101 protein-coding genes, 1 tRNA gene and 2 pseudogenes (1 of these 104 running past the window's edge) are annotated in these 115,343 nt (G+C 71.7%); 48 read left to right on the top strand and 56 right to left on the bottom strand.

All coding sequences use genetic code 11. From position 1 onward, the window contains the following. The 5 genes and pseudogenes from ACOJVX_RS25325 to ACOJVX_RS25305 form a co-directional block, all read left to right on the top strand. A pseudogene (locus ACOJVX_RS25325) lies at positions 1 to 761 on the top strand (AbgT family transporter); its annotated part reaches 346 nt to the left of the window's first position; the annotation flags it as partial. Positions 762 to 924: 163 nt separating this feature from the next. After that, positions 925 to 1,401 carry an acyl carrier protein gene (locus ACOJVX_RS25320; RefSeq protein ID WP_337662232.1) on the top strand — a complete coding sequence of 159 codons (477 nt, stop codon included), beginning with the start codon at positions 925 to 927 and terminating at the stop codon, positions 1,399 to 1,401. Positions 1,402 to 2,280: 879 nt separating this feature from the next. After that, a complete protein-coding gene (locus ACOJVX_RS25315) occupies positions 2,281 to 3,180 on the top strand; it encodes an acyl carrier protein (protein WP_418155742.1) in 900 nt (299 codons plus the stop codon). A gap of 570 nt (positions 3,181 to 3,750) precedes the next feature. Further along, complete coding sequence (locus ACOJVX_RS25310) at positions 3,751 to 4,209, top strand: hypothetical protein (protein WP_026417908.1); 459 nt, start codon at positions 3,751 to 3,753, stop codon at positions 4,207 to 4,209. A 363-nt stretch (positions 4,210 to 4,572) separates the two neighbouring features. Continuing rightward, entirely contained in the window at positions 4,573 to 5,490 is a 918-nt protein-coding gene (locus tag ACOJVX_RS25305; RefSeq protein WP_162183679.1) for a septum formation family protein, read from the top strand. 208 nt (positions 5,491 to 5,698) lie between these two features. Here the strand turns inward: ACOJVX_RS25305 and ACOJVX_RS25300 are convergent, their stop codons facing one another. From ACOJVX_RS25300 to ACOJVX_RS25270, 7 genes are all read right to left on the bottom strand, one after another. Further along, positions 5,699 to 6,076, bottom strand: coding sequence for a DoxX family protein (locus tag ACOJVX_RS25300; RefSeq protein WP_418155740.1), 378 nt, complete (start codon positions 6,074 to 6,076; stop codon positions 5,699 to 5,701). Between the two features lie 75 nt (positions 6,077 to 6,151). Further along, entirely contained in the window at positions 6,152 to 7,972 is a 1,821-nt protein-coding gene (locus tag ACOJVX_RS25295; RefSeq protein WP_026417910.1) for a phosphoenolpyruvate carboxykinase (GTP), read from the bottom strand. Between the two features lie 825 nt (positions 7,973 to 8,797). Further along, on the bottom strand, positions 8,798 to 9,622 hold the full coding sequence (locus ACOJVX_RS25290; RefSeq protein WP_051313577.1) for a DUF6802 family protein: 825 nt from the start codon (positions 9,620 to 9,622) through the stop codon (positions 8,798 to 8,800). A gap of 89 nt (positions 9,623 to 9,711) precedes the next feature. Beyond that, positions 9,712 to 11,655: a dynamin family protein gene (locus tag ACOJVX_RS25285; RefSeq protein ID WP_418155738.1), complete on the bottom strand. Its 1,944-nt coding sequence runs from the start codon at positions 11,653 to 11,655 to the stop codon at positions 9,712 to 9,714. After that, positions 11,652 to 12,155, bottom strand: coding sequence for a nucleotide exchange factor GrpE (locus tag ACOJVX_RS25280; protein ID WP_425475825.1), 504 nt, complete (start codon positions 12,153 to 12,155; stop codon positions 11,652 to 11,654). The genes ACOJVX_RS25285 and ACOJVX_RS25280 overlap by 4 nt, the downstream gene beginning before the upstream one ends. Positions 12,156 to 12,370: 215 nt before the next feature. Then, complete coding sequence (locus ACOJVX_RS25275) at positions 12,371 to 13,912, bottom strand: dynamin family protein (RefSeq protein ID WP_026417911.1); 1,542 nt, start codon at positions 13,910 to 13,912, stop codon at positions 12,371 to 12,373. 143 nt (positions 13,913 to 14,055) lie between these two features. Beyond that, positions 14,056 to 14,709, bottom strand: a complete 654-nt coding sequence (locus ACOJVX_RS25270; RefSeq protein ID WP_035275360.1) for a TetR family transcriptional regulator — start codon at positions 14,707 to 14,709, stop codon at positions 14,056 to 14,058. 141 nt (positions 14,710 to 14,850) lie between these two features. Between ACOJVX_RS25270 and ACOJVX_RS25265 the strand changes: the two genes are divergently transcribed. Beyond that, the gene (locus ACOJVX_RS25265) at positions 14,851 to 16,635 is read left to right on the top strand and encodes an MFS transporter (protein ID WP_248783921.1); all 1,785 of its coding nucleotides are present in this window, start codon (positions 14,851 to 14,853) and stop codon (positions 16,633 to 16,635) included. Between the two features lie 97 nt (positions 16,636 to 16,732). Here ACOJVX_RS25265 and ACOJVX_RS25260 read toward each other — a convergent pair whose 3' ends face one another. Continuing rightward, entirely contained in the window at positions 16,733 to 17,653 is a 921-nt protein-coding gene (locus ACOJVX_RS25260) for an SDR family oxidoreductase (protein ID WP_422647136.1), read from the bottom strand. Between the two features lie 52 nt (positions 17,654 to 17,705). Next, positions 17,706 to 18,299, bottom strand: coding sequence for a TetR/AcrR family transcriptional regulator (locus ACOJVX_RS25255; protein WP_422647135.1), 594 nt, complete (start codon positions 18,297 to 18,299; stop codon positions 17,706 to 17,708). Positions 18,300 to 18,517: 218 nt separating this feature from the next. Between ACOJVX_RS25255 and ACOJVX_RS25250 the strand changes: the two genes are divergently transcribed. The 8 genes from ACOJVX_RS25250 (at position 18,518) to ACOJVX_RS25215 (ending at position 29,194) form a co-directional block, all read left to right on the top strand. Continuing rightward, positions 18,518 to 19,459 (top strand): ABC transporter ATP-binding protein, encoded by a 942-nt coding sequence (locus ACOJVX_RS25250; RefSeq protein ID WP_026417914.1) that lies wholly within the window; start codon positions 18,518 to 18,520, stop codon positions 19,457 to 19,459. A 5-nt stretch (positions 19,460 to 19,464) separates the two neighbouring features. Next, complete coding sequence (locus ACOJVX_RS25245) at positions 19,465 to 20,199, top strand: ABC transporter permease (protein WP_026417915.1); 735 nt, start codon at positions 19,465 to 19,467, stop codon at positions 20,197 to 20,199. A 237-nt stretch (positions 20,200 to 20,436) separates the two neighbouring features. Continuing rightward, positions 20,437 to 21,384, top strand: coding sequence for an ABC transporter ATP-binding protein (locus ACOJVX_RS25240; protein ID WP_026417916.1), 948 nt, complete (start codon positions 20,437 to 20,439; stop codon positions 21,382 to 21,384). After that, positions 21,381 to 22,142 (top strand): ABC transporter permease, encoded by a 762-nt coding sequence (locus tag ACOJVX_RS25235; protein ID WP_026417917.1) that lies wholly within the window; start codon positions 21,381 to 21,383, stop codon positions 22,140 to 22,142. Before ACOJVX_RS25240 ends, ACOJVX_RS25235 begins: the two co-directional genes overlap by 4 nt. 367 nt (positions 22,143 to 22,509) lie before the next feature. Further along, a complete protein-coding gene (locus ACOJVX_RS25230) occupies positions 22,510 to 23,187 on the top strand; it encodes a hypothetical protein (RefSeq protein ID WP_422647134.1) in 678 nt (225 codons plus the stop codon). A 1,614-nt stretch (positions 23,188 to 24,801) separates the two neighbouring features. Beyond that, entirely contained in the window at positions 24,802 to 26,946 is a 2,145-nt protein-coding gene (locus tag ACOJVX_RS25225; protein ID WP_422647133.1) for an Hsp70 family protein, read from the top strand. A 72-nt stretch (positions 26,947 to 27,018) separates the two neighbouring features. Beyond that, positions 27,019 to 27,729, top strand: coding sequence for a tRNA (guanosine(46)-N7)-methyltransferase TrmB (gene trmB / locus ACOJVX_RS25220; protein ID WP_030106427.1), 711 nt, complete (start codon positions 27,019 to 27,021; stop codon positions 27,727 to 27,729). Positions 27,730 to 27,892: 163 nt separating this feature from the next. Then, positions 27,893 to 29,194, top strand: a complete 1,302-nt coding sequence (locus ACOJVX_RS25215) for a nitric oxide synthase oxygenase (RefSeq protein WP_418155390.1) — start codon at positions 27,893 to 27,895, stop codon at positions 29,192 to 29,194. A 64-nt stretch (positions 29,195 to 29,258) separates the two neighbouring features. Here ACOJVX_RS25215 and ACOJVX_RS25210 read toward each other — a convergent pair whose 3' ends face one another. After that, positions 29,259 to 29,480, bottom strand: coding sequence for a hypothetical protein (locus tag ACOJVX_RS25210; RefSeq protein ID WP_026417920.1), 222 nt, complete (start codon positions 29,478 to 29,480; stop codon positions 29,259 to 29,261). Positions 29,481 to 30,038: 558 nt separating this feature from the next. Here ACOJVX_RS25210 and ACOJVX_RS25205 point away from each other — a divergent pair. After that, positions 30,039 to 30,233: a hypothetical protein gene (locus tag ACOJVX_RS25205; RefSeq protein WP_035275363.1), complete on the top strand. Its 195-nt coding sequence runs from the start codon at positions 30,039 to 30,041 to the stop codon at positions 30,231 to 30,233. A gap of 79 nt (positions 30,234 to 30,312) precedes the next feature. On the opposite strand, the gene ACOJVX_RS25200 is transcribed toward ACOJVX_RS25205, so the two are convergent. Together ACOJVX_RS25200 and ACOJVX_RS25195 are read right to left on the bottom strand one after the other, a co-directional pair. Beyond that, a complete protein-coding gene (locus ACOJVX_RS25200) occupies positions 30,313 to 32,571 on the bottom strand; it encodes an FtsX-like permease family protein (protein ID WP_422647132.1) in 2,259 nt (752 codons plus the stop codon). Beyond that, the gene (locus ACOJVX_RS25195; protein WP_051313585.1) at positions 32,562 to 33,278 is read right to left on the bottom strand and encodes an ABC transporter ATP-binding protein; all 717 of its coding nucleotides are present in this window, start codon (positions 33,276 to 33,278) and stop codon (positions 32,562 to 32,564) included. The genes ACOJVX_RS25200 and ACOJVX_RS25195 overlap by 10 nt, the downstream gene beginning before the upstream one ends. A gap of 193 nt (positions 33,279 to 33,471) precedes the next feature. Here ACOJVX_RS25195 and ACOJVX_RS25190 point away from each other — a divergent pair, with 193 nt between their 5' ends. The 4 genes from ACOJVX_RS25190 (at position 33,472) to ACOJVX_RS25175 (ending at position 38,757) form a co-directional block, all read left to right on the top strand. Next, a complete protein-coding gene (locus ACOJVX_RS25190; RefSeq protein ID WP_418155386.1) occupies positions 33,472 to 34,713 on the top strand; it encodes a sensor histidine kinase in 1,242 nt (413 codons plus the stop codon). Between the two features lie 65 nt (positions 34,714 to 34,778). Next, entirely contained in the window at positions 34,779 to 35,432 is a 654-nt protein-coding gene (locus ACOJVX_RS25185; protein WP_016700599.1) for a response regulator, read from the top strand. Between the two features lie 128 nt (positions 35,433 to 35,560). Continuing rightward, positions 35,561 to 35,980: a hypothetical protein gene (locus ACOJVX_RS25180; protein ID WP_418155385.1), complete on the top strand. Its 420-nt coding sequence runs from the start codon at positions 35,561 to 35,563 to the stop codon at positions 35,978 to 35,980. Continuing rightward, on the top strand, positions 35,977 to 38,757 hold the full coding sequence (locus ACOJVX_RS25175) for a MinD/ParA family ATP-binding protein (protein ID WP_422647131.1): 2,781 nt from the start codon (positions 35,977 to 35,979) through the stop codon (positions 38,755 to 38,757). The genes ACOJVX_RS25180 and ACOJVX_RS25175 overlap by 4 nt, the downstream gene beginning before the upstream one ends. Positions 38,758 to 38,808: 51 nt before the next feature. On the opposite strand, the gene ACOJVX_RS25170 is transcribed toward ACOJVX_RS25175, so the two are convergent. Then, complete coding sequence (locus tag ACOJVX_RS25170) at positions 38,809 to 41,121, bottom strand: (Fe-S)-binding protein (RefSeq protein ID WP_026417923.1); 2,313 nt, start codon at positions 41,119 to 41,121, stop codon at positions 38,809 to 38,811. 157 nt (positions 41,122 to 41,278) lie between these two features. Between ACOJVX_RS25170 and ACOJVX_RS25165 the strand changes: the two genes are divergently transcribed. Together ACOJVX_RS25165 and ACOJVX_RS25160 are read left to right on the top strand one after the other, a co-directional pair. Then, complete coding sequence (locus tag ACOJVX_RS25165; protein ID WP_418155381.1) at positions 41,279 to 41,683, top strand: DMT family transporter; 405 nt, start codon at positions 41,279 to 41,281, stop codon at positions 41,681 to 41,683. Continuing rightward, positions 41,680 to 42,261 carry a TetR/AcrR family transcriptional regulator gene (locus tag ACOJVX_RS25160; RefSeq protein WP_016700007.1) on the top strand — a complete coding sequence of 194 codons (582 nt, stop codon included), beginning with the start codon at positions 41,680 to 41,682 and terminating at the stop codon, positions 42,259 to 42,261. The genes ACOJVX_RS25165 and ACOJVX_RS25160 overlap by 4 nt, the downstream gene beginning before the upstream one ends. Before the next feature lie 125 nt (positions 42,262 to 42,386). Here the strand turns inward: ACOJVX_RS25160 and ACOJVX_RS25155 are convergent, their stop codons facing one another. From ACOJVX_RS25155 to ACOJVX_RS25145, 3 genes are all read right to left on the bottom strand, one after another. Then, a complete protein-coding gene (locus tag ACOJVX_RS25155; protein WP_418155380.1) occupies positions 42,387 to 43,349 on the bottom strand; it encodes a TetR/AcrR family transcriptional regulator in 963 nt (320 codons plus the stop codon). 835 nt (positions 43,350 to 44,184) lie between these two features. Continuing rightward, positions 44,185 to 45,003 carry an LLM class F420-dependent oxidoreductase gene (locus ACOJVX_RS25150; RefSeq protein ID WP_030106440.1) on the bottom strand — a complete coding sequence of 273 codons (819 nt, stop codon included), beginning with the start codon at positions 45,001 to 45,003 and terminating at the stop codon, positions 44,185 to 44,187. Between the two features lie 441 nt (positions 45,004 to 45,444). After that, entirely contained in the window at positions 45,445 to 45,834 is a 390-nt protein-coding gene (locus tag ACOJVX_RS25145; protein ID WP_016700004.1) for a winged helix-turn-helix transcriptional regulator, read from the bottom strand. A 94-nt stretch (positions 45,835 to 45,928) separates the two neighbouring features. On the opposite strand from ACOJVX_RS25145, the gene ACOJVX_RS25140 reads away from it, so the two are divergent. Then, positions 45,929 to 46,339, top strand: coding sequence for a RidA family protein (locus ACOJVX_RS25140; protein ID WP_016700003.1), 411 nt, complete (start codon positions 45,929 to 45,931; stop codon positions 46,337 to 46,339). Between the two features lie 493 nt (positions 46,340 to 46,832). Here ACOJVX_RS25140 and ACOJVX_RS25135 read toward each other — a convergent pair whose 3' ends face one another. From ACOJVX_RS25135 to ACOJVX_RS25105, 7 genes are all read right to left on the bottom strand, one after another. Continuing rightward, positions 46,833 to 47,417: a putative immunity protein gene (locus ACOJVX_RS25135; RefSeq protein ID WP_418155379.1), complete on the bottom strand. Its 585-nt coding sequence runs from the start codon at positions 47,415 to 47,417 to the stop codon at positions 46,833 to 46,835. 134 nt (positions 47,418 to 47,551) lie between these two features. After that, positions 47,552 to 47,908, bottom strand: coding sequence for a hypothetical protein (locus tag ACOJVX_RS25130; RefSeq protein ID WP_422647130.1), 357 nt, complete (start codon positions 47,906 to 47,908; stop codon positions 47,552 to 47,554). 53 nt (positions 47,909 to 47,961) lie between these two features. Beyond that, positions 47,962 to 48,660 (bottom strand): MerR family transcriptional regulator, encoded by a 699-nt coding sequence (locus ACOJVX_RS25125; RefSeq protein WP_418155377.1) that lies wholly within the window; start codon positions 48,658 to 48,660, stop codon positions 47,962 to 47,964. Positions 48,661 to 48,907: 247 nt separating this feature from the next. Next, positions 48,908 to 49,105, bottom strand: a complete 198-nt coding sequence (locus tag ACOJVX_RS25120) for a DUF397 domain-containing protein (RefSeq protein ID WP_418155376.1) — start codon at positions 49,103 to 49,105, stop codon at positions 48,908 to 48,910. A gap of 448 nt (positions 49,106 to 49,553) precedes the next feature. Next, positions 49,554 to 50,093, bottom strand: coding sequence for a cysteine hydrolase family protein (locus ACOJVX_RS25115; RefSeq protein ID WP_422647129.1), 540 nt, complete (start codon positions 50,091 to 50,093; stop codon positions 49,554 to 49,556). 170 nt (positions 50,094 to 50,263) lie between these two features. Next, positions 50,264 to 50,464 (bottom strand): DUF397 domain-containing protein, encoded by a 201-nt coding sequence (locus tag ACOJVX_RS25110; RefSeq protein ID WP_418155374.1) that lies wholly within the window; start codon positions 50,462 to 50,464, stop codon positions 50,264 to 50,266. Positions 50,465 to 50,476: 12 nt separating this feature from the next. Next, entirely contained in the window at positions 50,477 to 50,722 is a 246-nt protein-coding gene (locus ACOJVX_RS25105) for a Scr1 family TA system antitoxin-like transcriptional regulator (RefSeq protein WP_418155373.1), read from the bottom strand. Positions 50,723 to 50,797: 75 nt separating this feature from the next. On the opposite strand from ACOJVX_RS25105, the gene ACOJVX_RS25100 reads away from it, so the two are divergent. Together ACOJVX_RS25100 and ACOJVX_RS25095 are read left to right on the top strand one after the other, a co-directional pair. Then, positions 50,798 to 50,989, top strand: a complete 192-nt coding sequence (locus ACOJVX_RS25100) for a hypothetical protein (RefSeq protein WP_418155372.1) — start codon at positions 50,798 to 50,800, stop codon at positions 50,987 to 50,989. 5 nt (positions 50,990 to 50,994) lie between these two features. Beyond that, complete coding sequence (locus ACOJVX_RS25095) at positions 50,995 to 51,573, top strand: hypothetical protein (RefSeq protein WP_422647128.1); 579 nt, start codon at positions 50,995 to 50,997, stop codon at positions 51,571 to 51,573. A gap of 63 nt (positions 51,574 to 51,636) precedes the next feature. Here the strand turns inward: ACOJVX_RS25095 and ACOJVX_RS25090 are convergent, their stop codons facing one another. From ACOJVX_RS25090 to ACOJVX_RS25075, 4 genes are all read right to left on the bottom strand, one after another. Next, on the bottom strand, positions 51,637 to 52,761 hold the full coding sequence (locus tag ACOJVX_RS25090; protein ID WP_422647127.1) for a protein-L-isoaspartate O-methyltransferase family protein: 1,125 nt from the start codon (positions 52,759 to 52,761) through the stop codon (positions 51,637 to 51,639). A 9-nt stretch (positions 52,762 to 52,770) separates the two neighbouring features. Further along, positions 52,771 to 53,115, bottom strand: a complete 345-nt coding sequence (locus ACOJVX_RS25085) for a lasso peptide biosynthesis B2 protein (protein WP_211215429.1) — start codon at positions 53,113 to 53,115, stop codon at positions 52,771 to 52,773. A gap of 71 nt (positions 53,116 to 53,186) precedes the next feature. Beyond that, on the bottom strand, positions 53,187 to 53,459 hold the full coding sequence (locus ACOJVX_RS25080) for a PqqD family peptide modification chaperone (RefSeq protein ID WP_081715507.1): 273 nt from the start codon (positions 53,457 to 53,459) through the stop codon (positions 53,187 to 53,189). A gap of 211 nt (positions 53,460 to 53,670) precedes the next feature. After that, positions 53,671 to 54,783 carry an asparagine synthase-related protein gene (locus ACOJVX_RS25075; RefSeq protein ID WP_418155506.1) on the bottom strand — a complete coding sequence of 371 codons (1,113 nt, stop codon included), beginning with the start codon at positions 54,781 to 54,783 and terminating at the stop codon, positions 53,671 to 53,673. Positions 54,784 to 54,882: 99 nt separating this feature from the next. Here ACOJVX_RS25075 and ACOJVX_RS25070 point away from each other — a divergent pair, with 99 nt between their 5' ends. After that, positions 54,883 to 55,215, top strand: coding sequence for a hypothetical protein (locus ACOJVX_RS25070; protein ID WP_245533633.1), 333 nt, complete (start codon positions 54,883 to 54,885; stop codon positions 55,213 to 55,215). 86 nt (positions 55,216 to 55,301) lie between these two features. Here ACOJVX_RS25070 and ACOJVX_RS25065 read toward each other — a convergent pair whose 3' ends face one another. The 8 genes from ACOJVX_RS25065 to ACOJVX_RS25030 all read right to left on the bottom strand — a co-directional run bounded on the left by ACOJVX_RS25065 (position 55,302) and on the right by ACOJVX_RS25030 (position 65,136). Then, positions 55,302 to 55,454, bottom strand: a complete 153-nt coding sequence (locus ACOJVX_RS25065) for a lasso RiPP family leader peptide-containing protein (protein ID WP_155886172.1) — start codon at positions 55,452 to 55,454, stop codon at positions 55,302 to 55,304. Positions 55,455 to 55,689: 235 nt separating this feature from the next. Then, a complete protein-coding gene (gene helR / locus ACOJVX_RS25060; protein WP_418155507.1) occupies positions 55,690 to 57,891 on the bottom strand; it encodes an RNA polymerase recycling motor ATPase HelR in 2,202 nt (733 codons plus the stop codon). 734 nt (positions 57,892 to 58,625) lie between these two features. Next, positions 58,626 to 59,099, bottom strand: a complete 474-nt coding sequence (locus ACOJVX_RS25055; RefSeq protein WP_422647126.1) for a hypothetical protein — start codon at positions 59,097 to 59,099, stop codon at positions 58,626 to 58,628. Beyond that, positions 59,096 to 61,543, bottom strand: a complete 2,448-nt coding sequence (locus tag ACOJVX_RS25050) for an AAA family ATPase (protein WP_422647125.1) — start codon at positions 61,541 to 61,543, stop codon at positions 59,096 to 59,098. Before ACOJVX_RS25050 ends, ACOJVX_RS25055 begins: the two co-directional genes overlap by 4 nt. A 326-nt stretch (positions 61,544 to 61,869) precedes the next feature. After that, positions 61,870 to 62,463 (bottom strand): TetR/AcrR family transcriptional regulator, encoded by a 594-nt coding sequence (locus tag ACOJVX_RS25045; RefSeq protein WP_026066119.1) that lies wholly within the window; start codon positions 62,461 to 62,463, stop codon positions 61,870 to 61,872. A gap of 40 nt (positions 62,464 to 62,503) precedes the next feature. Further along, positions 62,504 to 62,827 carry a DMT family transporter gene (locus tag ACOJVX_RS25040; protein WP_016699500.1) on the bottom strand — a complete coding sequence of 108 codons (324 nt, stop codon included), beginning with the start codon at positions 62,825 to 62,827 and terminating at the stop codon, positions 62,504 to 62,506. A 959-nt stretch (positions 62,828 to 63,786) separates the two neighbouring features. Continuing rightward, positions 63,787 to 64,563: a hypothetical protein gene (locus tag ACOJVX_RS25035; RefSeq protein WP_155886173.1), complete on the bottom strand. Its 777-nt coding sequence runs from the start codon at positions 64,561 to 64,563 to the stop codon at positions 63,787 to 63,789. A 54-nt stretch (positions 64,564 to 64,617) separates the two neighbouring features. Continuing rightward, positions 64,618 to 65,136 carry a SigE family RNA polymerase sigma factor gene (locus ACOJVX_RS25030; RefSeq protein ID WP_026419220.1) on the bottom strand — a complete coding sequence of 173 codons (519 nt, stop codon included), beginning with the start codon at positions 65,134 to 65,136 and terminating at the stop codon, positions 64,618 to 64,620. A gap of 140 nt (positions 65,137 to 65,276) precedes the next feature. Between ACOJVX_RS25030 and ACOJVX_RS25025 the strand changes: the two genes are divergently transcribed. Continuing rightward, entirely contained in the window at positions 65,277 to 66,344 is a 1,068-nt protein-coding gene (locus tag ACOJVX_RS25025) for a GntG family PLP-dependent aldolase (protein WP_051314074.1), read from the top strand. 310 nt (positions 66,345 to 66,654) lie between these two features. On the opposite strand, the gene ACOJVX_RS25020 is transcribed toward ACOJVX_RS25025, so the two are convergent. Continuing rightward, positions 66,655 to 66,831 carry a hypothetical protein gene (locus ACOJVX_RS25020; RefSeq protein ID WP_016699496.1) on the bottom strand — a complete coding sequence of 59 codons (177 nt, stop codon included), beginning with the start codon at positions 66,829 to 66,831 and terminating at the stop codon, positions 66,655 to 66,657. Between the two features lie 293 nt (positions 66,832 to 67,124). On the opposite strand from ACOJVX_RS25020, the gene ACOJVX_RS25015 reads away from it, so the two are divergent. Beyond that, positions 67,125 to 68,303 carry an aminotransferase class I/II-fold pyridoxal phosphate-dependent enzyme gene (locus ACOJVX_RS25015; RefSeq protein ID WP_026419221.1) on the top strand — a complete coding sequence of 393 codons (1,179 nt, stop codon included), beginning with the start codon at positions 67,125 to 67,127 and terminating at the stop codon, positions 68,301 to 68,303. Between the two features lie 22 nt (positions 68,304 to 68,325). Here the strand turns inward: ACOJVX_RS25015 and ACOJVX_RS25010 are convergent, their stop codons facing one another. The 8 genes from ACOJVX_RS25010 to ACOJVX_RS24975 all read right to left on the bottom strand — a co-directional run bounded on the left by ACOJVX_RS25010 (position 68,326) and on the right by ACOJVX_RS24975 (position 76,334). After that, positions 68,326 to 68,835 (bottom strand): GNAT family N-acetyltransferase, encoded by a 510-nt coding sequence (locus tag ACOJVX_RS25010; RefSeq protein WP_418155513.1) that lies wholly within the window; start codon positions 68,833 to 68,835, stop codon positions 68,326 to 68,328. Positions 68,836 to 68,995: 160 nt separating this feature from the next. After that, the gene (locus ACOJVX_RS25005; RefSeq protein WP_026419223.1) at positions 68,996 to 70,450 is read right to left on the bottom strand and encodes a PepSY-associated TM helix domain-containing protein; all 1,455 of its coding nucleotides are present in this window, start codon (positions 70,448 to 70,450) and stop codon (positions 68,996 to 68,998) included. 9 nt (positions 70,451 to 70,459) lie between these two features. Then, on the bottom strand, positions 70,460 to 71,683 hold the full coding sequence (locus tag ACOJVX_RS25000) for a Dyp-type peroxidase (protein ID WP_422647124.1): 1,224 nt from the start codon (positions 71,681 to 71,683) through the stop codon (positions 70,460 to 70,462). Continuing rightward, positions 71,683 to 72,219, bottom strand: coding sequence for a copper chaperone PCu(A)C (locus ACOJVX_RS24995; protein WP_030106622.1), 537 nt, complete (start codon positions 72,217 to 72,219; stop codon positions 71,683 to 71,685). The genes ACOJVX_RS25000 and ACOJVX_RS24995 overlap by 1 nt, the downstream gene beginning before the upstream one ends. Positions 72,220 to 72,247: 28 nt before the next feature. Beyond that, positions 72,248 to 72,865, bottom strand: coding sequence for a copper resistance CopC family protein (locus tag ACOJVX_RS24990; RefSeq protein WP_026419226.1), 618 nt, complete (start codon positions 72,863 to 72,865; stop codon positions 72,248 to 72,250). Positions 72,866 to 72,973: 108 nt separating this feature from the next. Then, positions 72,974 to 73,606, bottom strand: a complete 633-nt coding sequence (locus ACOJVX_RS24985) for a hypothetical protein (protein ID WP_103055911.1) — start codon at positions 73,604 to 73,606, stop codon at positions 72,974 to 72,976. Positions 73,607 to 73,758: 152 nt separating this feature from the next. After that, entirely contained in the window at positions 73,759 to 75,699 is a 1,941-nt protein-coding gene (locus ACOJVX_RS24980) for a heavy metal translocating P-type ATPase (RefSeq protein ID WP_372492985.1), read from the bottom strand. 434 nt (positions 75,700 to 76,133) lie between these two features. Then, positions 76,134 to 76,334: a hypothetical protein gene (locus ACOJVX_RS24975; RefSeq protein WP_422647123.1), complete on the bottom strand. Its 201-nt coding sequence runs from the start codon at positions 76,332 to 76,334 to the stop codon at positions 76,134 to 76,136. Positions 76,335 to 76,458: 124 nt separating this feature from the next. Here ACOJVX_RS24975 and ACOJVX_RS24970 point away from each other — a divergent pair, with 124 nt between their 5' ends. The 7 genes from ACOJVX_RS24970 to ACOJVX_RS24940 all read left to right on the top strand — a co-directional run bounded on the left by ACOJVX_RS24970 (position 76,459) and on the right by ACOJVX_RS24940 (position 82,423). Next, positions 76,459 to 77,325 carry a helix-turn-helix domain-containing protein gene (locus ACOJVX_RS24970; RefSeq protein WP_422647122.1) on the top strand — a complete coding sequence of 289 codons (867 nt, stop codon included), beginning with the start codon at positions 76,459 to 76,461 and terminating at the stop codon, positions 77,323 to 77,325. Positions 77,326 to 77,336: 11 nt separating this feature from the next. Then, positions 77,337 to 77,534 carry a DUF397 domain-containing protein gene (locus ACOJVX_RS24965; protein WP_418155519.1) on the top strand — a complete coding sequence of 66 codons (198 nt, stop codon included), beginning with the start codon at positions 77,337 to 77,339 and terminating at the stop codon, positions 77,532 to 77,534. Between the two features lie 267 nt (positions 77,535 to 77,801). Continuing rightward, on the top strand, positions 77,802 to 77,999 hold the full coding sequence (locus ACOJVX_RS24960; protein WP_418155520.1) for a DUF397 domain-containing protein: 198 nt from the start codon (positions 77,802 to 77,804) through the stop codon (positions 77,997 to 77,999). A gap of 257 nt (positions 78,000 to 78,256) precedes the next feature. Continuing rightward, a complete protein-coding gene (locus ACOJVX_RS24955) occupies positions 78,257 to 79,528 on the top strand; it encodes a helix-turn-helix domain-containing protein (protein WP_422647121.1) in 1,272 nt (423 codons plus the stop codon). A gap of 591 nt (positions 79,529 to 80,119) precedes the next feature. Next, positions 80,120 to 81,250, top strand: a complete 1,131-nt coding sequence (locus tag ACOJVX_RS24950; RefSeq protein ID WP_418155522.1) for an NAD(P)-dependent oxidoreductase — start codon at positions 80,120 to 80,122, stop codon at positions 81,248 to 81,250. After that, positions 81,247 to 81,807: an NUDIX hydrolase gene (locus tag ACOJVX_RS24945; RefSeq protein ID WP_418155523.1), complete on the top strand. Its 561-nt coding sequence runs from the start codon at positions 81,247 to 81,249 to the stop codon at positions 81,805 to 81,807. Before ACOJVX_RS24950 ends, ACOJVX_RS24945 begins: the two co-directional genes overlap by 4 nt. Positions 81,808 to 82,225: 418 nt before the next feature. Continuing rightward, complete coding sequence (locus tag ACOJVX_RS24940; RefSeq protein ID WP_418155611.1) at positions 82,226 to 82,423, top strand: DUF397 domain-containing protein; 198 nt, start codon at positions 82,226 to 82,228, stop codon at positions 82,421 to 82,423. A 51-nt stretch (positions 82,424 to 82,474) separates the two neighbouring features. Here ACOJVX_RS24940 and rdgB read toward each other — a convergent pair whose 3' ends face one another. After that, positions 82,475 to 83,035 (bottom strand): RdgB/HAM1 family non-canonical purine NTP pyrophosphatase, encoded by a 561-nt coding sequence (gene rdgB / locus ACOJVX_RS24935; RefSeq protein ID WP_418155610.1) that lies wholly within the window; start codon positions 83,033 to 83,035, stop codon positions 82,475 to 82,477. A 248-nt stretch (positions 83,036 to 83,283) separates the two neighbouring features. Here rdgB and ACOJVX_RS24930 point away from each other — a divergent pair, with 248 nt between their 5' ends. From ACOJVX_RS24930 to ACOJVX_RS24920, 3 genes are all read left to right on the top strand, one after another. Next, entirely contained in the window at positions 83,284 to 85,176 is a 1,893-nt protein-coding gene (locus ACOJVX_RS24930; protein WP_030228221.1) for an NHL domain-containing thioredoxin family protein, read from the top strand. A gap of 69 nt (positions 85,177 to 85,245) precedes the next feature. Further along, entirely contained in the window at positions 85,246 to 85,566 is a 321-nt protein-coding gene (locus ACOJVX_RS24925) for a GroES family chaperonin (RefSeq protein WP_026066133.1), read from the top strand. A gap of 79 nt (positions 85,567 to 85,645) precedes the next feature. Then, positions 85,646 to 88,363 carry a VanW family protein gene (locus ACOJVX_RS24920; protein WP_422647120.1) on the top strand — a complete coding sequence of 906 codons (2,718 nt, stop codon included), beginning with the start codon at positions 85,646 to 85,648 and terminating at the stop codon, positions 88,361 to 88,363. Between the two features lie 193 nt (positions 88,364 to 88,556). Here ACOJVX_RS24920 and ACOJVX_RS24915 read toward each other — a convergent pair whose 3' ends face one another. Continuing rightward, positions 88,557 to 88,811 carry an SDR family oxidoreductase gene (locus ACOJVX_RS24915; RefSeq protein ID WP_422647119.1) on the bottom strand — a complete coding sequence of 85 codons (255 nt, stop codon included), beginning with the start codon at positions 88,809 to 88,811 and terminating at the stop codon, positions 88,557 to 88,559. A gap of 85 nt (positions 88,812 to 88,896) precedes the next feature. Continuing rightward, positions 88,897 to 89,331 (bottom strand): annotated as a pseudogene (locus tag ACOJVX_RS24910) (SDR family NAD(P)-dependent oxidoreductase); the annotation flags it as partial. Between the two features lie 79 nt (positions 89,332 to 89,410). Between ACOJVX_RS24910 and ACOJVX_RS24905 the strand changes: the two are divergent. Further along, the gene (locus ACOJVX_RS24905) at positions 89,411 to 90,022 is read left to right on the top strand and encodes a TetR/AcrR family transcriptional regulator (protein ID WP_418155605.1); all 612 of its coding nucleotides are present in this window, start codon (positions 89,411 to 89,413) and stop codon (positions 90,020 to 90,022) included. 213 nt (positions 90,023 to 90,235) lie between these two features. Here the strand turns inward: ACOJVX_RS24905 and ACOJVX_RS24900 are convergent, their stop codons facing one another. Genes ACOJVX_RS24900 through dnaK form a run of 4 tightly spaced genes read right to left on the bottom strand, consistent with a single transcriptional unit; the run spans position 90,236 to position 94,490 of the window. Beyond that, positions 90,236 to 90,676 (bottom strand): heat shock protein transcriptional repressor HspR, encoded by a 441-nt coding sequence (locus tag ACOJVX_RS24900; protein ID WP_026419751.1) that lies wholly within the window; start codon positions 90,674 to 90,676, stop codon positions 90,236 to 90,238. A gap of 2 nt (positions 90,677 to 90,678) precedes the next feature. Beyond that, a complete protein-coding gene (gene dnaJ / locus ACOJVX_RS24895) occupies positions 90,679 to 91,842 on the bottom strand; it encodes a molecular chaperone DnaJ (protein WP_026419750.1) in 1,164 nt (387 codons plus the stop codon). An 18-nt stretch (positions 91,843 to 91,860) separates the two neighbouring features. Continuing rightward, positions 91,861 to 92,619 (bottom strand): nucleotide exchange factor GrpE, encoded by a 759-nt coding sequence (grpE, locus tag ACOJVX_RS24890; RefSeq protein WP_026419749.1) that lies wholly within the window; start codon positions 92,617 to 92,619, stop codon positions 91,861 to 91,863. Next, entirely contained in the window at positions 92,616 to 94,490 is a 1,875-nt protein-coding gene (gene dnaK, locus ACOJVX_RS24885; RefSeq protein WP_418155603.1) for a molecular chaperone DnaK, read from the bottom strand. The genes grpE and dnaK overlap by 4 nt, the downstream gene beginning before the upstream one ends. Positions 94,491 to 95,183: 693 nt before the next feature. Between dnaK and ACOJVX_RS24880 the strand changes: the two genes are divergently transcribed. Next, positions 95,184 to 97,271, top strand: a complete 2,088-nt coding sequence (locus tag ACOJVX_RS24880; RefSeq protein ID WP_418155602.1) for an Ig-like domain-containing protein — start codon at positions 95,184 to 95,186, stop codon at positions 97,269 to 97,271. A gap of 842 nt (positions 97,272 to 98,113) precedes the next feature. Beyond that, positions 98,114 to 98,596 (top strand): HNH endonuclease, encoded by a 483-nt coding sequence (locus ACOJVX_RS24875; RefSeq protein WP_418155601.1) that lies wholly within the window; start codon positions 98,114 to 98,116, stop codon positions 98,594 to 98,596. A gap of 193 nt (positions 98,597 to 98,789) precedes the next feature. Here the strand turns inward: ACOJVX_RS24875 and ACOJVX_RS24870 are convergent. Continuing rightward, a tRNA-Gly gene (locus tag ACOJVX_RS24870) sits at positions 98,790 to 98,860 on the bottom strand. Positions 98,861 to 98,928: 68 nt separating this feature from the next. Here ACOJVX_RS24870 and dcd point away from each other — a divergent pair. After that, the gene (dcd, locus tag ACOJVX_RS24865; protein WP_026419744.1) at positions 98,929 to 99,510 is read left to right on the top strand and encodes a dCTP deaminase; all 582 of its coding nucleotides are present in this window, start codon (positions 98,929 to 98,931) and stop codon (positions 99,508 to 99,510) included. Between the two features lie 486 nt (positions 99,511 to 99,996). Further along, positions 99,997 to 100,992, top strand: a complete 996-nt coding sequence (locus ACOJVX_RS24860) for a hypothetical protein (RefSeq protein ID WP_418155599.1) — start codon at positions 99,997 to 99,999, stop codon at positions 100,990 to 100,992. Between the two features lie 893 nt (positions 100,993 to 101,885). Here ACOJVX_RS24860 and ACOJVX_RS24855 read toward each other — a convergent pair. Next, complete coding sequence (locus ACOJVX_RS24855; RefSeq protein ID WP_422647118.1) at positions 101,886 to 102,518, bottom strand: HAD-IA family hydrolase; 633 nt, start codon at positions 102,516 to 102,518, stop codon at positions 101,886 to 101,888. A gap of 682 nt (positions 102,519 to 103,200) precedes the next feature. Here ACOJVX_RS24855 and ACOJVX_RS24850 point away from each other — a divergent pair. Together ACOJVX_RS24850 and ACOJVX_RS24845 are read left to right on the top strand one after the other, a co-directional pair. Further along, entirely contained in the window at positions 103,201 to 104,943 is a 1,743-nt protein-coding gene (locus tag ACOJVX_RS24850) for a pyruvate dehydrogenase (RefSeq protein ID WP_026419741.1), read from the top strand. Positions 104,944 to 105,123: 180 nt separating this feature from the next. Beyond that, positions 105,124 to 106,545, top strand: coding sequence for a sugar porter family MFS transporter (locus tag ACOJVX_RS24845; protein ID WP_418155596.1), 1,422 nt, complete (start codon positions 105,124 to 105,126; stop codon positions 106,543 to 106,545). Between the two features lie 334 nt (positions 106,546 to 106,879). Here the strand turns inward: ACOJVX_RS24845 and ACOJVX_RS24840 are convergent, their stop codons facing one another. Further along, positions 106,880 to 108,724 (bottom strand): acyl-CoA dehydrogenase, encoded by a 1,845-nt coding sequence (locus ACOJVX_RS24840; protein WP_422647117.1) that lies wholly within the window; start codon positions 108,722 to 108,724, stop codon positions 106,880 to 106,882. Between the two features lie 192 nt (positions 108,725 to 108,916). On the opposite strand from ACOJVX_RS24840, the gene ACOJVX_RS24835 reads away from it, so the two are divergent. Continuing rightward, entirely contained in the window at positions 108,917 to 110,059 is a 1,143-nt protein-coding gene (locus ACOJVX_RS24835) for a polysaccharide pyruvyl transferase family protein (protein WP_026419738.1), read from the top strand. A gap of 232 nt (positions 110,060 to 110,291) precedes the next feature. On the opposite strand, the gene ACOJVX_RS24830 is transcribed toward ACOJVX_RS24835, so the two are convergent. Then, complete coding sequence (locus tag ACOJVX_RS24830) at positions 110,292 to 111,464, bottom strand: FAD-binding oxidoreductase (RefSeq protein WP_081715572.1); 1,173 nt, start codon at positions 111,462 to 111,464, stop codon at positions 110,292 to 110,294. A gap of 241 nt (positions 111,465 to 111,705) precedes the next feature. Here ACOJVX_RS24830 and ACOJVX_RS24825 point away from each other — a divergent pair, with 241 nt between their 5' ends. Both ACOJVX_RS24825 and ACOJVX_RS24820 read left to right on the top strand, forming a co-directional pair. After that, positions 111,706 to 112,596 carry a pyridoxamine 5'-phosphate oxidase family protein gene (locus ACOJVX_RS24825; RefSeq protein ID WP_026419737.1) on the top strand — a complete coding sequence of 297 codons (891 nt, stop codon included), beginning with the start codon at positions 111,706 to 111,708 and terminating at the stop codon, positions 112,594 to 112,596. A 149-nt stretch (positions 112,597 to 112,745) separates the two neighbouring features. Beyond that, entirely contained in the window at positions 112,746 to 113,249 is a 504-nt protein-coding gene (locus tag ACOJVX_RS24820) for a MarR family winged helix-turn-helix transcriptional regulator (RefSeq protein WP_245588876.1), read from the top strand. On the opposite strand, the gene ACOJVX_RS24815 is transcribed toward ACOJVX_RS24820, so the two are convergent. Next, positions 113,224 to 114,114: an alpha/beta fold hydrolase gene (locus tag ACOJVX_RS24815; protein WP_418153895.1), complete on the bottom strand. Its 891-nt coding sequence runs from the start codon at positions 114,112 to 114,114 to the stop codon at positions 113,224 to 113,226. The two genes, ACOJVX_RS24820 and ACOJVX_RS24815, sit on opposite strands and share 26 nt — an antisense overlap. A gap of 94 nt (positions 114,115 to 114,208) precedes the next feature. Here ACOJVX_RS24815 and ACOJVX_RS24810 point away from each other — a divergent pair, with 94 nt between their 5' ends. Next, entirely contained in the window at positions 114,209 to 115,051 is an 843-nt protein-coding gene (locus ACOJVX_RS24810; RefSeq protein WP_418153896.1) for a TetR/AcrR family transcriptional regulator, read from the top strand. The last annotated feature ends 292 nt before the right edge of the window (positions 115,052 to 115,343 follow it).

The raw sequence follows: 115,343 nt of genomic DNA, 5'->3' as shown, positions 1-115,343 counted from the left end.
CCGAGCGGCGTGGTCTCGCCGCCGCCGGCCTCGCGCTGCTCACCCTCGTGGCCATGTTGGGGGCCCTCGCCCTGTGGCCCTCGTCGCCGTTGCGCGCCGAGGACGGCGGTTACCTGCCGTCGTCACCGCTGTTGTCCTCGGTCACCACGCTGACCTTCCTGGCGTTCGCCGTGCCGGCCATCGCGTACGGGGCGACCACCGGTGCGATCCGGACCTCGGCCGATGTCCCCCGCCTGGTGGGGCTGGCCGTGCGTGACCTGTCCGGTTTCATCGTGCTGGCCTTCGCCCTCGGCCAGTTCGTCGCGCTGTTCGGCTGGACGAACATCGGCACCTGGCTCGCGGTGCGCGGCGCGGAGTTCCTGCGCGGCAGCGGGCTGGAGGGGTACCCTGCCCTGGTCGGGTTCGTCCTGCTGGCCTCCGTGCTGAACCTCCTCATCATCTCCGGGTCGAGCCTGTGGACGCTGCTGGCCTCGGTGTTCGTGCCGATGTTCCTGCTGGTGGGCTTCGAGCCCGGCTTCACGCAGGCGCTGTTCCGGGCGGGCGACTCCGTCACGCAGGTGATCACCCCGATGAACCCCTACGTGATCGTGCTGCTCACCTTCGTCCGCCGGTACCAGCCCACCGCCGGGCTCGGCACGGTGATCGCGCGGATGCTCCCCTTCGTCGTCCCCTTCTGGGTGGCGTGGCTCGGGATCCTGACGCTCTTCTACGTGGCCGAGCTGCCGCTGGGACCGGGAATGGGCGTCCTTGTCGGGGAGTGATCCGCCAGCGGCGGTACGGGCGAGCCGGCAATAGCGATCTTCACCGGTCGGCGCAAGCGTGTCGGGCTCACTCCTTGGAGTGGAGCAGCCCCGGTGCTCAGGCGCTACGAGTGAGTAGAGCAGAGCATCGATGCGGAAGTTGGACGTGGGAAAGGAGAACACTGTGGGACAGCGTCGTGGGTACCTGTCAGTGCTGATCGGCCTGTCGGCCGCATCCGTCCTCGTCGCCCCGACCGCGTACGCGGAGGCGGTGAACGGGTCGACGGCCAGCGAGTCCCCAACCGGTACGTCGACCCACGGGGAGCTGGCCGAGGAGGAGAGGGCACTCGGACTCGGAACGCTCCGCGACCAGATCCACGGTCTCGTCGCGGACCAGCTGGGAATCAGCTCGGTGTCGGTGGAGGACGAGCACCACCTCGTCGACGACCTCGGGGCCACCGAGGAGGACACCGCCAGCATCGTGGACGGGGCGGAGGCCACCTACGGCGTCCAGCTGCTCCAGCTGGACGTGCGGGAACTCAGCGATGTCGGATCCCTCGTCCTGCTGGTGCGGGACAAGCTGGTGTCCGTGCTGAACGGTGACGCGCTGTCGACGGATGGTGGCGCGACGAGTGAGGTGGCATCCAGGCCCGCGGGGTGACGGTGGTGAGCGGGGGGTGAACCCGGGTTCTCCCCCGACGTGCGTGCCGGCACCGGTCCGGCCGGCCGGTACGCGTACGGAGGTCCTGAGCACACGAGCCCAGGACCTCCGTGTTCGTTCGGGAGCCGTGGTCGCCAGGAGGACCGGCGTGGCCGGGGCTCCGATGACCCCGTGATGCGGGCGGTCAGGCGTCCCCGCGGGGTTCACCAGGTCGCGGGTGTGACGCCTGGCTCCGAACGCCGGTACCGGACGTGGTCGCCCAGCACGGCGACAGGACAGCGCGGTGGCGGCCGGTACCCGTCAGCCGAGGAGCCGCGCCGGACTTCCTGTCCGTGGCCGTGTCCGGCGATCCCCCGCCCTGCTCGTCGATCGGACGACGTCGTGCACGCCGGACGGGAACAACGCCCGCCCGAGTTCGTGGCTCCCAGGGTGCGCGGGAGGCTCCCCCTGGTCGAGGATCCCGAACCACGGGTGCGCCGAGCGTTGCCGGGGTGGGTTGCCCGTGCTGGGCGGACCGGACGTTGGCGCGCCCGGGTTCCGGCGTTGGGCCACCGGCGTGCCGCCAGTGCCGGCCAGCTCGTACCGTCGCGGAGCGACAGCGACGACGCGTGCGGGACGTCCCCCACCACCTTGACCGTGGCTCGGCACGGAACGGCCTCGCACGGCGGTTGGGAAAGCGCCGTCCGATGAAACGGAAAGCCTTCTCCCACACGGCTGGATCGAGCCGTGTGGTTCGGAAGTGCCTGGTGGTGGCCATTGGTCGCCACCACCAGTGTTAGTGGCGCTCACCCCTTGGCGTGGAAGCAGGGGAGTCACGGAGCGCGCTTGTCCCGCTACGCGGAGTATCTGGATGGGTTGCCCACCGAGAGGAGAGAACCTGTGTGGCAGTTTCGCAAGGAGTTGGTAGTCGCCGTCGCGGCGGCCGCGTCGAGCCTGTTCCTGGCGCCGCTCACGTCGGCGGTGGCGGCCGAGGGACCGGCCGCTGAGGTCGCCGGCACCCCGGTGTCCGGTGTGGGGACGAGCTCGCCACGGTCTGACGCGGGTTCCGCCGTGGCGAGACACGACGCGCGCCCGAGAGAACCCTTGTTGGACGAGGTACGGGAGGAGGTGCACGGCATCATCTCCGCGCGTCTCGCCGTTCCGAGGCGGGAGATCGACGACTCCCTCCACCTGCGTCGGGACCTCGGCGCGACAGCCGAGGATCTGGCTTCGATCAGCCGCTCGGTCGAGGAACGCTACGAGGTCACCCTGCTGGCGGACGAGGTCGCCGCGTTGCAGAGCGTCGGGGATCTGGTCCACCTCGTGGGGGACAAGGTCGTCCACGCACTGCTCGACGTGGTGATCTCGGAGACCTCGGAGACCTCGGAGACCTCGGAATCGTCGGTCTCCGGCGGAGGGTGCGGCTGCGCGCCGTGCTCACCCTGCTTGCCCGGCGACCCGGGTGGCCCCGGTGATCCGAGCGATCCGGGTGACCCGAGCGACCCGGGTGATCCGAGCGACCCGGGTGATCCGAGCGACCCGGGCGCCCCCGGTGACCCGGGCGCCCCCGGTGACCCGGGCGCCCCCGGTGACCCGGGCGACCCCGGTGACCCGAGCGACCCGGGAGACCCGAGCGACCCGGGAGACCCCGGTGACCCCGGTGACCCGAGCGACCCGGGGAAGCCCGGCAAGCCGGGGAAGCCCGGCAAGCCCGGCAAGCCGGGTGAGGGCGACGGTTGCGAGTGCCTGCCGGGTTCGCCGTCCAAGCCCAAGGACATGAGCTCGGACGGACGACTCTGATCCCACCCGTTCGTGCGCTGGGACTGGCGCTCGTGCCAGCCCTCCCAGCGGGTACGTGGCCATCGGCTGACAGCCGGTGGCCATGTGCGCGTTCGGCTGGAGGCGTGGTGCGGGTAGGCACTACGGCGGGGACGCCTATCCGGGCCCTGTCCCGACGTGGCGGAGGCACCGCCACCCAGGAGGAGACGTTCGGCTCCTCTGCTGGGCTTCGCCCGCTCGCGACCCCCGGTTCGGGGCCGTGGGACGAGAACGCCCCGCCGTGGGATGAGATCCCCGGTGGCGGCGGCTCTGGGACGGGCGCTTCGCCCGAGCAGGGTCCCGCGCCAGCCGACCGGTGCGGACCCGGCCGGGGAGCTGGCTACCCACCGCCACCCCGGCCTGCCAACGCGTGATCATCGCGCACCGCCGGGTGGAATCGCTGAAGTCGTCCCCGAGACCGCACGATACTGACCGTGATGTGAGTTTCGCGTCGAGCGGTGTGGTCGGTGAGGCGGATCTCCGGACGAGCCCGGCGGTACCGCTGCCACCGGTTCCCGCGATCCCGATCCGTCCGCACCTCCGGGAGGCGTCATGACCCAGCACATGCCCATCGCGGCCGACGACCTGGTGCCTACCGCGGACTCCTCGAGATTCAGCTGGTTCCACCACCTCAAGGGGTATGACGAGGAAACCGGTCCGGTCACCAGCATGGTCGAGATCGGCCCGAAGAAGCAGCTCGTCGTGTTGCGACTCGCGTCGACCATGCTCGGCACCATCGGGTTCGAACGCGGTCAGGCCGAGCAGGCCGCCTCGGCGATCCGGGGCCGGGTGCGGTCCGCCGTGACGGTGCTGCACCCGTACGCGGTCGTCGCCCGGCTGTACCTGGCGGCCGCCGTGTCCGGAGTGGTCCTGTGGCTGGACGGCGACCGCGTCCCCGACTGGCGGGTGCGGTTCGGTGGGGAGGCGGCGGACCGACTGGCGGTGTTGTTGGAGGAGGGAGCCACGATGTTGCGGTCCCCCGTCCACGAGTTGGCGTCGCGGTCCTTCTGAACCGTCGTCGGGTACCTCGCCGGAGAGCTCACCTCGGGGCGCTGGGGGACGGGCCGTGTGAACAGGACCGCCCGACCACCGCGGGCCGCCGACCCAGGCCCGCCCGCGACCGCGGGGCCGGCCGCCACGCCCGACCGGCGAATACTCCTCCCGGGGTGTGGTCATCGGTCGTGCGGCCTGCCAGTATGCGGAGACCCCGACCCGTGACGACCCGGGACCGGGGCGCGGAGCCGCGTCGACCTCGCGGCGGAGCCACGCCGACCCGTTCCGATCCTCGCGCTCCGGCCTCGGGGTGCCCGTCGGGAGACGTGCCGGGGGGCGGGCGATACCGTTCGGTCAACGGACAGGGAATGGGTGATGTGCGTGGCTGGGCACTCGGTGCTGCGACGGTTGTGGCTGCTCCCGGTTCTGGGCGTGGCGTTCTCCTCCTGCAGTGGTCCGGAGTCCGCGCCCCCCGACGCGGCGGGGGAGACCCGCCAGACGGCGGCGGCGACCGGTGGGTCCGGGGTCGCCGACGATGCCACCGAACCCGCCGTCCTGCCACCGGACGTGCGTGGCGCCGAGGACCTGCCGGAACCCGGGGCCTGTGTGGTCGTCGACCAGAGCAGCTTCGACTCGGTCGGCTGCTCGCGACCCCACACCTTGGAGGTGGCTCAGGTCCTGGAACTCCCGGACGACCTGCCGAGGCAACGTCCCGACGACCAGCAGCTGCTGAGCCTGTCCCTCACCCAGTGCGGTGAGCCGGCCGCCGAGTACCTGGGCAGCACGGACATGGACGCCACCCGACTCGCGCCGTGGACGGTCTGGCCGTCGAAGACGGGTTGGGCCCGGGGAGAGCGGTGGCTGGTCTGCGGCGTCACCGAACTGGACGGTGCCGAGCCGGTGGAGCGGACCGGTTCGCTGCGGGGAGCGCTCGTCGGCGAACCCTTCTACGAGTTCCAGATCTGCACCGAGGGACCGCCCAGCGAGGAGTCCATCCGGATCGTTCCGTGCGACCAACCGCACCGGGGTGAGGCCGTGCCGGGCACGGTCCCGCTCGGTTCGCCGATGGACCAGTTGCCGGACTCGTCGGACATCGACGAGGTGGCCAGCCCCCACTGCGCGGTGGCCGTGGAGAACTACCTCGGTATCAGCGAGCGGGCGGATGTCCGCACGGTGCGGCGCATCCCCACCGAACAGGGTTGGCAGGCCGGTCACAACTCGGCTGTCTGCTATGTGGAGACCGAGCAGCCGGTGACGGGGACCCTGCTGGGGATCGGGGACCGGCCGCTGCCCGTCTGAGGTGTGCCTGGCGGGTGGGCCCGGGGGAGGGCGGTCACCGGCCGGGTGGTGTGGACACGTGGTGTCGACCCTCGCCCACCTCCGTGGTGGTCCCCGTCCCGGCGAGGCCGAGGGACCCCGCCGGCCGGTCTGTCCTACCCGGCCGTCGTGGTGGCGGTGCGGGGTTCGTGCGGACGCGGTGCGGGGCCCGGTTTCACGTGAAACCAGTTCACCCCAGGGAGTAGGGGCCGAACCGGGTCACCGCCACGATGAGGGCCAGCGTGAACAGGACCGCGTTGACCGCGATGACGCGATGCTCCCCCCGGCAGTGGTGGGTGATCCCGGCGCCGACCATCAACGCCGCCAGCCCGGTGGCGGCGAGCGGGACCAGGGTGGGGAGGACGCCGAACAGGGTGGGGAGCACGAGCGCCGCTCCGCCGAGGACCTCCAGGACGCCGATCGTCTTGAGTGACCGGTAGGAGTAGTCCTCGGCGTAGCCGAGGCCGCGATCGACCAGCTGGGTCGGTGTGAGCAGCAGCTTCGAGATCCCCGATGGGACGAAGGTGGCCGCCAGCACGATCTGGAGCAGCCAGATGACGAAGCTCATCACACCTCCCCGCTGGTCGCCGGCCCCGGCCCGTCGTCCTCAGTGTCGGACGCCCCCGCCGTCGCCGCAGCGTGGTCAGCCCAGGCGCTCCCGCAGCGCGGCCAGCTCGTCCCGCAGCGTGCCGGGCAGGGCATCGCCGATCGTGTCGAACCACTCCTCGATCAGGGGCAGCTCGGCACGCCACTCCTCCCGGTCCACGCGCAGCGCGGCCTCGACGTCCGCCTCGGTACCCGCCAACCCGGACAGGTCGAGCCCGCTGGCGGTCGGTACCCGCCCGATCGGGGTGTCGACGGCCGCCGCGACCCCGTCCAGGCGGTCCACGATCCATTTCAGCACGCGCGAGTTCTCACCGAAGCCCGGCCACAGGAACCGGCCGTCCTCGCCCCGGCGGAACCAGTTGACGTAGAAGATCCTCGGCAGCCGGGAGGCGTCGGCCTCCTTGCCGAGGTTGATCCAGTGCTGGAAGTAGTCACCCGCGTTGTAGCCGATGAAGGGCAGCATGGCCATCGGGTCCCGCCGGACCTGCCCGACCCGTCCGGTCGCCGCCGCCGTCTTCTCGCTGGAGAGGGTGGCGCCCATGAAGACACCGTGCTGCCAGTCCCGGGCCTCGGTGACCAGCGGGATCGTCGTCGCGCGTCGTCCGCCGAAGAGGATCGCGGAGATGGGCACTCCTCGCGGATCGTCCCACTCGGGCGCCAGCACGGGGCACTGTCCCATCGGCGTGCAGTACCGCGAGTTCGGGTGGGAGGACAGCTCGCCCCGCTCCCCGTCCTCGGGCGTCCAGTCCTCGTGCCGCCAGGAGGTGAGGTGGTCGGGGGCACCGTCCATCCCCTCCCACCAGATGTCGCCGTCCTCGGTCATCGCGACGTTGGTGAAGATGGAGTTCCCGCGCTCCAGCGTGCGCATCGCGTTGGGGTTGGTCTTCCAGTTCGTGCCAGGCGCGACGCCGAAGAACCCGGCCTCCGGGTTGACCGCGTAGAGCCTGCCGTCCTCGCCGAACCGCATCCACGCGATGTCGTCGCCGAGGGTCTCGACCCGCCAACCGGGGATGGTGGGTTCCAGCATGGCCAGGTTGGTCTTGCCGCAGGCGGACGGGAAGGCGGCCGCGACGTAGCGCACCTCGTCGGTGGGGGAGATCAGTTTGAGGATGAGCATGTGCTCGGCGAGCCACCCCTCGTCCCGGGCCATCGCCGAGGCGATCCGCAACGAGTAGCACTTCTTGCCCAACAGCGCGTTGCCCCCGTAGCCGGAGCCGAAACTCCAGATCGTGCGCTCCTCGGGGAAGTGCGAGATGTACTTGGTGTCGTTGCAGGGCCAGGGCACGTCCGCCTCGCCGTCGGCGAGCGGCCTGCCCACCGAGTGCAGGCAGGGGACGAACTCGCCGTCGCTCCCGAGGCGGGACAACACCTCACCCCCCATTCGGGTCATGATGTGCATCGACACCACGACGTACTCGGAGTCGGTGATCTCGACGCCGAACATGGGTCGCTCGGCGTCCAGCGGTCCCATGCAGAACGGGATGACGTACATCGTCCTGCCGCGCATGCACCCCCGGTACAGCTCCGTCATCACCCGTTTCATCTCCGCCGGCGGCATCCAGTTGTTGGTGGCCCCGGCGTCGGCCTCGTCCCGGGAGCAGATGAACGTGCGCTCCTCGACCCTGGCCACGTCGCTGGGGTCCGAGGCGCACCAGAACGAGTTGGGCTTGGCCCGGAGGGGTACGAAGGTGCCCGCCGCGACCAGGGCGTCGGTCAGCCGCCTCCACTCCGCCTCGGAGCCGTCGCACCAGACGACGGTGTCCGGGGTGGTCAGGTCCGCGACCTCGCGGACCCAGGCGAGGAGACCTTCGTGGGTGGTGGGCGGCTGGTCGAGACCGGGTACGGCGAGTGCGGTCATGGTCCTCACGTCTCCTGACTGCCAGGTGCTGCCGGCGGTGGTTGTGCGCTGTCCACGGCTCGGTGGAACACGAAGACCCCCACGAACGCGGAAATGCTTCGCGCCGCCCGGTGGCGGCGGGCGGACCACGAAATTGGGGGTTCCCGAAGGTTAGCGGCAGTAGGCCCTCGGTACTCAACGGAAAGTTGTCGGCTCTCTCACAGGACCGATAAGGGTATCGATTCAGCACCTGGAAGTTGGGCTCTGTTCTCGTTTGTCCGCAACGAATTCGGTCCGGTTCGGGTGAGTGGGCGGGGTGCGCTCGCCGTCCCCGGTCAGGCGTACCGGCGGCGCGGCGGAGCCCGTTCGACGGCGTTCGACGCCCGGGGAGCCGGGCGAACGCGAGAATGCGCGCAACCGGTTGACCAGTTTCGGTGGGCTGGGCCGGACGCCTCCGGTCCGTGGTCCGGTCCGCAGGCGCCGGGAAATACCGGTGGCGATTCCATTCCGCGCGGCCAGGCGAAGGGGAGGTCGCGGGCCGTGGTGGTTTATCCGGTTGGCGGCCGAATGGGCGTCGAATAGGGGGATATTCGGATGCCAGGGCCAGTGCCGCGAACTTCCGCTGGAATTGGGGGAAAGTCCGCCGGTCGACCCCGTTCCCTTTCCTCCGGTAGCGGGCCCGGCGGTGTTCCGACCGCGCCGCTCACCGGATCGGGCGCGGTTCGGAGCGCGCCGCCGCCCGTGGGGGCGGTCGGCGGGCGCCAGGAGCGGACCCGCCGACCACGACGGCCACGACCACGCCGAGTGCCGTCGGCGCGGCGAGCCCTCCACGGGCTCGCCCGTCGATCAAGCCCAGTGCGCCTGCGCGACCTCGGGCGACTCCCCGCTGGCGTCCCCGCTCGGAGCGGAGGCACCGGCCACGGGGACGGCGGACCCGCCGACGGACGCGGTGACGTCGTAGCGCGCTCGTGCGTCGGTCGCCTCGTCGCCCCACTCCTCGTCGGAGCCGCTGGGCACCGCCCCGTGGTGGCCGGTGTCGGGGACGTACTGCCCCTGGGCGTCCAACCCGCCCTGTTCGACGACGACCCACTCCCCGCCGCCGGTGTGCTCGGCGAGGACCACCGTGCCGTCGGCGTGGAACTCGGCGATCAGGTCGGCGTCGCCGTCGCCGTCGACGTCGCTGACGACCAGCACGACGTCATCCTCGGTGACCACCACGGAGGTGTCGGCGACTCCGTCACCGTTCATGTCCTCCGTCGGCGCGCCGACGTCCATCGGGCCGCCCGGTGTGCGCACGAGGATGGAGTCCCCCGAGTAGCTGGCGTCGTCGAAGGGTTCGCCGGCGGGCAACTCCCCGATGTCGAGGCGGGGGTTCCCCTCGAGGGTCCGTTCGGGGTCGGACGCCACCCAACCACCGGACGCCTGGTCGTAGCCGGCGGTCCCGGTGACGTTGCCGTGTTCGTCGTACTCGACCAGCAGGTCCGCCTCACCGTCGCCGTCCGAGTCCGTGAAGACCAGGTACCCGTCGTCGGTCTCCAACAACACGCTGTCCGGTGTCCCGTCGCCGGAGAAGTCGTGGTTGGTCTCCCCGGTGTACTCCTGGCCGTCGACGACCACCCGCAGGTCCGTGCTGTCGCCGGTGGTGTCACCGGCCTCACCCTCGATGTACACCGCATCCCCCTCACCGGGTCGTTTCGGATCTCGACCGGCCGACGGTGCTGCTCGGCCCCCGGGCGGTCCGGTCGGACGTCACGTTGGACTCACGGTAGGCAGTTCTGGTTCCCGCCCAACCGGGGCCCCGGGCCCGGCCGGCCCGGGGAGGTGCCGGGCTGGGCGGCGTGGCCGCGACCAGGCCCGAGCTCGCGCATCCTGGCGAGCAGCTGGTCGACCTGTTCGGCCCCGGCCCGCACCTCCGCCAGGGTTCGGCGCACCCGTTGCGTCTCCCTCGCGCGGTCGGCGGAACCCATCCGCAGCGCCCTGTCGACCTCCCGGAGCTCCTCCTCGATGCCGTTGACGCGCCGGCCGAGCACCTCGTCGAGCGCGGTCGAGAGCTGGATCTCCGCCTCGATCAGCTGCTCGGACACCACCTGGTCCAGGGTGGACCGGGCGTCGGCGAGGGCATCGGACAGCCACTGCCGCAGGTGCTGCTTGTCCGCGCCGTGGCGGCGGACCCGGCCGATCCACCAGCCGGCGCCGAGGCCCAGCGCCACCACGGGAACGACGAGCGGCAGGGCTGCCAGCCCGGCCGCGGCCCCGAAGGGCAGCATCGCCAGCTTGCTCGCCCCCAGCCCCGCCGAGATGCCCATCGACCCGCCCATGAAGACCAGCAGGCGGTCCTCCGCCGTCTGCTGGCGCCGGTCCGCCGGGCGCATCACGACGAAGGGCTGGGTGGACCTGGCCACCTGGTCGCGGATCATGGCGAGTTCGGCGGGCGAGAACAGTTCGGCGAGCGTCAGTTCGGTCACCCTGGCCAGCCGTTGTTCGAGCATCGCGCTGGTGCGGGCCGAGAGGAGTCGCAGCGCGGCGTCCACGTGCCGGGGCAACCGCTCGAGCCCGGCGCGGTCCGCGCCGTCGATCTGCCGGCGGAACCAGTACTGCACGTCGCGGACCTGGCGGGCGACCTCGTGACCGCACTCGACCCGTGCCCGGTTCAGCTCGCCTCGCAGGCGCAGCTGCCATCCCCTGCTGGCGGAGCGGCGTTCCGCCGACAGCTCGTCCCGGCGTCGCCTGAGGGCGCGGGCCTCGTCCTCCCCGGTGGTCAGGGCCCGTTCCTCGGCCTCGAGACGGGCGGTGAGGGCGGCGAGGGAACTGGCGAGCGCCCGCATCGTGTTCGCCTCGCCGAGCATGTTGCCGCGTCCGGCCACGGTGCTGACGAGCGAGGTGGCGAGTTCCTCGATCCCCGACCGCGCCCGCAGCATGTCGGCGGGCCCCGCGTGCGGGGCGGAGGCGGCGAGCTGCGACAACCGCGCGGACACCGGGTGGATGTCGGCGTCCGCGAAGCGCGGCGCGTGCTCGGCGAGCAGCGCCCTGTCGGCGGCGAGCACCTCCCGCCACCCCCGGTACTGGTCCGTCTTGGTCAGGGCGAACACCACCGTCTCCACCCGGTCGGAGATGGAGCGGAGGAAGGACAGCTCGCCGTGGGTCAGCGGGCTGGAGGCGTCCAGGACGAACAGCAGGGCCGTCGCCTTCGCCGCCGCGTCCGCCGCGCGCTCACCGTGGATCGCGTCCAGACCGCCCACACCCGGCGTGTCGACCAGGTCGAGGTCGGTGAGCAGCGGTGCCGGCCCGGTGACCGCGATGTCGCGGGGCGGCAACGCGCCGGGCGGGAGCGTGCCGTCGACGCACACCCAGTTCCGCAGTTCGCCCAGGGGGATGTCCACCGCCGCGTCGTCTCCGTAGCGGGCCGAGGCGCTCCACGAGGGGCCGCCGGTGAACCGGAGGTAGGTGGCCGTGGCGACGTCGGCGTCGACCGGGGACAGGTCGTGCTGGTCGAGCAGCGCGTTCACCAGGGAGCTCTTGCCCCGGTTGGTCTCGCCGACGACCACCACGGTGGGCCGGGGCTGCTTGGCCCCGCGTACCCGCTCGACCCACTCGGCGGCGTCGACGTCGGCCGAACGCAGCAGTTCCACCAGTCGTTCCCGCGTCTGCCTGACCAGCTTGGGCAGGGCGACGCCGGAGCCGGACGGGGCCCGCTCGCCGGTCATCCCGGCCCTTTCCGCGTGTAGACGGTGACGACGGGTACCCGCAGCGTGCGACCGCGGTCGGCGAAACCCACCACCTCCGTCTCGGCGACCGTCCCGGCCAGCGCCGGGTCGTCGGTGTCCGTCACGCCACCGGCCTCGTGGCGGGCCGGGTCGAACCGGTCCCCGTCCGGCCGCAGCGAGGTGACGCCGACGGCCGCCAGGCCCTCCTCGATGCGTTCGGCCACACCCGCGCTGCGCGCCCGGTCCAGGGCGTACAGGCAGAGCCTGATCAGGTCCTGGCGCTCACGCAGGACGCGTTCGTGGTCGGTGCTGTCCTCGGCGGTCGCCGCGCGCGCGGCCGTGTCGAGCGAATGAAGGCCCACGTCGCGGTAGGACGTGTCGCCGGCGCGGGCGGTTCCGGCCGTCCCGGCACCGGACGGGGGCACCGGTGTGGCCGTCGAGGCCGGGGGTCGGTTCTCCGCTGGCACGGGTGCGTCCGGCACGTCGGGTGCCTCCGGCACTTCGGGCGCGGCGCCGTGCGGGGTGGCGGCGTCGGGGTGGACCGAGGGGACGGCCTCGGGAGGGGCGCTGGGAACGGGCGGGGTGAGGGGCGGCTCCGGTGGTACGAGCACCGGGTCGGTGTGCTCGTCGTGGCCTCGGGCGGCCCGCCCCGGGCCGGTCCCGGGTCGTGGTGTCGGGCGCGGCTCCTCGCGTCGCCGCCGCCGGAACCAGGGGGTCATGTCGCCTCCCTGAGCTGTTGCCAGAGTAGGAAGTAGGCGCGGTGGACCACGTGGGCCACCCTGCTCTGCGCCGGAGTGGCCCCGAACGAGGCGAACGACCGCCACCAGCCGGCACGTTCGAGCGCGTGGGCGGCGAGTTCCGTCCTGGGACGTCCGGCGAGGCCCAACCGTTCCCCGGGGTCCGAGGTGCTCCCGACCCGGAGGATCTCCTCGGCGAGGTCGTCGGGCATCGCGACGGTTCCGCCCGCGACCAGGGTCAGCGCCTCCAGCAGGCGCAACTGGTGCGCTTCGGGCCGCGCCAGCAGCACCTCGATGGCGTCGTGGACGCGTTGCCGTTCGCCGGGGTCGCCGGAGGCGTGGGCGAGCGCCGTGACGGAGGCCATCGCCGCCGCCGCCTTGATCCCGTCCGCCCTCGCCTGGAAGAGGGTGCGCAGCCGAGCGCGCACGGCGGCGAGCCCGGAGGCGTCCAGGAGCCGGCGGCGGAGGGCGCCGGCGGTGATCTCGGGGTCCTCGGTGACGGCCAGGACGCCGCTGCGGACGCCGTACAGGTCGAGTCGTTCCAGGAGCCGGCGGCGGTCGGCCGGCGGCACCGCGCACTCCCAGTCGACGAACAGGTCGGCGGAGAGCAGCATCGTCTCCCTGGTCTCCTCGTCGAGCGCGGCCAGGTCCTTCAGGCACCGCGCGTCGGCCGAGGTGAAGCCGCCGGTCTCCGAGGTCTCGGCGAGCAGGCCGATGACGGGCAGCACGTCGGCGACCCTGGGGCGGAGCGCGGCCGCCTGGCTGGCGGCGACCAGGCCGGCCGCCCGCCAGGTGGAGCCGTCCGAGCCGGGGACCGAGTCCGGTTCCACCGTGTCCGCCTTGTTGAGGACGGCGACGGCGTTGACCGGGCCGGCCTCCCGGCGGGCGGTGGCCGCGGTGAAGGCGGTCAGCGCGTGCTCGTCGTCCGCCTTGACGGTCTGGGTGAGGACGTAGAGCACGGCCTCCGCTCCGGCGACCGCGTCGCGGGACACCGGGTCCAGCTCACCCGGTGGCTCGTCGCCCGCGCCCAGCAGTTCCCGGGTGCGGCGGACCGACGCCGAGTCGAGCGATCCGAGGCCGGGGGTGTCGATGACGGTCAGGTCACGCAGGACGGCGTTGGTCAGGTAGGCCTCGAGGTGGGAGACCGACGCGATGTCGACGCCCAGGTCGGCGGGGATCATGCCCTGCTGGTCGAAGGGGAGGACCTGCTTGCGGCCGTCCCGGAAGATCACCTCGACCCGGTCGACGGTGCCGTACTGGAAGCGGGTCACCAGCCGGGTGCACTCGCCCACGTCCGTCGGCGCCACCCGGCGGCCGATCAACGCGTTCACCAGCGTGGACTTGCCGGACTTGATCCGTCCCGCGACGGCGACCTGGAGCGGGGCGGAGAGCCGGTGGAGCACCTGCCGGAAACCGGCCGCCGTGGCCGGGCCGACCTGGGGCTGGAGCCGGTCGCACAGGGTGGCCACCGCCGCCGAGAGCGGGCCGGGCCAGTGCCGCTGGGGTGGTCCGTGGACCAACCGTCACTCCTCGGGCTCGACGCGGGCATTCTCGACACAGATCGTGCCACGTCCACCACCGCCGGCGTTCCGTCCGGAGGCCCGGGACCCAGCGCCTCGGCCGTCGAACCCGGTCCGGTCGCCCGCGGAGCGCCGCGTGTCCGTCAGGCGGGGGCGGGGGCCGGCAGTCCCCGTGCCGTCTCGGAGAGGCCGTCGATGGTGGTGTGCAGCACCTCGGCGAGCAGGGCGGAGGGCAGCGGCCCCTCGGGACGCGCCAGCCAGGCCTGGAGGGAGACCGAGACGGTCCCGGCGAGCGCCATCGCCCACGCCTGGGGGCGGGGGTCGGTGTGGGGGTCGGCGCCGAGCCGTTCGGCGATCAGGGCGGTCAGTTCCCGCATCCAGTTCGAGGAGACGATGTGCTGCGCGTACCGCACCTCGTCGACCTCGGCGAGGAGTTCGCACCGCAGCAGGTGCTGCGCCCGCTCCTCCTGCATCACGTCGTCGAGCTCGCCCAGCGCCCAGGCCAGGGAGCGCATCGGGTGCTCGTCGGCGGGCCGCCGGCTGATGCTCTCCCGCAGCATCTGGGCGGGCCAGGCCGGGTCGCCGAAGAGGACCGCCTCCTTGCTCGGGAAGTAGCGGAAGAAGGTGCGTGGCGCGATGTCGGCGGCGTCGGCGATCTGGGCGATCGTGGTGGCCTCGAAACCGTGTTCTCGGAACAGGCGGAGCGCGGCCGCCTCGATGCCGGCGCGGGTCCGCTGCGCCCTGCGCCGCCGGCGGTCCGGCGGTGCGGCGTGGTGGGGGTCCGGGGCCTCGGTCATGGCTCCCAAGGGTTCACGGGATGTCCGGCCAGTGTCAACCATGCCATAAGTCACGTGTGCCAACTGGCACGTGTGACATAACGTGGAGGGGTCGGCCTGGTCGAGGGAGGGCCGGCTTCCCCGTCTTGTCGAGGAGATGACGTGTCCCGTGTCCAGCCCGAGGCCCAGGTGCCGCCGGGACAACCCCGTTCGTCGATGACGGACGACGAGCGCGCCGCGGTCGCCGAGGGCATCGAGTTATCGGTCTACCGCGACAGGTGGAAGACCCTGCTGGTGCTGTGCCTGGCGCTGGCGACGGTCATGCTGGCCAACACCTCACTGGGGGTCGCGCTCCCCGTGCTCTCGGTGGACCTGGGTGCCACCACCAGCCAGCAGCAGTGGTTCAACAACGCCTTCACGCTGGTGTTCGCCGGTCTGCTCTTCACCGCGTCCGCGATGGCCGACCGGTACGGCCGCAAGGCCATGTTGCAGGCGGGCCTGGTGGTGTTCGGCCTCGGCTCCGCCTACGTGTGGCTGTTCACGGACTCGAGCACCGAGCTGATCGCCGCCCGTGCCGCGCTGGGCGTCGGCGCCGCGATGGTGATGCCCGTGACGCTGTCGATCCTGACCAGTGTCTTCCCCCGCCACCAGCGGACCAGGGCGGTGGCGGTGTGGGCCGCCGTGTCCGGCGCCGGTACGGCCCTCGGGCCGGTGGTCTCCGGAGTCCTGCTGGAGTTCTACTCCTGGCAGTCGGTCTTCGTCATCAACATCCCCGTCGTCATCGTCGGCGTGGCCCTGGGCGTCCGGTTCGTCCCCGGCCACCGGCTGGTGGCGGCCGGCGCCGGCGAGGGCGGGCACGGTGGCATCGACCCGGGTGGGGCGGTGCTGTCGACGCTGGGTATCGGCACGGTCGTCTACGCCCTGATCCAGGCGGAGCACAACGGGTGGGCGTCGGCGACGACGCTGGGACTGCTCGCGGCCGGCCTCGTCCTGGTCGCGGTCTTCGTCCTGTGGGAGCGCCGGGTGAAGGACCCGATGCTGGACATGACGCTGTTCCGGGACAAGGCGTTCTCCGCGTCGGCGCTCTCGCTCACGCTGGTGTTCTTCGCCCTGATCGGGGTGTTCTTCTCCCTCAGCCTCACCCTCCAGCTCGTGTTCGGCTACTCGCCGCTGATGTCCTCGGTGGCCATGCTGCCGGTCTCGGTGATGATGGTGCTGGTCTCGCCCCAGGTCGCCCGGGTCGTGGGCCGGTTCGGCCCGAGGGCGACCGTGGTGAGCGGGATGGGTCTCGCCGCGCTCGGCATGGGGATCCTGGGCACCCTGAGCGTCGACTCGGGCTACTGGCACCTGTTGTTCGGCCTGGCCACCGTCTCGCTGGGTATCGCGCTCACGATGCCGCCCGCCACCGACATGCTGATGTCGAAGGTGCCCCGGGAACGGGCCGGGATGGGGTCGGCCACCAACGACGTGACCCGCGAGATCGGTGCCTCGCTGGGGATCGCGGTCCTCGGTTCGGTGCTGGGCAGCACCTACGGGAGCCGGTTGTCGGACTCGCTGACGGGTTTCCCCGAGGACGTCCGGGAGACCGCGACCAACTCCTTGGTCGGCGGTCTCGGTGTGGCCCGGTCGTTGGGTGAGGAGGGCACCGGACTGCTGCGCGAGGTCATGGAGTCCTGGATGGACGGGGTGCGGGTGGCCCACCTCGCGGCGACCGTGCTGATCCTCATCGCGGCAGTGGTGGCCTGGGCCTGGCTGCCCCGGGTGGCGGAGGACATGCACCGGACCGCCGGGTCGGAGGGGGCCGGGGACGCGACGTCGTCGTCGACCGCCGGTGACGACGGGCCCGCCGAGACCGGTGGCGCCCAGCAGGAGGCCTCCGCCGTGGCGAGCGGCGCGGGGGGAGCGGAGGACGGCCGTTCGCCGGCCAGGTCCGACGGCGGGGAGTAGGAGCTCCCGATCCGGGGCGCCCGGGGCCCGGCGGTGGAACCGCCGGTGGCCCCGGGACCCTTTCGGGACCGCCCCGGACGCGGTCGTTCGGCCCGGGTCAGCGGTAGTCGTCGGCCGTGCGGTCCCGACGACCGCCGAGGGCGACCTCGCGGATGTAGGTGGCCGCGTCGGGTTGGGAGCCGTCCAGGTCGCGCACGCCGTAGGCGGCGGCGAGCTCACCGCTGGACACGCCGCGCCCTCCCCAGCGGGAGACGTCCGGGTCGGCGGCGAGGGCCGCGACGGCGCGGCCCAGGTAGCGGGGGGTCTCCGAAATGGCGAAGTGCGGATCCCGCTCGATGCCGTCCCGCCAGTTCTCCTCGGTCACCCCGAAGTGGTCCAACATGCTCTCCGAGCGGAGGAAACCGGGGCTGACGGTGACCGCCGCTCCCCCGAAGGGCGCCAGCTCGTGGTGGAAGGCCGTGCCGAGCCGGCGCATCGCCGACTTGACCAGGAAGTAGGGCACGGCTGTCCCCACGTACTCGTCGTCGTCGCCGTCGGTGACCTCGACGAGCAGGCCGCCCGGCCTGGCGATGAGCAGCGGCAGCAGCGTGTGCGCGGTGACGAGGTGGGTCTCGACGCCGTTGCGGAGCACCCGCAGGGCGTCCTCCAGGCTGGTCTCCCAGAACGGGGTGCCGTGGACCACGAGGGGGTCACCGCCCCAGACGTCGTCGACGAGGATGTCCAGCCGACCGTCCTGCTCGGAGTGGATGCGCTGGGCCAGCGCGGTGACGTCGGCGACGGAGTTGTGGTCGCAGACGACCGGGATGCCGGTGCCGCCGGCCGAGGTCACCAGCTCGGCGGTCTCCTCGATGGTCTCCGCGCGGTTCAGGGGACTGCGCGTCCGCCCGCTCGTGCGGCCGGTGACGTAGACGGTGGCCCCCGAGGCGCCGAGTTCCACGGCGATGCCCCGGCCGCATCCCCGGGTGCCGCCGGTGACGACGGCGACCCGCCCGTGCAGTGGTGCGTTCTTCTCCGCCAAGTCCTCGTTCCTTTCGTGATGGATCTCCGGCTGGGTTGGTCGTGGCCGCCGCTCAGCCGGGAGGGCGCCGCCATCCGTCGAGCACCGCGTCCACGTCGGCGAGGAGCCGGTGGACCAGGGACCCCTCGGGGCGCATCGACCAGTGCAACGCCGAGCCGTTGACCAGGGCCGCCAGTACGGAGCCCGCCACCTCCGGGGCCGGTGCGCCGGGCAGTTCCCCTGCGTCGACCGCGGCGCCGACCAGGCGGCGCAGTTCGGTGCTGACCCGGCCGTACACCTCGCCGAGGAGCTGGCGGAGTTCCGGGTCCTGGAGGTCCGTCCCCAGCGCGGCCAGGTTGTGCGCGGCGGTGTCGGGGTTGTCGAGCGCGCGGTAGGGCGAGGTCGCCGCCGCCCTGACCGCCTCGACCGGGTCGCCGGCGTCCTTCGCGGCGTCGCGCATGGTGGTGCGCACCTCGTCGGCGCTGGCCCGGCTCATCGCGACGAGCAGGCCGTGCTTGGAACCGAACCGTTGGACCAGGGTGGCGGGCACCACCCCGGCGCGGCGGGCGATCTCGGCCAGGGTGAGCCGTCGCGGTCCCAGCTCCGCGAGCGCCGCGCTCGCCGCTCGGATCAGCTGTTCGTCCGTGGTGCTCCTCGGTCTGGCCACCCCGTTATTGAACCACGGTTCACAAACGTTTGTGAATCGTCGTTCATGAACTTGCCGGTACGCCCCCGGGGTGTCGGCCCCCAGGACCTTGCGGGGCAAGTGGGGGTTGATCTCGGGGTGATCACGGATACCCCGGGGGTCCGTCTCCGACAGGCTGACTCCCGAAGCGACAGCGGACGAGGCGACGCCCGACAGGGGCGGGCGGGGAGTTGGTGACCATGATCGAGGCACGAGGCCTCACCAGGAGGTACGGCAACAAGGTCGCGGTGGACGACCTGTCGTTCTCGGTGCGGCCGGGGCGGGTGACCGGCTTCCTCGGGCCGAACGGCGCGGGGAAGTCCACGACGATGCGGATGATCCTGGGCCTGGACCGCCCGACCAGCGGAACGGTCCGCGTGAACGGGCAGGCCTACCACGAGCTGGACCAGCCACTCCGCCGCATCGGCGCGCTGCTGGACGCGAAGTGGGTGCACCCGAACCGGTCGGCGCGGGCCCACCTGCGCTGGCTGGCCAGGACGAACCGGCTGCCCGACCGGCGGGTGGACGAGGTGCTGGAGGCCGTGGGCCTCGCGGCCGTCGCGAACCGCCCGGCCGGCGGGTTCTCGCTGGGGATGTCGCAGCGGTTGGGGATCGCGACCGCGTTGTTGGGGGACCCCGAGATCCTGATGTTCGACGAGCCGGTCAACGGCCTCGACCCCGAGGGGATCCGCTGGATCCGTGGCTTCATGCGGGACCTCGCCGCGCAGGGCCGGACCGTCTTCGTCTCCAGCCACCTGCTCTCCGAGATGGCGCAGACGGCCGAGGACCTGGTGGTGATCGGCCGGGGGAAGCTGATCAGCCAGTGCACCACGGCCGAGTTCATCGACAACGCCAGCGAGTCCCTCGTGCGGGTGCGGACTCCCCAGGCGGAGGAACTGCGGGCGGCGCTGGCACGGGCCGACGCCGAGGTCAGGGTCGAGGTCGAGACCGGTGCCCTGCTGGTCTCGGGTGTGACGACCCAGCTCGTCGGCGAGGTGGCGGCCGCGGGTGGCGTGGTGCTGCACGAACTCGCGGTCGAACGCGCCTCCCTCGAACAGGCGTTCATGCGCCTGACCGACGACGCGGTCGAGTACCAGACGACCGCCCTGCCCGCTCCCGAACTCGTGACCGCCGGAAGGTGAGTGCCGTGAACCTGATCTCGGCGGAAAGCATCAAGCTCTTCTCCACCCGGTCGCCCTGGTGGTGCAACCTCCTCGCGATGGTCCTCCCGGTGGGCTTCGCCACCGCGGCCGTGCTGAGCTGGCCGACCGACGTGCCGATCTCGGTCACCGAGGTCCAGATGGGTTACCAGTTCGGCATGATGCTGGTGCTGGTCATGGCGGCTCTCGCGGTCACCACCGAGTACCGCTTCGGCACGATGCGCACGACCTTCCAGGCCGTGCCGGGGCGGTCCTCCGCGCTGTTGGCGAAGACCGCGCTGGTGGCCGGCGTCGCCGGACTGGTCGGTCTCGTCGCCGCGCTCGGGTCGTTGGGCGTGGCCTCGGTCCTGCACCCGGTCTCCGATCTCGGGTTGGGGACCGCCGACGAGCTGAGGGCGGTCCTCGGGGTCGCCCCGGTGTTCGTGTTCTCGGCGGTGATCGCGGTGGCGGTCGGGCTCCTCGTCCGGCAGAGCGCGGGAGCGCTGGCCCTGCTCCTGGTCTGGCCGATGTTGGTGGAACCGCTCGTCTCGGTCATCCCGACCGTGGGTGAGCACATCCAGCAGTGGATGCCCTTCGTCGCGGCCGACCACTTCCTGCGGGGAGAGCGCAGCATGATCGCCGACCCGGTGCTCTCCCCGGCCATGGCGCTCGCCTACTTCGCCGCGGTGTCGGTCGGCCTGCTCGCCGTCGCGCTGGTGGTGGCGCGCCGCCGGGACGCCTGAGCCGGCTCCCGGTGGGGGGTGTCCGACCCGCCTCGGCGGGGTACCTCTGCTCCGACGGGCCGGGCCGTGCGGCCCGGCCCTGAGGGAGTGACCGTCCGCGCTGGTCAGAGCCCGTTCCCTCGTCGGTGAAACACCTGGCAAGAAAAGTGATATCATCTTGCTAGAAGTCACGAGGAGTGATTCGTGACGGCGAGTGCGTCGACCGGGGTAACCCGTTCGGCCACACGAGGAGGGACGATGATCGAGGTAGAGCACCTCACGAAGCGGTACGGGCGGACGGTCGCGGTGGATGACCTGTCGTTCTCGGTGCGGCCGGGGCGGGTGACGGGCTTCCTCGGGCCGAACGGCGCGGGGAAGTCCACGACGATGCGGATGATCCTGGGCCTGGATCGCCCCACCAGCGGAACCGTGCGGATCGACGGGAAGCCCTACCGGGAGCTGGACCGTCCGCTGACCAGGGTCGGCGCGCTGTTGGACGCGAAGTGGGTGCACCCGAACCGCTCGGCGCGGGCGCACCTGCGGTGGATGGCCAGGACCAACCGGCTGCCGAACCGGCGGGTGGACGAGGTGCTGGAGACCGTCGGCCTGTCGGGGGTGGCCGACCGGCGGGCGGGAGGTTTCTCGCTGGGGATGTCGCAGCGGTTGGGGATCGCGGCGGCGTTGTTGGGGGACCCCGAGATCCTGATGTTCGACGAGCCGGTCAACGGTCTCGACCCCGAGGGAATCCTCTGGATCAGGCAGATCATGCAGCGGCTGGCCTCGGAGGGGCGGACCGTGCTCGTCTCCAGCCACCTGCTGTCCGAGATGGCTCAGACGGCGGAGGAACTCGTCGTGATCGGCCGGGGGAAGCTGATCAGGCAGTGCGGCACGGCGCAGTTCGTCGACGAGGCGAGCGGGGCCACGATCCGGGTTCGGACCCCGCAGGTGGAGCGCCTGAGGGGTGCGCTCCACCAGGAGGGGATCGAGGTCAGGGACGAGGTCGTCGACGAACTGCCCACCCTCGTCGTGGCGGGTACCAGCAGCGAGCGGGTGGGGGAGATCGCCGCCGCGCAGGGCGTGGTGCTGCACGAGCTCTCGGTCCAGCGGGGGTCCCTGGAACAGGCGTTCCTCCAGCTCACGAACGAGGCCGTCGAGTACCACGCGCATGACGGCGCCACCACCGGGAACGAGGGGACCGACCGATGACCCTGCTCGCCGTCGAACGGATCAAGCTCTTCTCCACCCGCTCGCCGTGGTGGTGCGTGGTGGTCGCGGTCGGTCTCACCGTCGGGTTCACCGCCCTGATGTCGGGCTTCGCCAACGAGCAGGGCACGGTGACCGTCGGGTTCACCCAGTTCAGTTACCAGTTCGGGCTGATGGTGCTGATGGTGATGGCGGTGCTGGCCGTGACCACCGAGTACCGGTTCGGCACCATCCGCACCACCTTCCAGACGGCCCCCAACCGGGCCGCGGTCCTGACCGCGAAGGCACTGCTGGTGGCGGTGCTCGCCGGGGTCGTCGCGCTCGCCGCGGCGTTCCTCTCCTTCTGGGTCAGCGACCTGCTGGCCACCAATTCGGACCTGAGCCTGTCCGGAGCGGACGCCTGGCGCAACGTGGCCGGTACCGGTCTGGTCGCCTTCCTCGCCGCCGTGCTCTCCGTCGCGGTGGGAATCCTGCTGCGCCAGTCGGCCGCCGCCGTGACGGTGGTCCTCGTGTGGCCGCTGCTGGTGGAGGGTCTCGTCTCGCTGATCCCGAGGATCGGCCAGGACATCCAGTCGTGGATGCCCTTCGTGGCCGCCCACCACTTCCTGTTCGGCGGGCAGCCCGACAGCGCGGAGGCCGCGATGATGATGGGCATGTCGGATGTCCCCTACGGCCCGTGGGCGGGCATCGCCTACTTCGGTGCGATCTCGGTGGGCCTGTTCGTCGTCGCGGTCATCACCGCGAGCCGCCGCGACGCCTGAGCGGGCCGGTTCCGGCGGTCCTCCACGGCCGGGTGGGCGACCCCGGATTCGTTTGGGAACCGCCCCGACCGGGGGAACCCCTTCATGAAGTGCTTGTTAACGCGATCGCGCTGACCGGCGCCCTCGTTCGGGATACCCGGGCTGCTCTGGATGGGGCAGCCCGGGTTTCTCCTTGTCCGGCCGATGGAAACGGAACCTTAACGAAGGGCCCTCCCGGGCTTCCGCGATCGCGTCACCAGGCCCGAATGCCGCTAGTATCGAAGGTGAAATCAACTGGTGATATACACCGGAAGTACGTGAGGTCGGTATCCGGTCGAACATGGCTCGAAGCAGTAGCTGAACTCCTACCTGGGGGGCAGGAGGATCGATGACAACGTTGCGACGCAAGCCTGACCCGCAAGAACGTGACGAGGACCCCACCCCGTTCGGCCCCGAGCGTCTCGTCTCCGGGGCAGGATGGGTTCCCCGACAGCAGCGGACGCCGCCGCGGTCGTGGAGCGACGACGCCGAGGACACCCTCGGCCCCATCGAGCGATCGGTTCCGTGGCCAGAGCCGATGCCGGAACTGGAATGGTTCCTCGCGCTCGAGGGCAGCGCCGCCGACGGAGCGTCCGAACCCTCCGACGCCAGGAACTCCTGGGTGCACTGGGCATCGGAGGCCGAGGTGCTCGACCTGTACCGAGGGGCTCTGACCGCCGGCGGTGATCCACCGGCGCCGTGGTGGATCCGCGCCATGCACATCGGGACCCTGGCGTCCAGGGCCGACGGTTTCGCACTGGAGGACGAGGTGCACGACGTCCTCTCCGAACGCCCGGGCTGGGTCTTCGTCCCCTGGGCCGGCAACGGAAGAAGCCCCTACTGGGAGTACACCCCCTCCGATGACGGTCGGGCCATCCAGCCCACCACGATCCTCTTCGGCGAACGGCACCCCGGCTTCGTCCTGGTGCTGCCCGCCCACGGCGTCACCCCGACGCCGGTGCGACCCCTCGGCGGCGTCGCGGGTCTGGTCGAACGCCTCACCGAGATCGGCTCCTGGCGGGTCTGACGCCGCCGGGAGTCCGCGCGCTCCACGCGCCTGCCCATCGCCGCGTGTCCTGGTCATGCCGCAGCAGCGCCGCTGCCGGCAGGCACCACCCCTTCGCCTCACCCTCCGCGCCGTCGTCGGCGTGGACGAGGAGCGTCCGTCCTTTCCCGACTCCCAGTGCCGTGCGCCGACCCGTCGGCCCGCGTCCGGGTTGGCCCCCGTGCGGCGGGCCGGCGTCGGTTGTTCCTTGGCAGGCGGGGTGCAACGGGTGGTGCCCTGCCGCCCCCGCCTGCCGGTCACCCCACCTCGGACTCCGGCCGCGCGCGACACGGCGGGTTGCCCGATCCGGGATGTGAGTGCGAGCGCGTCGGGGGGCGAGCGCGCTCACCTCAATGCGATGAATCGCACAAGACAGTATGCCGCGCTACAACTTCCGCAAATGATCACCCGATAGGTGCCACTAGACACCCCGGTCGCGGGGGTGTCGCACGATCGGGGCCGCTCCTGACGGAGGCGGGCGCCACGAACGCCGTCCGCCCGCCGGTGGGGGCCGTGGAGTGGTGGGTGTGGCCAGCCGGTGAGCCCGTCGCCAGCGCCCACGCCGCTTCGGTACCACGGCGGCGCTCCGTCCACACCGGACTACCTGCTCCGGGTGGCCCGCGCGCTGCTCGGGCCGCGCCCCGCGCCGGTGGTGGGCGGAAGGTGAGCGGCTGGCCGGGGTCACGTGGCCGCCTCGCCGGATCCACCCCCCGCTGCCGGTGCGTGTCCCCGCTCGGCCACCCCACGCACCCTTCGCGGATCGCGCCGGCACGGACGGCTCGCCGGGGGAACACCCGCGTGCGCCACCACCCGTCGCCGGTTCCGGCGGCCGCACGTCCCTGCCCTGGTGGCTCCCGGTAGAGGAGGACAGCGTGTCGAGCGACCGGCGCCAGGCGGACGGGAGGCGGCCAACCCCCGGCGCCCTCGCCGACCGCCGAGGTGGGGCTGGCCCGAGGGCGGACGACCTGATGGGAACGGCGAGCCCGGCCGCCTGGCGGACGGGCCTCGCTCCCCCGACGGACCCCTCGGCCTTCGGGCCCGGCCGAGGCCGAGCGAGGAGGGGCCGGGGGTGCCGTGGCGACTCCTCGACCGGCCCCGGTGCGGGTCGGGTCCCGAGGCCGTGGCACCGGTGCTGATCCGCATGTCCTCGAGGTGGACCGCGCGCTCCGGTCGGGGGCGCCCCTGGTCCTCGCCGCGCGGCGGCTGACATCCCGAGGCGACCCACCACTTCCCACTCCTGGCTCCCGGGGCCGGTGCCGGACGCGGTGGCGCCGTCGGGCTGCCACCGGTGGTACCACCATTCCCGCGCCAGGCACCGGGTCGGTCGGCCCGGCGCTGGGACCGGGTGAACCCGTGCCGCCCCGGTGGTCGGCGAGGTGGTGCCCTCCGGTTCGGCCGCGGTGGGCGGTCCGTGAGACCGACGGCACCGCCCGTCCACCCGGTTCCAGCCCCGGAGCGGACGTGCGGGGACGGCGTCGCGACGGCGCGCGGGTTTGCGGGGCGCGGAGCGGCGGGCCCAGCCCGCCGTGGGCGCCCGCGCGACGGATGCCCACCCGTAGCCTGTGAACCGCACGACGTCAGGGAGGACTCGATTCGGTGCGTGAACTCGCCGTCGACTTCGGCACGTCCAACACGGTGGCCGCGGTACGCGCTTCTCCCCACGAGCGGCCCAGGCTGCTGGCGGTGGACGGCTGGCAGGTGCTCCCCTCCGCCGTGTGGCTGGCGCCGGACGGCGAGCTGGTGGTGGGGGTCGACGCCCAACGCCAGGCGCGACTGGACCCGACCCGCTACGAGCCGACGCCGAAGCTCCGCGTCGACGAGGTCGAGGTGCTGCTCGGCGACCGGGTGGTGCCCGTCGTCGACCTGATCGCGGCGGTGCTGCGCAGGGTGGCGGGTGAGGCTCGGCGCCAGCTCGGCGGCGAACCGCACCGGGTCGTGCTGACCCACCCGGCCGACTGGCACCGGATCCGCCGGAACACCCTGCGGGCGGCGGCGAGGGCCGCCGGTTGGTCGGGGCCGGTCAGCCTCCTCGCGGAACCGGTCGCGGCGGCCGCCCACTTCGCCGAGGTGACCAGCCACGAGCGGGTCGTCCACCCAGGCCAGGCCCTGGCCGTCTTCGACATGGGCGGGGGTACGACGGACACGGCACTGGTCCACAGGGGACGGGATGACGGGTGGCGGGTGCTGGCCGAGGCCGGGACACCGGATCTGGGCGGCGGGGACGTCGACCAGCTGCTGCTGGAGCACATCCGGTCCTCGGTCGGTCCTGACCGGCCGGAGTGGGGCGAGTTGGTCCGCCCCTCGGGTCCCGCCGCCCGTCGCGCGGCACGAGCACTCGCCGATGACGTCCGCGCCGGCAAGGAAGCCCTGTCCCGGTATCCGCAGACCGACATCCCCCTGCCGGACCCCCTGCCCGACGCCCACGTCACCCGCGCCGAGTTGGAGGGCCTCGTCCGTCCAAGGCTCGAACGCACCGTCGCGATGCTCGCCGGCACGGTGGGCACGGCCAGGTCTGACCTGGCCGGGGTCTTCCTCGTGGGTGGGGCGACCCGGATGCCGCTGGTCGCGACCATGATCGGGGAACGGCTCGGTGTGGTGCCCGTCGCGGTGGAGTCCCCGGAGAGCAGTGTCGCGCTCGGCGCGTTGACCACCCGCGCGGCCAGTGACTTCACCGAACCCGGAGCCCCGCTCGGCGAGGAACGTCCGCCCGAGGACGGCGATGCCGTGACGGCGGTGACCCGGGCTACCGGTACCGGTGAGGAGCCGACCCGTCGGCTGGCGGACGGGCCGGCGTCGGCCGACCCCCGTGGCGCGGCGGCGGGTGGGGCCGTCCCGCCGGGCGCCGAGGCGCCCACCCGGAGCATCCGCGCCGAGGACGGCCCGACCAGTCGGGTCACCGCGACGCCGGTCGGTGGGCACCCCGCCGTCGCGCCCGCCCAGCCGGCTCCGGGCGCCGCCCCCACCGGCTACCCCGCGACGCGACCGGTCGACGCCAGTCGCGTCTACCGGGTGGACCAGGCCCCGTGGCAGCCAGCCCCACCCGCCCCGCGCGACCGGCGAGGCGGTCACCGCCGCGTCTGGTCGGTGGTGGCCCTGGTGGCCGTCGTGGTCGCCGTCGCGATCGCGGTGGTCCAGCTGTGGCCGGTGTCCGGCGACGACGTGTCCGGCCAGGACCCGGCCGGCCCCGGGGACGGCGGCAGGGCGACCGAGGGCCCACCCGGCACCACCTCCCGGGTGGCGGAGACCCGCACCCACGAGGCGGGGGATCCAGCCAAGCCCGTCCCCGGTGGGCCGGTCGACCCGTCGGTCGGCGAGCTGTTCCGGGAGGAGGCGCTCCGGGACTTCGCCGGCTCCGCGGCGGCGGGTGCCGAGGAGTGCGCTCCGGCGGACATGCCGGTACTCGACATGGTCGTGGGGTCCGGGGACGCCGTGACCTGCGAGTACACCGTCGACGGGGTGGGTTGGACGGTGACCTTCCTCTCCGGGAGCGGAGCCTGTGAGGTCGCGCTGCTCGCGAGCTCGCTCGGGGAGTCCCACGGCGCGGGCACCTGGTCCGGTGGTGGGTACTCCGGTCGTTACCAGTTCGGCAGCCTGCCCGCCGGGGCCCCCGTGTCGGCGGCGCTCACCTACACGGCCGACGGAGAGCCGCTGTGCGGGGCGGTGGAGCCCTCCGGTGGAACGTCGGTCACTCCCGAACAGCTGGTCACCTTCTGGGAGGACAATGTGCGTCCGGTGGGGTGAGCGGAGGCGTTGGGCGCCGAACCCGCACCCGACCGGAGGACCAAGCGAGCAGGGAGAGGAGCGGTCGCAGCGATGCCGGTGACCGAGCAGGCACCGCACCTGAGGAGGGTGGTCAGCTACGTCCAGCGGGGCGAGCGGATGACCACCGGACAGCAGCGTGCCTGGGACACGTACTGGGCCGAGCTGGGCAGGGACGGGGACGGCCTTCCCGACGGCCCGTTGGACGTCGAGGGCTGGTTCGGCCGGTCCGCGCCGCTGATGCTGGAGATCGGCTCCGGGATGGGGGAGACCACCGCCCAGCTGGCCGCCGCCGAGCCGGAACTGAACTATCTGGCCGTCGAGGTGTACAAGCCGGGGCTCGCCCAGCTGCTCCTGCGGTGCGAACAACACCAGGTCGGCACCCTGCGGGCGGTGCGCGGTGACGCGGTGCGGCTGCTGTCCTCGAACATCCCGGTGGACTCCCTCGGGGGAGCCCGGATCTTCTTCCCCGACCCGTGGCCGAAGAAGCGGCACCACAAGCGGCGGCTCGTGCAGCCGGAGTTCGTGCGGCTGCTGGCCTCTCGCCTCGCGCCGGGCGCGTTGCTGCACCTGGCGACCGACTGGGAGCACTACGCGGCCCAGATGATGGCGGTGTGCTCGGCGGAACCGTCGCTGCGGAACCGGTACGCGGACGAACCGGGCGGGTGGGCTCCCCGGCCGGACTGGCGCCCGGTGACGAAGTTCGAGCAGCGGGCGACGGAGGAGGGCCGCGTAGTGCGGGACCTGTTCTTCGAACGGGTCTGAGCCGGTCGGGATCACTCGAACCGGTCATCAAGTGTCGGGGTCCGGGCGACGAAAGAGATCACTCTTCGCAGGTCACCGCTCGAACGGGTGGCCCCGCTGCCCTGAGCAGGATGACCCGTCCGGCAGTGACGCGTGAACGGGGAGCCGAACTACGTTCCGGTCCGTGTCCGCCTCGCACCGGAACTCCGTGTCCTCGCCCCACCGCCCCCCGTCGGTCGCCGCGTCGCGGGCGGCGGTCGGGGCGGTCGTCCGCCTGGACCACCCGGCGGACCGCCCCCGGGCCGGCGATCGCGGTTCTCCCAGCCAGGTGACCCCGTCGGGCGGGGCGTTTCCCGGCCGGCCCCGGCGCCTCCTCGACGGCGGGGGTGAGGCCGCCCGTGACGAGCGGGTGGTCGCGGAGGCGGTCGCGTTCCTGCGGCTCCACCACGCGGGCCAGACCGACCTGAGTGCCCTGTCGAGCAGGGTGGACCAGGTCAGGCGGGAGGTGGCCCGCACCGGCACCTACACCCACACCGGCGAGGAGTTGAGGTTCGGGGCCTGGCTCGCGCTCCGGGAAAGCGGCCACTGCCCCCCGGGAGTGGGCTGGCGGGACCTGGTGGTCAGGGACCTGCGCGTGGTGCGTGACCCGGCGGGTGTCGCCGCGGGCTGCGCGGACCACCTGCGGACGGCGGTCGTCCCCCCGTCTTCCCCGGCGGGCCGGGCCGGGGCCGGTGCCCCACCTCCCAGCGGTGGCCAGGTCAGGCCGGTGGTGACCGTGTTCGGGCCTGACCTCCCCGGTGAGCCGGCCGCGAGGGTGCACAACCTGGAGCTGGTCGGGTACGCGGGTTACGAGCGGTCCGGGGGCGCCGTCGTCGGGGACGCCCGGCATGTGGGGATCACCCGGTCGCTCGGTGGACTGGGCTGGCGACGTCCGCTGCGGCCGGGGCGGTTCGACCAGCTGCCGTTGGCGATCGCGTCCGGCGGGGCCAGCCCGATGCTTTTCGACGTCCCCCGGGACGCGGTGTACGAGGTGCCGCTCGAACATCCGGAGTGCGACTGGTTCCCGGAACTCGGGCTCCGTTGGCACGCGACGCGGGCCGTCACGGGACTGGCGCTGCGGGTCGGAGGCGTCGTCTACCCGGCCGCGCCGTTCAACACCCCTTACGGGGCCTGGGAGATCGCGGCCAGGCTCGGGGCGGCGGCGGGGTTCGGGGCCGAGGCCGAGGTGGCGAGCCGGTGGGCTCGCGAGGTGGATGCGGCCCCCGAACCCGGGCGGGGACTGGAGGAGCTGGAACGGGCGGTGGGGCACTCGTTCGCCGCGGCCGGCGTGGGCCTGGCCGGCCGGGTCGGGCCGGCGGAACGCCGGTGTTCGCGGCTCCGGGCCTGGCGCGGCTCGCGGGGCCCGGCGTGCTTCGTCGTGGAGCCGGACCGGCTGTTCGCTCTGCCGGGGCCGGGGACGGTGTCCGTCGCCCCGGCCCCCGGCTGATCGGCCGGCTCAGGAGGGGTGGTGAACCGTCGGGCGCGGGAGCCCCGTGCGGGGACCCGGCCGGTCACCGGGTGGAGAGGGAACCGTTGAGGACCAGGGCCTCCGGGCGGCGGCTGGCGCGGCGGGCACGCTCGGCGGTGGCGCGCCGGGCCGCCCGCTCCTCCTTCTCCTCGGCGCGCAGCGCCTGCCGCTCGGCGACGTCCGGCAGTACGGGGCTCAGCGCCATCAGCAGCAGCACGCCCAGCGCCAACAGGACGGCGGTCCAGGTGAAGGCCATCGTGAGCATCGTTGTCTCCTCGTCGTTCGGTGTGTTCCGTTGTCATGTCCCACTGTCGTCGCCGCGGCGGCTCGGCGAATCGGTCGATGAGCCGGGACCGCGCACCGATCGGCCGAGGGGGACTTCCCTGACCCCGAACCCCGAGGCGTTCCGGGGGCGGGCCGGCGGGGGAACCGGGGCGGAGGCCGTGGCCGCGAACGGCAGCGGGGCGGAGGCAGCCCGGAACCGGCTTCCGGCGGGGAGCCGGCGGTCGACCCGTCCGCACCGGGCCGGGTGGGCGCGTGGGAGGCCGCCAACGGCGTTCGACCGCCTCCCCGACGAAGCGTCGGCGAGAGGCCGGCTGGCGTCCCCCGGCCGACGGCGGCCGGACGGGTCGGTGTCACCGGCCGACCGGAGGTCCGCGTTCGCCGCCCGGGAGCGGGGGGCGGGGGCGATCGACGGCACCCGTCCGTAGCCTGGGACGCTGACTGGCCCGACCGGTCGCAGCCCACCCGGGAACGGGCCGGCGCTGGACCCGGGTCACCTGGTGCGGGCGCACCACACCGAGCGGAGCCGGGAGGTTGTCGGATGTCGAAGCGCCGAGAGGGTAGCGAGCCCACCGCCCGGCAGAGCACGATGTGCCACAACTGCGGTGGTCAGGGGCACCTGCTGGAGCCGGTGTGCGCGGTGATCGGCGGCTCGGGGCGGTCCCTGCCCCAGCTGCGACCGTGCCGGTGGTGCGGCGAGTCCGGTCGGGTACCGGGGCTCACCCCGCCCACCTGAGCTGGCCGGGCCACCGGGCCATGTCGGGCATTCCCGGTGCGCCAGCGCCCCCCGGTGCCGTCACACCGGACGGCCCCCGTCACTGGCCGGCCAGCGGTTCCCGGCTGGCGGAGCGGAGGGCGGGACCGGCCGTGGCGGCGGCGACCACCGCGGCCAGCGATCCCACGGCGACGGGCAGCACCAGCCAGCCGTTCGGCGAGGGGGCCAGGTCCCACCGCGACAGCACCGCCGCTCCCACGAGGAATCCCGCGCCGGAGGCCACGAGGCTCGCCACCAGCCTCGGCACCGCCGCCTCCAGCCGCGACGCCCGCCTCAGGGCCCGCACCGAGGCCCCCGCCGCCACCAGGGCCCCGATCGTCCGCCGCCGGTCCGTGATCGACCCGGCGGCGCTCAACGCGGCCCCGCACCCCGCGAGCAGCCCGGCCCCCAGCAGACCGAGCGCCGCGGCCCAGCGCAGCTCCTCGTGGAGCTGGTCCGCCACGGCCCTCCGCTGGGCGCCGCTGTCGACGGCGAGGCCGGGCGCGGCCCCTCCCAGGACCCCCCTGGTCGCCTCCCTGGTCCCGGAGGTCGTGGTCACCAGCACGGCGGCCTCGGTGAGCGCGCCGGGGTCGGCCAGCGCCGACGGGTCGACCAGCGCCCAGCCCTCCGCCGGCGGTGCTCCGTCCCGCTCCACCCGGCGGACCAGGTGATCAGCGCCCGCCAAGGCCAGCTGGTCACCCGCCAGGTGACCGCCGCCAGCCGAGTGCCGCACCACCCGGGGGCGGACGTCCGCCGCGCCGCCGCCGGCGAGGAGCACGGCCGGGGAGCCGGCGCAGTCCCCGGAGCTGACCCGACCGAAGGGGACGGCCTCGGCACAGGGCAGCACGAGCGCGTCCCACCGCGCGAGCCCGTGGCCCGCCACGGTCGCCAGTCCCGCGACGGCGACGGTGGCCTCGATCCCCCGCTCGTCGAGACCGGTGCGGACGGCGTCGGCGATGGGCACGGCCCGGGTGCTGGGCAGGTCGACGGTGAGGACGGAGTCGGCCACCGGACGCTCACCTGAGGTGGGACCGGGTGGGTTGGACAGCAGGGTGAGGGTGGTCGACGCCAGGAACACGGTCAGGACCAGCCCGGCCCCGGCGCGGTACGCGCCCACGGGGTCGGCCAGCAGCCGGCGGCCGGCCAGCAGTGCGGCCGGTCCACGCCAGAGCCGCGCGAAGGCACCACCGAGCGCGGCTGCCAGTGAGGGGCCGACGAGGGACACCGACAGGGGGAAGGCCACCAGCCCCAGCACCGCCAGCGGGAGCGCGTGCTCCCCCGACGCGTTCACCCCCCACAGGAGGACCGCCAGGGCGAGCACGGGCGCCACCCACCGCCACGGGGACGGCCGTTCCCACCGCCGCTCGCCGGCCGAGCCCCACGGCGACCGCGCCGCCCGGCGCGTTCCTACCACCGAGGCGGTCACGACACCCAGGGGCACCAGGACGGCCACGAGGAGCGTCATCGGACCGGGGGGCGCCAGGTCGTCCGGCGACCAAGGGCCGTCCCCCCACGGCACCAGTGCGGCCAGCGCGCGCAGCGGGGCACCCGCCACCAGGCCGGCCGCCGTGCCGAGGACGCCCGCCACCGCGGCTCCGGTCGCCGCCATCGCTGTGACCTGCCAGGGAGTGGCTCCCGAGAGCCGGAACGCCGCGAGCCGCCGGGACCGGCGGGCCGCCGCCAGCCGGGCGGCCGAGGCGATCAGCACCAGGCAGGGCACACCGAGGGCCACGACGCCGAGGCCGGCGACGGCGAGCAGCGGGAGGTCGGGTTCGCCGCCGTGGACCGCCAGGCCGGGGACGGCGGCGGAGAAGGCCGGCAGCGTCCCCGGTTCGTGGCCGACCAGCGCGAGCAGCTGGTCGGGGTGCGCCAGAGCGGCCTCCTCGACCGTCCCGACCACCTCGCCGTCGAACCGCACGGCCAGGTCCTGGTACGGGAGGTCGGCCGCGAGCTCCGCCAGCGCCGAGGACATCAGCACCTCGCCGGGTTCGGGGAAGCGCGGCACACCCGGGGGGACGGGGATCGTGTCGGGGGAGATGTCCCCTCTGGCCGGGGCCACGTCGATCCTGGTGATGGCGCGGTCGCCGACGACGTCCGGCGTGGTGAGCACGAGCGCGCGAGCCGGCCGGGCGCCGTCGTCGGCAGGGTGTTGCCAGGACGCGCGGGCCGAGCGGTCCAACGCGGCTGACGGGAGGGTGACCAGGAGGGTGATCAGCGCGGTCGTGGCTGCGACCCCCAGTGCGGTGAGCAAGGTCGCGACCAGGGCGCGCCGGTCGGCCACCAGGACCCGCAGCGCCAGGCGGACGGCGTTCACGCGCACGCCCGCTCCGCGCTGAGCCGCCCGTCCCGCAGGACCAGCCGCCGGCTCGCCAGGGCGGCCACCGAGGAGTCGTGGGTGACCAGGACGACGGCCGCCCCGGTCGTGTGGGCGGCGTCCAGCATCGCGTCGACGGTGTCCCGCCCGGTCCCGCTGTCCAGGGCGCCGGTGGGTTCGTCGGCGAAGACCACCCGGGGTGAGTGCCCGAGCGCTCGGGCGACGGCCACCCGCTGGGCCTGCCCGCCGGTCAGCTCGCGGGGCCGGTGGCCCGTCAGGTCGCCGAGTCCCAGCCGGTTCAGCCAGGTGCCGGCGGTCTCGGTCGCCCTTGCCCGGGAGACGCCGGCCAGCAGCAGCGGCAACGCGGCGTTCTCCAACGCCGTCAGCTCGGGGACCAACATGCCGCCCTGGAACACGAAACCGAAGGCCCGCCGCCGCAGCTCGCTCCGCCTCCGCTCGCTGAGCGAGTCGATCCGGTGGCCGTCCAGGATGACGGTGCCCTGGTCGGGCGGCAGGATTCCCGCCAGGACGTGGAGGAGGCTGGTCTTGCCCGAGCCGGAGGGGCCGACGACCGCCACGACCTCCCCGGCCCGGATCCCGAGGTCGACGTCCCGCAGCGCGACGGTGCGCCCGTAGCGTTTCGTCAGTCCACTGCCCCGCAGCACGGTGTCGCCCCGACCGGATCCGCCGAGGTGGGCGCCGGCGTTCACCACCGTTGTCCCCTTCCCATGACCAAGGCCCGGCGCCCCCCGATGGCGCCGGGCAGGGAGCATCCTGCCGTCCCGCGCCTTCCGCCCACTTCCTCCTCACGGTCGGGAAGCGCGGTTCTCCCCTCGGCCGATCGGCCGACATCCCGCACCGGTCGGCTGACGTCGCGGGCAGCGGACTTCCGTACCTTGACGTGTTGTGGCTTTCCCTCCTCCGCTCACCGAGCCGGCGCCACCGAACCGGAACCTGCGTGGCCTGCTGCGCCAGCAGTGGCCGCTGGTCCTGTTCTTCGGGTTCCTGCTCACGCTCAGCGGCTACGCCTCCCTCCGGCAGGGGCCGGCCGGGACGCTGGACGCGCTCAGCGCCGCCCTGACGGCCCTGTTCGCCGTGGTGGCGCCGCGCCGCCCGGTGCAGGCGGCCCTGCTCGGCGCGCTGTCGATCGTCGCCGTCGTCCCGGTCGCCCAGGACGCGTTCCGGGACGGGCTGGAGACCGCGGTGGCCGGCAACCTGGGGGTGAAGCTGGCGGCGGCGATGGTGTTGACCGCCTACGTGGTGCGGTTCAGCGGTCGGCGGGTCGCCTGGTGGTGCGTCGGAGCGCTCACCGCCGCCCTGTCCGTGCTGATCACGGTGTCCAGCGGCCCGCGACTGGAACGGGGGCTGGCCACGCTCTTCCAGTTCTCCCCGATCGGCGCGCTGCTGCTCGTCGTGTCGGTGGTGACCGGCCTCTACTTCAAGAGCCGGGACAGCGAACGACGCCACTCGGTGAGCCAGGAGGTGTCGGCGGCGCAGCAGGCGGAGCGGATGGCCCTCGCCCGGGAGCTGCACGACGTGGTGGCCCACCACGTGACGGGGATCGTCGTGCAGGCGCAGGCCGCCCGGGTGGTGGCCTCCGACAACCCCGAGGTGGCGTTGCGGGCGTTGGAGCTGATCGAGCGCAGCGGGGTGGAGTCGCTGGCGGCGATGCGACGGCTGGTGGGCACGATGCGGGGGGCACCGGCGGCGGGTTCCTCCAACGCCACCGAGCAGGCCACCACCGACCTCGACGCGGACCTGCGGCGGCTCACCGTGGACGCGGCCCGCAACGGCATCCCGGTCATCCTGGAGATGGACCAGCTCCAGCCGGTTCCCCCGGAGCTCGGCCGGTCGGTGCTGCGGCTGGTGCAGGAGGCGATGACCAACTCGGGCAAGCACGCCGCCGCGCTGACCTCGGTGGTGGTCCGGGTGGTCGAACGGGACGGCGGCCTGGAGGTGCGGGTCACCGACGACGGCCGGGGCAAGGCCGAGAAACCGGTGGGGGGTTCCGGGGGCTACGGTCTGGTGGGCATGCGGGAGCGGGTGGAACTGCTCGGGGGGCAGTTCGAGTCGGGGCCCGGCGACTACGGCGGCTGGCGCGTCTGGGCGTGGCTGCCGATCCGGGCGGAGAACGACTCCGACAGCTAGTGGGGGCTCCCGTTCCGGCAGCGAGCAGCAGACGTCTTCCGAACCGACAGACAGCCGAGGTGCCAGTGACGATCAAGGTGCTGATCGCCGACGACCAGGAGATGGTGCGCGCCGGGTTCAGGATGATCCTGGACGCGCAGCAGGACATCGAGGTGGTGGCCGACGTCTCCAACGGTGTGGACGCGGTCAACCAGGCCAGGGCACTGCGACCCGACGTGTGCCTGATGGACATCCGGATGCCCCGGCTCGACGGGTTGGAGGCGACCAGGCAGCTGGCGGGGCCGGAGGTCGCCGACCCGGTCAAGGTCGTGGTCGTGACCACCTTCGACCTCGACGAGTACGTCTCCAGCGCCCTGTCCTACGGGGCCTCGGGCTTCCTGCTCAAGGACGCGGGGCCGGCCCTGCTGGTGGAGGCGGTGCGGGCGGCGGTGCGCGGCGACGCCCTGGTGTCGCCGCAGATCACGGTGCGCCTGCTCCAGCACTACCAGTCGGGGCGCCGCACCAGCCAGCGCCGGCCGGACGTCTCCCTCACCGACCGGGAGCTGGACGTGGTGCGGGCGGTGGCGAACGGGCTGACCAACACCGAGATCGGCGGGAAGCTGTTCATGTCGCTGTCGACGGTGAAGACGCACCTGGCCTCGGTGCAGGGGAAGTTGGGCGCGCGGAACCGCGTCGAGGTGGCCGCCTGGGCCTGGCGTTCCGGCCTGATGGAGGACTGACGGGGGCAGGAGCCCCAGACTCCTCCCGCGCCAGCGCACTCCTGTCTACAGGGGACAGTAGGCGAAATGGTCGTGAGGTCGTCACCCTGGGTGTTCGCACGACTCTCCAGGGCTAGTAGCGTGACGCCGTGTCCATTCCTGTTCGGGCCGGTGATCTGTCCCGGAGCTGCCGGCAGCTCCGGGAGGCGGCCGAGTCCATCAAGGAGAGTCCCCCGGCGCACCTCCTGCGGTACTACGCGGCGGAGTGCGGGTTGAAACACGCGCTGCTCCGCCGGCGGAACGGCCGGACCACCGATGACCTGCCGCCCCAGCAGAGGAAGGGCGAGAGCGGGCACGACCTGCGGTCCCTCGCCAAGGAGCTCCGGCTGGCCGATGCCGACTACCGGGAACTGCGCGCCTGCCGGCGACACGGGTCCGGTTCCGTCCGGCACCACGAGCTGCACGAGGCGTGGCGGTACGGGGTGCGGCTGGACGCGGAGGAGGAACGGAGGGCCGTGGCAGCACTCGACCGGCTCGTCCAGTGGGCCGTCAAGGAGGGAGGCTCGTGACCACGACCGAGAACTGGCACCCCGAGGCGCCCACGTTCTTCACCTGGTTCGACGTGGAGCAGTGGTTCCGGGACCTGGCGGCCGAGGGGGAGTGGCCGGAGTGGCTGGTGGAGGTGGACGCCTACTGGGATTCCCTGGAGCTGACGCTCGACCAGCAGGTCACCTTCGGACAGGTCTGGGACTACCTCGGCGACACCCTGGGCCGCCTCACCGTCGACCGGGAGGCGGAGCGGCTGCTGCTCGAGGATGGCGGCGTCGACGGTGCGAACGGGCTCGATGTCGTCCTGACCCGCGCGGCCCCGGACCACGACTCGGGAAGGCGGTATCGCCGGCCGAAGTGGAACGAGAACCGGGTGACCAGGGAGGTCGGTGAGGCACTGCCACGACCGAACAACGCCGAACTGCCGCACGGCGTCAACGTGGCGGCCTTCCACTCCTTCAAGGGAGGCGTGGGGCGGACCACGCACTGCGTGGCGACCGCGCGGGCCGTCGCCGCGAGCGGGCAGCGGGTGCTGCTGGTGGACGCCGACCTGGAGGCACCGGGGATCACCTGGATGCTGGAGGCGCAGGGCAACCGCATCACCTTCTCCTTCGAGGACTTCCTCGCCCTGCTGCACGGGGCCGACGAACCGGACCGCGCCGTCGCCGTGGCCAGGAGGCACCTCGCCAACCAGGAGATCGACGGGGTCCTGCTGCTGCCGGCCCGGCGCGACCCGAACCGGACCGAACCACCTCGCCTGGCGCCGGGCGACCTGCTGACCCCCAGCCGCTCCCGCTACTTCCTCACCGAATCCCTGGCGAGGCTCGCCCACGCACTCGGTGCGGGCACCGCCCTGGTGGACCTGCGCGCCGGGGCGAGCGAGTTGAGCGCGCCGGCGCTGCTCGACCCCCGCGTGCACCGCGTGTTCGTCACCACGGCCAGCGACCAGTCCGTCCGGGGCACGGTGGCAATGCTGGACGAGGTGCGCCGCCGGGCGCCCAGCACCGCGGAGGACGACCCGGTCCCGACCGTGATCGTCACCCAGTACCAGAACTCGGTGCACGACGGCGTCGTGGAGGACGCGGCGGCGCGGCTCGCCGAGGCTGTCACCCGGATCATGAAGGGCGGGGCGGGGGCGGAGGAGATGGCCGGGGAGGAGGACCCGACCACCGAGCTGCTGGTCACGACGCCGCTCCGGAGCCCGTTCTCGCCTGGGCTGCTGGCCCTCCCCGCCTCCTGGGACGGGGTCGCCGCCGCCAGCGACCGGGCTGGCCTGGGGCGCGTGGTGGCCGGCCTCGCCGACAACCTCCGCGCCGGGGTCACCCCGGAGCCGGTGGCGGACGTGTCGCCCTCGGGTCGGCCCAGCCTGCCGGACCGCCGCCGCTGGTTGGCCGAGCGGGCCCGGTTGCTGACCTACGCCGAAACCGCGATGAAGCAGGACGAGGACGCCGGTTTCCTCCGCACCAACTCCCTCGTCAACCTGGCCTCGGCGCACCGCACCGAGGCCCCGGTCGAGGTGGTCGTGGGGGCGAAGGGGTCCGGGAAGACCTTCACCTTCCTGTCCCTCTGCCGGCGGCGGACCTGGGGCGCCTTCGGCGCAGACCTGGGTGTCCGGGACATCGAGCTGGACGCGGACATCGTTCCCGTCCTGTCCTCCCAGTACCTGAAGGATGACATCGGGCAGGACATCGACGAGATCCGCCGCTCGGCGGCGAACCGGCTGGCCAGCGTGGAGGGGGCCGAGGTCGAGGTTCCCGCGCGCGACCCCAAGGAGTTCATCGACAAGAAGCTGAAGGAGGACCGGACCGACGGCGACTGGCGGCGGATCTGGCTCACCGTCCTCGCCCGCTCGGTGGGCATCCCGGCGGAGCCCGACACCGCCGAGGACGACCTGGTGGAGCTGGCCCGAAGGCGTAGCGCCATCTTCGTGGTCGACGGCCTGGAGGACCTCTTCCAGGGGATCAGCCGGGAGCCCCGCCAACAGCAGGCGCTCCGGGTGCTGCTGACCACCTGCATGGAGTGGATGCGCAAGCTCCGAGGCCGGCCGCTCGGGCTGGTCATCTTCGTTCGCCGTGATCTGGTGCAGTACGCCATCACCCAGAACACGGCGCAGTTCCTCGCTCGGTACCAGCAGTTCGAGCTGCGCTGGGACCAGGTGGAGGCGCTGCGCCTGGTGGCCTGGGTCTGCCACCACTCCCGCGCGTTGCCGATGGCGAGCGAGGACCTCGTGCAGTCGGCTGGCCACGACGTCCTCTCCGAGCACCTCCTCTCGTTGTGGGGGGAGCGGCTGGGTTCCGCGCGGAGCAGGGAGGCGGGCTCGCAGGCCTGGTTCCTCGCCGCGTTGTCCGACTTCAACCAGCAGATCCAGGCCCGGGACATCGTCTTCTTCCTCAAGGAGGCGGCGGAGAAGTCCGCCGACGACCCCTCCCCGACGAAGTGGACCGACCGGCTGCTGACCCCGACGTCCATGCGGCGGGCGCTACCTGCGTGCAGCGCCCAGAAGATATTCGCGATCCAGGAGGAGATCCGCACGATCAAGGAGGTCTTCGATCACATGCGGACCCTCGACCACGAGGGGCGGAAGGTGCCGTTCCGGCGGGAGGACGTCGGGCTGAGCCTGGAGGACATCGCCCTGCTGGAGTCGAACGGGGTGGTGTTCCTCGTGGAGAACGAGTACTGGATGCCCGAGATCTACCGGCACGGGCTGAACTTCAAGGCGACCACCCGCCGACCCAGGGTGCTGGGTGTGGCGAAGCTGGTGCGCGGCTCGTCCCCCGGGGGCGCGGGACGGCGCTGACGGGAGCGGGTGGGAGGGGCGCCGCGCGGGGACGCCCCTCCCACCGCCGTCTCAGCTCCTGGCGTCCTGGTCGGGCAGTGGCGTGCCGGTCGACGTCTCGTCGGTGGGCACGTCGGCCCGTCCGTCCGGCGTCGTGCCGGCCCCGTCGCTCCCCTGCCCCCGGCGGACGGCGGAGAGCAGCAGCTGCGCCACGTCGACCACCTCGACGTTCTCGCCGGCGGTGCCCTCGTTCTGCCGCTGGGTGACGCCGTCGGTGAGCATCACCCGGCAGAACGGGCACCCGGTGGCGATCTTGGAGGGGGCGGTGCCCAGCGCCTCGTCGACCCGGTCCACGTTGATCCGCTTGCCGATGCGCTCCTCCATCCACATCCGGGCGCCGCCGGCCCCGCAGCACATCGACCGGTCGGCGTGCCGGGGCATCTCCCGCAGGGAGGCACCGGAGGCGCCGACCAGCTCGCGGGGCGGCGAGTACACCTGGTTGTGGCGGCCCAGGTAGCAGGGGTCGTGGTAGGTGACGTCCTCGGCGATGGGGGCCACCGGGGTGAGCCGTCGTTCGCGGACGAGCCGGTTCAGCAACTGGGTGTGGTGGACGACCTCGTAGTTCCCACCGAGTTCTGAGTACTCGTTGGCGAGGCTGTTGAAGCAGTGCGCGCAGGTGGCGACGATCTTGCGCCGGCCGGCCGGGCGGCCCTCGAAGACGCCGTTGAGCACCTCGACGTTCTGCTGGGCGAGCATCTGGAACAGGAACTCGTTGCCGGCCCGTCGCGCCGGGTCGCCGGTGCAGCTCTCCTCCGGTCCGAGCACCACGTACTTCACGCCGGCGGTGTGCAGGAGTTCCGCGACCGCCCTGGTGGTCTTCTTGGCGCGGTCCTCGAAGGCCCCGGCGCAGCCGACCCAGTACAGGTACTCCACGTCGTCGGCGAGCTCGCCGTCGAACACGGGGACCTCGAAGTCGAGGTCCTCGGTCCAGGCGAGGCGGTCCTTGGCGTTCTGGCCCCAGGGGTTGCCCTTGTTCTCCAGGTTCTTGAACATGCCGCCGAGCTCGGTGGGGAAGTTCGACTCGATGAGCACCTGGTAGCGGCGCATGTCGACGATGTGGTCGACGTGCTCGATGTCCACCGGGCACTGCTCGACGCAGGCCCCGCAGGTGGTGCAGGACCACAGCACCTCGGGGTCGATGACTCCGCCGAGTTCGCCGTTCTCGCCCGGTTCCCCGATGAGGGGCCGGTCGGCCTCGGCGAGGGCGAGGGCGTCGATGCCGGCGAGGCGGGCCTCGGCGCCGTCGCCGGTGATGCCGACCTCGTCGCCGGCCATGTCCTTCCGGCCGCCGGCCATCAGGTAGGGGGCCTTGGCGTAGGCGTGGTCGCGGAGGGCGGTGATGACGAGCTTGGGGGAGAGGGGCTTGCCGGTGTTCCAGGCGGGGCACTGGGACTGGCAGCGCCCGCACTCGGTGCAGGTGGTGAAGTCCAGCCAGCCCTTCCAGGTGAAGTCCTCGACCTTGCCGGCCCCGAAGGTGTCGGTGTCCGGGTCGGCCTCCTCCAGGTCGAGGGGCTTGCCGTCGCTCATCATCGGTCGCAGCGCGCCGAGGGCCTGGCCGCCTTCGGGTTCCCGCTTGAAGTAGATGTTGACGAAGGCCGCGAACCGGTGCCAGGCGACGCCCATCGTGATGTTCCTGGCGACGACGACGAACCAGAGCATCGAGACGAGGACCTTCGCCGTGGCGACGAGCAGGACCCCGGTTTCGAGGGCGCCGGTCGAGGCGCCGGAGAAGGCCAGGACCAGGGGGTAGCTGGCCAGGAAGCTCGCGGAGTAGGAGTCGGCGCCGAGCAGCGCGCCTTCGAGGCCCCGGAGCAGCAGCACGCACAGCGGGATCACGAGGATCACCGCTTCGACGAAGTAGGCCTGCCGGAAGTTGGACCCGGCGAAGCGGGACACGCGGTCGGGGCGGCGCGGGTGGTTGAGCTGCCGGATCACGATCAGCGTGAGGATGCCGATCAGGGTGGCCGCGGCGAAGAACTCGATCACGACCTCGAAGACGATCCAGTGCCCGATCAGCGGCAACGCGAAGGTGGGGTCGAAGAGCTGGCCGTACCCGGTGGCGAGGGTGGGGACGAGGAGGACGAAGCCGGCCGCGACGAACCAGTGCGCGGCACCGACGACGCCCCACTTCAGCATCCGGGTGTGGCCGAGTGCCTCGGTCAGCATGGTGCGCAGCCGGGACCCCCACGGTCCGTTCCTCGTCGGGTCCGGTTGCCCGAGGCGGATCGTCTTGACCATGCGGGTGATGGCGCGCACGAACAGGGTGACGGCGTACGCCGTGGCGGCGAGGCAGATCGCCACGAGGGTGAGCTGGAGAGCGCCCATGCTTCCGGCCTCCTGATCGGGACTGTTCCCCGCAGCCTAGACCAGGTTACCGGCCGGTAATAACTCCTGGCGCTGTCGGTGTGCCCAGTTTTCGCGGCCTCCGACCGTGCGGCCGTGCATAATATGGAACAAATGTTCTGATTGTTAGGGGGTTCGCATGGTCTACCTGCTGCTCGCCGTCGCGATCGCCGCCGAGGTGACCGCGACGGTCGCCCTCCGCTTCTCCGAGGGCTTCTCCCGCCTGATCCCCTCGATCATCGTGGTGGTGGGCTATGTGATCGCCTTCCGTACGCTGGCCGAGGTGCTGAAGCGGGGGATGCCGATCGGCACCGCCTACGCGATGTGGGCCGGGATCGGGGTGGCCGCCGTCGCCGTGATCGGGGCGCTGTTCCTCGGTGAACAGCTGACGCTGGTCAAGATCGCCGGCCTGGTCCTCGTGGTGGGAGGTGTCGTGCTCCTCGAACTCGGGGGCGGGCACGGCGACCCCGGGGCGTCGTCCTCGGTCGCCGCCGAGGCGGACCTGGACACGGGCGGGAACGGAAGGGCGGGAGCGCAGGGGTGACGGCGGAGTCGCGGGACGGACGGGTGGCCAGGGGTGACCGGCGCCGTGCGCTGATCGTCGCCGCCGCCGTCCGGGTGGTCGAACGGGAGGGCGTGGCCGGGCTGACCCACCGCGCGGTGGCCGCGGAGGCCGGCGTGTCGCCGACCTCTACGGCCTACCACTTCGCGACCGTGGACGACCTCATGGTCGGCGCGCTCCGGGCATCGGTGGAGGACAGCGCGGGCGGTCTGCTCGACCAGGTGCGGCGGACCGCGACCGATCCGGTCCGTGCCCTGGCCGACTACGTCACCGTCCACCGGGGGCGGGCCATCGCCGAGTACGAGCTGTACCTCCAGGCGGCCCGCCGGCCCGCGCTCCGCCCGATCGCCAGACAGTGGTTGGACGCCCTCTCCGAGGTGCTCCGACCGGTGGTACCGGACGAGACGGCCCGGCGCGCCCTGGTGGCGACCGTGGACGGCCTGCTGTTGCAGTCCCTGCTGTCGGACGAGCCGCCGAGTGAGGCGGAGATGCGCGCGCTGCTCGGGCACGTCGTGCGGGTCAGCGGCTCCGACACCGGACCGGCCGCGCCCCACGGTTGACCGCCCCCTCACCGTTGACCGAGTCGGACGGTTGACCGGGCCGCAATCGGTTCCCCCGAGCCTGGTGGGCCGGCCGGGAGCTGCCGGCCAGGGCGGGGGCCCTCCGCCGGGGCGGGGGCGAGGGGTCAGGGCGCGGTCGACCCGGTGCGGCCGTGGGGCCGGGGGCGGTCGCCGCCGCCCGCCCGGCGCGCCCGGTAGGCACGCTGCTGGCAGGCACGCGAGCAGTAGCTGCGGCGCCGGCCGGTCGGCGCGAGGACCAGTTCGGCTCCGCAGCTGAGGCACCGCGAGTGGTTCCGGGGGACGACCGTCCCCGTCGCGGAGCCAGGTTCCAGCGCCTCCCGCGACAGCGCCTCCCGCGACTGGGACTCCTGGGCGGCGACCAGGGACTCGACGCCGTCCAGCAGCCGTGCCAGACCGAGTTCGAACGCCGACCGGGGCTCGGGGGACGCTCCGGCCGCCGCCACCTTGGCCAGGCTCGGGTGGTTGGTCAGGTCGAAACGCCGCCAGAACGGCGAACCCGCTGACCGCCAGCCGTCCTCCCAGGTGCCCGCACCCTCGACCGACAGCCTGGCGGAACCCCGGACGTAGCCGTCCACGGCCTGGGCCAGGTTGACCAGCTCGTCCTCCGGTAGCCCCGTCGCCAGCAGGACGTCCAACGCGGCCTCGTGGGCCGCGAGCATGTTGGGCCCGGGAACCGCCCGGTGCGTGGAGATCTCCAGGACCCAGGGGTGGCGGTGGTAGAAGTCCCAGTCCTGGCGGGCACGGGCCTCCAGCCTCGCCCGCCAGCCACCGGCCAGGTCGTAGAAGAGCGAGAGCTCCCCGTACGCGCGGTCCACCATCACGTCCACCAGGTCGTCCCTGCTGGGGACGTGGCGGTACAGCGACATCGCCGTGAAACCGAGCCTGGTCGCGACGGCGCGCATCGACACCGCCGCCAGCCCACCCGCGTCGGCCATGCCGATCGCGGTCTCCGCGATCCGTTCCCGCGTCAACCGAGGTCGACGGCCACGGTCGGAGTCGCCGGTGGTCCCCCACAACAGCGCCATGCCGTGCGCGAACGTCTCCTGGTTCGTGCTCTTCGCCGCCATCCCACGTCCACCGGTCCTCGACGATTACCCGGAGTATGTATACAGCCCACACCCGTGGTGTACGGCGCACACCTCCGCCCTCGGCGCGTCCCGTCGGCTTCGGCGTCGACTTGCGCCGCTGAGGCGGGGGCGGTGCGGATTCGGCCGGGGAACGCGGGCGCGACGGCGTTCCCGATTCCTGGCGAGCGGGGTGAACCGGAGCGGGGAGGCGATTTCCCCGAACGTCGAGGCGGCGCGGGTTGGTTTTCCCTCACCCGGCGGACGCCAGCGCACGCGCGATGCGTGGATGGTCGTCGGAAACCCGATTCCGCCGTCGTCCGCACGGGCGCTACCACGGCGGCGCGCCGGCCGCCACCGCGCGAACCGGGCCTGGTCAGCCGGTGGAAGGATGGCGTCTAGCTCGTCGGAGGGAGCCAGGCCACGCGCCGCCGAGGGGCGGCATCCCGCCACTCGGCTTCGAATGCCCACGGGCGGGAAGGGTGTCCCGCCCGCTTCCCGTGCCGGCGAGGAAGCGAGAAGGCCCGAGGAGTGGCATCGCTCCGGAGTGGGCTCACCATTCCTCGTGGGGCGAATGCGGAGTCGGCCGACGGCGGAAAGGGAAGGAGAATTCGCCGGATCAAGGGGCGGGCCTCGGTGGAATGGGAACAGGCTCAGCTCGCTGCTTTCTCCGGGCGATCGGCGCGTGACGGAACCGGACGCGGGGTTCCCTCACGCCGCCGGGGAGCGCCGGTGGCGTCCTGGCGCGGCGTCGGAGCGCCGAGACTGGCGACAGCGGGCGGGGACAGCCCCGTGACCTGGTCGTTCCTCCCGGCGGCTCCGAACGGGACGCCGGTGTTCAGGTGGAGGCGAGCGAGGCCAGGGCGTCGAGCCTGCGCAGGGTCTCGTCACGCCCCGCCGTCTCCAGGTCGAACAGGCACCGGCCCACGCCGGCCTCGGCCAGCTCGGAGATCGTCGCGGGGTCGTCGGGAGTGCCGAAGACGGTCACCGGCAGGTCCCTCCCGGCCTTCGCCCGGACCTCGGTGACGCGGGCCGCCAGTCGTGGCGTGTTGGCCCGGGGCAGCCATCCGTCCCCGTACTCGGCCAACCGGCGGAGCGCCGCCCGGCTCTCGCCGCCCACGTAGATCGGCGGATGCGGCGTCTGGACCGGCTTGGGCCACTGGTAGATCGGGTCGAGGTCGACGTGCTCGCCGTGGAACTCGGCCAGTTCCTCGGTCCAGATGCGCCGGATGGCCAGCACCCGCTCGTCGAGGAGGGCGCCCCTGGTGGCCGGGTCGGTGCCGTGGTTGCGCATCTCCTCCTTGTTCCAGCCGCCGCCGACGCCCAGGATCGCCCTGCCGTCGGAGATGAGGTCCAGGCTGCTGACCTCCTTGGCGGTGTGGATCGGGTCCCGTTGCGGGATCAGCGCGATCCCGGTGGCGAGCACGAGCCGCCGGGTGACGGCGGCGGCCGCGCTGAGCACCACGAAGGGGTCGAGGGTGCGGTAGTACTTGCGTGGGAGCTCACCGCCCTCCGGATAGGGGCTCTCCCGGCTTGCCGGGATGTGGGAGTGCTCGGCGAGGAACAACGCGTCGAAGCCGCGCTCCTCCAGGGCGGTGGCCAGGTCGACGGGGCGGATGCTCTCGTCCGTGACGAAGGTGGAGACTCCGAACTTCATCCTTCGAGGGAAACACGATCCGCCCGGCGGCGCCGATGTCCACGAGGACGAGCTGATCCGTGCCAGCACCGGCGGCGGTCCGCGGGTGTCAGCTCGCCGCCCGGACGTCGCGACCAGGGCCGGACGGGCGCGCGCTGGCGGTGAGGGGCGGCCCGAGGCGGACGGGCAGCCCGACGCCCGTCCTGGTGCTCGCGAGTCGAACGCCGGCATGCCCGACGGTCGCCCGACACCGACACCGACACCGACACCTGGCCCGGCGCTGCTGCTGTCGGCGCCCTCGCCGGTTCTCGCCGAAGCGGTCGGGCGATGCGCGTCCTGGGACCACCGGTCGCCCGGACCCCGGTGGTCGCGTGGGGGCCCGGGTGGCAGGCGAGGCTGGGGCGAGTCCCACCAGCACGACGTCGAGGTGCTGCGCCACCCGGGGACGGCCAGCCGCTGGTGCTACCCGCTCGCTGGGTCGGCCTCGTCGTCGAACCGGGCCCGAGCCCGGCGGACGGCCGGCAGGTTCGTCGAGCTCCAGCCCAGGAGGGCGTCGATCAGGTCCTGGAGTGTCTTCCCGAGCGGCGCGATGTGGTACTCGACCGCCACGGGACGGGTGGCCGTGACGATCCGTTCGACCATGCCGTTGCGTTCCAGCCGGCGCAGGGTGGTGGTCAGCGACTTCTGTGTGACCAGGGGGATGGCTCGGCGGAGCTCGTTGAAGCGGCGCGGGCGCTCGCACAGCGTGTCCAGCACCAGCAGCGACCACTTGTCGAGCACCTGGTCCAGCAGTTCGCGGTGTTCGGTGGTGACCTTCGGGTGCTCCGGGGCGGAGGGGGTGGTTTCCTGCACGACACCTAGTCTCGTTGAAGTGCCCTTCGGATACCAGGTACACATTCGATACCAGCTGGTTCCTGCTCGTGTTCCTCGATCGAAAGGGCGAACCATGGCCGTGCGGCTGTTGACACCCGAGGGAATGTTCCAGCCGGTCCCGTACCACCACGTCTCGGTGGGCACGGGATCCCGGCAGATCCACGTGGCGGGTCAGATCGCCCGTGACGCCGAGGGCAACCCCCTCGCCACCGGCGACCTGGCCGGGCAGGTCGCCCATGCCCTGCGCAACACCGCGCGGGGCCTCGCCGGCGCCGGCGCGACCTTCGCCGACGTCGTGCGGCTGCGCTTCTACGCCGTCGCCTGGGCGCCGGACAAGATGGATGCCTTCGTGGCCGGGATCCAGCAGGTCGCGGACGAGATCGGGCTTCCGAGCCCGCTGCCCCCGGCCTCGCTGATCGGCGTCGACTACCTCTTCGAACCGGACGTCCTCGTCGAGGTCGAGGCCGACGCCGTGCTCGACTGACGCCGTCCGGAGGGCCGGGTCCCGCGTTCCCCCGAACGAACGCTGGACCCGGCTCGGTGGCGGTCGGCTGAGGTCCGGTTGGCCGGACCCCGCCCGGGCGGGAGGCCACGCGGTGGCAGGTCCGGCCGGAGGTCATCGCCGGGGACGGCCAGGGTCCGAGCCGATTTCGGCCAGTGCCCGCGCGGTGGACGTCCCCGCTCCGCCAACTCTGCCCACGCGGCGCCCATCGCTGGAAGGGAGCGAGCTGGGCGGAGGCCACGGACAGGGCACGACGGGGGCAGGACGGCGCCAGGAGCCCAGCGTGTCCAGACCGATCAGGTGGCAGCTGCCGGTCGTGCGGCAGGTCAGCGGTGTGGGGCGAGCGCGCCCTGGCGGTGGCACCGGGCCCGGCAGCTCCGCGCGTTCCACGCCGAGAAGATCCTCCAAGAGCTTCCTCCCGGCCGGTGTCGCCGGCCCCCGAGTGACGGCAGGGGCGGGCCCTGCGCCAGTTCGATCAGGACCGGACCGCGTCGCTGCCCGCCGCCAGCTCCCGCAACGACGTGTCCAGCGCACGCAGGAGCTCACCCACCCGGCCCCCGCCTCCCGGGGCCGCCGGGTAGCGGGTCAGGACGTCCACCACGAGGGGGCCGGCCAGTCCCCGGGCCCGGACGAGGTGGTCGGCGGCGACCCCTGGGTCGCCACCGGCGTCGAGCTCGAACGCCCGCGCCGCGTGGGCTGGCGAACCGAGGATGTGCTTGACCTGGGTCGCCTTCGCCAGGGGGTGCAGGAACGCCGCGCTGGCCGAGGCGACCGCGGCACGCGCTGCCTCCCCCGCCGACGGTTGCCCGGCGTCGCGGGCCTCCTGGTACGCGCGGAGCGCCGCCCAGGCGCCGTCCCGGATCACCTTCGTCCGCCTGGCCCCGCCGGCGAACTCCCGTGCGGCGTCGATCGCGGCACGCGGACGCGGGTCGTCGGGACGGTGCCGTTCGAATATCGCCAACGCCGGAAGGGCGCAGGCCACCGCGAAACCCGCGACCGCGCGCAGGTCCGCCGTGCTCAGGTCGACCGTCAGGCTCTCGTCGGTACCGCCGTCATCCACTCCTGCGACCGTATCGTTGGAGTACCGGTTGAGCCTTGGCGACGGGAGTGCCAGCACGGCGTGGGCGGAGTGTCGAACAGGGAGGCACCGCAGAGGTGGGTGGATCGCCGTTCGGGCGCGTGCCCGCTGGCGGTTCACCCCGCCGCCGATCCGGCCCCCAGCGGAGCGTGCGGCCGGCGCGACCGCCGTCCACCACGGCCGATCCACGTGCGGCACGCCCCGTAGAGCAGGTGCGGATCGGGGATCGAGTACGTGGGCAGCCACCGCTGGAGCCAGCGCGGATCGACGGGGACGCCGGTCTGGCGCTCGAGCTGCGCGAGGCAGGTCGGGCGGGCGAGGTCGAGGTCCACGTCAGGGCCGAGCGCCCACTCCGGGCGGATCTCGTGCTGGTGTAGATCAGGCGCACGAGGGTAGCGGTGATCGAACCAAGCGGTGATCCTGCCGTTCAGCGCCTGCGTGACGAGCCCGACGCCGTTCATGTTCCAGTACACGCTGAAGAAGGCGCCTCCGCTCGCCGAACATCGACGGGCGATTTCCGGGAACCTCAGTTCGTCCTCTCGACCAGGGAGAGGTAGGCGTCGAGTTGGGCTGCCCCGGCGAGGAGGTGGCGGCTCCGGGCGGTCAGTCGGCCCTGCCAGGAGTCGAGGAAGTCGGCCAAGGCGGCCGGGTCGCCCGCCTCACGCAGGGATTCGAGGAACCGGGCGACCTGGTGCAGCAGGTAGCCGCCCCGGCGCAGCTGCCGTGCGATCTCGGCGTCGCGCACGGCGTCCGGTCCGTACTCCCGGTGCCCCGTGGCCCGGTCGCGGGTGGGACGCAGGATGCCGGCCGTCTCCCAGGTGCGCAGCGTCGCCGGGTGCAGGTCGAGCCGGCGCGCGAGTTCCCCCACGGTCAGCGCACGCCCCCGGATCGGGGTCGGGGCACCGGTGGACAGGGCCTCGAGGGCGGCGGCGACCTCGAGGCGGGTGTCGCGTTCGGTGAGCAGCGCGACGTGTGCCGCGTCGAGGAGCCGGTAGGCGGAGTCGCTGTCGCCGCGATGGGTGGCCCGCATGATCTCCACGGCGGCCTGGTGGCCGTGCCCGCCGCGCAACGCGAGGAACGCCCGGAGGGCCTGCGCGTGCAGCGGGGTGTAGCGGCGGTAGCCGCTCCCGCTGCGTTCGGCCGGCGGGAGGACGCCGGCGTCCTCGTAGTTGCGGATCGCCTGGGTGGACAGCCCGTGCTCCCGAGCGAGGTCGACAGGACGCACGGGGTCCTCCTCGTGAGACTTCGACTTCCGCGAACGGGGTAGTTCCTCGCCCGGATACCAATGGAATTCCCAAGGTTACCGTCGGGGGCTGCCCGCACCGCGAGGAGCGAACGTGTCCACCGCCCCCACCCGGTGCTCTCGGTCAACATCAGCCACGGCGTGCGTTCCGTACCGGGTATAGGGAACTCGTCGAACGGATCCACGCGCACAACGTGGACCGGGGCGGCGGGCCGAGCGGGCAGCCAGCTCAGACGCCGTCCCGATTCAGGGAGCCGACGAAGGCGGCGAACACCTCGCGGTCAAAGAGCAGCGTCCCGCCAGCACGGTTCTTCGTGTCCCGCACAGCCACCACGGTCGACGTGGAACCCACCTCGACACAGTCGTTGGCGCCGTTGCTGCTCCGACTCGACTTCCGCCAGTTGGTCAGGGTCATGTCAGCGTTCATGTGCCACGTCCTCGGCGAGGGGAACCATGTCGGCCGGGAGGTGTGGTGCGACCCGCGTGGGCTCCCGGTTCGGCAAGTAGGGACAGGTACCCAGCTTGCCTGTCCGTCGGAGGGTTGGCTATCAGTCGACTCGGTACGCCGCCGCCCCTGTATGGCCTAGCACGGTGACCAAGCTCCTCCGTAGCCGTCTCGGGTAAGGCTCGCGTTGAGAGCCCGGCGGGGCGCCCGCCGGCCCGGTGGGTGGTTGGCCGGGTGGGGCCAGGAAGGACCCGCACCTGCGGTCGAACGCTGGTGCCGCCCCTGTCCGGCGACAAGCGGCGCCGAGTGCGCCGAGTGAGGTCATCCTCTAGTGAGTCGAAGGTCCCGCTTCGCTCGCGGCGTCGCTGGGCCGGGAGTGGCCGCTGAAGGTCCGGACGTACCGGTCACGAGCGGAGACCGTGGGCGAGTGTCACGCGGGAGTGGGAAGTGCCGCGCAGACCTCGTCGATGCTGCTGATCTGCCGGCGGCCGACGAAGCGCCGGAGCACCAGCAGCCCTGCCTGGTGCGCCTCCTCACCGGCATGGGAGTAGCAGGCGTCGTGGACGACCACCGGGGTGTGCCCCAGCTCCCAGGCGTCGGCGGCGGTCTTCATCACACAGCTCTCGGTGGCGATACCGGCAATGGTGAAGCGCGTCCAGCCCCGCGCGGATGCGAGCGCCGTGAACTCCTCGGTGAAGGTCGAGTAGTAGGTCTTGTTGATGACGTGGTGTCGGGCGGCGTAGGGGACCAGTTCCGGAACGATGTCGGTTTCGGGACTGCCTTGAAGTCGGGTCCAGCCGATGAGGCGCTCGTACTGGCTGCCTGGAACGTTGCGGAAACACGTGAACACAATGGGCCGACGTGCGGCGTCCCATCGCCGCACTAGGCGTACTACGTGGTCGATCACCGGCTCGGACTTCGGACTGATGAACCCGTTTTGCATGTCGATGACAAGAAGTACGTCAGTCATGGCAGCTCCTCCCCGAGGGGCGGCTATGAATCGACGTGGTACGCCGGCGCCCCTGTTTGGCCTAGCACGGTGACCAAGCTCGTCCGTGGCCGTCTCGGGTAGGGCTCGCGTTGACGGCTGGGCGGGGTGCCCGCCGGCCGGGTGGGTGGTTGGCCGGCGGGCTGCGGTTGTCAGAGGCGGTCGGCCTTGATCGCCGTGAGGAAGCTGCTGAAGGCCTCGCGGCTGATGACGAGGGTGCCACCGGCGCGGTTCTTGGTGTCGCGGATGCCGACGAGGCCCGGCGCACCGCCGACCTCGACGCAGTCGTCAGACCCGTTGCTGCTCCGACTCGACTTCCGCCAGTTGGTAATGTCCTGCGGGGAACGTTCCATTCAGCTCATCTCCTAGATCTCTTCGTAGCTTTCCTGGAGCAGGGCACGGCTTTCGTCCTCGGTCAGCGATTGGGCGACGACCCGTTCGAACGCTGCCGCGAACTTCTCCAAGTAGGGCGGCCCGTCGTACCACTGACCGCTGACGAACGTCTCGGTGTAGGCAAACGTGGTCACGGGGTCCCCTACGTCCAGCAGCATGAAGGACGTGCCAAGCGGGGTGTAAGCACCTGCTGCTCGCGATAGGATCTGGAGCCGCACGCGTTCGGCCCCCAGGCCCTGCGGGCCTGGGGGTTCCGGGGCCAGGTCGTCCTGGCCGCCCTGGGCACCGACGCCATGCGTTCGGAGGTCAGCACGGCCGGCCGCCTGTACTACCTGCTGCCCCGCGACCCCGCTCCCGGCCCCGACGGGCTCCCCGAGCCGCCCCGGGGGCCGCTGCGGTGTCGGCACACCGCCGAGGACCAGGCCGGTGAGGGGTTCCTCCTCACGTCCCAGTTGCTGCCCGACCCCGTGCTCAGCGGGACGTGACCATCGTGAACGACACGTCTGATCCCGGCCGTCTGTTGGCCTCGTCGGGAGCCAGGCCCACCAGCACGGTTCCCGCCCACCCAACCGCAGCGGACAAGGACGCGGCCGCCCGTGATGGGATCACCGGGGCGTGGATCACCCGGTGCGCGGTGCGCACCCCGATCGTGGGCCGCCTCTACGGTCACGTCGACCTCGACACCGGCCACGGTCCCCTCGTCGCCCCCGGCCTGCGCTACCTGGTGGGTACCTTCGACCACCGGCGGACGGTGCTCTGCGGGGCGGTGGTGCGGCACTACGCCGAGTTCGACGACCTTTCCACTCACACGATCGCCGAGATGCGGGACCTGGCCCGGCGGTGGCGGGTGCGGGACTTCGTTCCTCCGCCGACCACGCTGAAACGCCGCCGCCGACGCGTCCCGGCGTGGGCGCGGGTGCGGTTGTGGTCCTGGGAACCCGAGGTCGAGCTGGACGTCAGCTATGTGGGTCGGGTCAGCTTCAAGCACGCCGACTGGGCCCGCATCGGCCCACATCCGTCCAGCGTCCTCGGCCCGGACACCGCCTCCGCCGTCCCATCCAGCCAGTGACGGGCTGTCCCGCCCCAGCGCCCGTGGCTCGACATGATCAGCTTGAGGCCCGCTCGTGGAACGTCACGAGGACACCATCCACTTGCATGGCACCCAGAGGGGTTGCTTGCTCATGGTGAGCGACAAGGTGGCGGTGAACCGTGTGAGCGCTGGCCGGCCCGAGCTCACCCAGGCTCGAACGAGGGAACGCAGTTCCTCCGGAACCCGCGACTCACCCGTGAACGTGATGCTGCCGTCGTCCTGTACCCAGGCGGTCCCACGGGGTGTGCGAAGTGCGCAGGCACCCGCGGCGGTGTTGACGGAGTCGTCGGCCATGTACGCGCGGGTGATCCTCGGATCGTGAGCCGCGAGGAAGACCCACAGGTCGTGGTAGTCGGCGTTCCCCCGAGCGGGGCTGGCATCAGCAATCCGGGTGGCCGGGGCGGACGGGAGGTAGTCGGCTGGGTCGTGGCTGACCAAGTCGGCCGGTCGCAGGGGGCCGGCAGCCGGCATGAAGTCTGCCCACAGGAGTACCTTGGCGCTCACCACGTCGCCGCCGCTGCGGACCGCCAGGACTGGGTGCACGCCGCCGTGCGCGACCGGTGCGAGGATCAGGCCACCAGGTACGAGCTGGTCCAGCCAGTGCGGAGAGACCCCAGCCACCCCGCAGGTGACGACGACACGGTCGAACGGCGGCTCGGATGGTGCGCCGAGGTAGCCGTCACCGTGAACGACTCTGACCCGGTGCTCGAGATCGAGTCGGCGGATCGACTCGGCAGCACTCTGGGCTGTCGCCTCCCCTGCCTCGACAGTGACCACGGGACCACCCGTTATGGCGCTGATCAACGCGGCGTTGTAGCCGGTGCCTGCCCCAATCTCCAGCACGCGCATGCCCGGACGGAGGTCGAGAGCGTCGAGCATCCGAGCCATCAGGGTCGGTGCCGAGGACGACGACGGCGGGTCACCATCCTGCCCGGTACTGGTCAACAGCGACCTGTGCGAGTAGATGAGGTCAAGAACCTCGTCGCTGGGGAGTTCGTGCTGGGACACGCGGATTCGCGTCGGTCCATGGCGGAACTCGCGGACGCAGCGATGCCTCGCCACGGTGGAGAACGCGTGCTCGACGTCGGCTGATCGGATGGCACCGGCGTTACGCAGCGAAGCGGCGAACTCGACAAGCCTGGTCTGGAGTGTCTTGGGCACGGACACGGTGTCCTCTCAGACGGTGATCGACGGCGTGTAGATCCTGCGTGGATCCACCGGCTCACACAGGGGCTCGCCGTTCACTTCGACCCATGCGTGAGCTTGTGGTGGTGGGGAGCGGAACCCGACTCGCCAGGTGACCCGCAGGCCACGTAGTCGGCACGCCAGGAGGACGGCCAGGGAGCGGTGCAGACAGTGGTGCCCACCGGCGCAACGTGGGCTGACCGTCGTAACGATCTCAAAGGCCCGTTGGGCATGGGAGAGATCTGCTTCGCGCGTGCTGCGGCGGAGCACGCCGAGAACACGACGGATGCGGTGTGGGCGGGCCTGCGTGGCTGTCAGCAGCAGGGCGGCTGCCACGACAGCCACCCGCCCGCACCAGCGTTCACCCACCGATAGTCGGTGCGGTGGGTACAACGCGACTGGGGCACTCACAGATTAACCACCAGACGACGTGCGAGAAGCGTGTCAAGAAGCCGAGTGACGTCATGCTGAACTACTGCGGCCGTAGTGGCATAACGTGTGCAGAGCGCGGTCACAGCCGACTCGTGCCCATCCCTCAGGAGCGCTGACAGGGCTATCGCTCCAGTCTCGTTCAAGTGGTAAACCACACCGCGTCGTTCATCCAACAATGTCAGCCCGTCGCCGACGGGCGTGCTCGTGACGCGTCGAGCCAAACGCACCTTAGTTTTAGATGTGCTCATGGTTGACCTCCTGTCGAGCGAACGGTGGAGCCAGGCTGCGGAGCCAGACCTCGCAGGCGATGGTGTCGGACAGGAACCTAGGCGCCAGACCTGACGGTCTGAAGGATCGCAGGCAGCCGCGTAGAACGTCCTCGTTGACCAGGCCCAACTCAGCCAGCAGCGACTGGTCGAACAGCTCGATCGCACGATGCTGATTGGTGGACCAACCACGTTAGATGTCGTCGTTGTAGTGTGCCTTGGTGCGTCGTGCGAGCAGTGGCGCTGGCACGGTGTCGGCGACCGCAGTTCGTAGCAAGGGCTTGGGTTGCCAGGGATCGACGCGATCCCATGGGACGACCGACAGAGCCGCTTCCACCACCGATCGGTCAAAGTACGGGAACTCAGCGGGCACACCATGCGCCATTAGCGCGTCCCGGTACAAGGAGGAGCGGTAGGCAGTGGACCGTATCCGTACCAGGGTGGCATGAGTGCTGTGCTCTGCGAGCGGAGCTGGTGCGATATCGAGTATGGCGGAACGGACGAGTCGTTCGGCGTCACCGCTCGCCCACTGAGGTAGCAGAGGTTGTGCCTCCCATCCGACCGCGTCGTATTCCGCACCAGCCTCGGTCCTGAGGGAGCGGGCTGCCCGCCACAACCAGCGTGGGTAGGAGGGGAGGGACACTACTGCCCGCAACAGTTGGGTTAGGGAGAAGTCCCGGAGCGCCGCATGGCCACGCAAATGCCGCCACCCGAGCCGAGGGCGCCTGCGCAGTGTGTGTCGGAGGTACGCTAACGGCGGAAGTAGGACTTCGTCACCGCCCTGCCCGTTGAGATGTAAGCGCACGCCTCGATCGGCGAGCAGCTCGGCGAGGTGGCGGACCCGCGCCGATGCGGCTGCGAACGGTGGTGGTTCGTCCATTCCGCCTATCGCTGTCGGTAGGTCGTCGAAGAACAGTGGAGTTCGCTGGGCATCCAGTACCACGTGCTTGGCTGGGGCGAGGTGCTTGCCAACGCGAAGTGCCCACATCAAGTCGTCGTTCGCTGGTGACGACGACGCTGACGTCACCAGCAGCAGCCTCGATCGATCGCTAAGGGCTTCTCCTGCCAGGCAGCTGAGTGTGGTGGAGTCCATGCCCCCAGACAGTTGGACACTTGTCGGGCTGGCTGAGGCGCGCATGCGGCCGGCGACTGCGGTACGAAGTTCTTCTGCCAGGATCGGAGCGCCTTGAGCGCAGGGATTGGTCGCCGCGGGCGGTACCCAGTACCGGCCAGTGCGGGCGACGTTCCGGCCGAGCGAGAGTCGGTGTCCCGGTGCCAGCGCATGAACTCCGTTGAACGGGGTCATTGACTCTCGTATCGGGCTGGGCATATCTGGGGAGGTTAACCGCGCGGCAAGCCAGGTCCGTGACACTGGCGCATCGATCAGGCGGCGTAGCACGTCCGCGTGGTTGGAAACCACGGTGGCCTTGTTGATGTGGCAGGTGTAAACCCTTCGGAAACCCGTCACGTCACCAAATACCACCATCCCGTCGGGACCGCTGATGACGAGGTGGTAGCTGCCACGCATGGATGTCAACGCATCGAAGTCACCCCGTCGGGCCGAACGTTCAACATTCTTTCGCAGCTGCGCCGAATCAACCAGGCAGCTGCCGATTACCGCCACACGTATCGCGCCGAAGAAAACCGTGCGGAGATCGTCTCCATTCCTGTGGTTCACCATCAACCACGGTCGACCAGAAGCGTGTGCCGCCGCAGGGCCGGCTTCGGCCAACAGTGATCGTGCGACTGGTTCGCAGTGATCCAAGTCGGGCAACGCGCACCACCAACGAACCCGACCTGCACTACCTCGTTCCCTCGTCGCGGTCATGGCGACCAGTAGCCACCAGCATCACCGTCGTCTGAGTGTGGCCTGCTGTAGTTACCCCTTGTTACACACCCGAAATCACCAACCACCGTCAACTCTGGTGGCTCGTACGGCTCCAGACCAGCGGTATCGGACGATTCATCGTTGGTCATCGGCAGCCCCTGTCACGATCGAACATGTCCCGACGTGGCGCGACCCCACGCAATACTCATAGTAACCTATTATACACGTACCGTGACAGTAGTTTGCCTGGTTCTTTGAGGGACCGCCCCTGCCTCTGGTTCCTCCTCCGCCGGTCCGTGTAGCTGGTACGCCCAGTGGCATCCGGTCTGGAGCATCTGGCGCCCAGGAGCCCAACGCGCCGCCCCGCCCCGGTGGCGCGTGGGCTCACCCCCTGGCCGGGGCGTGGGCCTCGACCTCCACGAGGCCACCGAGCACGGTGGGCAGCGGGCCCTGGTGCAGCACGCCGAGGCGCTGGGTGGCGCGGGTGAGCGCGACGTACAGTTCCGCCGCTCCACGCGGGCCGTCGGCGAGGATCCGCCCCGGCTCCACGATCAGGACGGCGTCGAACTCCAGCCCCTTCGTCTCCGACGCCGGCACCGCGCCGGGAACGCCCGGCGGCCCGATCACCACACTCGTGCCCTCCCGGCCCGCCTCGTCCCGGACGAACTCCTCGACCGCGGCCGGCAACTCGGCCTCGGTGACCCGCCGTGACCAGGGGCGGACACCGCAGGCGCGCACCGACTCCGGTGGCTGGACCCCGGGGGCGAACTCCGCGAGCAGCGCCGCCGCGACGGACATGATCTCGGCCGGCGTCCGGTAGTTCACCGCCAGCGGCCGGTACGCCCACCGGCCCGGCACGTACGGCTCCAACACCGCCTCCCACGAGGTCGCCCCGGCCGCCGACCGGCGTTGCGCCAGGTCACCGACCACGGTGAACGACCTGCTGGGGCAGCGCCGCATCAACACCCGCCAGTCCATCTCGGACAGTTCCTGGGCCTCGTCGACCACGACGTGCCGGTAGGTCCAGTTCCGGTCGGCCGCCGCCCGCTCGGCGACATCCCGGGTGTCGCCCTCGACGAAGCGGTCCGCCAGGTCCTCCGCGTACAGGAGGTCCTGGGCGAGCAGGTGGTCCTCGTCGTCCATCAGGTCGTGGCGTTCGGTCTGGAGGATCTCCAACACGCCGGCCGCGTACTCGGCCTCCGCCCGCTGCTCCCGGTCCGCCGCCCGCTCGGCCCGCGCCGCCGCCGGGTCCCGGCCCAGCAGGTCGACCAGTTCGTCGAGGAGCGGCACGTCCGACACCGTCCACGCCTCCCCGTCGGAGCGCAGCAGCGCCGGGTCCGCGCCGGCCGCCCGCAGCCGTTCCGGCGACGTGTACAGCGGCGTGAGCAGGGTCTCCGGGGTCAACACCGGCCACAGTTCGTCGACGGCGGCGGTGAAACCCGCGTGCTCGGCGAGTTCGGTGAGCAGGTCCGCCCGCATGTCCTCCCACGCCTCCTTGTCGTCCCTGGTCAGCCAGCCCTTCCCGATCCGGGCGATCGCCCGTTCGGTGAGCACGTAGGTGACGATCTCCACGAACACCGCGCGGGCCTCGTTGTGCGGGAGGCCGCTGGCCCGCGCCTCCTGGCGGGCCCACTCCGCCGTCTCGGCGTCGATCCGCACCGTGACGTCCTCCAGCTCGATCGGCAGCGGCCGCTCGGGAAGCCGTTGCCGATCGGCGACCGCGGCCGCCAACACGTCCAGGATCCGGAGTGAACCCTTCAGCCGCGCGACCTCAGGAGTGTCCTCGGCGGCCACCCGGAGACCGGGCACGAGGCCGCCGGGAGTCGTGAACACCACGTTCGACTCGCCCAGCGACGGCAGCACCCGGCTGATGTGGTTCAGGAACGCCGGGTTGGGGCCCACGACGAGCACGCCGTGGCGTTCCATCCGGTCCCGTCGCGTGTAGAGGAGGTACGCGACGCGGTGCAGGGCCACCACGGTCTTCCCGGTTCCCGGGCCGCCCTCGATCACCAGGACCCCGGGGTGGTCCAGCCGGATGATCTCGTCCTGCTCGGCCTGGATGGTCGCCACGATGTCGCGCATGCCCTCGCCGCGCGGGGCGTTCACGGCGGCGAGCAGTGCCGCGTCCCCCCGTTCGTCCCCACCCGGTCGGCCGAGCACCTCGTCGGTGAAGCCGACCAGGTGGCGTCCGCGCGAGTGGAACTGCCGGCGCCGGCGCATGTTCTCCGGGTTCGCGGCGGTGGCCACGTAGAACGCGCGGGACGCGGGTGCCCGCCAGTCCAGCAGCAGCGGCGTGTAGTCGTCGTCCCTGTCGAGGATCCCGATGCGCCCGATGTAGGTGCGCTCGCCGGTCACGGCGTCCAACCGGCCGAAGCACAGCCCGCCGTCGGCCACCGCCAACCGCCGGATCTCCCGGCCGGCGGCGCGCACCCGCACGTCACGCTCCATCGGCGATCCCCCGTCGCCGGCCAACGCCGCCTGGTGTTCGGCGGTCGCCCGTTCCCGTTCCTCGTCGAGCCGCGCGTACAGCCCCGCCACGTACGCCCGCTCTGATCGCAGTTCGTCCTCGTACCCCTGAACTGACACGTTCCCCTCACAGTGCCTGGAGATGGTGTGAGCCTCGGCGGTTTCCTCGCGTGCCCGGAGGAGCCGCCGGTTCCCCCTGCCCGTTCGCCCCGCGCCGATCCCACCCTCGGGGCCACGAGGAGGCGTTTCCCGAGGTGACGCGTCTGGTCGCGGCCACGGATCCGCCTCGTCGTGCCGTCCGCTCGCGGTGGGTGGCACTCGGGTTCGGCGTCGCCGTGCGTCCGTCCGTCGACGGCGGCACGGCCACGCCTCCCCGCCAGTGTCCACGGCTGCTGGCTTCGGCCGGGCGATTCTGGAGCATCACCGGGGTCTTGCCGCAAGACCCCGGGTGCGCTATATGTTGAACTTGGCGGGGAGCGGAGCCGTGTTCCCGGTGTGCAGCTGGTGTGTTCGCGCCGCCCGCGTCCATTCCTCGTGGTGACTCCGCCCGCCGCTTCGTCGCGTTCGCGCTCGTTCTCCCTGGTCCGCCTGGCACGACCGTTCGGGCGCCCTGAGGTCGTGCTGCCCCGCCCACATCCGCGCTGTCGCTCGCGCCGCCCGTGCGCGCGCACCGCGCGGCGGCTGGGCGGCCCCCGGCGCACGTGTCTGGCTCGGCAGCAGGTCAGCGGCGTGCGTGGCGACGACGGGGGAACGCGCACCAACGAATCTGACCGACGTCGAGGTGTGGGCGAGCGTGCCGAGATCGCGGGCCGGACGTCGGGTCCTCGGACCGCCGGTGCCGGCGCGGCTCGGCCTCAGGCGGTCCGCTCCCCCCGCCGCGCGGCCACGGCCACGCGCGGGACGGCCTCCCCGGTTCCGGGCACCTCGCGACCGGGCTTGTCGTGAGCCGAGGGCATCCGCGTGGAGACCAGCACCTCCTCGACGAGGCCGAGCAGGTACCGGATCTCCCCGACGGTCGGCGTCAGCTCGTAGGCGTGCAGGTGGCAGGCGCGGGAGAGCCCCTGCCACGCCCGGCTCATCGGCGTGGCGATCTCGGGGTGGAGCTCGCCGAGCACGAGGAGCCTCGACCGCGTCGTGGGTCTCCCGTCAGTGCGCAGGGGCAGGTCGGCCCGCACCCAGAGCTGGTTCAGGACCTGTTCCAGCGCGTAGCGGCCGAGGAACGCGGAGCCCCGCAGCGCGACGCCCGGCCCGAGTCCGAACCGACCCGCCGCGAGAGCCCGCGCCAGCCCGAGTGCCCTCCCGGCGGGCACGTCCTCCGTGTCGCTCACGCCAGCTTCCCCAGGGCCGCCACGAACTCCTCCAGACCCTTGACCGCGGCCTCCGGGCCGAGGGAGAGGCCCTTGTGCACCTGTCCGTTGCAGAGGGCCAGTGTCTGGTTCCGCGAGGGGGAACGACCGCACCAGTCGTTGAGTTCGTCCTGCCCGCCGAGAGCCAGCGTCACCCGCTCCCGGGTCAACCTGGCTTCCTCCCAACGCCGTTCCCGCTCCTCGCGGGACATGCCCTGCCTGGACTGGTGGCGGTCGTGGAGGTCCTTGGCGGCCGACTCCACCGCCAACCGGCAGATCCCCGGTAGTGCGAGGTGGAGCGCCTCGACGGGCAGGGCCGGGTCCTTCACCAACGCCCGGGCGTCCTCGACGTGCCGGAACGCCGGGCTCGGGCAAGGCCGCACCTTGACCGCCGAGTTCATGCCCCGGGTGACCTCGATGACACGGGCCTCCACTCCCAGGGTCCGCACGGCCTGGGGGAGGCGGTCGTCGTGGGTGAAGACCACCACCTGGCGGTCCTGGGCGATCCGCTCCAGCACCCGCACGAACCCGTCGATCTTGGACAGGTCGAAGGCCTGGATCGGGTCGTCGAGCACGACGAACCGGAACGGGCTGGACGGCGCGGTGGCGCGGGGGAGGAACAGCGAGAGGCTGAGGGCGTGGGACTCGCCCTGGCTGGTCAGGCCGAGCGCGGAGCCCTCCTCACCGTCCACGCCTGCGGTGAACCGAACTGTGCGGCGGGTGTGCCGGCCCTTCAGGGTCAGGTTGCCCAGGCTGACGTTGCTCTCCTGTCGGAGGCTCGCCCAGACCTCCTGGATCTCGCCCGACAGCTCGGCGACCCGCTCGTCCCGGATCGTGGTCTCGTTCCTCTCCAGCCACTTCACGGCCTGGTCGGCGGCGCGCACCACCTCCCTGTGGGGTTCCGCGCGTTTGTTGGCGTCCAGCCAGCGGGACAGTTCGAGGGCGACGGGTGCCCAGCGTTCCTCGCGTTCGTCGAGGTGGGCGGCGGCCTGCTCGCGGACTTCGGCCATCGCGGCGGCCAGCTCGGGCCGGCGGGCGAGGAGGTGGTCGGCCAGCGCGGGCAGCTCGGTCGGGGCGTCGAACCAGCGGTTCGTCGCGGCGGTGAGGGCGGGCAGGGCCGGGAGGGCGAGGGGCTCCTCGGTCGCCGGGGGCGTGGGCACCGATTCCAGCAGCGCCCGCGCCTGCCGGCGGGCCTCGGTGGTCCGCTCCGCGACCCGCCGTTGCCGTTCCGCGTCGAGGTGGTGTTCCTGGAGGGTGTCCTCGGCCTTGCGCCGCCACTCCCCGTCGAGGCGGCCCGTCCCGCACACCGGGCAGTCCCGTTCCCCCTGCTCGGCGTGCAGTTCCAGGGCCTGTCGCAGCAGGTCGAGACGCCGGGCCTCGGTCCGGGCCCGGTGGGCCGTGAGTTCCTGTTCGGCCGTGTGCGCCGCCCGGAGGGTGTCGGCCGCGTCCCGCACCTCGTCCTCGGCGGGGGCGGTGAGGGTGGAGAGGATGCGCAGCGACCGGGTGGTCTCCTGCTGGCGTTCGTCGGTGCCGGTGGCGAGCGAGGTGAGCAGTTCGAGGTCACGTTTCCTCCCCAGCGCGGTGCGTGCGCGCTGGGCGCGGTCGTCCGGGACGTCCGCCAGCGTCTTCCTCAGCTCCCGAGACAGCTTGTCGGCGTGCTCCACCTCGTCCTTCGGCGCCTTGCGGCTTTCCTTGAGGTGGTTGATGGCCGAGGTGAGCCGGTCGAGGCCGAGGATCCGGGCGATCGCCTCGTGGAGCTTCATCGAGGTGGCGTGGAGCAGGGCGTTCATCTCCTGGTAGGACATGATCGGCCGGTAGTTGCGCAGGGCCTCCGCCCACCCGAGCGGGTCCCGGCCGGGGACCCGTCTCCCCAGCACTGTCCCGGTGCGCGGCTGGGTCCAGGGCTGCTGGTCGGTGTAGTCGGCGTCGCGGTCCCAGTCGATCCCGACCAGGACGTTCTCCGCCGCGCCGTCGACGGCCAGCTCGACGGCCACCGAACAGCGGCCCCGGTGGTGCAGGTTCCGCCACTGGGTGGCCCAGGGCGACTGCTTGGAGCGCTCCGGCTCGCCGCCCCAGCGGAAGGTGCCGCCGGTGAGCGCGGTCTCCAGGCCCTCGGCGAAGCTGGACTTCCCGGAGCCGTTGCGCCCGGTCACGATGGTCAGCCCTGGCCCGGGGTGCAGGCTGAGCGTGGTGGCCGATCCGATGCCCCGGAACCCCTCGACCCGGATTTCCCGGAGGTAGGCCGTCACCGGCCGCACCGTGTCCTCGCCCGCGCTGCCCCGCTCTCCACCGATGGTGGAGAGCAGGTCGGCCAGCTCGTCGGGGCTCTCCAAGGCCGCCAGGACCAGTTCCTTCGCGCGGTCTCCCAACGAGTCGTCCTCGGTGGCGCGGGCGGCCAGCTGAGTGACGAGGGAGGAGTCAACCATCGGGCACGTACCTTTCCACCGGGTGATCGGGTCGGCGGTGCCCTATTGGAGTGTGGAGCCGGGGAGAACACGAGGATTTCACCCGCGTTCCACCCGAAAGTGAGGAAAGCTCGGCCACCAGGTGAAACAGGCTCGTGATCGGGGTCAACCCGAACGGAGCACCGGCCGGTCCCGGCGAGAAACACCGTCGCGGAATTCGCGCCTCGGCCGTCGGAATGGTCTGCCGGCGGCACGGAGATGATCCGCCGAAGCCGTGGGGCGACGGCCGGCGCGTCGATCGAGGCGGCCGACGCGAGGAATCGTGGCGGTTGGCGCTCGCGCCTCCGTCAGCCGTCCCGCAGCAGCTCGCGGAGCGGCTGCCTCGCCTGTGCGCGCGGGTCCGGCTCGCTCTCGATCAGGGCGTTGACGACCCGACCGTCCACCAGGGCGATCAGGTGCCGGACCCGGTCCCGGTCCGAGGGGGCGCCGGCCAGTCGCAGGGTCTCGGCGATCAGGTCCTCCAGCTCGGCGCTCATGGCCCGCATCAGGGGGGCGAGGTAGGGCCGGCGGGGGGTGGTGACGAACCGTTCGTACCGGACCAGGATCGACTCCAGTTCGCGGTCGCCGGCCGGGGTGCCGAGCAGCAGGTCCAGCAGCAGCTCCACGAGTTCGCTCCGGTCGTGGCCGCCGCCCGCCAGTTCGTCGAGGCGACGGCGGCCCTCGGAGAGTTCGAGGCGCCCCCGGTGTTCGACCGCCGCCGCGATCAGGTCGTCCAGCGAGTCGAAGTAGTAGGTGGTGGAGGCGAGCGGGAGATCCGCGCGTTCGGCGACGGCGCGGTGCCGGATCGCGTCGAACCCGCCCTCGCCGAGGAGTTCCGCGGCGGCGGCCACCAGTAGTTGACGGCGACGTTCGCCCTTCGGTGTGCTGGCTGCTGCGGTCATGGCATCCGATCCTGCCAGGCGGGGAACCGGCCGGCCGCCGTCAGTGACCGCCGCCGCTCAGGTTCAGGCCGATGACCCCGGCGACGATCAGCAGCAGCGAGATGATCTTGAGGGTGGAGACCCCGTCGCCGAGCCAGACCATGCCGATCACGGCGGTCAGTGCCGCGCCGATCCCCACCCACACCGCGTAGGCGGGTCCGACCGGCAGTTCCCGCATCGCCCACGCCAGGCCGGCGAAGCTGATGACCGCGAAGACGGCGAAGCTCACCGAGGGCCACAGCCGGGTGAACCCGTTCGACAGTTTGAGCGAGATCGCCCATGCCGACTCGAAGATCCCGGACACGATCAGCACGACCCAGGCCACGATGGTCCCTCCCCGTTCTCCCGGCTTCCCTACCAGCGGTTTCGCTGATTTGGCACGACCGTACCAGTTTTTCCGTGTAGCAGGGTGCCGCCACGTGGTGGCGTCCCCCACCACCACCGAGGGATCCGTGGATCGCGGGGTGCTGGCCCTCCGCCCGTCGCACCGGGCCCGCGCTGTTCCCGGCGTTCGTCGGGGCGGCCGATGAGGTGGTGGGGGCGCGGCCGAGGAGCCGGGCGGTGTGGCGCTCACCGCCGAGGGTCCGGATCAGGCGTCGGGAGCGGCCGACCCGTCGGGGAGGTCCCTCCCCGGTGTCCCGCTGTCCCGGGCCCGGTGTCCCACTGTCGCGGTTGTGGTGTCCCGCTGTCCCGCTGTCCCGAACTCGGGACGGCTCGTGGCGGAGAAGGGGGTCCTGACCCTGTACCCCCGGCGCGGGTGGACCCGCGTTCGAGAGCGCGGGTGGACGCCTCGGGCCTCGGGGTCGTGTCGGCACCCGACGAGCGCTCCGGAACCAGAGCCGACCCCGGCCCGCTCCGCCGACGGCCTGACCCGCACGACGGCCCGACGAGCGAGGGGGTCCGGGAGCGGCTGGTACCGCCGCTGGTCGCGGTGTGCGGAACCCGGTGGAACCCGGTGGAACCCGGCAGGACCCGGTGGAACCCGGCGGAACCCGGCGGGACCCGGCGGGACCAGGCAGGGTCAGCCGAGACCGGGGCGGGGGGAGGGGAGCCTGTGGGCGGACACGGGGCGCCCGGACGTCGCCGAACCCCTCACGCCCGGAGCGCCCAGGGCCGCCGTACCCGCTGGACGGCTGGTCGCGCGGTGCTCGGCCTCCGCCAGGAGGGATGCGTGACCTCGCCGCACGCCGAGCAGGAGAACACCGCCCCCAGAACCGGCGGGCATCAGCTCGGCCCACGGGCCGAAGACAGCCGGTGCGGCCAGGGAGCACCCGCCCCGACGGGTCAGAACTGGTCGGCCAACCGCTCCCCGAGCACGGCGAGGCGGTTCACGAACGGCGGTTCCGCGTCCCGCGTCGCCGGCTCGCTCACCACCGTGAGCACCCCACCCCCCTCGGCGAGGGTGGAGTGGCTCTCCCCGTCGGGTGAGGTCTCCACGACAGGGGCCGGCACGTCCGGCGGGCCCAGCACCACCGACACCGTGCCCAGGTTCCCGTCGTCCTCCACCTGGGCGCTGGCGCCCCGGGAGTCCGGCACGCACGCCGCGTCGACGGGCCCGGGCTCCTCCGCGTCATCGGGCAGCGCCTCGGCCAGGGCGGCCGCCAGCTGGGGGTCGACCGCCCCGCAACCGGTCGGCACCGGCTCCACGGCCGGCGGGGAACCCGGCTCCAGCTCCGGCACCGGGAGGTCCGTCGGCTGCTCGGGCTCGGCCTCGTCCCGCATCGTCCCGGGTAGGTCCTCGGCCTCCGCCCGGCTCTCCTGGTCCTCCAGCGGCTGCCCCATCACCGCCGGCCCCTGCTCGGGGGCGTCCGCCTGGCCGTTAGCCAGCGGGCCCGCCACCGTCTCACCTCCACCGTCGTTCTGCCACGGCGTGGTTCCCACCACCGAGATGCCGCCGGCGAGCAGCGCGACCGCGAAGACCGACCCCCCGGCCGCCGTCATCCGGCGCCGACGGGTGATCCGGTGCGACTCCCGCGCCACGTCGCCCTCGTCGAACGAGGCGGGCGGGGTCTCCGCCCCGGCGGCCTCGCGGAACAACCCGGCAATCCGCTGTTCATCCACCACAGCACACCTCCCCACCGGCACCCGGCCGGAGTGGGCACACGGTCGCGCGTCTCATGACGCCGACCTCAGATCGTCCAGCGAGTCGCCCAGGACGCCTCGCAGGGCCTCCAGCCCCCGGGCGGTCTGGCTCTTCACGGTTCCCTCCGAGCACTTCATCACGGCGGCGACGCCCGCGACGTCCATGCCTTCCAGGAACCGCAGCACCAGCACCGCGCGCTGACGGGGGGCAACCTGTCGCAGGCCGAGCAGCAGCGCCTCCCGCGTCGCGACCCGATCGTCGAGATCCGTCGACGAGACGGGTTCGTCGGGCATCCGCTCGACCGTGTGTTCGCGGCGCCACGGCCGCCGGGACTCGTCGATCATGGCGCGGACCACGGTGCGCCGGACGTACGCGTCCAGCGCGTTCCGGTCCCTGATCTTCCGCCAACGCCGGTGCAGGGCCACGAACGCGGTCTGTGCCAGATCGTCGGCGCGGTGCCAGTCACCGCACAGCATGTACGCCATCCGTCGTACCGCCTCCCGCCGAGCCGAGAAGTACTCCGCGAACTCGGCCTCCTCACGCTGGTCCACGCGGACCTCTCCGCTCCTCGTGCCGCTGATGACAGGACGTAACACCCGCCGCTTACGGTTGCACCGGCCCTCCGACGCTTTCCCGGCGGGGTCGAGCGATGCTTTGACGCACCACTCAGGCTATGTGGTGTGATCTGTTCGTGACCAAACTAGTGCCGATCGACCTTCGTTCCGACACCGTCACCAAGCCGGACAGGACCATGCGCGCCGCCATGGCCGACGCCGACGTCGGCGACGACGTCCTCGACGGTGATCCAACCATGCGCGAACTGGAGGAGCGCTGCGCGCAGTTGCTCGGCATGGAGGCGGCGTTGTGGACGCCGTCCGGCTGCATGGGCAACACCATCGCGCTGATGGCCCACCTCCAGCGGGGTGACAGCTTCCTCGCCCCGCACCTGGCGCACGTCCTCGGCAACGAGCTGGGCACGGCGGCATGGCTCGCCGGGGGGATGCCGCAGGCGTTGCCGTGGGTCACCCCCGGCGTGCCCGCCGCCTCCGACATCACCGCGGCCTCGGCCAGCGCCGGGCCCTACTACGCGCTGCGGACCAGGCTGTTCTGCCTGGAGAACACGCACAACGCGGCCGGAGGCGCGGTCGTCGCACCCGACGAGCACGCGGTGCTGGTCGCGGCGGCGCGGGAGGCCGGACTGCGGGTGCACCTGGACGGGGCGCGGCTGTGGAACGCCTCGGTGGCGATGGAGGTCCCTCCCGCCGCCCTGACGGTGGGCGTCGACACCGCGCAGGTGTGCCTGAGCAAGGGGTTGGGCGCGCCGGTCGGCTCGGTCGTCGCCGGCTCGGCGGAGTTCGTGGCGGAGGCGCGCCGACTCCGGAAGATGCTCGGCGGCGGGGTCCGGCAGGGCGGTGTGCTCGCCGCCGCCGGCCTGGTCGCCCTGGACCGCGTCGACCAGCTCGCCGAGGACCACCAGAACGCCCGGCTGCTGGCCGACGGCCTGCGGGAGATCGGCTGGCAGGTCGACACCCCCCAGACCAACATCGTGCTCGCCACCACCCTCGACCTGCCGACCACGCTGAGCAGGCTGACCGCCCTTGGCGTGCACGCCAGCGCGATGGCCGGCCGGGTGCGGATGGTGACGCACCGCGACGTCACCAGGGCCCAGATCAAACAGGTGCTGCGGCGGATCGGCAAGGACGCCACCCGGCCCAGCGGAGGACGTTCCCTCGGCTCATCCCGCGCCAGCGCGTCCTGACCCGGTGGCCGAGGGCGGGCGGCACCGCGACCCGGCAGGACCGCTCCGCGGTCCGTCGAGGTCGGCGCGCACCCCACCCGACGCCGGACCGGCGGCCAGCCGGCCGCCCACCTCATCACTCCCCACGGGGATCGCACGCCCGGTCCCGGCCCACCGGCCGGGACGGAAAGGGCACCGCCGAACGGGCAGCGCCCCACGCGCCGCCGTCGTGGACCGCGACGGTGCCGCGAGGGCCACCGGTGTCCGCCACCGGCCACCCCGGGCCACGGCACCGGCCCGGCCAGCCGACCTGACCGGGTGACCGGTCAGGTCATCGGGGCAACTGCTTCTGGTTCCTCCCCTTGATGGCTCCGTACGCGGCGGTGCCCACGAAGAGCACGGCACCGACGATGAGGAGCCACCAGAGCGCCTTGAACACGGCGCCCAACACGGCCAGGCCGAGCCAGATCACCAGCAGAACTCCGACGACCTTCCAAATCGTCGACATGTGCGCCTCCCTCACGGCGTTCTCGGGACGTCGGCGAAGCCCCGGCTTGTCGAAACCAGCTTCGCACGGCCGGCCGGCACGCGAGACGGTCCCGCCCCGGTATCAGGGAAATCTCCGGGTGCGCCCGGAGAGCCCGCGACCGCGCGCGGGGGCGGCGGAGGGCACCCCCGCCCGGTCGGCCAGGCCCCGCCTCCGCCTCCGCCTCCGAGGGCGAGCCCGGCACGAGCGCCCCGCGCCCCGGTCACCCACACCGAACGGGACGGGAACCGGGCGGTGTCTCCTAGGCTCGGGGCATGTCCTCCCAGCGCAGTCTGGCCACCGCGGCCAGCCGGGCCCAGGTGCCGCCGTTCTACGTGATGACCGTGCTCGACGCGGCGGCCCGCCGCCAGCGGGAACGCGGTGACGTGATCTCCCTGGCCGCCGGACAGCCGTCCACGCCCGCCCCGGCCCCGGTCCGCCGCGCGGCGGCCTCGGCGTTGGAGGGCAGCACGCTCGGCTACACCGAACAGCTGGGGACGGCCGAACTCCGGGCGGCCATCGCCCGGCACTACGGCACCACCTACGGGGTCGACGTGCCAGCCGAGGCCGTGACCGTGACCTCCGGGGCGTCCGGCGCGTTCCTGCTGACCTTCCTGGCCGCCTTCGAGGCCGGGGACCGGGTGGTGCTGACCCGCCCCGGCTACCCCGCCTACCGCAACATCCTGCGCGCGCTGGGCTGCGAGGTGGTGGAGCTGCCCGTCGGCGCCGACACCGGGTTCCAACCCACCGTGGAGATGCTGTCCGAGGTCGAGGGGCCGGTGCGGGGTCTGGTGCTGGCCAGCCCGGCGAACCCCACCGGTTCGGTGTTAGCCGGCGAGGAGCTGCGGGCCGTCGTCGAGTGGTGCGCCGAGCACGACGTCCAGTTGGTGTCCGACGAGATCTACCACGGCATCAGCTTCGGCGCCGCCACCTCCTCGGCCTGGGAGTTCTCCCGCGACCCCGTCGTCATCCACTCCTTCTCCAAGTACTGGTCCATGACCGGGTGGCGGCTCGGCTGGGCCCTGGTGCCGGAGGGGTTGCGCGACGCCGTGTCCGCCCTCGCCGGGAACTTCACGGTCTGCCCGCCCGCGATATCGCAGGCCGCCGCGCTGGCCGCCTTCGACCCCGAGTCCTACGCGGAGGCCGACGCGCACGTGGAGCGCTACCGGGTGAACCGCGACCTGCTGGTGTCCGGTCTGACCGGCCTGGGCATCCGGGGGATCGCACCCCCGGAGGGAGCCTTCTACGTCTACGCCGACGTGTCCCACCTGACCGGGGACAGCATGGAGTTCAGCCGGCGGTTGCTCGCCGACACGGGCACGGCCGTGGTCCCGGGCGTCGACTTCGACCCCGTCGAGGGGCGGAACTGGATCCGCATGTCGGTGGCCGGCGCCACCGAGGACATGCGGGAGGCGGTCGCCCGCATCGGGGGCTGGTTGCCGACCCTCACCTGATGACGGCACGGCGTCGACGGGGTCAGCGGCCGCCGGCCCCGTCGACGTCCAGCCGCCGCGTCATGAAGACGCTGTTCGGGTCCTCCCGGTAGTCCCCGAACGGCGGGCAGGGCGTGAACCCGTGCCGCGCGTAGAGCCGGCGGGCGGGCGCGAAGAAGTCCTCGCTGCCGGTCTCCAGGCTCACGTCCCGGTAGCCCCGGCGGCGGCACTCCTCGAGCAGGAAGCGGAGCAGGTGCGCGGCCACCCCGCGGCCCCTGGCCTCCGCCCGGGTCCGCATCGCCTTGATCTCCCCGGCCACTGGGGACAGCCGCCGCAGCGCCCCGCAGCCCAGCAGGGCGTCCCCCTCCCACACCGTCCAGAAGGACACGTCCGGCGCGACCAGCCCGCTGTGGTCGAGGGCGTGCACGCTCTCCGGGGGCGAGGTGGCGCGCATCTCGCCGAGGTGTTCGGCGACCAGCTCGCGCACCTGGGGCCGGGACAGGTCGTCACGGTCGATCGTCAGCGGGGGCACGGCCGGTTCTGAGCTGGTCACGGCAGCAGCCTAGGCGCTTCGCCGCCCCACCCAGGGCCGGACCGCCCCCGCCGTGAGCGCCGTCCCATCGCGGCGTCGACCACCGTCGAGGGCCGGTGGGGCGCCCGCCGCCGGTGGTCCGCCGGGAAGGCGGAGCCGGCGACGGGAACCCCGGCCCGGGTCAGGCGGCGTCGCCCGCCCTGTCCCGCTCCCGTCGGCGCGCCACCGCGCCGAGGACGAGGTCCAGGGCGAGGAACGCCGCGAGGCTGATCCCCAACAGCGGCAGCCACCAGCCGACCAGGCCGGCGACGGCGAGGACGGCGGCCACCCCCCACCACGGCGCCCGGCGGAAGGCGCCCCGGCCGGGGGCCCGCCCGCCGAACGCGCCCGGCTCACGGGTCGGTCGACGCCTCCACCACATGGCGTACCCGAGGACCACCATCACCGCGATCCCGCCGGCCACACCGACGAGCAGGATCTGGTTCGGCAGCCCGAACATGGTGCCCATGTGGATGTCGACACCCCACCGGGACAGCTTCGCGGCCAGCGGGTAGTCGTCGAAGTCGACCCGGTCGACCACCTCCATCGTCGTGCCGTCGATGGCCACCGCGTCGACCTCGGTCGGGTAGCTGCGCTGGATCTCCTGCACCACCCACGCCGTGCCCGGCTCGGCCGGCGGCTGGATCTCCACCAGCCCGGTGTTGACGTTCACCCGTTGGGCGATCGCCAGGACGGCGTCGAAGGTCGCCGGGTTCGCATCCCCGGTGGGGGCGGTGATCACCCCGTGGTGGTGATGGTGGTCGTGCTCCCCGGCGTCCTCGGCTTCTCCGCCAAGGCTGGTGCTGACCGCCGGCGTCTCCCAACCCAGGGCCGAGCGCATCGACGACACGCTGGTCCCCCCGAACTGGGACCAGGTGATCCCGGTGGCCGAGAGGAACAACGCGCCGAGCAGCACCCACACGCCGAGCGAGGCGTGCCAGGACAACAACCGCCGCTGCCCCGTCCGCCGGACGTTCGGGACGAGGAAGTCCCGCTTCGACCGCGACCGGCGGACCCGGGCGATCCACAGGCCGAGCCCGGCGAGGACGACGACCGCCAACCAGGAGGCCGCCAGCTCGCTGTAGACGCGGCCGACGTCGCCGAGGTGCAACCCCCGGTGCAGGTTGTTGATCCAGGTGCGCACCGGCAACGCGCCGCTGGTCCCGTACACGGTGAGGTCACCCCGGACCTCACCGGTACCGGGGTCCACGAAGACGGCCCGCGACTCGCTCGGGCCCAACCCCTCCTCCGCGAACATCACCCGCGTCGTGTCGCCCGGTTCCGGGGCGGGGCGCACCGCGCTGAGCGTCGCGCCCTCGCCCTCGACGTGGGCCTGGGCGATCTCGATCTGCTCGGCCAACGGGAGCTGGACCTCGCTGACGGGGGCCTGGAGCTCCCGCTGGTAGATCGCCTGTTCCAGTTGCGGGGTCAGCGCGTAGAGGGCACCGCTGATCGCCGCGACGAGGATGAACGGCCCGACGAGGATGCCCGCGTAGAAGTGCAGCCGCCGCAGCAGCTGCCCCAACCACCCGCGCCGCCCGCTCCCCGCCGCCGACCGTTCCCCCCTGGTGGGCGGGGAGCTGAGGGACGTGCTCATGCCGCCCCCTCAGCCCAGCAGGGTGTCGCCGACGTAGCCGTCCTCCGCGCACCCCGGTGGGATCGCGAAGACGGCGGAGCCGATCGGCACCGTCCACTCGTTGAGCAGGTCCAGTTCGTCCAACCTGCGTTGCAGCGGCACGAACTGCCGGTCGACGTCGGTCTGGAACGAGACGAACAGCAACCCCGAGTTGGAGATCTCCGAACCCGAGGGCGCGTCGTCGTAGTTGTAGGCCCGCCGGAAGATCTTCTCGTTCGGATCGTCGCTGCGGGCCCGGCGGACGTGGGAGAACTCGGGGATCACCGGGAACCCGATGGGCGTGGTGGCCTCGAAGTCCGGTTCGTCGAACTCGTCGGTGCCCGTCAGGGGCGCGCCGTTCGACAGGTACCTGCCGACGGACTGCTCCCGGCCAGGCCGGTCGAGCCGGTCCCACCCCTCCAGGTCCATGTGGATGCGGCGCACCACCATCCCCGTGCCCCCGGCCAACCAGCCCTCGGTGTTCCACACGAGCCGCTCGAACTCCTCCGTCCCGGGCTGGGGGTTGGTGGTCCCGTCGATCTGGCCGAACAGGTTCCGCATCGTCGTGCCCGGCCGCACCGACCCGTGGGCGTGGTGGAACCCCCGCTGGGTCCACCGGACCGAGGCGAAGCCCCGGGTGTCCTTGAGCAGCATCCGCACCGCGTGCGCCACCGTCATCGGATCGTCCGCCGCGACCTGGATGAGCAGGTCGCCGTCGCTGAACTCGGGGCGGAGCCGGTCCACCCCGAAGTCGGGCAACGCCCGCAACCACTCCGGCCGGGTTCCGCCGGCGCGGTCGACCAGACCGGGGCCGAAGCCGAAGGTGACGGTCAGCCGCGCCGGGGTGACGGCGAGCTCCGGTTCCGAGTCGGCCAGGGCGGGCACACCCTGGGTGAGGCGGGCGGCGTCGTCGCTGAGGATGCGCATCATCCGCCGCAACGCGTCCGCGTCGGTGGAGTCCCGCAGGTCCAGGGCGACGAGGACGGCGTGCGCCTGCGCGGGCGTCGCCACCCCCGCCTGGTGGACGCCGTGGAAGGGAACCGTCTCCTCCCCGTTCAGGGGTGCGGCCGGCTCGCCCTCCGCCGGCCGCCGGTTGAGCACGTGGTCCGCGCCGATCGCCGTGGCCGCGCCGATCCCGGCGACGGCTCCTCCGAGGAGGAACCGCCGCCGGGTCGAGCCACGGCGACCGGAGTCGGCGCTCCGGTCGCCGGCCATCAGTGGTCCATGTCCATGTCGTGCTCGGAGTCGCCGCCCTCGTAGGACTCGTTGGCGCCCGAGTACTCCTTCACCGGTGCCGAGAACTCGAAGGTGGAGTCGTCGGAGAAGGTGAGGGTGAAGGTGACGTCCTCACCGGCATCCAGTGGGCCGGTGAGGTCCATCAACATGATGTGGTCGCCGCCCGGCTCCAGGGACAGCGAGCCGCTGGCCGGGACGACGAAACCGCCCTCGACCTCACGCATGACCATGGCGCCGGCCTCGTTCTCCACCGTCTCGTGGAGCTCCAGCACCGTGGACGCCGGCGTGGTCACGCTGACCACCGTGACGTCCTCGTCACCGCTGTTGGCCAGTTCGCCGAAGGCGGCGGACATGCCCTCCTCGGCGGCCTTCACCCACGCGTCGTCCATGCGGATGACGTCGGCGGCGGGAGCGGCCTCCGCGGGCTCCTCCTCGTCGGTGGAGGCGCAGGCGGCCAACGCGAAGGCCGTCGCGGCCGTGAGGGAGACGAGTGACGCGGTCTTCCGACTGTTCATCAGGGGTGTTCCCTTCGATGTTGCCGACTCACCCGGCGTCGGCCGAGGAGTCGGTTCCGCCGGGCCGGGCCCGGCGGCGGCGAACGAGGACCGTCAGGGCGAAGGCGGCCGTGGCCACGGCCGCTCCGATCACCCCGACCAGGACGGCGCGGGGCACACCGCCCTGTTCGTCGGTCTGACCCTCCGCGGTGTCACCCGCGCCCGTGCTGTCCCCCTGCTCGGCCCCCACGGTCGCCCCGTCGTCGCCCTGGGCCAACGGTTCGCCGTCGCCCAGGGTGAAGGGGATGATCCCGCTCACCGGGTGGCCGTCGGAGGACACCACCCGCCACCGGATCTCGAAGCCGGCGTCGGTCATGCCCTCCTCCAACGGCACCGTGACCCGGGTGCCGTCCAGTTCGGGTTCACCCGCCGCCCAGTCCCGGCCCTCCTCGTCGACCACGATCACCGCGGCCCCGATCGTCAGGACGTTGCCGGAGAACTCCATCACCACCTCGGAAGGGGGCGACTCGAGCCGTTCCCCCGCTTCCGGGGTGCTGGACAACAGCTGGTCGTGGGCGAAGGCCGGCGTGACCGGCAGGAGCAACGCGCACAGCGTGAGGAACGCGCCCAGGAGCAGCGCGCGTGGACGTGACAGGACAACGGGCACGACGGGGACCTTTCTTCGGCCGGTACGCCGCGAGCGACGGCAGAAGGAGACGCCGCACGCTGTCGGCGCTGGGAGGGGAACCACCACCCGGGGCGGTGGACGGAGACGTCAGACCACGCCGAGAGGGGGCGGTCCCCGCCGTCGGCACGCCGACGGGAAGTACCCGAGAGGGAGGAGCACCCGGTCCCCGTACCCGCGGGGTAACCGCACGTCGGGGGCGTGCGGTGGGCGGAGGTCGAGGACGTGCAGCCGGTGCCGCAGCCACGCGGCGAACGCCGCCGCGAGCCGGCGGAGCCCCACCAGGGCGGCTTCGCCCCGGTACAGCGCCGCCACCGTGATCACCGCCGCCGCCCCGTGCCACAACCACATCGACGGCCCGCCGTGCAGGTGCGGCTCGACCACCGCCGCCGAGGTGCCCAGCGCGTGGTGGTGCTGGTGGTGGTGCTCGTGGAGCACCGGCGGCCCGTGGTGGTGGTGCGCCGCGTGCGGATCGGCCCCGACCACGAAGAGCAGGTGGAACAGCACCTGGCTGGCCGCCACCGAGACCGACAACCGCGCCAGCGACAGCGACCGCCCGGCCAGCGCCACGCACACGACCACCGACACCGCCAGGGGCACGGCGACGCCCGACCAGGCCGGCGGGGTCCCGCCTCCCGCGACGTGCGAGACCAGGGCGAGGAAGGTGGCTACCGACGCGGCGGCCGTCCCCCGGAGGAGTCGGCGAGCTGGCGGTGTCGGCACGGCGCGATTGTCGCAGTTCGGCCGCCGGTGGGGACACGGCCCATAGGTCCCGTCCCCTCTCGGCCAACCGGAGTAGCGGTGGGCGGCCGTGATCCCCTGACCTCGATGGACGCCGCCGCGCGGCGGAGCGGGATGGCCGTCTCCCTCCGTGCTCAGTCGCCGACCCGCCCCGCCGGCAGGGGGGTGATCCGTGCGGCGCGGACGGCGTTGAGGATGACCAGGACCTCGGCGAGCTCGTGGACGAACACGACGCTGGCCAACCCGAGCGCCCCCGACACGGCCAGCGGGACGAGCACCGCGATGATCCCCAGCGACAGCGCCACGTTGCCCAGCATGATCCGTCGGGCCCGCCTGGCATGTCGGAGGACGTGCGGGAGGTGCCGCAGGTCCTCGCCCATCAACGCGACGTCGGCGGTCTCGATGGCCACGTCGGTGCCCACCGCTCCCATCGCGATGCCCACCTCGGCGGTGGCCAGTGCCGGCGCGTCGTTGACCCCGTCACCGACCATCGCCACCGTGCGGCCCCGCCGGGACACCAGGGCGGCCTTGTCCTCGGGTAGCAGCTCGGCGTGCACCTCGCGGATCCCGGCGCGGTCGGCGAGCGCCCCGGCCGTCACCCGGTTGTCGCCGGTCACCATCACCGTCTCGATGCCGAGCCGCCCCAACCGGGCCACCACCTCGGGGACTTCCGGGCGCGGCTCGTCCCGGACGGCGATCGCGCCGAGGACCGTGCCGTCGACCTCGACGACCACCACGGTGGCGCCCAGCGACTGGAGCCGGGTGACCTCGGCGCGCAACGACCCCGGGTCGACCCAGCCCGGTTTGCCCAACCGCACCCGCCGCCCGGCCTGGCGTCCCCGCAGTCCCCGGCCGGGCACGGCGGTGACGTCCTCGGCGTCGGGGACTGCGTCGGTCGCGCCGAGGATCGCCCGGGCCAGCGGGTGCTCGCTGCGCGCCTCCAGCGCGGCGGCGACCGCCAGGACGTCCTCGCGGCGGCCGTTCCCCGGGGTGACGACGTCGATCACCTCCGGCTCGTTGCGGGTGAGGGTGCCCGTCTTGTCCAGCGCGACGGTGTCGACACGCCCCAGTTCCTCCAGGGCGGAGCCGCCCTTGACGAGCACCCCGTGCCGGCTCGCGGCACCCACGAACGCGACGACGGTCAGCGGAACCGAGATCGCGAGCGCGCAGGGGGAGGCGGCGACGAGGACGACGAGCGCCCGTTCGACCCACACCGACGAGTCGCCCAGCAGCGCGCCGAGGACACCGACCACCGCCGACAGCACCATGATCGCCGGGACCAGCGGTCGGGCGATGCGGTCGGCCAGCCGCTGCCCCCGCCCCCTGCGGTCCTGGGCCTCCTCGACGATGTGCACGATCCGCGCCAGCGAGGAGTCCGAGGCGGGGACGGTGACCTCGACCTCGACCGCGCCGCCCCCGTTGATCGCGCCCGCGTGCACCGGGGTGCCAGGACCGGCCTCGACGGGCATCGACTCGCCCGTGATCGCGGACAGGTCGAGCGTGGTGCGCCCGGAGCGCACGATCCCGTCGGTGGCCGCCCGCTCACCCGGTCGGACCAGCATCACCTCGCCCACGGCGATCTGCTCGGGCGGCACCGCCACCTGGACTCCGTCCCGGAGGACCGTCACGTTCGGCGGCACCAGGTCCAACAGCGCGCGGAGACCGTCCCTGGTCCGGCGCACCGCGTGGTGTTCCAGGCCCTCGGCGACGGAGAAGAGGACGCCGAGCATCGCGGCCTCCGCGAACTGGCCGAGAGCCACCGCCCCCACCGCCGCGATGGTCATCAACGTTCCCACGCCGATCCGGCCGCGCAGCAACGCCCGCACGGCCCGGGGAGCGAACGTGGCCGCGCCGACGACGGCGGCGGCCAGCTCGACGACCGCGCCGACCCGCTCGTCACCCCAGGTGGAGATCAGCCACCCGGCCACCAACAGCAGGGCCGCCACGGCCGCCACGTGGAGCTCGCGGACCTGCCACAACCGTCGCGGTCCCCGCTGTTCGGCGTGGTCCCGGGGGCCGGGCTGGTCTCGGGTCCCGGGGTGTTCCTCCCGGGGGGCGCAGCACTCGTCAGCCACGGTCGCCACCCCGGCCGGCCTCAGCCCGCTCCGGTGCTCCGCCGTCGAGCTCCCGCCCCGCCGCGGGGCCGGTCAGGGCGTCCACAGGGGATGCGGCATCGGGAACGGCGGTGACCAGCGGCCGGCCGCTCCCGGTGAGCCAGTGCGCCACCAGGCGCCCGTCGCGGCGGGCGGCACTCCCGAGCCGCCGGCGGTGGTGTGGAACCGGGTCCCTGGCCCGACCCGTCACCCGGGCGCCGTCGCGCACGCACGGCTCGTCACCGGCCAGTGGCGCCGCCAGGCGGATCCGCTCCACGTGGGGGAGGTCCAGGCGCGGTGGCTCGCATGAGTTCCAGTCCGAGGCGATCACATCAACAAACTAACACTCGTTGTTCTGTTGGTATGTGAGCTGGTGGAGAGATGAGACCCAGGCCAATACCCGTTGGCCCTCGGGGTCACCGGCTGCTTGTCGTGGCCGAGGCGGAGCCCGCATCGGACGACGCACCACTCGGGGGCGGGCCGATGCGGGCCCAGTCGCCGTGCTTGAAGCTGACCCGACCCGCGTAGCTGATGCCCAGCTCGACCTCGGGCTCCCAGGACCACAACCGCACCCGCGCCCACGCCGGGACGCGTCGGCGGCGGCGTTTCAGCGACACCGTCTCGCATATACGGAAGGAGTTTTCACTCCAACGGATTAGGTGTGACCCTGCCGGCAGAAGAGGCGACGGCGGCGGTGGCTACCTGGTCACGCTGCGGAGCAAGGATGGCAAGCTAAACGACATGCCCACACCCACCGTGCGACGGCTACAGCTCGGCAACGAGCTCCGCCACCTGCGCGAACGCACAGGTCTGACGCTGGAGGAAGCGGGGAAGGCGATCGAACGCTCGCAAGCCGTGATGTCTCGGCTGGAGCACGGCGTCACAGGTCTGAGGCAGCGCGACCTGCGAGCGTTGGTGGAGTTCTACCAGGAGCGTGTCATCGACAACGACGCGGTGGACGTGGAGTGGTACCTGAGCCTGAACAAGGGCGCCGACCAACGCGGGCAATGGAGTGGCTACCGCACCGCGTACGCGAAGTACTTCCGGATGGCCGTCGACCTCGAAGCCGACGCCTCGACGATCAACTGGTACGAGGTCGAAATCATCCCAGGACTGTTGCAGACCGAGGAGTACGTCCGAACACTGTTCACCGAGGCAGGGGCTCGAAACGCCCCAGAGAGCATGATCCAAGCGAGGCTGGAGCGTCGGCATGTGCTCACGGCGGAGCGACCACCGTGCGTCACCTTCGTACTATCCCAGTCCTGCGTTGAACGGATGGCAGGATCACCTGAGGTCATGCAGGGCCAGATACAACACCTGCTCGACGTTTCTGAGCGAGACAACATCAATCTGCACGTTCTTTCGTTCCGTTCAGGGATGGCTAGCGATGCTCGCTACCCGTTCACCCACTACGTGATACCCGCCATCGGAAACGCTCCCCCGCTGGAATTCGGGTTTGTCGAGCCATACGAAGGGGGCCAGTACCTGGACGACCTGGACTCCCTCACCAGGTACAAACAACTCTGGAGCAGGCTCCTTGGCGCGGCGTTGGACACTGCTAGGACTCGCGACTACCTCATGAGCGCAAAGAAGAGTTACTCAGAATAAGGATTGCGCAGATGGCAGCAGAACCAACCATGACGAACTGGCGGAAGTCGAACCACAGCAGTTCTGCCAACGGTGGATGCGTGGAGATCGGCGGCGCGCCTGGCCTCGTCGGCATCCGCGACACCAAGAACCGTGCCGGGGGCACCCTCGTCGTCAGCCGCGAGGCCTTCAGTAGCTTCCTCATGTCGGTCAAGGCAGAGCGCCTCTGACACCCACCGGCCCGCCGGCCAACCACCCACCCGGCCGGCGGGCACCCCGCCCAGCCGTCAACGCGAGCCTTGCTCGCGACGGCTACGGACGAGCTTGGTCACCGTGCTAGGCCAAACAGGGGCGGCGGCATACCAAGTCGACCGATAGCCCACCCTCCGACGAACCGGCAATCTGGGTAACTGGTCCCTACTTGCCGAACCGGGAACCCACGCGGGTCGCACCACACCTCCCGGCCCACGTGGTTCCCCTCTCCGAGGATGTGGCACATGAACGCTGACATGACCCTGACCAACTGGCGGAAGTCGAGTCGGAGCAGCAACGGCGCTCACGACTGTGTCGAGGTGGGTTCCACGTCGGCCGTGGTGGCTGTGCGGGACACGAAGAACCGTGCTGGTGGGATACTCGTCTTCGACCGCGAGGTGTTCGCCAACTTCGTCGGCTCCCTGAAGCGGGACGGCATCTGAGCTGGCTGCCCGCTCGGCCCGCCGCCCACCAAACCCCGACGGACCGAGCGGGCGCGCGCTCCGGGTCCGGTCCGCCCTTGGGTAGCCGGCACTACCGCTCCCCGGGCTCGACGCGATTTCTGTTGATTGCCACTCTCACCTGTCTGTCCTATCCCAACCACCGACGTCTCACACAGCCACGTTTCCCGGGTGCCGGTGGCGAACGTTTCACCCCTCCATGCCCATCGAAACGGGGCTTTCAGCGGACCGATCCGGGCGTGACACGTGCCCTGCCTACGCTGGAAGTCGCGAGCAACGAGGAAGGCAGGGCTGGCATGGTTCAGGAGTCCTCCATCGGCGCCACACTCCGCGCTCTTCGTGACGAACGTGGCCTTACCCAGGAGGGACTGGCGGACGCTGCCTCCCTGCACGTCAACACCGTCCGCAAGGTGGAACAGGGTGGAACGGCGTCCATGGAGACGTATCACCGCCTCGCCCGAAGCCTCGGCGTCACCACTGCTCGCCTGGTCGCTGGTCAACCAAGCCGGAAGCAGGTCCACGGCGACGAGGACAAGACATCACTCCTGTCTCTGCGGCGGGCCATCGCACCCCCGGTCGGAATTGACGGGCGCGCGATCAACCTTGGGGAGGAACCGAACCTCGGTGATCTCCGCGAGGCGGCGGCGGCATTCGCCACGTCCTACCGTGCGGACAGGTACCAGGACTTGGCCGCGTTCGTACCGAACCTGGTCACCTCCGCACACGCGGCCGTGGAACACTACAAGCACACTCCCCAGCAGGTTCTCGCCCATCAGGCTCGCTCGGAGATTCTTCAGCTCGCCGGCCGGTACCTGACTCAGATCAGGGCCTACGACCTCGCCCAGGTGGCGCTCACCGACGCGGTGCGCGACGCTGCGGCCGCCGAGGACCGGCTGAACTCCTCGGCCGCTGTCATCGGCCAAGCCTGGGTACTGTTGAGGCAAGGGCGCCTGGACGAGGCCGAGGAGTTGTCCACCGTCACAGCTGACCAGGTGGAGCCGCGCATGAGCATGGCCTCGGATGAGGAACTGGCCGTGTGGGGTTGGCTGCTGCTTCGTGCGAGCGCCGCCGCCGCCCGCAACAACCGTCCCGACGAAGCCCGCGAAGCTATCCGCCTCGCACGGAGCGCCGGTGCCGCACTAGCTGACGAGGTGGCGCACCGACTGCGCGGCTGGGTGAGCTTTGGCCCGATCACGGTCGAGTTGAAAGCGATCGAGAACGAGGCGATCGCTGACCGTCCCGACCGGGTCCTGGCGATGTCCAGTCCGCTCACCCAGGGATCGTGCACGTCGGACAACTGGAACAGACACCTGCTGGATGTCGCTCAGGCGCATGCTCGTTTGGGAGACGATGCGGCGGCCGCCCGGATTCTCGCCGAGCTCGCGGCTACGTCGCCCCAGTGGCTGTCCCACCAGCGGATAGCGGAGGAGACGTTCTCCGCTATCCGGAGACGGCGGAAGCGAGCTCTCACGGCCGACCAGCGCAAGATCGCGGCGCTGTTCAGCGGCTAGCGGCCCGTTGCGGGATCGGAGAGCGTGGTACCTCCCCGGGGCTACTGCCGGGAACTACCACGCTTCGTGTCTGTAACCACGAAATCACTTTAGGTAACGTCGTTATCCACGGATCTTTTCGAGGTGAAGGACGATGACGACAAGCCGCCATCCACCGGCGCTGGCCCTTCTCAACCGGGCTACCGCTCGCCGCGCGATCCCGGTGCCCGGGTTGTCCGGTGCACTGAGTATCGTCGAACAACCACAGTTGAATGTGCATCTCCGCTGCAAACGGCGTATGTCCGATCCAGCAGGCGACCCTGGTCGACTCGGACGCGACCGGCCTCGTCCCGTGGTTCCGCTGGTGCGAACACTGAGCATTCGACCCTAGTCCGTCACTCGAGTTCCTTCGTAGGCCTTCTCTAGGTCGTGGCGCTACATTGCGTTCCGCCCGAGTCGATGTCTAGGTCAGCTACGTGCCCGGCCGGGCGGGCCGCCCTCATCCCTCCGGCTTCCAGGGTTTTCCTTTTGGGTAACTACGTAGTACCCGCGTCAGATGGATCGTACCGATCGCCAGCGTTTGTGACTAGTGAATCCCATTCAGGAGTCGCCATGCTCGAAGACTTCGAGCGTAACCGCATAGCCAGCTACTTCTCTAGGATTATCCACCATCACCTTCCCGAAACCCGCGTCTCCACCATCGCGATCACGCACCTCCTGAGTGGTCGCCCTGTCTTCCTGCGCGCCCTCGCCTCCATGACCCACCTGCGCGCGGTCCTGCCCAAACCCAAGAGCATCGAACAGTTCGCCCTGCAAGAAGCGACCGCTGACTGGCAGGTCGACCGGCTCGACCGTAGCAAGCTGTCATCACCAGATGAAGCCGTGACATATCTCGAGTCCCGCGCAGCCGGTGAACGAGTGGTACTGCTAGACGTCGGCGGGTACTTCGCTCCCGCGTTGCCCGAACTTTGCGCTCGCTTCTCCGGTGAGATCGTCGGCGTCGTCGAGGACACAGAGAACGGTCATCGCCGATACCTCGACTTCGACAAGCTACCGTGCCCGGTCTACTCGGTGGCGCGGTCCCCGCTCAAGGAGCCCGAGGACTATTTGGTTGGCCAATCCGTCGTCTTCTCCACCGAAGCCCTCATCCGGGCTCGTGGCGACATTCTGTACGGACGTGACGCGGCAGTTCTCGGATTCGGCAAACTTGGTTCCTCCGTTGCCCGAATGCTACACTCGCGCGGGGTTCGGGTGACCGTCTACGATATTGATCCCGTCAAGCGCGCCCAAGCGCTCGCGCAGGGATTCACGACCTTCTCGTCCCTAACTCGGACACTCGCGCACTCAGGAATCGTGGTGTGCGCGACCGGCAACCTGGCCCTGAAAGCCGATGACTTCGCCTGCGTCGCCAACGGTGCCTACATCGCGTCAGTGACCTCCAGCGATGACGAGCTAGAACTTGCCGCGATCGACCGGCTGTACACGCGAGAAAGCGTAGGACACGCCATCACGCGTTACGCTCATACAGGGCACTTCTTCTACGTGCTCAATGACGGGAACGCCGTTAACTTCCTGCACGGCGCGAGTGTGGGCGCCTTCATCTTCCTCGTTCAGGCTGAAATCCTCGCCGCCGTTGCCCAGCTTGTGTCAACCCCGCACGAGGCAGCGCATCATGAGCTAGCCGCCGAAGTTCGGGAACAGGTGGCGGCGATGTGGCTCGACTACTTTAATGGTGCGTCATGACAGTGAACCAGGCAGAAATTCGCGACGTCAGCTCGCGTTATCTCGAGCGCAACCCCGACGAGACCGAGGCGTTGCAGCCTCTGTTCCGCGCGCTGGACGAGGGCCACGCCATCACCTCGCGGAAGGAGTTCCGCATCGGGCACGTCACGGTGGGTGCGGTGGTCCTCGATCCAGCGAACCGCGTACTCCTGATCCGGCACAAGATTCTCGACAAGTGGCTGTTGCCCGGTGGCCACCTCGAACCTGTGGACGGTGACCTCTTCCACGCCAGCCTGCGCGAACTGGAGGAGGAGACAGGAATCACCTGGCAGCGAGCCTCCTGCCCGCCAGCCTATGACGACATGCCGGCCGACATCGACATTCACACGATCCCGGCAAGTCTTTCGAAGGGAGAACCCGAGCACCTCCACTTTGACTTCCGGTACGTTCACCGGGTCGAGCGCACAGACGTTCATCTCCAGATAGAGGAGGTGACCGACTTCGAGTGGAGGCCGCTGGCGGACCTGCCAGCCGAACTGGCGAGGAAACTCGTCCCCGTCGTCTCGTCCGGAAACTGACGAGCCGGGACCACGAACGGCGACCTCATCCCCGTTTCTCGACGTGAGGTCGCCGTACCGTGTCCGGGAGCGGGACAGGCCGGCGCCGCTTGGAGGTGGCGTGTCAGGCCTTCAGCAGCTTCCTCACGGCGGTCAAGGCCGGCCGCCTCTGACACCCACCGGCCCGCCGGCCAACCACCCACCGGGTCGGCGGGCACCCGTCCAGCCGTCAACGCGAGCCTTGCTCGCGACGGCTATGGACGAGCTTGGTCACCGTGCTAGGCCAAACAGGGGCGGCGGCATACCAAGTCGACCGATAGCCCACCCTCCGACGAACCGGCAAGCTGGGTAACTGGTCCCTACCTGCCGAACCGGGAACCCACGCGGGTCGCACCACACCTCTCGGCCCACGTGGTTCCCCTCTCCGAGGACGTGGCGCGTGAACGCTGACATGACCCTGACCAACTGGCGGAAGTCGAGTCGGAGCAGCAACGGTTCCGACAACTGTGTCGAGGTGGGTTCCACGTCGACCGTGGTGGCTGTGCGGGACACGAAGAACCGTGCAGGGGGAATGCTCGTCGTTGACCACGAGGTGTTCGCCGCCTTCGTCGGCTCCCTGAAGCGGACCGGCGTCTGAGCCGCCCGTCTTGGGTGGAGGGGTTCGTGTCGCGGCGACCGATTCTCCCGGTCAAGTGGTAGGAGCGGCGAGACCGAGGCCGCGTCGCAGGGCGTCCACGGCGTGGCGGCGGTGGGAGATCCGGTGCTTTTCGGCCGTGTCCATCTCGGCGTACGTGCGGTCCTCGCCCTCCGGGATGAAGATGGAGTCGTAGCCGAACCCGTTGCCGCCCCGGGGTGCGTGGGCCACGCTCCCCCGCAGCGTCCCGGTGAAGACGCGCACGCCGTCGGCGTCCGCGTAGCCGAGGGCGGTGGTGGCCGTGGCGGCGCGGTTGGAGTAGCCGGCAGCCATCCGCACCAGGCCCTCGACCCCCTGCGCCTTGAGGAACCACGCGATGAGGGGGCCGGGCAGCCCGTTCCAGGCGTCGAACGTGAGAGCCGTGTCGTCGACGAGCACCGGCGCCCGCCGGGTCCGGTAGGCCTGCGCGGCCTTGTGGCGGACCACCTCCTCGACGTCCAGGGACTGGATCTCCACCAGCCCGTCCCGCACGGGCGTGACGGGAACGCCCAGCAGGTGGGCGTACTCCGCCGCCTTGCCCGCGTTCCCGGTGATCAGGGAAACCGCTGTGATCATGCCGATCCTCCGGGTGCTCGGGTGCTCGGGTGCTCGGGTGCTCGGGTGCTCGGGTGCTCGGGTGCTCGGGCGCTCGGGTGCTCGGGCGCTCGGGTGTTCCGCGGCGGCGATGTCGCCCGCCGGGAGTTCCAGGTTGAACCGGTCGTGGCTGACCGACACCCGTCCGAACCCGGCGACCGTGAACGGGCGCACCTGATCGTCTCGTGGGTGCCGGAACATTCCGCCGGCGCGTCGCGTTTACTCGCGACGTGACTTCTGTACAGCGGCGGGCCAGGGTCCGCGCCCCGGAGCTCACCGGGCGCGGCTGGTTGAACACGGGCGGTGAGACGGTCCGCCTCGCGGACCTGCGGGGCAAGGTCGTCCTGTTGGACTTCTGGACCTTTTGCTGCGTCAACTGCCTGCACGTCCTCGACGAGCTGCGTCCCCTGGAGGAGGAGTTCTCCGACGTCCTCGTGACGATCGGCGTCCACTCGCCGAAGTTCACCCACGAGGCTGACCCGGACGCCCTCGCCGCCGCCGTCGAGCGCTACTCGGTCGAGCACCCGGTGCTCGACGACCCCGAGCTGGTGACCTGGCAGAACTACGCGGTCAAGGCCTGGCCGACGTTGGTGTTGATCGACCCCGAGGGGTACGTGGTGCACGTCGCCGCCGGGGAGGGGCACGTCGAGACCCTGCGCGACCTGGTCGCGGAGATCGTCAGCGAGCACGCGGACAAGGGCACCCTGCACCGGGGCTCCGGCCCCTACACCCCGCCGCCACCCGCCTCCACCGAGTTGCGCTTCCCCGGCGCGGTGACCGCGCTGCCCGGCGGGACGCTGCTGGTCAGCGACACCGCCCACCACAGCCTCGTCGAGCTCGCCGCCGACGGGACGACCGTCCTCCGCCGCATCGGCAGTGGGCAGCGCGGCCGGAGCGACGGGCCGGCCGAGGAGGCGACGTTCTCCGAGCCCGGCGGCAGCACCCTGCTGCCCCCCGACCTCGCCGAGGCGCTGGGCGTCCACGTGGTGGTCGCCGACACCGTCAACCACCTGCTGCGGGGGGTGAACCTGGACACGGGCGAGGTCAGGACGCTCGCCGGCACCGGGGAGCAGTGGCGGGACGGCGCGGACGCCGGCCCCGGCACCGAGGTCCCGCTCACCAGTCCGTGGGACGTGGCCTGGTGGGAGCCGGCCGGTGGAGTGGTGGTCGCGATGGCCGGGAACCACACCCTGGGGCTCTACGACCCGAGGAGCGGCACCGTGCGGCGCTTCGCCGGCACGACCGTCGAGGGCCTGGCCGACGGGCCCGCAGGGGAGGCGTTCTTCGCGCAGACCTCCGCCCTGGCCGCCGCCGACGACCGCCTGTGGCTGGTCGACTCCGAGACCTCCGCGCTGCGGTGGCTCGAACGCGCGACGGCCCCGGCCGGGGGTGACGAGCCGCACTTCGTGGTGCGCACCGCCGTCGGAACGGGGCTGTTCGACTTCGGGCACCGCGACGGGCCCGCCGGCGAGGCGTTGTTCCAACACCCGTTGGGCGTCGCCGTGCTCCCGGACGGCAGCGTCGCCGTGTCCGACACCTACAACGGCGCGGTGCGCCGGTACGACCCGGCCTCCCAGGAGGTCTCCACCCTGGTCGGTGACCTCGCGGAGCCGGCCGGCGCGACCGTGCTCGACGGGGAACTGGTGGTCGCGCTGTCGGCGGCCCACCGCGTCGAACGCCCCGTGCCGCCCGGCGTCACCGCCCGCATCATCGCCGGGGAGGCCCAGCAGGTGCGGCGCCCCGCCACCGAGGTCGGCAGCGGTCAGGTCAGGCTGGTCGTCGTGTTCGAGCCGCCCGCCGGCCAGAAGCTCGACGAGCGGTACGGGCCGGCGACCCGGCTGGAGGTGACGTCCTCCCCGCCGGAGCTGTTGGTGTCCGGCGCGGGCGTCGACCAGTCCCTCACCCGCGACCTGGTGTTCTCCGACACCGTCGACGAGGGCGTGCTGCACGTCGTCGCCCAAGCGGCCAGCTGCGAGGACTCCGAGCTCGTCGAACACCCGGCCTGCCGGCTGACCAGACAGGACTGGGGGGTGCCGGTGCGCGTGACGCGCGGCGGAACCGCTCGGCTACCCCTGGTGATGGGTGGCCTGGACGAGTCCACAGAGAATCACACCGAGGAGTAACGCTGATATGGTTGTTGTCGGCTGTCGGCCACTGGATGGGCCGCCCGGGACCACGAGTAGGCTCTACCAGTGTCCGTAGCGAAGCTCGAAATCCAGATGCTGCACGACCGCGTCATGGTGCGGGCGTCGCCGGAGGACGGTGAACGGCGCAGCAGCGGCGGTATCGTGATCCCCGCCACCGCGCAGGTCGCCAAGCGGTTGGCCTGGGGTGAGGTCTTCGGAGTGGGGAGCAACGTCCGGACCGTCAAGGTCGGGGACAAGGTGCTCTTCAATCCCGACGAACAGTTCGAGGTCGAAGTCCAGGGCCAGTCGTACCTCGTCATGCGTGAACGCGATCTACATGCTGTCGCGAGCGAACAGACCGAGCACGGAACCGGTCTGTACTTGTGACCCGTGACCCGAACGTGATGGCGAGCAGGTAGATCAGACCGCCACAAGGCCCCACACGTTCGATGGCGAAGGGGAGACGGTGCCAGACAGGGACAGGGACATGCCCCACGGTCAGCAGCGGCCGGACGAGACGACGAAGATCGTGCCGTCCATGAGTGGCTCGCTCTTCGACCAGTCATCCGGCGACCAGCCGTCCACGCCGAACGGCCTCGGCACACCGCCAGGCGGGGAGCCGGCCCACGGGTCGGCGCTCCGCCCGGAGGAGACCGGTGGCCGGCGCGACCACGGCCAGTCGGCGACTGGTGGACACCAGGGAGCAGGAGCACCCCGGGACACCGCGCCGACCGGGCAGTCCAACCTCTTCTTCGCCGCGACCCCCTCGAACCCGGAACCCGCCGAGGGCACCACCGTGTTCGTCCGGCCGGTCAGCCCCGGGGTCTGGCAGGGCGGCGAGCCAGCGGCCCCCACCTCCTCCGAGACGGCCCCCGCCCCCAGCCAGGACCAGACCGCGAGGCTCGACGCGCCCGGCTCCGGGCGGACCCCGGCGCGGGAGCCGGTCACCGCGCGCCTCGACGGCGACGCCACCACGGTCAGCGCTCCCATCGGCGGGCGACTGGACGGCGAGGGCGACACCGAACCGAGCCCCCGGCCCGAGCAGGACTCCGAGTCGCGGACCGAGACGATGCCGGCTCCGGCCGCCTCGGCGGACGCCACCACGGTCCACCGCCCCCTTGACGCCACCCGGTCCAACGCCGCCGAAGCGACCACGGCCGCGCTGCCGGGAACGCCGCCCCGGGGCACCCACGTCGGGGAACCGGTCACCACCGACCTCGACCAGCCGACCGAGGTCATCCCGGTGATCCCGGCGGCCCAGCACCCCGGTGGCCCGCCCACCGCGGCCACCGAACCCTTCTCCGCGGCGGCCGGCTTAACCGGACCGGGGACGACCCCGGGCGACCAGGCGGTCGCCGGAGGGCACCCGGGTGGCCCCCCAACGACCGGCGGCCCCGGCGGCCCACTACCTCAGCAGCCCCCCGGGCCCGACAAGCCCGCCGGCGGATCCGGAAAGCGGAGGACGCTGGTCAAGGCGGCCATCGCCGTCGCGGCCACCATCGCGGGCCTCGCCGTCCTCTACGGCGTGGACATGGCGATGAGCTCCGGGAAGGTGCCGCGTGGCGTCGAGGTCGCCGGCGTCGACATCGGCGGCATGGACCGGATGGCCGCCGAGGAACGACTGCGCGACGAGATCGGGCCCCGCCTCGGGCAGCCGATCGAGGTCACCGGCGGGGACGTCACCGCCGCGATCGAACCGGACAACGCCGGGCTGAGCATGAACTGGTCCGAGACCATGCAACTGGTCGGCGACCAGCCGCTCAACCCGATCACCAGGCTGACCTCCTTCTTCTCGACCACCGAGATCGCCCCCGTGCCGCAGGCGGACCGCGACCAGCTCGCCAGCGCCGTCTCCGACCTCGCCCCCGAGTTCGACAGGGAGGCCAAGGAGGGCGACATCCGGTTCGAGGGATCCGAGGCCGTGCCCGTGAACCCCGTCGCCGGTCAGCGGCTCGACGTGGACGGCGCCGTCGACGTGCTCATGCGTGACTGGGCCAACGGCCACTCCGTCGCGCTGCCCGTCGAGGTGGAGGAGGTCGGGACCACCGAGGAGGGCGTCCAGCTCGCGCTGGAGGAGGTGGCCCGCCCGGCCGTGTCCGGGCCGCTCACCGTCACCGGCGAGGGCGCCAACGCGATCGTCGAGCCAGCCACCATCGGTGAACTCCTCACCTTCACCCCCGGGGAGAACGGGGGGTTGGACCACGAGATCGACCGCGAGGCGCTCACCGAGAACCTGTCCGAGCAGCTGAAGGACACCGAGGAGAAGGGCCAGGACGCGGAGATCGTCTTCAGCGGTGGGTCCCCCTCGGTGAAGCCGTCGGTCGACGGCAGGGCGATCAACTGGGAGACCACCCTCGAACCCCTGGAGGAGACCATCCTCCGAGGCGCCGACCGGCGACTGGCCGCCCACTACGAGGACGAACCCGCCGAGGTCACCACCGAGGACGCGGAGAACCTGGGCGTCAAGGAGGTCATCGGCGAGTTCACCACGGGTGGGTTCGCCCCCGACTCCGGGCAGAACATCAAGCGGGCCGCCGAACAGGTGAACGGCGCGATCGTCAAGCCGGGCGACACCTTCAGCCTCAACGGGCACACCGGCCCGAGGCAGGCCGCCCAGGGCTACGTCGACGCCGGCATCATCGAGCAGGGCAAGCCGGGCCGGGCCGTCGGTGGGGGCATCTCGCAGTTCGCCACCACCCTGTACAACGCCTACTACTTCGCCGGCCTGGAGGACGTCCGCCACCAGGAGCACAGCTACTACATCAGCCGGTACCCGATGGGCCGGGAGGCGACGGTCTTCCAGAACCCCGACGGCAGCAGCGTCATCGACGTGTCGTTCCGGAACAACCTCGACCACGGCGTCGCGATCCAGACCATCTGGACGTCCAGCGACATCACGGTCCGGATCTGGGGCACCAAGCAGTACCAGGTCGAGTCGGACACCGGGGAGCCCTTCGACCACAAGGACCCCGAGACGGTGGAGGTCAGCGACCCGGAGTGCAGCCCGAGCGCGGGCGGCCGGGGCTTCTCGGTCACCGACACCCGGGTCATCAAGGACCTGAGCGGCCAGGAGGTCCGCCGGGAGCCGCGCACCGTCCACTACCGGCCGCAGCCGAAGATCGAGTGCGTCGCTCGCGGCGGCGGTGGTGACGCCGGCAGCAGCGCCGCGAGCACCGGCGGCTGAGCGCCGGGCGGGAGCGCGGCGCTCTCGGACGAGCTGACGAACGGCCGGGGAGCACTCCCCGGCCGTTCCTCGTTCCTGGCCCCGAGTACCCGAACCCCTGGTGGGGCCGGGCTGTCGATGGCGTCGCGGTCGAGGGACGGTCCGCGCACGGCATCGTGCCGTTCCCCCGTGATGCCGCCTGAGCGTCGTCCGGTCAGAGTCGGGCGCCACCGGTGGCGTCAACCAGGTGGCCGGTCACCCACCGCCCGTCCTCGGAGGCGAGGAAGGCGACCACGTCCGCGATGTCCGACGGCTGCCCCACCCTGCCCAGCGCCGCCTCTCCGGCCGCCCTGCGTTCGGCCTCCGGGTTCCCCCGGAGCCAGGACGCGTTCGCGTCGGTGTCCACGTAACCGGGCGCCACGCCGTTCACGGTGATGCCTCGAGCTCCCAGTTGTTTGGCGAGAGTCATGGTCATGACGTTCCATCGCCCCTTTGCTCATCGCGTAGCCAATCATCTCCGGCAGCGCGATCCGGGTGACCCCGGAGGAGATGGTGATGATCCGGCCGCCGTCGCGGAGCATCGGCAGCACGCGCTGGACGAGGAAGAACGGCGTGCGCACGTTGACGGCGAACACCGGGTCGAAGGTCTCCGGGGTCTCCCGCTCGATAGGCCCGGCGGAGTGCGGAATGGCCGCGTTGTTGACCAGCACGTCGAGGGCGACCTCGCCGGCGTGCTCCCGTAACCCCGCGTCCAGACCCGCGTGGAGCGTGTCCACGTCGCCGTCGACCCCGAACTCCGCGCCGAGGGCGAAAGCCCGTCCGCCTCGCGCGCGGATACCGGCCACGACCTCCGCCGCCGCGTGTTCGCTGCGGCCGTAGTGCACCGCGACGAGCAGGCCGTCGGCGGCCAGGCGTTCGGCGATCGCGCGGCCGATGCCACGCCCCGCGCCCGTGACCAGGGCTGTTCGAACCGAGGTTCGCTGCTCCATGATGTCCGCTCCTCTTGGTCTAGTGATCGCTATAGAAGCAAGGTAGCACGTTCATTAGCGATCGCTATAGGATGCGGGGGTGGGGAGCACGGGCGGACGGCGTACCCTCGACCGCGAGCGCGCGATCGAGCAGGCGATGCGGGAGTTCTGGCGGCACGGCTACGAGGCGACGTCCGTGTCCAGGCTGACCCAGGTGCTGGGAATCAAGCCACCGAGCCTCTACTGGGCGTTCGGGGACAAACGGGGCCTCTTCGACGAGGCGGTGCGCCACTACCAGCGGACGTACGGGGCCTTCGCCGCGCGGGCCCTGGACGAGGAACCGAACGCCTGCGCGGCGGTCCGACGCCTCCTCCACGAGTGCGCCGTCGAGTACACCGACGACACCCACCCCGCTGGCTGCCTCCTCGTCACGGCCGCCACGACCTGCGGACCCGAGTCCGAGGACGTCCGCCAAGCGCTCCAGGAGTTGCGGGAGCAGGCCAAGGCGAGACTGGTCACCAAGATCGAAATCGATGTGGCGGCAGGTGAGCTGCCGTCGGGCACCAGTCCGCAGGGGTTGGGGACCTACGTGGCGGCCGTGGTGCAGGGAATGTCAGCCCAGGCCAGGGACGGCGCCGGGAGGGAGACCCTGCGCCAGGTCGCCGAGCTGGCCATGACCGGGTGGCCGACCACCGGTCCAAGCGGGATGTGATCCACCACCTGGCCGGCGAGGGCGACACCCTCCCGTCGAGTCCACCGCTGGGAACGGCTGCCGCCGGCGCATGCCGGCCGGTGCGGAGCGGGCCGTCGCGGGCACGGTCGCCCTCACGCCTGGTCGACGCCACGAGGGTGGACGCGACACGACGAGGGGCGGCGCCCGGTTCCACACCGGACGCCGCCCCTCATCGCTGGCGGTACCGCGCGCTCAGCGGCGAGGTTTGGGCTTCCAGACCACCAGCGCGGTCTCCCGTCGTCCCGGCAGCGGGACGAGTTCCCTGCGGTAGGAGGCGTGCACGGCGGCGGCCGCCTGCTCCGCGGCGACATGGGCCGCCGCGACCTGCTCGGACAGCTCCGCGACCCGGTCCCGCAGCGCCTCCAGCTCGTTCTCCAACTCGATGATCCGCTTGATCCCGGCCAGGTTGACGCCCTCGTCCTGGGACAGCCGTTGGACCTCGCGGAGCAGACCGATGTCCCTCGGCGAGTAGCGACGACCCCCGCCGTTGGCCCGGCCGGGTGAGACCAGGCCCATCCGGTCGTAGGTGCGCAGGGTCTGCGCGTGCAGGCCGGAGAGCTGGGCCGCCACCGAGATGACGAACATCGGGGTGTCCTCGTCGGCACCGGCAGGGAACGGGAAACCCGGGGTCATGCCTACCTCCCGTCCTCCGCGCGCCGCAGGATCTCCGCGCGCGGATCGTGGTCCGCGGTGGCCTCGGCGTAGGCCTCCAACGCTGCCCTGGCCGCGTCGTCGAGCTTGCTGGGAACGCTCACCCGCAGGGTGACCAGCAGGTCGCCGACCCGTCCGTCACGTCGTTCGATCCCCTTGCCCCGGACCCGGAGGGTCCGGCCGCTGGCGGTGCCGGGAGCCACCTTGAGTGACACCCTTCCGTCCAGGGTGGGCACGGTCAAGGTCGTTCCCAGCGTCAGCTCGGGGAACGTCACCGGAACGGTCACCGTGAGGTTGTCGCCGTCCCGCCCGAACACCGGGTGGGGGGTGACGTGCACCAGCACGAAGAGGTCGCCGGTGGGCCCGTTGTCGCGGCCGGGCTCCCCGCGCCCCGCCAGCCGGATGCGCTGACCGTTGGACACCCCGGCCGGGATGCGGACGGTCAGGGTCCGCGTCTGGGTGGTGACGCCCTCGCCGGCGCAGTCCGGGCAGGGTTGGTCGATCAGCTTGCCCGACCCCCGGCAGTCCCGGCACGGCTCGCTGAACGCGAACGCACCCTGGCTGCGGTTGACCAGGCCGGCACCGCCGCAGTTCGGGCACGTGCGCGGACTGGTGCCCACCTTCGCACCCGAGCCGCCGCAGGTCTGGCAGGACGCCGGGCTGGAGAGCCGCAGCGGCACCGTGGCACCCCGCACCGCCTCGGTGAAGTCGATGCTGATCTCGGTCTCCACGTCGGCGCCGCGCTGGGCGCGGGTACCGCCGCCACCGCGACGGCGGCCGAAGAGACCGCCGAAGAGGTCGCCCAGGCTCTCGGCTCCCGAGGACCCGCCCCGGTTGCCGAACATGTCGCCGAAGTCGAAGCCACCCGACCCGAAACCGTCGAAGTTGCCGCCGCCGCGGAACCCACCCGACCCGAACAGCCGGCGAGCCTCGTCGTACTGCTTCCGCTTGGAGGCGTCGGACAGCACCCCGTAGGCCTCGGACACCGCCTTGAAGCGGGTCTCGGCCTTGGTGTCACCGGGGTTGGCGTCGGGGTGCAGGTCCCGGGCCAGCTTCCGGTACGACTTCTTGATCTCGTCGGCGGACGCGTCAGGAGGGACGCCCAGCTCCGCGTAGAAGTCCTTCTCGATCCAGTCCCTCGAACTCACCGAACGTCCCTCCCTTCCTCACGCGTCCCGCTCGGCCTGGTCACCGTTGGACGAGCCCTCGTCAGCCACCGGGGTGGGGGTACCGGACGGGTCGTGGTCGGTCACGCCGACCAGCGGTGCCCGCAGCACCCGGTCCCCGAACCGGTAGCCGCGACGCAGCACGGTGGTCACCGTCGGCTCGCTGACGTCGGGCGAGGTGTCGTGCTGCACCGCCTCGTGCACGGACGGGTCGAAGGGGTCGCCCTCCGCGCCGTACGGCTCCAGCCCGGCCTTGGTGAGCGTCTCCACAACCTTGTCGCCGACCGCCTTGAAGGGGCCGGTCAGGTCGCCGTGGGCCGCGGCCCGCTCCAGGTCGTCGAGCACGACCAGCAGGTCGGTCGCCAACGCGGCCTTGGCCGAGTTGATCGTGGCCTCCCTGTCGCGCTCGACCCGGCGCCGGTAGTTGGCGTACTCGGCGCTGAGCCGCTGGAGGTCGGCGGTCCGCTCGGCCAGCTGCTGTTCCAGCTCGCTGGGGGCGGCGGCCTCGGTCTCCGCGACGGGCGCGTCCTCCGGAGCCGTCTCCACGGCGTCCGCCTCGATGACCACCGGCTCGTCCTCCTGAGGCGCCGACGGCTCCTCGGGGGACGGCTCGGCGCGGTGCCGGCCGCCGTTGCTCTCGGCGTCCGGGTCGCGCGCCTCGCCGGTCTCGGGGTCGATGCGGCGGCGGTCGCGGATCACGACCCTGGGCTGCTCGTCCCCGTTCTCACGATCGGGAAGTTCCTGCCCCTGCGCGCTCACTTCTTGTCGTCCTCGTCCACGATCTCGGCGTCGACGACGTCGTCCTTGGCGCCAGCGCCGCCAGCGCCACCGGAGGCACCGGCGCCGGCGGTCCCGGCCTCACCCTGGCCCGCGTCCCCCGGCGTCGCCCCGGTGTTGGCGTACAGGGCCTGGCCCAGCGCCTGGGACTCGGTGGCCAGCTTCTCCACCGCCGTCTTGATGGCCGCGAGGTCCTCGCCCTTGAGCGCGGTGTTGGCCTCGTCGATGGCGGCCCGCACCTTCTCCTTGACGTCGGCCGGCAGCTTCTCGTCGTTCTCCTTGAGGACCTTCTCGGTCTGGTAGACGAGGCTCTCCGCCTGGTTGCGGGTCTCGGCTTCCTCCCGCCGCTGCTTGTCCTCCTGCGCGTGCTGCTCAGCGTCGCGCATCATGCGGTCGATCTCGTCCTTCGGCAGCGCGGAGCCGCCGCTGATCGTCATCGACTGCTCCTTGCCCGTGCCGAGGTCCTTGGCGTTGACGTGCACGATGCCGTTGGCGTCGATGTCGAAGCTGACCTCGATCTGCGGCACGCCGCGCGGCGCCGGCGGCAGGCCCGTCAGCTCGAAGACGCCCAGCTTCTTGTTGTAGGCCGCGATCTCGCGCTCGCCCTGGAAGACCTGGATCTGCACGGAGGGCTGGTTGTCGTCAGCCGTGGAGAAGATCTCCGACCGCTTGGTGGGGATCGTGGTGTTGCGCTCGATGAGCTTGGTCATCACGCCACCCTTGGTCTCGATGCCAAGGGAGAGCGGGGTGACGTCGAGCAGCAGCACGTCCTTGACCTCGCCGCGCAGCACGCCGGCCTGGAGCGAGGCACCGACGGCGACGACCTCGTCCGGGTTGACGCCCTTGTTCGGCTCCCGGCCACCGGTCAGTTCCTTGACCAGCTCGGCGACGGCGGGCATCCGGGTGGAACCGCCGACCAGCACGACGTGGTCGATGTCGGCCACGCTGATGCCAGCGTCACGAATGACGTTGTTGAACGGGGTCTTGGTGCGCTCCAGCAGGTCCGAGCTGATGCGCTGGAACTCGGCCCTGGACAGGGTCTCGTCGAGGAACAGCGGGTTCTTCTCGGCGTCGACCGTGATGTAGGGCAGGTTGATGCTCGCGGTGGAGGAGGAGGACAGCTCGATCTTCGCCTTCTCCGCGGCCTCCCGGATCCGCTGCATCGCCATCTTGTCCTTGCTCAGGTCGATGCCCTGGCTGGACTTGAAGCGCTCGACCAGCCAGTCGACGATGCGCTGGTCCCAGTCGTCACCACCGAGGAGGTTGTCACCCGAGGTGGCGCGGACCTCGACGACGCCGTCGCCGATCTCCAGCAGCGAGACGTCGAAGGTGCCGCCACCGAGGTCGAAGACCAGGATGGTCTGTTCCTTCTCGCCCTTGTCGAGGCCGTAGGCCAGCGCGGCCGCGGTGGGCTCGTTGACGATCCGCAGGACGTTCAGGCCCGCGATCTGGCCGGCCTCCTTGGTGGCCTGCCGCTGCGCGTCCTCGAAGTAGGCGGGGACGGTGATCACCGCGTCGGTGACCTCCTCGCCGAGGTACGCCTCGGCATCCCGCTTGAGCTTCTGCAGCGTCCGGGCGCTGATCTCCTGCGAGGTGTACTTCTTGCCGTCGATCTCGGTGGCCCAGTCGGTGCCCATGTGGCGCTTGACGGACCGGATCGTCCGGTCGACGTTGGTGACGGCCTGGTTCTTGGCCGACTGCCCGACGAGCACTTCGCCGTTGCGGGCGAAGGCCACCACGGACGGCGTCGTGCGCGCACCCTCCGAGTTCGCGATGACCGTCGGCTCACCGCCTTCGAGTACGGCGACCACCGAGTTGGTTGTCCCCAGGTCGATACCGACCGCACGCGACATCGAAGAACCTCCTGCTGCTCTGCTATGCGTTGAGTGGAACGGGCTCAAGTCTGCGCTCACCCGGTCGACGGAGTCAACCAGGCCTTGAGCGTCCCGCGCTCAATCTTTCTGCCACGCCCAACGTGATACCCGTCGCTCTTGTTCCCTGCTCCGGCTCCTTCTTTCGTTTTCCCTGGTCAGGGGGCTCGGTAGTTGGCGCGGTGGCCGTGTGGGCCGCGTCGGGTGGCGCGGCGCCCCGAACGCTGGCGGTCGTCGCTGACGCGGGCGCCTGGTCGGTTCCGGGCGGCCCGCGTGGCCGGGGGCGGGCTGGTGGCCGCGGTCGCTCGACCCGTGTGAGCGGCTCCGGCGGAGGTATCCGGGTCGGTGCGCCCGGCGGGATCCGGTCGGGCGGGTGCCCCTTCTTCTCACTCTTTGGAATATCTCGAACGGGCGATCAAGGTGACGGGAACGGTATTTACCCATCCATTACCCGAATGCCGATCAAGGGCACCACCTCGGCGGTTGTGCGAGCGGTGTCACCGACATCACCGCAGGTAGGTAACGAACCGGCCAACTTTGTGCACTATTTCACGAAGATCACTTCCTGGCTTCGTCCCCCTGGTTACGGTCCCCATGTCGCCCAAAAGAGTGATGTCCCTTTCTCGCTCGAAGGCGTGAGGCACTGGGGGCTGGGGTGTGAAGGGAAGGACTTTCATGACCAAGGCGAGTCCCAGACGGGGACTGCTGACGGCGGTGCTCGCCGCCGGTCTGGTGGCCGCGGGGTCGGCCCTGGGCGCCACCACCGCCGCCGCGCAGGTGGAGGAGGAGCCGGCCGGCGAGACGCTGCTCGACGTCGCGGCCGAGGCGCTGCCCACCGAGATGCGGATCGCCGTGCAACGCGACCTCGGCGTCAACGCCGAGGTGTACGCGGAGCGAGCCACGGCGGCGGGGAACGCGTCCCTCGCCAGCGAGGACCTGGAGGCCGAACTCGGAGCCAGCTTCGGCGGGTCCTGGTTCGACAAGGACAGCAGGACCCTGCACGTCAACGTGACCGACGAGTCCGCCGCCGAGGTCGTCCGGGCGGCGGGCGCCCAGGCCCACGTCGGCGGACCGAGCAGGGAGCGGCTGGAAGCCGCCGGTGACCAACTGGCCTCCTGGGTGCGCGGGCTGCCCGAGGCCCAGCGCGACCTCGTGCGCGGGATCGCCGTGAGCAACCGCGAACGCGGCCTCGTCCTCACCGTGTCCGGTGAGGAGGGTGCCGGCGTCGCCTCGGGGCGGCCCGACGTGGGCGTCGAGGTGAACGTCGAGAAGCAGGGTGGCCAGCCCAGGCTGGTCGACATCCGGGGCGGCGACGGCTACGTGGCCGGCCGGGACGGCGCGAGCCGACCCAGCGACCTGTACAACCTCTGCTCGTTCGGATTCGCCGCCTACGACTCCGCGCTGAACCCGCTCTTCCTCACGGCGGGCCACTGCCTGGCGCGGGAGGGTTTCGACTCCGTCTACCGCGAGCCCGCCGGGGGCCTCACCTTCCCGGTGGAGAAGATCGGCACCTTCCAGGAGGTGGCGTTCGGCAACGGGTCCGACGACTACGCGACCATCGCGCCGAGCGACGCGGTCTCGACCTCGGTCAACACCTGGGACGGCTCGGCGCGGGCGATCACCGGCGTCGTCGCCCCGCTGGAGGGCATGGAGGTCTGCAAGTCCGGTCGCACCACCGGCTTCACCTGCGGTGAGGTCACCGTGGCCGACACCAACTGGGAGTTCCCCGACGGCGGCGAGATCGTCAGCGTCGACGGCTTCGAGTTCAACGCCTGCGTCGAGGGTGGCGACAGCGGCGGCGCGATCGTCGCCGGCACCCTCGCGGTCGGCATGAGCTCGGCCGCGTACTACGACTACGACGAGAACGGCAACGAGACCTGCCACCCGCAGAGCTCCAGCCCCGAGTTCAGCGAACCACGGGCGCTGGCCGTCTCGCTGGTCAACGACGTGCTGCCCAAGCTCGACGACGTCAACGTGCTGACCGAGCTGGACGCGCCGGTGGTCACCTCGCCGGCGGACGGCGCCAGTGTGGGCGAGGCCCGCCCGACCATCACCGGGGAGGCGGCGCCGCACGCCACCGTCTCGGTGAACCTGGCCGGATCGGACACCACCGTGACGGCGGACGCCGGGGGAGCCTGGTCCTTCCAGCCCGAGGGCGACCTCGGGTACGGCGAGTACACCGTGGCCGTGGCGCAGTCGCTGGCGGTGGGCGGGACCACCGTCAGGTCCGACGAGGGCACCTCCAGCTTCGTGGTCGCACCCGCCGCGCCCGTGATCTCCGAGCCCACCGAGGGCTCGGAGACCGAGGAGCGGCGACCGGTGATCCGTGGGACCGCCGTCGCCGAGGCCACCGTGCGGGTGGCCGTCGACGAGCGGGACGCCGCCGAGGTGACGGCCGACGCCGACGGGAACTGGCGGGTCGAGCTCGACGCCGATCTCTCCCTGGGCGACCACACGGTGCGCGCCCTCCAGATCGTCGACGGCCTGGAGTCGGCTGAGGCGTCCGTCTCCTTCCGCGTGCTCGGAGGCGGTGGCGAGAGCACCCCGCCGACCACCACCCCGCCTCCGTCCGGCGGTGGCACCGGCGGTGACGACGAGGACGGCGCGGGTAACGGCGGCGGTGGCGGCGGCGATGACCTGGCCGACACCGGTCTCGGTCTCCTGGTGCCGATGCTCGTCGTCGGCGGGGTCGCCCTCGCGGGAGGTACCGCGCTCGTGCTGAAGTTCCGTCGCCGTGGCGCCGAGGGCGGTGAGACGGCCTGATCCGACGCTGACCCCGCCCGGCGCCTCCTGGAGGAACCGGACGGGGAACGTCCCTGGTGAGAGGGGGCGGCCGCACGACGCGGCCGCCCCCTCTCGTCGCGTCCGGGTGGGCGGGACGCGCCGTCATCACGGCCGCGTGAGGCGCATGCCGGTGCGGCTCCTCAGCCCTAGCCCATGGGCGGTGGGGTGGAACGCCCGGACCGCATCACGTCGTCGGCTCACGCGGTGCGACACCCGGCTGCTGTCCACGGGCGCCGGTGACCGGGAAGGAATTCTCGGGAACGTCCGCGTGATCCGGCCGGAATTCCGCTAGTCTGTGCCGGGTGGACTTAACCAAGATAACTCGATCGGCAGTGCTCGTGGCGATTCAGGAGTATGATCAGATCGGGCATGAAGAATTTCTTGACCGCTACGGATCGAATGCGAGATCCTCGAGTCGGATCCACTACGCGGGTAGGGAATACGAGGCGCTCGCCATATTATTCGCGGCCCACTCGGATAATCTCGGAGCGGTCATGGATTCAGGCCAGGAGTCGTTATCGGACGACTCCGTGCATGACCATGTCGAACGATTGGGGTTCGGGTCTCCTCGCGTGAGATCTCCTCGGTGGGAGCGCGACGAGATCATACTGGCATGTGATCTTGTCTGTGCGAACGGATGGCGACCCCTATCGAAGAACGATGATCGGGTTCGTGAACTATCCGAGATCCTGCGCCTCATGCCGCTGCATCCCCTGGAGGTCAGGGGACCGAGATTTCGCAATGCGAATGGCGTCGCTCGGAAGACATCCGATATCGCTACCCGTCACCCTGACTACCAGGGGAGGCCAACGAACGGCGGAGTGCTCGACAGCAGGGTGCTGGCGGAGTTCCTCACGCATCCGGTCGAGATGAAGGCCGTTGCTCGAGAAATTCGCGCAGGCGTGCGGTCTGGTTCCTTCCAAGACGACTCTTCGAGCCTGTCCGAAACCTTCCCCCCGTTCAACCAGGAGGCACGAGAGGGGCGCCTCCTCGAACGTCGTCACTACCGCCGCGAGCGCGATCCCAAGTTACGCAGGAGCAAAATCGAGAAGGCGCTCAGGGAGCGAGGCCACCTGCGCTGTGAGACCTGCGAGTTCGACTTCGAAGCGACGTACGGCGAACAAGGGCGCGGCTATATCGAGTGCCATCACGTCGTGCCGCTGCACGCCTCCGGTGAGACCACGACCCGCTTGGAGGATCTCGTGCTCATCTGCGCCAACTGCCACCGCATGATCCACCGTTCCTCCCGCTGGTTGACGCCAGGGGAAGTGCGGGAACTCGTTCGCGAGGGACGCGGGCACTAGGTGCCGTGTGCTGGGGATCACGACCGTTTCTGGTGTGGGATCCAGGGCGGGCCGGTCCCGTACGCCCCTGCCGATGGCAGGGGGTACGCGGAACGACTTGGCTGACCTCGGCCCGATGCGGTTAGGGGAGCCTCGGCATGACGAAGGCCCAGGTCTGGGGTGGACACCCTGTGACCTGGGCCTTCGTGCTACGAGCGGATGACGGGAATCGAACCCGCGTTCTCAGCTTGGGAAGCTGATGTTCTACCATTGAACTACATCCGCAGTGGCTGTTGAAGCATACACGGTGCCCGCCGAGGCCTCCACCACCCCCCGCCAGTTAGGCTGGCGCGGTGCTTCTGAGTGACCGTGACCTGCGCGAAGAGATCGGAGCCGGCCGGCTCGCGATCGATCCGTACGACGCCGAGCTGGTGCAGCCCTCCAGTGTGGACGTCCGGCTGGACCGGTTCTTCCGGGTCTTCGACAACAGCAAGTACACCCATATCGACCCCTCCCTCCAGCAGGACGAGCTCACCTCCCTCGTGGAGACCGAGGGCGACGACCCGTTCGTGCTGCACCCCGGCGAGTTCGTGCTGGGCTCGACCTTCGAGACGGTCAGCCTGCCCACGGACCTGGCGGGGCGGCTGGAGGGGAAGTCCTCGCTCGGCCGGCTGGGGCTGCTCACCCACTCCACGGCGGGCTTCATCGACCCGGGCTTCAGTGGGCACATCACCTTGGAGCTCTCGAACGTCGCGAACCTGCCGATCACCCTGTGGCCGGGCATGAAGATCGGGCAGCTCTGCCTCTTCCGGCTGTCCAGTGCGGCGGAGAATCCCTACGGCTCCTCGGCGGCCGGGTCCCGCTACCAGAACCAGCGGGGCCCCACGCCGTCCCGGGCGCACCTGAACTTCCGGCGGTTCGAGACCAGGCGCTGAGGCCCGGGCCGATCGGGCCGTTCGGTGGGCGGCGGTCGCGTGGACCGGGCCGAGGACTGATCCGCATGCCCTGGAGCACCACGATGGGCGAGTGCGCGTACGGTCAGCGGCCCCAGAGCGAACGTGGCCAGGATGCGTGCGAGGGGTCGTGAAGCCGAGATCCTCGCCCCGACCTGGGCTCCGTCTTTTCACGTCCCTGGTGATTTTCGTGCCGCGCCCCCCAGTCGAGGCGGCGCCGCGTAGCCGCATCAGTACCTAACGGGACCATAAAGCTTCGGCGGACCGGCCGTTCAGGTACGTCGGGACGCGCTAGACCAGTCACTGGCGCGGACCGGGGAGCAGCTGATGTGGGTGTGCTGCTGGTCCTGGGAAGGTCGCGCACCAGGGACCAAGGGGAGTGCGGTGATGAGGAGAGCCACCCGCCGAGCGGTGGGAGCCGTTGCCGGAGCTCTGCTGGTGTGTTCGTTGGCCGCCTGCGGTAGCCGTGTGGTCGAGGGACAAGCCGTTCCGGTGGAGGAGTCGGGGACCACGCCTGGGGCGACGGGGAGCGAGCGCACCTCGGAGGCGGGAGGTGAGGGGCACGAGGATGATTTCGCCGAGACGCCGATCACGGAACCACGGCTGGTGGATGCCTGCGCGCTTGTGGACATGTCGGTCCTGGAACCTGTCCTGGACGGCGACTCCCTGAGCATGGAGACGAGTGCGCACGCGATCGCGCAATGCCTTTTCGGGGACTGGGACGTGTCAGGAGCGCTGCGTATCGACGACGAGAAAGTCCTCGTTCCATCCCCTGCGTCTCGCGTGCTGCGCGACTTGGACGTGATTACCTGGGACACCGTCGCGGATGGTACGTGTGAGACGACGCTGGTCTGGGTTTCTGGGGGGCCGGCCATCATCGTCGAGATGTGGCATGAGGCCGAGGACGGGAGCGTCGGTAGCGGCGCGGAGTTGTGCGTGGCGGCTTCCGAAGTCGCGGTCGCGGCCGCCTACCGCCTGGTAGACGGCACGGATCACTCCGTGGTACCTCCACCGGGGAGCCTGTTGTCCCTGGATCCGTGTGAGGTCATCGGCGGCCTCGAGGTCGCGGTTCTGCACGACACGTTGGCGGAGGCGCCGTTGCGGGCACGCGGGACCGGGGACGTCGTATGCGAGGCCGTGAGCTTCCTCCCGGGCGGCGCGGTCCTTGTGACGGAGGTGGGATTCGGGTGGGTCCCGCTCCCGGATGGCGGTGAACTGATCAGCGTCGCCGGGCGGGATGTGTACATCGCTCCGGTTCCTGATCAGGGTGTTTCGATGTGTGCCGCGTTCCTGGTCGGACGACAGGTCGACTACGCCGCCGAGGCAGCCGACAATCTCCACGAGATGCTCAGCGTCGTCTTCTCCGTGCCGCTCGAGCCGGGAGAGGACGACGTGACGGGGTCCGCGAAGGCATGTGACCAGCTGGTGCCGGTCATGGAACCGCTGGTAGCCGGACTGTCGTGAACACGGCGGTGCGGCTGGGCGAGTCGCGCCTGGGACTGGCCATCACCGGACCGGCTGGCGGCCGGTCCCGCGCCTGTACCCGAGTCCGGCCTTCCTGACGATCAAGGGCGGGAGGAGGTCGAACCCGCCCGACACCCCGTTCTCCGCCGCACCCGTCAGATGCTGGTCAGCCGCTCGCCGCTGGTGTGGCGGTGGCTCACGCCCGACCCACGGGTCCTGACCGGACGGGGGCCTCGGGGGCCCCGCGGACAGCGTGGAGGCGCGCCGCCAACCGCCCGTAGGGCGACGTGCGCCCGATGCGCCTGATCCGATGGGACCTCGTCCCCGGCCAGCAGGGCGGTGAGGCAGAACAGGCAGGAGCGTGGTGGGGACCTCGCGCGCGGGTACGCCTCCCCAGTGGCGTGCTGACCTCGGCTCCAGGTTGAGCTGGAGAACCGGTCACCCCGCTCGTGGCGGTGACGCCGATCGTGGCTGACCGCTCCACGTCCCAGCCGGTACGTTCTCGTCCTGCCCGCTGGGCCTCGTCCACCACGGGGCACGTGCGGGCGCCGGCCGGGGCCGCCACATGGCCGGAGCGGCAGGCCGCGCGGACCCGGTGGGCTCTCGCGCCGGAACGCCGCTGACGCTGACGCCGCGATCCGGGGGCCAGCGCAGCAGGTCCACGCCGTGGGGTTCCTCGTCCCAGCGTCGACGGGCCGACGCTGGTGCCCGAACCGCCGGCGGTTCCACCCGACGAGGACCAGCCGGTCCGCCACGGCACCACGGGAACCCCCTGTGCGCCTCCCGCCCTGCCGGAGGCATGCGCCAGCCCGACACCGGAGACGGTCCCGTCGCGCGGCCGACCGGCCGAGTTCCCGCCACCTGACCCGGCCCGGTCCGGGCTCAGCCCACGGTCAGCGGCGGACGACCTCCACCCCGCCGTCCCGGCGAGCCCACCGCAGCTCGGTGAGCGTGGACACCACCAGGTCGGCGGGCAGCGCACCCACGTCCGGGATGGTGCCCACGCCCACGCTCCGCATCCCAGCCGCCCGCGCCGCCGCCACCCCGGCCGCCGCGTCCTCCACCACGAGGCAGTCCTCCGCCGGCACGCCCAGCAGCCGCGAGGCCGTGAGGTAGGGCTCCGGGTCAGGTTTGCCCCTGGTCACGTCGTCGGCGGTCACCAGGACGCGCGGGGCCCGCAGCCCCGCCGCCGCCAGTCGCTTCCCGGCCAGCGCGCGACCCGCCGAGGTGACGATCGCCGCCCGGTCACCACCGCCCGCCGCGAGCACCTCGGCGGCCCCGGGGAGGGCGACGACATCGTCGAGGTCGGCGAGCTCCAGCTCGTCCAGCCGCTCCAGCGCCGGAGCGACGCGCTCGGGGGGCAACACGGCGGCCACCGCGTCGGCCGAACGCAGTCCGTGGAGATCGGCCAGTCCGGTCGGGTCCACGCCGTGTTCCTGGCACCAGCGCTTCCAGCACCGGTCGACGGCCGGGGTCGAGTCGACGAGGGTCCCGTCCAGGTCGAGGAGAAGCGCCCGCACGAACATCGCTCGACGGTAGCCGAGTAGGCCAGGACCGGGGAATCCACGGGGATCGCCCGCCCAGCGGCCCGGGCGGGTGGCTGCCGGGCACCGGGCCGGCGTCGAGGGGCGGCACGGGTCGGTCGCCGACGGACCCGGCCGGCGGCCGACACGGCCCGGTCGGCTCTGGGCACGCGGGGAGGACGGACCCGGGGACCTGCCGGGCGGAGTCCGAGCGCCCCGCACCTCACCGGCCCCGGGGCGGCCGGTCGCTCAGGTCCTGTCGAACCGCACGGAGCGGTCGTCCACCCCCCAGCCACGAGGGGCGGCGCGCCCCCGCCGACCCAGGGGCCCGCCGAGCGGCGCGGGGCCGTGACCTGGCCGCTGCCCGGACCGGGACCCGGTATTCCACCGGTGTCCCCCGCGCTCCACCGCCACCGGGTGACGCCGGCGGGCGGCCCGACCGCCGAGACCCTGCCCGGACGCCCCGGCCGAGGGCGGGCGACCCCGCCCGGCCCCGCACCACCGGAGGGCGGGCGACGAGCGGGGCAGCCGTGCCCGCCCCCGCCGGACCGCGCTGTTGCCGGCCCGCGTGACCTCGGCGAAGGTGGGGGAACCCGGAACCACGAGCCGCCGCGCGGGCTGGCGCCTGGACCGTGCCAGGACGGCTGGGAGCCCTCCACGCCGGTGACAGGACGGAGGTGCCGCGATGGCCAGGAACACGGTGGCCGACCAGCTCGTGGAGATCCTGCGCGAGGTCGGCGTGGAACGCGTCTACGGGGTGGTGGGCGACAGCCTGAACCCGGTGGTCGACGGGATCCGCCGTCGGCGGGGCATCGAGTGGACGCAGGTCCGCCACGAGGAGTCCGGGGCCTTCGCGGCCTCGGCGGAGGCGCAGGTCACCGGTCGGCTGGCGGTGTGCGCGGGCAGCTGCGGGCCGGGCAACCTGCACCTCATCAACGGGCTCTACGACGCCCACCGCAGCATGGCCCCGGTCCTGGCCATCGCCTCGCACATCCCCACCAGCGAGATCGGCACCGGCTACTTCCAGGAGACCCACCCCGACCGGCTGTTCGTCGAGTGCAGCCACTACTGCGAGATGGTCACCGATCCCGAGCAGCTGGCCAGGGTCACCCGCATCGCGATCCAGCACGCGGTGGGCCGAGGTGGGGTCGCCGTCATCATCCTTCCCGGTGATGTCGCGGGCTTGGCCGCCTCGAAGCAGCCCGTCGGGCACGCCCTGGTCACCGAGCGGCCGAAGGTCCGCCCGGGGCCGGACGAGCTGGCCAGGCTCGCCGAGCTGCTGAACGACGCCAGCCGGGTCACCCTCTTCTGCGGGCGGGGCACCCAGGGCGCGCACGACCTCGTCATGCGGTTGGCGGAGCGGGTGAAGGCACCCGTCGGCCACGCCCTGCGCGGCAAGGAGTGGATCCAGTACGACAACCCCTTCGACGTGGGCATGAGCGGGCTGCTGGGGTACGGCGCCTGCTACGAGGCCATGCACGAGGCCGAGCTGCTGGTGCTCCTGGGCACCGACTTCCCCTACCCGGCGTTCCTGCCGGACGGGGTGCGGATCGTGCAGGTCGACCACCGGGCCGAGCAGCTCGGCCGGCGGGCGCCGCTGGCGCTCGGGGTCTGGGGCTCGGTGTCGGAGACCATCGAACAGGTGCTCCCGATGGTGGCCGAGAAGCACGACCGGACGTTCCTGGACAACGCGCTGCGCAAGCACGCCGCCGCCCTGGAGCGGGTGGTCGGGGCGTACACGCAGGACGTGGAGCACCACCTGCCGATCCACCCCGAGTACGCGGCGTCCGTGCTGGACGAGGAGGCCTCGGATGACGCGGTGTTCACCGTGGACACCGGGATGTGCAACGTGTGGGCCGCCCGCTACCTCAGCCCGAACGGTCGCCGCCGCCTGTTGGGCTCCTTCAGCCACGGGTCGATGGCCAACGCGGTGCCCCAGGCGATCGGGGCGGCGCTCGCCCAACCCGGACGGCAGGTGGTGGCGATGGCCGGTGACGGCGGCTTCTCGATGCTGTTGGGCGAACTGCTCACGCTGGTCGCCGCGGACCTGCCGGTGAAGGTCGTCCTGTTCAACAACTCGTCGCTGGGCATGGTCAAACTCGAGATGCTCGTGGCCGGACTGCCCGAACACGGCACGGCGACCCAGCACACCGACTACGCCGCGATCGCCAGGGCGGCCGGTGCGCACGGGGTGCGCGTCGAGCGACCGACCGACCTGCGGGCGGCGTTGCGGGAGGCCTTCGACCGTCCCGGCCCCGCCGTGGTGGACGTGGTGACCGACCCGAACGCGCTGTCCATGCCCCCGAGGATCACCGCGGAGCAGGTGTCCGGGTTCGCCCTGTCGATGGGACGCACGGTGCTGGCCGGCGGTGTCGGCCGGATGATCCAGCTCGCCAGGAGCAACCTGCGGAACATCCCCCGCCCCTGAACTGGACCGGGTCTCCGCCCCACCCAGCGGGTCGTCCTGGCCGGAGGTGGCGCGGACCGGTGGCGGGACCCCTGGTCGGGGGGTCTGATCGACTTCCGGGGTGTGGAAACGCGCGGTGGCGGGTAACGAGGGCTACAGACAGGACCGTTCCGCCGACCGAAACGCTGGGGGACACACCGGATGGTGGCAGGAGGTACCGGCCAGGGCGCCGGGCACACATCGCAGGAGAACCTCGCCTACGTGGTGTTGATCGCCGGTGCCGCCGCGATGGGCGGTTTCCTGTTCGGCTACGACACATCGGTGATCAACGGCGCCGTGGACGCGATCCAGGACCGGTTCGAGGTCAGTTCGCTGCTCGTGGGGTTCACGGTGTCCTCCGCCCTGTTGGGGTCGGCCTTGGGTGCCTGGGTCGCCGGCGGCCTCGCTGACCGGCACGGCCGGATCCGGGTGATGCAGCTCGCCGCGATCCTGTTCGCGGTGAGCGCGGTGGGTTCCGCCCTGCCCTTCACGGTCTGGGACCTGACGGCCTGGCGCCTGCTCGGTGGCGTCGCGATCGGCATCGCCTCGGTGATCGCGCCGACCTACATCGCCGAGATCGCGCCGGCCGCCTACCGGGGCCGCCTGGGTTCGATGCAGCAGTTGGCGATCGTGCTGGGCATCGCCGCCTCGCAGCTGGTGAACTACGCGATCGCGGCGGCTGCCGGTGGGGCCCGTGGCGAACTGGGGCCGCTGGAGGCGTGGCAGTGGATGCTCGGGATCGAACTGGCTCCGGCGTTCCTCTACCTCCTGTTGACCCTGACGATCCCGGAAAGCCCCCGGTTCCTGGTGCGCACCGGCCGCGTGGGCCGGGCACGCCGGATCCTGGCCAGGGTGGAGGGCGCGGACGAGTCGACGGTGGACGAACGGATCGAGGAGATCCGGTCCGCTCTCGGCTCGGAACGTCGACCCACCCCGCGCGACCTCACCGGCGGCCGCTTCGGCCTGCTGCCCATCGTCTGGGTCGGGATGGGGTTGTCCGCCTTCCAGCAGCTGGTCGGCATCAACGTGATCTTCTACTACTCGGCGTCGTTGTGGCAGTCGGTGGGGATCGAGGAGAGCGATTCGTTGCTGCTCAGCCTGTTCACGTCGATCGTGAACATCGTCGGGACCTTCGTCGCCATCGCCCTGGTGGACCGGGTGGGCCGCAAGCCGCTCCTGCTGGTCGGGTCGGCGGGGATGACGGTGGCCCTGTCGGCGGCGGCCGTCGCGTTCTCGCGGGCCACCGTGGTCGGTGACTCCGCCGAGCTGTCTCCCGGCTGGGGCCTGGTCGCCCTGGTGGCCGCCAGTTCCTTCGTGCTCTTCTTCTCGCTGTCCTGGGGCGTGATGGTGTGGGTTCTGCTCGGGGAGATGTTCCCGTTGCGGATCAGGGCGGCGGCGATGGCGGTGGCCACGGCCACGCAGTGGATCGCGAACTGGTTGGTGACCGTGACGTTCCCCAGCCTGCGGGACTGGAACCTCGCCGGCACCTACGTGATGTACGCGGTGTTCGCCGCCCTGTCCTTCGTGTTCGTGCTCCGGTGGGTACGGGAGACGAAGGGGAAGAAGCTGGAGGAGATGGGCTGAGCCCGGGGGCCGGGACCGGGTGGCGGAGCCGCCGCCCGCTCGGGCCGCGAGGGCGCTCGCTACCCCGGGAGGCGCGGCGGGCGAGCCCGGTGTGACCGGCCGGGTGCCGCCCGGCCGCTCGACGCGACGAGCGGAGAGCCGGCGCGGGGCGGTGCGCCGGCGGTGGGCGGTGCGACGGGCGTCTCCGGTGCGGACCCAGCCCACCGGCGTGGTGGGGCCACCAGGAGGGGACGACCCGGCCCGGGGAGAGGAGCGGCCCACCCGGCGGAGGTCGGAGCCGGTGGGCCGCTCCTCTGGGGGTGGTGCCGTCGGCGGGCGCCAACGGCTCAGCGGGTCAGAAGGCCTCCTCGGGGACGTCCATCAGCGAGTTGTCGGTGGCCGACAGGACCTGGCGCCGCGCGGACAGCTCGGGGAGGACGTTCCTGGCGAAGAACGAGGCGACGGCCAGCTTCCCCTCGTAGAAGGCGCGGTCCCGGGGGGTGACCTCGCCGTCCAGGGCCGTCGACGCGACCTCGGCCTGGCGCAGCAGCATCCACCCGATCAGCAGGTCGCCGGCGCTCAGCAGGAGTCGGACGTTGTTCTGCCCGACCTTGTAGAGGTTGCGCTGGTCCTCCTGCGAGGAGGTCAGGAACCCGACCATCGAGCCGAGCATGCCCTGGAAGTCCTCCATGGCCTGCGCGAGCAGCGCGCGCTCCTCCTTGAGCCGGCCGTTGCCGCCCTCGGAGTTGAGGAAGTTCTGCACCTCGGTGGCGACGTGGGCGAGCGCCTGGCCCTTGTCCCGGATGATCTTCCGGAAGAAGAAGTCCATCGACTGGATCGCGGTGGTGCCCTCGTAGAGGCTGTCGATCTTGGCGTCCCGCAGGTACTGCTCGATGGGGTAGTCGCTGAGGTACCCGGACCCGCCCAGCGTCTGGAGCGAGAGCGTCAGCATCTCGAACGCCCGCTCCGACCCGACACCCTTGACGATCGGGAGCAGCAGGTCGTTGACGCGGGCCGCCAGCGACACGTCCTCCCCGGTGGCACGGCCGTGGGCGATCTGGTCCTGGAAGTGGGCCGTGTACAGGTACACCGCCCGCAGGCCCTCGGTGTAGGCCTTCTGGAGCATGAGGACGCGCCGCACGTCGGGGTGCCGCGTGATGGGTACCCGGGGGGCGGTCTTGTCGGTCATCTGGGTGAGGTCGGCGCCCTGGACCCGCTCCTTGGCGTACTCGAGCGCGTTCAGGTAACCGGTGGAAAGGGTCGCGATGGCCTTCGTGCCCACCATCATCCTGGCGTACTCGATGACCTGGAACATCTGGGCGATGCCGTCGTGGACCTCGCCGAGCAGCCAGCCCTTGGCCGGCACACCGTGCTGCCCGAGGGAGAGTTCGCAGGTCGCCGAGACGTTGAGGCCGAGCTTGTGCTCGACGCCGCTGACGAAGGCCCCGTTGCGCTCGCCGGGCTCACCCGTCCCGGAGTCGAAGAGGAACTTGGGTACCAGGAAGAGGCTGAGCCCCTTCGTGCCCGGCTTCGTCTCCACTCCCGGGCCCTCCGGACGGGCGAGGACCAGGTGCATGATGTTCTCGGTCATGTCCTGGTCACCGGAGGTGATGAAGCGCTTCACCCCGTCCAGGTGCCAGGAGCCGTCCTCCTGGCGGATGGCGCGGGTGCGACCGGCGCCGACGTCGGAGCCGGCGTCCGGCTCGGTGAGCACCATCGTGGCGCCCCAGCCCCGGTCCAGCATCAGTTGTGCCCAGTGGCGCTGTTCCTCGGTCCCGTTCTCCCAGAGGACGGTCGCGAAGTTGGGGCCGGCCATGTACATGTACACGGCCGGGTTCGCGCCCAGGATGAGTTCGCTGGCGGCCCACTGGACCGACGGGGGGATGCCGTAGCCGCCCATCTCGTTGGGCAGGCTCAGCCGGTACCACTCGCCGTCCCACAGTGCCCGGAAGGAGCGCTTGAACTCCTCGGGGAGGGTCACGGAGTGGGTGGCCGGGTCGAAGGTGGTGCCCTCCCGGTCCCCCACGGCGAACGAGTCGGCGAGCGGGCCGACGGCGAGGTTGTTCAGCTCCTCGAGGACGCCTCGGCTCGTCTCCTCGTCCGCCTCGGCGAAGGGGCCGGTGCCCAGCAGCCGCTGCACCCCGAACACCTCGAAGAGGTTGAACTCCAGATCCCGGACGTTGCTCTTGTAGTGACCCATGCCCTTGCTCCCGGTCTCAGGCGGTGCTGGTCGGGCAGGCACTCCTACCCGTCGGTAACAACAGCTTATTACCCGTCGGTAACACGGGCAAGCGTCGAGTCGATCACGACTGGCTGGCAACCCTCGGGGTATGCACCCAGTCGGGCACACTTCTACTCACCTGTTCAGGTGTCCAACGGGAGATTCGACGCAATGAGTGAGAGCGACAGAGCCCTCTACTACCTCATCGGGACTACCGGCTTCCCGAACTACGGCGACGAGATGATCGCCGCTGCCTGGCTGCGACACCTCCGGCAGGTCGCGCCGGACGCCGATGTCTGGCTCGACTGCCCCAGCCCCGGGCCGGCCCAGGTGCTCCTCGGCCACCTGCACCCCAGGGCCCGCTTCACCGACACCCTGTGGCGGTTGTGCTGGGAGGCGCCCAGCGAGGAGCCGTGGCAGGTGAACGAGTTCGCCCAGCGCGCCGTCAACGACCCGGGCATGGCTCCCCGCTGGGCCTCGGGCATCCAGCTGGCGCACCGGGCGGACGTCCTGCACATCATCGGCGGCGGCTACGTCAACGGCGTGTGGCCACGCCACGTCGGCCTGCTCGCCGGGATGGTCTCGGTCGCCCGCCGGTCCGGTGCCCGCACCGCGATGACCGGAGTGGGCCTGTGGCCGGCACCCGAACACGGGGAGACGCTGATCCGCGAGCTGGCCACCCGGTTCGACGTGGTCGACGTCCGCGACGCGCCCTCCGCCCGGTTGCTCGAGAAGACGTGCGCGGTCAGCCACACGTGCGACGACCTGTTCTTCGACCTCGGCCCCCACCTCTACCGGACCGACGACGAGCTGCGCGAGTTCATGGTCTGCGTCCAGTCCGACCTCCTCAGGGTCAGCGTGCCCGCGCTCGCCGCGTTCGTCACCGAGACCCTGCGCGCCTGGGACGTCCCGCCGGACCGGCTCGGGTTCGTGGAGTGCATCCCCCGGGTGGACCGCGACGTCTTCGCCCTGGTCGAGTCCGAGTTCCCGGGCGTGCGGATGTACCCGCTGGCGGAGGTGCTCGACCACGGGATGCCGGCCGCCGCCGGGCAGACCTGGTTGTCGACCCGGTTCCACCCCCACCTGGTCGGCGCGGCCGTGGGCGCCAACGGTGTCGCGGTGAGCATCAACCCCGACTACTACGCCACCAAGCACCGCTCGCTGACCGACCTGGGCAGCGGGTGGACGCTGGTCGAGGACCTCGACGAGATCCCCACCCGACCGGTGCACGGCGGGTACAGCCCCGAGTCCCTCGCCGAGTACCGGGCCGCGAAGCGCCGGGTCGCCGACCGGATCTACCCGTACCGGCGCTGATCCTCCCCTGCCGTCGGGGACGCGGACCGGCTCCCACGGGGCCGGTCCGGGTCGGGACAGCGGGCCGGGGAGCGCGGGTGGCGGCGTGAGCGCCAGGAGCTCCGCTCGCCGGCGGGGCGCGGTTCCCCGGTGCGTGCCCGCCCTCCCCGCCCCCGCCGGGAACACACCGGAATCCGGCGTGCGGCGGGGGAGCGCCGCGCGGGAGGAGGGCCCGCCAGCCGGACCCCGGGGGTCAGTCCAGGGTGAACGGGTCGTACCGGATGCGGTCCAGGGGCGTTCCCGCCACCAGCATCCTGGAGACGGTGGCCCGGATCATCGCGGGGGAGCCGCACACCATGACGTCCCGTTCCGACCAGGCCCCGTAGCGGGTGACGACCTCCGCGAGGGTGCCGTGCTCGGTGCCCTGCCGGGCGGGGCCGGACTCCACGACGGGCACCACGGTGAGCCAGGGGTTGCTCATCGCGAGGTATCGCAGGTTGTCCAGCTCGTAGAGGTCCTCGATGGTCCGGCCACCGAGGAAGAGGTGCACCCGGGGGTTCGTGCCGTACTGGGCCAGCTCGTCCAGCATCGCGCGCATGGGGGCGAGTCCGGTCCCACCGGCGATCATCAGGACGTCGCGACCGTTCTCCCGGTCGACGCCCATCCGGCCCATCGGAGGACCGACCCGCCAGGTGTCACCCACCTGGGTGTGCCCGACGACGGAACGGCTGACCCAACCGCCGTGGACCGACCTGATGTGGAACTCGAGGGTCCCGTCCTCGCTGGGCGCGTTGGCCGGGGTCAGGTACCTCCACAGCCGGGGCCGTTGGGGGACCTCGACGCTGACGTACTGACCGGCGCGGTAGGGGACCGGCTGGTGCGGCTGCACCCGGACCACGGCGAGGTCCCAGCTCAACCGCTGGTGCTCCACGACCCTGGCGTTCCACCAGGCCGGGTTCTCGTCCGCCTCGGCCGCGTTGTGCATGGTGGTGGCCATCATCGTGTAGGCCTCGGCCCACGCGAGCTCCACCTCGTCGGTCCACACCGGACCGGCGTACCGCTTGATCGCCGCCAGCAACGCGGTGCCGGTCGCCTCGTAGTGGCTGGCGATCACCCCGAACTTGCGGTGGTCGCGGCCCAGCTGGCGGAGGAACGGCACCAGGTCGTCCGGCCGGTCGATCATCTGCACCGTGTGCACCAGGGCGCGAAGCAGCCTGCTCCGCTGCACCTCCATGTTGGCGGGAAACAGCTCGCGGGTCTTGGGCGCGAGGCTGAAGAGCATCCCGTAGAAGAACCTCGCCACGTCGTCGGCGTACGGCTCGACGGCCGCGTAGCTTTCCCGGATCAGGCGCACGGTGGCGCTGACCCCCGAGGCAGATTCCGGTCGCGAGGGAGGCACGGGGCTAAGCACGGCGTTCGCTGTCATAGTCCGGGCGCAGTCTTCTCCACGTCGTTCGGCGCGCCGGGCGTGACGCGCCGTTCCTTGTCAGGATCCCCAACAAGGGGGACAGTAACTCGTTCTCTGGTTGCCTGAGTCCTTGATGCCACCTTCGAGTGTCGGCATGTAACTGCGAGTACATAATGCCTGCGACGGTTGGGCGAAGGTAGGGGGTAGATCGTGGAACTTCAGAGGTCTTCGTGACACTGTGGGGCCCGTGATTCGCGAGATGCTGGTGCCAACGGGTACCGCGGACCCCGATCTGCACGAACTTGAGCTCGTCGACGCTCCTCCGACCGGGGTAGGGCCGGGCGGCTGGGGAGGCGCACCGGGAACCGGGTCGTCGGGCGCCGGGGCGACGGTCGTGGCACCGCTCCCGCCCGATCCCGAACAGACCGTGCGGCACGCCTTCCCCGTGGTCCCGGTGGGGGCACCGCCCGCTCCGGGGCCGGTCGCGCCGCCGGTGTCCTCGTCCGGGCATCCCCTGCCCGGTTCCCGGGGAGAACACGTCCTCCAGGAGCGGCACGGCACCGAGCGGCGTGCGCGGCGCTTCTACCAGGAGCAGATGCTCGACCGCCTGAACGACGAGATGGCACGGTTCGTGGGCCGGATGGAGATGGCCTTCGTGGCCACCGCCGACGGGTCGGGGGAGTGCGACGCCTCGCTGCGCTCGGGCCCGCCCGGTTTCATCCGGGTGCTCGACCCGCACCACCTCGCCTACCCCGAGTACCGGGGCAACGGCGTCATGGCCAGCCTCGGCAACATCGAGGAGAACCCCCACGTGGGGATCCTCATGCTGGACCTGGTCCAGGACCTGATCGGACTGCATGTCAACGGTCGCGCCAGCGTGGTCGAGGACGCCGAACTGCGAGCGAGGCACTCCGACCTGCCCGAGGACGACAACCGTGGCAGGACGCCCGAACGGTGGGTCGTCGTCCGGGTCGAGGAGGCCTATGTCCACTGCCGCAAGCACATCCCTCGGATGATGCCGGTGCCACGGGACCGATCCTGGGGCACCGACGACGCGCGGCGCAAGGGTGGCGACTACTTCGAGGCCAAGGGTGATGAGCGGCCCTGGAGCCCCGCCCCGGAACGGCACTCGGAGCCGGCCTCGGGGTGAGGCCGCCCCCTCCGCCGACCGGCCCTCCCGACTCGGCCGGGTGGCGGTACTCACACCCGCGCTCGGACGTTCCCGGTTCGCCCGGTCGATTCGGACATCCCGGTCCCTGGTCTGTCAGACTTGAGGGGGTGGGAGCGAGGGGGACCAGGGTGAACCCGACACGCATGGACGGTTCGACGATGGCCGTGAACGGGCCGGAGCGGCTGGGCACGGGCGCCGACGGCACCCGTGGGGCCGCGGCCGACAGTGTCGAGCGCGAGTTGACCATCCTCTTCCGCCGCGCCAAGCAGAGCACGGCCAGACTCGCCTCGCAGATCCACGTGGAGCTGGAGCCGGCCGCCTACGGCACGCTGTCGATGATCGCCGAGCGCGGCCCCGTCAGGGGGACCGACGTGGTCGACCTGCTCAACCTCGACAAGTCCACCATCAGCCGGCAGCTGAGCAAGCTGGTGGAGCTGCGGCTCATCGAACGGGTGCCGGACCCCGTCGACGGCCGCGCGCGGCGCGTGCAGCTCACCGACCTGGGGTCGCGGCGGCTCCGGGAGGTTCGGGAGCGGCGGCGGGAGCGCCTGGACGAGCAGCTCGCCGAGTGGCCGACCTCCGACCTGACCGAGCTGGCGCGCCTCCTCAACCGGCTGAACGAGGCCTTCTGACCGGGACGTCTCCTCGGGCCGCGAGCGCCCCCCGCAGCCAGGGCGCCACCACGGGCAACACGTGGTGGGGCAGCATCGCGCCCAGGTGGTCGAGCCCGTCGAGCAGCTCCACGTCCCAGCCAGCCTCCGCGAGTTCGGCGCGGCCCCGCATGAGCCCGCCCGCGATGTCCACCGTGACCCCACCCCAGGACTCCGGGTAGACGATGGTGTCGGCGGCGCCGGCGAAGCACAGCCGGGGGCAGCGCACCGACGCGGCAGCCGCCCGGTCGTCGAAGCCCGTCAGGGCCTCGTACAGGGTGACGAACTGCCGGGTCCGCTCCGGCGGGGCGGAGATCTCGACGGTGTCCCAGTCCGGTTCGCCCCCGCCGTCGGTCTCCTGGCGCCCGTCGTGGCCGCCAGCCTCGGCGCGCCGGTGTGCGGCCGTGGTGACCTCGAGCATCTCGGCGTAGGGGCCGTTCAGGGCGGGGAATCCGCCCATGACGAGCGCGGAGAGCCGGTCGGTCCTGATCGCGAGCTGGAGCCCGGCCAGGGCGAGCCAGGAGTAGCCGTAGTAGGCGAAGCTCTCCGCCTCGACCGCGTCGGCGACCGCGAGGATGTCGGCCGCGACGTTCCCGGGGGTCAGGGTGGTGGGTTTGGGCCGGCCCATGACGTGGCCCTCGTAGTCGAAGGCGACGACGCGGAAGCGGTCGCTCAGCCCGTCGACCAGCGCGCGCCCCAGGGCGGGGTCGGCGCCCCACCTCCGAATCTCCTCGGCCCGGTCCCCGGTGATCGGGGTGGGGTCCACCGGGAGCAGCACGGTGGGCCCGCTCCCCGTGATCTCCAGGTCAAGCCGGTCGCCGTCGTGCGTGGTGCTGTACCCCATCATGTCGCGCTCCTCGCCGGGGCGATCGGCCCCGATATCCCTTTACGTCGTACGGTGATGTGCGGGCGACAATACATTACGTTGTAAGGAGATGTGGGTGGCGGTCATCGGAGGTCGGGGAGACGCGGACCTGACCATGCGGCTGTTGTGGGCGGGGTCCGAGCGCGGGCCGTCGCGGTCCGCACCGGGTCCCAGGCAAAGCCTCACCGCGTCGGCGATCGTCGAGGCGGCGATCGGCCTCGCGGACGAGGAGGGTCTCGCGGGACTGTCGATGCGCGCCGTCGGGGAACGGCTCGGGCGGTCCGCGATGGCGCTCTACACCTACGTGCCGGGGAAGGCCGAGCTGGTGGACCTGATGTACGACCAGGCGCACGCCGACTTCTCCGGCGCGTGCGAGGAGGCGGCGGACTGGAGGTCGGGCGTCCTGGAGTGGGCGGTCGAGTTGCGTGATCTCTACCTGCGTCATCCGTGGGTCCTCCAGGTCTCGCACGCCCGCCCGGTCCTCGGGCCGCACGAGCAGGTCGTCTTCGAGGCCCTTGCTGGGCTCCTCCGGTCCACCGAGCTGCCGGGGCGGGTGCTGCGGGGAGCGGTCAGCGCCCTCTTCCACCACGTCCGGGGTTCCGCGCGCACGGCGGCCGAGGCGGGCCGGGCCGCCGCCGAGACGGGGGTGCCCGACCGGGAGTGGTGGACGCGCCGCTCCACCCTGCTGCGCGAGGTCGCCCCCGACTTCGCCGAGCGGTTCCCGCACTCCGTCCGCCTGGCTGGCGACGCGTCGGCGGGCCAGGGCGGCGGGACGCGGGACTCGGCCGGGACGGAACGAGCGGAGCGGGGGTGGGCTCGTGGGGTCGACGCGGTCTTCGTCGCGGGGCTCACCGTCCTGCTGGACGGTCTCTCCTCGGCGACCGGGGTGGATGGGCGGGGAGAAGCCTCCGAGGGTTGAGATGGCGCCACCGTCGCCCTGACCCCGGCCGGCCACGGGTCGGCCCCACGGTCGTGGCCCCTTGGACCCGGCCCTGGAGCGCGCCCTTCCCCGGTTGGCGCCGATCTCCGGCCTTCCCGTGCTCGGCGTCCCGCGCGGCCCCGGTGGCGGGAGGCGCGGCGTCGGACATCCACGCGGTAAGCCATCTCACCCGGAGAGGCGTGGTGAGCACTCCACCGCGGGCGTAAAGTTGCATAAGCCAACTAATGACTCGAGGAAAGTTCGGGGGAGCACCAGGTGGTGGTGTCAGGCG

Source organism: Actinoalloteichus caeruleus (genome assembly GCF_049311605.1).
Lineage (GTDB): Bacteria > Actinomycetota > Actinomycetes > Mycobacteriales > Pseudonocardiaceae > Actinoalloteichus_B > Actinoalloteichus_B caeruleus.
This window is presented reverse-complemented; position numbering and strand designations above follow the sequence as displayed.

Bases quoted from the DNA above. Each gene is read 5' to 3' on its own strand.
- ACOJVX_RS25310 (WP_026417908.1), top strand. From the start codon at position 3,751: ATGACCCAGCACATGCCCATCGCGGCCGACGACCTGGTGCCTACCGCG.
- ACOJVX_RS25300 (WP_418155740.1), bottom strand. From the start codon at position 6,076: ATGAGCTTCGTCATCTGGCTGCTCCAGATCGTGCTGGCGGCCACCTTC.
- ACOJVX_RS25295 (WP_026417910.1), bottom strand. From the start codon at position 7,972: ATGACCGCACTCGCCGTACCCGGTCTCGACCAGCCGCCCACCACCCAC.
- ACOJVX_RS25285 (WP_418155738.1), bottom strand. From the start codon at position 11,655: ATGACCGGCGAGCGGGCCCCGTCCGGCTCCGGCGTCGCCCTGCCCAAG.
- ACOJVX_RS25270 (WP_035275360.1), bottom strand. From the start codon at position 14,709: ATGACCGAGGCCCCGGACCCCCACCACGCCGCACCGCCGGACCGCCGG.
- ACOJVX_RS25250 (WP_026417914.1), top strand. From the start codon at position 18,518: ATGATCGAGGCACGAGGCCTCACCAGGAGGTACGGCAACAAGGTCGCG.
- ACOJVX_RS25240 (WP_026417916.1), top strand. From the start codon at position 20,437: ATGATCGAGGTAGAGCACCTCACGAAGCGGTACGGGCGGACGGTCGCG.
- ACOJVX_RS25235 (WP_026417917.1), top strand. From the start codon at position 21,381: ATGACCCTGCTCGCCGTCGAACGGATCAAGCTCTTCTCCACCCGCTCG.
- ACOJVX_RS25230 (WP_422647134.1), top strand. From the start codon at position 22,510: ATGACAACGTTGCGACGCAAGCCTGACCCGCAAGAACGTGACGAGGAC.
- trmB (WP_030106427.1), top strand. From the start codon at position 27,019: ATGCCGGTGACCGAGCAGGCACCGCACCTGAGGAGGGTGGTCAGCTAC.
- ACOJVX_RS25210 (WP_026417920.1), bottom strand. From the start codon at position 29,480: ATGCTCACGATGGCCTTCACCTGGACCGCCGTCCTGTTGGCGCTGGGC.
- ACOJVX_RS25205 (WP_035275363.1), top strand. From the start codon at position 30,039: ATGTCGAAGCGCCGAGAGGGTAGCGAGCCCACCGCCCGGCAGAGCACG.
- ACOJVX_RS25170 (WP_026417923.1), bottom strand. From the start codon at position 41,121: ATGGGCGCTCTCCAGCTCACCCTCGTGGCGATCTGCCTCGCCGCCACG.
- ACOJVX_RS25165 (WP_418155381.1), top strand. From the start codon at position 41,279: ATGGTCTACCTGCTGCTCGCCGTCGCGATCGCCGCCGAGGTGACCGCG.
- ACOJVX_RS25155 (WP_418155380.1), bottom strand. From the start codon at position 43,349: ATGGCGGCGAAGAGCACGAACCAGGAGACGTTCGCGCACGGCATGGCG.
- ACOJVX_RS25150 (WP_030106440.1), bottom strand. From the start codon at position 45,003: ATGAAGTTCGGAGTCTCCACCTTCGTCACGGACGAGAGCATCCGCCCC.
- ACOJVX_RS25140 (WP_016700003.1), top strand. From the start codon at position 45,929: ATGGCCGTGCGGCTGTTGACACCCGAGGGAATGTTCCAGCCGGTCCCG.
- ACOJVX_RS25120 (WP_418155376.1), bottom strand. From the start codon at position 49,105: ATGAACGCTGACATGACCCTGACCAACTGGCGGAAGTCGAGTCGGAGC.
- ACOJVX_RS25115 (WP_422647129.1), bottom strand. From the start codon at position 50,093: ATGACTGACGTACTTCTTGTCATCGACATGCAAAACGGGTTCATCAGT.
- ACOJVX_RS25110 (WP_418155374.1), bottom strand. From the start codon at position 50,464: ATGGAACGTTCCCCGCAGGACATTACCAACTGGCGGAAGTCGAGTCGG.
- ACOJVX_RS25100 (WP_418155372.1), top strand. From the start codon at position 50,798: ATGCGTTCGGAGGTCAGCACGGCCGGCCGCCTGTACTACCTGCTGCCC.
- ACOJVX_RS25080 (WP_081715507.1), bottom strand. From the start codon at position 53,459: ATGAGCACATCTAAAACTAAGGTGCGTTTGGCTCGACGCGTCACGAGC.
- ACOJVX_RS25075 (WP_418155506.1), bottom strand. From the start codon at position 54,783: ATGACCCCGTTCAACGGAGTTCATGCGCTGGCACCGGGACACCGACTC.
- ACOJVX_RS25065 (WP_155886172.1), bottom strand. From the start codon at position 55,454: ATGACCAACGATGAATCGTCCGATACCGCTGGTCTGGAGCCGTACGAG.
- ACOJVX_RS25050 (WP_422647125.1), bottom strand. From the start codon at position 61,543: ATGGTTGACTCCTCCCTCGTCACTCAGCTGGCCGCCCGCGCCACCGAG.
- ACOJVX_RS25045 (WP_026066119.1), bottom strand. From the start codon at position 62,463: ATGACCGCAGCAGCCAGCACACCGAAGGGCGAACGTCGCCGTCAACTA.
- ACOJVX_RS25020 (WP_016699496.1), bottom strand. From the start codon at position 66,831: ATGTCGACGATTTGGAAGGTCGTCGGAGTTCTGCTGGTGATCTGGCTC.
- ACOJVX_RS25015 (WP_026419221.1), top strand. From the start codon at position 67,125: ATGTCCTCCCAGCGCAGTCTGGCCACCGCGGCCAGCCGGGCCCAGGTG.
- ACOJVX_RS25005 (WP_026419223.1), bottom strand. From the start codon at position 70,450: ATGAGCACGTCCCTCAGCTCCCCGCCCACCAGGGGGGAACGGTCGGCG.
- ACOJVX_RS25000 (WP_422647124.1), bottom strand. From the start codon at position 71,683: ATGGCCGGCGACCGGAGCGCCGACTCCGGTCGCCGTGGCTCGACCCGG.
- ACOJVX_RS24995 (WP_030106622.1), bottom strand. From the start codon at position 72,219: ATGAACAGTCGGAAGACCGCGTCACTCGTCTCCCTCACGGCCGCGACG.
- ACOJVX_RS24970 (WP_422647122.1), top strand. From the start codon at position 76,459: ATGCCCACACCCACCGTGCGACGGCTACAGCTCGGCAACGAGCTCCGC.
- ACOJVX_RS24965 (WP_418155519.1), top strand. From the start codon at position 77,337: ATGGCAGCAGAACCAACCATGACGAACTGGCGGAAGTCGAACCACAGC.
- ACOJVX_RS24960 (WP_418155520.1), top strand. From the start codon at position 77,802: ATGAACGCTGACATGACCCTGACCAACTGGCGGAAGTCGAGTCGGAGC.
- ACOJVX_RS24950 (WP_418155522.1), top strand. From the start codon at position 80,120: ATGCTCGAAGACTTCGAGCGTAACCGCATAGCCAGCTACTTCTCTAGG.
- ACOJVX_RS24945 (WP_418155523.1), top strand. From the start codon at position 81,247: ATGACAGTGAACCAGGCAGAAATTCGCGACGTCAGCTCGCGTTATCTC.
- rdgB (WP_418155610.1), bottom strand. From the start codon at position 83,035: ATGATCACAGCGGTTTCCCTGATCACCGGGAACGCGGGCAAGGCGGCG.
- ACOJVX_RS24915 (WP_422647119.1), bottom strand. From the start codon at position 88,811: ATGACTCTCGCCAAACAACTGGGAGCTCGAGGCATCACCGTGAACGGC.
- ACOJVX_RS24900 (WP_026419751.1), bottom strand. From the start codon at position 90,676: ATGACCCCGGGTTTCCCGTTCCCTGCCGGTGCCGACGAGGACACCCCG.
- dnaK (WP_418155603.1), bottom strand. From the start codon at position 94,490: ATGTCGCGTGCGGTCGGTATCGACCTGGGGACAACCAACTCGGTGGTC.
- ACOJVX_RS24880 (WP_418155602.1), top strand. From the start codon at position 95,184: ATGACCAAGGCGAGTCCCAGACGGGGACTGCTGACGGCGGTGCTCGCC.
- ACOJVX_RS24855 (WP_422647118.1), bottom strand. From the start codon at position 102,518: ATGTTCGTGCGGGCGCTTCTCCTCGACCTGGACGGGACCCTCGTCGAC.
- ACOJVX_RS24850 (WP_026419741.1), top strand. From the start codon at position 103,201: ATGGCCAGGAACACGGTGGCCGACCAGCTCGTGGAGATCCTGCGCGAG.
- ACOJVX_RS24845 (WP_418155596.1), top strand. From the start codon at position 105,124: ATGGTGGCAGGAGGTACCGGCCAGGGCGCCGGGCACACATCGCAGGAG.
- ACOJVX_RS24840 (WP_422647117.1), bottom strand. From the start codon at position 108,724: ATGGGTCACTACAAGAGCAACGTCCGGGATCTGGAGTTCAACCTCTTC.
- ACOJVX_RS24835 (WP_026419738.1), top strand. From the start codon at position 108,917: ATGAGTGAGAGCGACAGAGCCCTCTACTACCTCATCGGGACTACCGGC.
- ACOJVX_RS24830 (WP_081715572.1), bottom strand. From the start codon at position 111,464: ATGACAGCGAACGCCGTGCTTAGCCCCGTGCCTCCCTCGCGACCGGAA.
- ACOJVX_RS24825 (WP_026419737.1), top strand. From the start codon at position 111,706: ATGCTGGTGCCAACGGGTACCGCGGACCCCGATCTGCACGAACTTGAG.
- ACOJVX_RS24815 (WP_418153895.1), bottom strand. From the start codon at position 114,114: ATGATGGGGTACAGCACCACGCACGACGGCGACCGGCTTGACCTGGAG.